Consider the following 115,343-nt stretch of genomic DNA (forward strand, 5'->3'; position numbering starts at 1 on the left):
TTCTGCAGCGTGCCCCGCTCGCGCATCTGGGCGAGCGCCTCCTGCTTCCCGATCAGCGTCAGGAAGTCGCTCAGGATCTCCACCGTGGTCGCCTCGACCGGCGTCCCGCGCAGCGGATCGTGGTGCAGCACCTTCTTGGTCAGCTCCCACACCGGGGTGCCGGCCAGGTACTTCTCGGCGAGCCCGACGGCCGCGTCCCGGATCAGCTGAACGATCGCGTCGATGATCCCCCGCACGAAGCCGAGCGCGTCCGCGTAGAGGCCGCTCACGTGCCGGCGCACTATGGTCAGGGCGCCCTCGGGATCGGTGAGATCGATCTCCTTCCAGGCCTGGTCGACCTCGGCCTGGATGCGTTGCAGGGTCAGGTTGTGCGCGCGCAGCCCCTCGTCGATCAGCCGATACGCGCCCTGCACGACGCCCAGCTCGATCAGCTTGTTCGCCACCACGTTCCCGAACGGCACCAGCCCCAGCACGCCGCGGGTCAGGTTCTCCGGGCTGCGATCGACGTTCCGGTTGGCGATCGGGTCGTAGCCGGCGACCACGGTCAGCATGTCGTAGCCGGGGATCGTCCGCACCAGATCGGAGATCACTCCGGAGAGGAATCCGCCGGAGTCGCGCTGCACCGGCATCCGGTAGATGCCCACCTGGGTCTGCTGCACCACGTGGGTGGCCTCGTGGGCCATCAGCGGCAGGTCGCTCGCCGACTCGCCGGTGCCCAGGAAGATGTCGCCGCCGGCGGTGAACGCGCGCGCCCCCAGCTGCGCCGCGGCCAGCTGCGCCCGCTGGTCGCTGTGCACTCGGACGTTGCCGAGCGGCACCTTCAGGTACTGCTCGATCCGGGCGCGGACCTCCCCCGGGATGGCCGCGCCCGCGCCCGGCGAGGCGAGCGTGCGTTCCAGGCCGGGCGGCGTCTCGGGCGGTTCGCCGGCGTCGGCGGCCGGGGTGGCCAGGCGCGAGATCGTGGGCGCGGGCGCGAGGGACTCCTGGGTTATCCCGTCCGCGACGGCGTCGGCCTGCCGCTCGTACCCACCCTGTGGTTTGCCGACGGTGAGCTTGGGCTGGGTGAACAGCGCACCCACCGCGCGGTTTCCGCCCTTCAGGGCGGGGCTCAGGAACAATTCCCCATTGCTTGCCGTACGCGTGGGCGGCGCGGCAACCGCGGGAGCGGGGCCGGGCCGCTCGTCCGGGATCATCGCGTGCCGTTCGGACAGCTTCACCCGCCACCTCCCGATGCCAGGATCCTGGGCGGGACGAACGCGGGACAAGTACCCGACAGGTGGGGTGCACCTAAGGCTGCACCGGCGCACCTTATGACCACACGCATACGCGAGGCAGGCTCATCCCGGCGGCGAATGGCGGCTTCCAGGCGGGGGTGAGGCGATGACGCGGGTCCTCATGGGGGATTTCGAGGCACTGCACCGCCTCGGGCTCGAGCAGATCCTCCGGGTCGACGGCATCGAGCTCGTCGACAGCAAGGGGGAGAACGTGCTCGATCGGATCTGCGAGGCCCTGCCCGACGTCATCGTCCTCGATCTCGACAAGCGGTCGACCGGCGATCTGGTCCACGCGATCGTGCACCGGTTCCCGCGGGTCAAGGTGGTGGCCTGCTCGTCGCAGCATCCGATGATGCGCGTGTTCCCGCCGCTGCACTACGGGGAGTTCTACGAATCCGACCTTGACCCCGCGCTGCTGACCAGCGCGGTGCAGGCCTGACTAGGGGGAAGACTTCATGGCCGCGTCGTACGGAGCACCGGGCGTCTACATCGAGGAGCAACCCAGCGGCTCCATGCCCATCGAGGGGGTGGGCACCGCCGTCGCCGCGTTCGTGGGCTTCACCGAGCGCTACGACGCCGAGCAGGGCGACCCGACCGACCCCGCCGGTGTCAAACCGCAGCTGGTGACGAGCTGGCCGCAGTTCGAGCGGATCTACGGCGGGTTCGTGCGGGGCGCGATGCTGCCGCACGCCGTCCGCGGCTTCTTCGAGAACGGCGGCGGCAAGGCGTACATCTGCCGGATCCCCACCACCGAGGGCGACAGCCCGAACGGCGGCCGGCCCACGCTGACCCTGCCCTCCGCCGACCGGCCCGACACGCCCAGCATCCAGCTGTCCGCGATCGAGCCGGGCCGAAACCTCGAGGTCGAAGTGATCCCGCCGGCGCCACCGGCCCCGCCGCAGGAGGGCGAGGGCGGCGACGGCGGCTCCGGCAGCAACGGCTCCGGGGAATACACCCTGCGCGTGTACGAGGGCGGTGCCCTCCGCGAGGAGCTGGGCGGCCTGCAGTTCAGCGGCCGCAGCACCCGGACCGTGGAGAAGACGGTCAACGACCGCTCCAAGTTCGTCCGCATCGAGGTGCAGCCGCTGCAGGGCGCGTCGCTCGCCGAGCGCACGCCGGCCGCCGGCCGCTACACCCTCGAGGTGCCGCCGGTGTCGAGCAAGTCGGTCACCCCCGCCGACCTGGTCGGCAGCGAGAGCGACCGGACCGGCTACCAGGGCCTCGCGATCGCCGAGAACGTCACCATGGTCGCCATCCCCGACCTGGTCACGGTGGCCACCCGGGACGACGGCAGCATCGACGAGGAGACGTTCCTCGGCGCGCAGAAGCAGCTGATCGACTTCTGCGAGGCCAGCCACAACAAGATGGCCATCCTGGACACCCCGCCCGGGCTGAACGCGACCCGCGCCCTGGAGTGGCGCGCCCGGCTGGCCCGCGACTCGGCGTTCGGCACGCTCTACTACCCGAACGTGGTGGTCAGCAACCCGCTCGCCCGGCCCGGCGCCACCAACGGCGAGCTCTCCCTGGTGGTCCCCGCGGCCGGCCACGTGGCCGGCGTGTGGGCCCGCACCGACGCGGCCCGCGGCGTGTGGAAGGCCCCGGCCAACGAGGCGCTGCGCGGCATCGTCCGGCTCGAGTCCGACATCACCAGCGGCGAGCAGGACCTGCTGAACCCCGAGGGGGTCAACTGCATCCGCTCGTTCGGCAGCTACGGCACCAAGATCTGGGGCGCCCGCACGCTGGCCAAGACCGACCCGAGCTGGCGCTACATCAACGTGCGGCGGCTGTTCAACTTCGTCGAGGAATCGATCCAGCGCGGCACCCAGTGGGCCGTCTTCGAGCCCAACGACTACGACCTGTGGCAGCGGGTCAAGCGGAACATCACCTCGTTCCTGCGCGGCCTGTGGATGCAGGGGGCGCTGGTCGGCGCGACCCCCGAGCAGGCGTTCTACGTGCTGTGCGACGAGAGCAACAACCCGGCGTCCTCGGTGGACGAGGGCAAGCTCATCGTCGAGATCGGCATCGCGCCGGTGAAACCGGCCGAGTTCGTGATCTTCCGGATCAGTCAGTGGCAGGGCGGCGGCGCCGCTTCCGAGTAGTTCCGTCGTCGACTAGAGAGAGGCTGCTATGCCTGATTTGATGGCTACCTTCAACTTCGTCCTGGAGATCGGCGGAGTGGAGATGGCGAGCTTCCGCAAGTGCTCGGGCGTCGAGTCGGAGACCGAGACGATCGAGTACAAGGAGGCCACCAAGGACGGAAAGATGATCATCCGGAAGATGCCCGGGGCGATGAAGTGGAGCGACATCACCCTGGAGCGCCGGATCGACGAGTCCAAGGCCCTCTGGGAGTGGCGCAAGCAGGTCGAGGACGGCGACATCGACTCGGCCCGCCGGGACGGCTCGATCGTCATCAAGGACTCGATGAAGGCCGAGGTCGCCCGCTGGAACTTCGAGCGGGGCTGGGTCTCCAAGTGGACCGGTGCCGAGCTCGACGCGGGGGCCAACGAGGTCGCCACGGAAAAGGTCGTCATCACGCACGAGGGGCTCCACCGGGCATGAGCGGTTTGCAGACCGAGTTCCCCTTCACGCTGCCGAAGGGCTACGTCGACGACGACGGCACCCTGCACAAGACCGGCATCATGCGGCTGGCCTGCGCGCGCGACGAGATCGAGCCGCTGCGCGACGGCCGCGTGAAGGAGAACGAGGCGTACGCGACCGTGATCGTCCTCGCCCGGGTGGTGACCCAGCTCGGCACGGTCGGCCGGGTCACCACGAAGACGATCGAGTCGCTGTTCGTCTCCGACTTCAGTTACCTGCAGGACCTGTACCGGATCGTCAACTTCCAGGACCCGAGCATCCTCGACACGCTGGAGCCCGGCACCCCTTTCCCGCCGGCGTCGGTGGAGGTGGGCTAGGGCACTACGCGCACGACGAGCTCTGGCAGGAGATCGCCTTCCTGGCGTACCACCTGCACTGGGACTTCGATCGGCTGCTCGACCTGGAACACGGCGACCGGATCCGCCTCCTGCGGGAGGTGGGCGGCCTGAACGAACGCGCATGGCAAGGAGTGACGGGTGGCTGAGGCGCACACGATCGATCCGCCCTTCGTCGGCAAGTTCATCTTCAAGATCGGCACGCTGCAGATCGGCGCCTTCACGGAGGTGACCGGCCTGGGGGTCTCGATCGACGTGGAGGAGCTGCCCGAGGGCGGGCAGAACGCGTTCACGCACAAGCTGCTCGGCCGGATGCGCTGGCCGAACATCGTGCTCAAACGCGGCCTGACCGACTCGGACGCGCTGTTCACCTGGCTGATGCAGTTCTCCGGCAACGGCTTCAGCAAGACGAACACGATCACCGCGGAGACCGGCTCGATCAGCGTCCTGAAGGCCAACGGCAAGCCGTTCCGCACCTGGTCGCTGATCGAGGTGAAGCCGGTGAAGTGGACCGGGCCGAGGCTGGCGGCGTCCTCCCGCGACCTGGCGATCGAGGAGCTGGAGGTGTGCCACAGTGGCTTCACGGTCGCATCGTGAGCGCCCGCTGCGGCGAGCGCTCCGCTTCGTCGCCCGCCTGCTGCCCCGGCCCCTGAGGCCGGGGCTGCCCGGTTCCGGCGGGCGGCGAATGGGTGGCTCGCCGGGTGCCATGAGCTCTGCCGCCGGGCGGGGAGCCGGCCCATCGGCCGGCGCCGGGATAGCGGACGGGCTTCCCGTGCGGGCGCCCTGGTCGATCCTCCGGTGGTACAGGTCTTCTCGACAGCGCGCCGCGTTCTCCGGTGCGTCGCCGGGCGGGGAGACAGCACGGAGGGCCCGGGGACCGGCGCCGGGCTCGATCGGGCGGCGCTCGTTGCTGGGCGGTCCCGGGTCGTCACACACCAGCGGCGCCATTCCGGGTGGGCCGGCCGGGAACGTCCGAGCCGGGATGCCGGTCGTCGGAGGCTCGGCGCGACGGCTGTCCGTGGCCCGGACGCCGCTGGTGGCCGGGGCGTCGCTGATCGGCGAGCCGGCGCTCGGTCCGGATGTGCGGCCCGGGCACGAGCTGGCGATGGGACCGGGCCTCGGGTCGTTGCGCGGGCCGGCGGGCTCGGCCGGTGTCGACGTCCTGGGTGGCGGGCGAGCGTCGTCCGCTGTCGCGGGTGTCCCGGCTGCCCGGACCGGCCTCGGCCCGGCGGGTGGCTCCGCAACGAGGAGCGGGCCGGGTTCCATGGATGGCTCGGCGGCGAGGGGCGGCTCGGGCCCCACGCGCGGTTCCGCGGGTCACTCGGGTTCCGCCGGCGGCGAGGGCATCGCGGGCGGCGGGACCATGCGCCTGCCGGGTGACGCATCCCGGCGCAACCTCGCCTCGCTCACGACCGGCGATCCCGCGCCGGTGGTCGGCGCCGGGCTGGCCGACGGCCTGCCGGTGCGCGGAGGGATCTCGATATCCGTCGAACCCGCGGCGGGATCGGCTCCGGCCATGCCGGGCGACCGGGGCTCCGCGACGGGACATTCCGGGCCGCGGGGGAGCGGCAACGCCTCGACGAGCCGCGAGCGTGACGCTGCCGTCGGGCGCGGTCCGGCGGGCACCGGCCCCATGCGCGGCTCGGCGGGCAGCGCCTTGAAAGGCGTCGGCTCTCCGGCCATCGGCTCGGTGGGCAGCGGTTCGAAGGGCGTCGGAGGCGGCGGCGCGGGCGGATGGGGGCCGGGCGTCGTCGGGCGGGCGGGCTTCCGGGGCGTTGCCGGTCCGGGTGGCGTTGCCGGCCGTGGTTCCGGTGACGGCCCTGGCGGGTCGCTCGGCGCCGGAGTGTCCGGCGGGGCGGGCCTGCTCGCCGGTCCGGGTGGAGTGGGGCCATCGCTCGTCAGGCGACCCGTGGACGGGCCGACGGTGAGCGATCCGGAAGGCGCCGAAGGTATGCGGGTGCTCGGGGCGGCCACGTTGCCGCCCGGGAACGTGCCGGATCCGACCGGGGCCGTCACCGTCGGCCCGGCGGTCGGGCACCACATCGGAGCGGGCACCCAGGGGCGCACTTCGGGCGTAGGCGCACCCGAAAAGGTAGCCACCGTCCCGAGCGCCATGGGCGCCACGCCGGGCCAGCGTTGGGAGACCGCCGTTGCGGCTCGGCCGTTGGAGGCGCCTCGTCCGTTGCCGGCCGCCTTCCACGCGATGGCGTCGGCGATCACCGGGCGGGCGCGGCCGCCACTGTTCACGACGGGACCCAACACCCGTCATGCGCTCGCGGCTGCCGGGGCCCTCGGAGCCACCACCGGGACGGTCGTGCACCTGCCGGCCGTGCCGACGGACGGGCCCGCGGTGTCGGCCGTGCTCGCGCACGAGTTGACGCACACCAAGAGTCCCGTTCGGCGGCCGCGGTTCCTCCTGGGCGGGGCCTCGGGGCTGCTCGACGACGACGAACGGCAGGCGCTCGCGGCGGGCCGGGAGCGGCTCGGCCAGGCGGCGACCACGGGTGCGGGGATCGTCGACTCGCTGCCGGTGGGCGGGGGCGGCATGGGTGCGGTCAGCGAGGTCGCCACGCGCGCGGCCCGGGCGGCCGTGATCGAGGCGTCCGGGAGCCCGATGGGCAGCGCCTTCTCGGGGGCGCAGGGCGCGGCGGCGGACGCGTTCTCCGGGTTGCAGGGCATGGCGGGCGGCGCGATGTCGGGGTTGCAGGGCATGGCGGGCGGCGCGATGTCCGGGCTGCAGGGCATGGCGGGCGGCGCGATGTCGGGGTTGCCGGGTGCCGTGGGCCAGGCGGCCGAGGGCGCGGAGTCGGCGGCGAGCGATGCCGCCGGCGGAGCCACCAACGCCGTCGGCGGCGCCCTCCGCTCGGCGACAGCGGCAGTGGGCGCGGCGGCGGGGGCCGCAAAACCGCTAGACCCCGATCAGGTCGTCGAGATCGTCGAGCGCCGCCTGCTCCGCGAGATCGAACGCCGTGGCGGCAGATGGGCGGGGATCTTCTGATGGGCCGGACAACGACGAGGGTGGGGGCGTTCTGATGGCTGGGGTTCCGACGGCGCCGGTCAAGGCCGAGCTCCGGACCGAGACGAAAGAGGTCATTCCGCTGCTGTTCAACCCGGCGGAGCTGACCATCACCAAGTCTGCCTCGTGGAACGCGGCCGAGAGCAAGGGCAACAACGCGCCGCTGCTGAAGTTCTCCGCCGGGCAGCCGGGGACGCTCGCGTTGAGCATCACGCTGGACACCACCGACACCGGGGAGCCGGTCACCGTACACACCGACAAGCTTTTGAAGTTGGTCAGTGTCGATCCGAAGCTCCCGTCCACGGACAAGAGCCGGAACAAGGCGCGGCCGCCGTGGGTGACCTTCAACTGGGGGACGCTGCAGTCGTTCAAGGCGGTCGTCGAGCGGCTGTCGCTGAAGTTCACCTACTTCGCCGCCAACGGGACGCCGTTGCGGGCCAAGGCCGACCTCTCCATGAAGCAGTACGAGGACGAGGCCGTCAAGCCGCTGCAGAACCCGACCTCGCACACCCCGTCGCTGCAGACCGTGCACCGGCTGAGTCACGGCGAGACGCTCGACCGGCTCGCCGCCAAGCACTACGCCGACTCGACCCGGTGGCGGCTGATCGCCGAGGCCAACAACGTCGTCGATCCGCTCGCGCTGGAACCGGGCACCCTGATGATCATCCCCGAGCTGCCGGTGCGCCGCCGTGGCTGAGGAGAAGCGCCGGCTCGACGGGGTGGTGATCTCGCTGGACGGGCGGCCGCTCGAGCCGGCGATGTACCCCCAGGTCGCGCTGGTCCGGGTGGAGGAGTCGGTGCTGCTGCCGGACTACTTCTCGATCCACTTCGACGATCCGCACTTCGAGCTGTTCGACAAGGGGCAGTGGACGATCGGGACGCGGGTCGAGATCGCCTTCCGCGCCGAGGCCGACCCGGTCGTGGTGACCACGGGGGAGGTGACCGCGATCAGCGTCGAGCCGGGCGCCTCCGGCCGGCACGAGCTGATCCTCACCGGCTTCGACCTCACCCACCGGCTGGCCCGGGTGGCGAAGTCGCGCAGCTTCCAGAAGGTCACCGACGCCGACATCGCCTCCCGGATCGCCGGCGAGTACGGCCTGGACGCCGACGTCGACGCGACCGGCGGCACCCACGACTACGTGCTGCAGGCCGGCGAGACCGACTACGCCTTCCTGCGCCGCCGCGCCGCCCGGATCGGCTTCGACGTCTGGGTAAGCGAGAAGAAGTTCTACTTCAAGAAGACCCCAAGATCAACGGCAACCCCGCCCAAGCTGGTGTACGGCAAGAACCTGTCCCGGTTCAGCACCCGGTTCAGCGCGGCCGAACGCAGCGACGAGGTGGAGATCCGTGGCTGGGACAACCTGGGCAAGGAGGCGATCACCGGCCGCTCCGACAAGACCGACCCGGGCACCGACGCGCCCGCCGCCCAGGAGTTGTCGGATGCGGCCAAGCGCGCGTTCGGCCGGGTCAAGCGCAACGCCGGCCAGTTCCCGATCAAGGACCAGGCCGAGGCGGACGCGCTCGCCGGCTCGCTGATGCTGCGGGCCTCCGGCGAGGAGGCGGTGCTGCACGGCGAGGCGGCCGGCGACCCGCTGATCGGCGCCGGCGCCAAGGTGCACCTCGAGGGCATCGGCTCCCGGCTGACCGGCGCGTACCGGGTCACCGGCGTCGAGCACTCGTGGGGCGCGGCCCATCCGTACCTGACCCGGTTCGTCTGCGGCGGCAAGGAGCCGGCCGGCCTCGCCGACCTGACCGGCGGTGGCGGTGGCGGTAGCACCCCCTCGGAGAAGCGCGGCTGGTCCGGCCTGGTCGTCGGGATCGTCACCAACAACGACGACCCGGAGAAGCTCGGCCGGGTCCGGGTGAAGTTCCCGACCCTCTCCCAGGACGACGAGAGCGCCTGGTCCCGGGTCGCCACCCCGGGCGGCGGCAAGCAGCGCGGCCTGCAGTGGATCCCCGAGGTCGACGACGAGGTGCTGGTCGGCTTCGAGCTCGACGACACCGCCCGCCCGGTGATCCTCGGCGGCCTGTGGAACCGCAAGGACGCCCCGCCCGACCCGGGCGCCGTCGGCGGCGGCCAGGTCAAGCAGCGGATGCTGGTGTCCCGCAAGGACTCCCGGCTGGTCCTCGACGACGACAAGCCCTTCGTGGAGGTGAGCCTGGGCGGCTCGCCCTGCCTGCTGCGTCTGGAGCAGTCGGAATCAAAAGTCACTGGCGACCAGAAGCTCGTCATCACCGCCACCAACGTCGAGATCAAGGCGACCTCGAAGCTGTCGCTCTCCGGCAGCCAGGTCGAGATCACCGCGTCCGGGCCGCTCACCACGTCCGGCAAGCCGATCAAGCTCAACTGAACTGACCGAACCGAAGGAGAGGAGGGGCCATGCCGCAACCCGCCGCACGCCAGAACGACCCGGTCACCGGGACCGACATCCACATCCTCATGGTCCCGTCGCCCGGCGGGCCGGTGCCGACCCCCACCCCGCTGCCGTACGCCGGGCAGCTCGCCCTCTCCCTCTCCACCGACGTGCTGATCAACGGGCGGCCCGCCGCGACCCAGGGCAGCAAGTCCCAGCAGACCCCGCACATCCCGCCGTTCCCGTTCCAGCGGCCGCCGTCCAACCAGGGCACGGTGCTCATCGGGTCGCCGACCGTGCTGGTCAACGGCAAGCCCCTCGCCCGGCTCGGCGATCAGGTCGCCACCTGCAACGACCCGGTCGACGCGCCGACCAGCGTGATCAGCGGCGGCTCGCCCGACGTGCTGGTGGCCTGAACCATGGCGAGCGACGACTTCATCGGCAACGGCTGGGCGTTCCCGGCCTCGATCAGCCGCAACGGCAGCGTCCGCCTGGTCACCGGCACCGAGGAGGTGGACGCGGCGATCCGGATGATCCTGTCGACCGTGCCGGGGGAGCGGGTCATGCGGCCCGAGTTCGGCTGCTCGATGTGGGAGCAGCTGTTCGCCCCGCTGACCGCGAGCACGCTCGGCCTGATCGAGCAGGCCGTCCGGGAGGCGCTCGAGCGGTGGGAGCCGCGGATCGAGCTGGAATCGGTGGCGGCGGTCGGGGAGCAGACCACCGGGACCGTGCACATCACCGTCGCCTACCGCGTGAAGTCGACGAACGACGTACGCAATCTGGTGTTTCCGTTCTATACGATCCCGACCGAGGAGCCGGTGTCATGAGCCTCCCCGCACCCGATCTCGACGATCGCCGGTTCCAGGACATCGTCGACGAGGCGAAACGGCGCATCAACCGGCTCTGCCCGGAGTGGACCGACCACAACGTCTCCGACCCCGGCGTGGCGCTGATCGAGCTGTTCGCCTGGATGACCGAGATGACGCTGTACCGGCTCAACCAGGTGCCCGACCGGCTGTACGTGAAGTTCCTCGAGCTGGTCGGCGTCGAGCTGTTCTCGGCCGTGCCGGCCCGCGCCGACCTGCTGTTCCGGCTGACCGCCGCCCGCGAGGAGGTGGTCCGCGTCCCGCCCGGCACCCAGGTCAGCACCGAGCGCCGCGAGGAGGAGGCGCCGATCGTCTTCCTGACCGACTCCGAGCTGCTGGTCACCCCGCCCACGCTGGTCGCCTGCCTCACCCACACCGGCGACCGGTACGCCGACCACTGGGAGGAACTGCGCCGCGAGGCCGCCACCGTGCAGCTGTTCCCGACCCTGCAACCGGACGAGGCCGTCTACTTCGGACTGCAGGACTCGGCCGCCGGGAACCTGCTGCGCCTCGACGTGACGACCGGGCCGGAGGGCGCCGGCGTCGACCCGCGCCGGCCGCCCCGGGTGTGGGAGGCATGGGACGGGCACACCTGGAAGGACGTGCGGATCCTCGAGGACACCAGCGCCGGCTTCAACAGCACCGGCGAGGTGACCCTGCTGCTGCCGATGCGGCACGAGGCGCTCGCGATCGGCTCCCGCCGGGCCTACTGGCTGCGCTGCCGGCTGGTCCGGGCGGTCGAGGGGCAGCCCGAGTACACCAACCCGCCAGTCCTCGAGCAGCTCTCCGCGGTCGCGCTCGGCGGCGCGGTCTCCGCGCACCACGCCGAGCCGGCCCCGGCCGAACTGCTCGGTGCCAGCAACGGCCGGCCCGGCCAGGTGTTCCAGGTGCGCCGGGTCCCGGTGCTGCCGCGCCGCTTCGACGAGACCGTCCGGGTGGTGCTGCCCCGGCACGAGCGCACCGGCGAGCCCGAGGAGCAGGAGTGGACCGAGGTGGCCGACCTGGCCGACGCCGAGGACGACGACCGGGTCTTCACCTGGTCCGGCGCGACCGGCGAGATCCGCTTCGGGCCGCGGGTGCTCGACCGGGAGGGCCGGGTGCGCCAGCACGGCGCGATCCCGCCGATCGACGCGCAGATCTACGTGACCGGGTACCGGTTCGGCGGCGGCCGGCGCGGCAACGTCCCGGCCGAGCGGCTCACCATCCTGCACACGTCCATCCCGTTCGTGGCGAGCGTGACCAATCTCGACCCGAGCACCGGCGGCGTGGACGCCGAGACGGTGGAGAACGCCAAGGTGCGCGGGCCGATGCTGCTGCGCGGCGGGCGGCGCGCGGTGACCGCCGAGGACGTGGAGCGGCTCACCCTGGACGCGGCGCCGAGCGTGGCGCGGGCCCGCTGCCTGCCGCCGAGCAGCCCGTCCGAACCGGCCCGCCTGCTGGTGGTGCCGCGCGTCGACGTGGCGCCGGAGAACCTCGTACTCGATGATCTTGCGCTGTCCGAGGAGCTGGAGGAGCAGATCAAGGCCTACCTGGAACCGCGGCGGCTGCTGACCATGCGCCTGCGCATCGACGCTCCGCGCTACCAGGGGGTCAAGGTGGTCGCGGAGGTGCGGGCCGCTCCGGGCGTACGCACGGAGACCGTGCGGGAGCGGGCCGAGCGGGCGCTGTACGAGTACCTGAATCCGCTCACCGGCGGGCCCAGCGGTCAGGGCTGGCCGTTCGACACCGACCTGAAGCTCGGCGACGTCTACGGCGTGCTGCACGGCTCGTTCGGCGTGCAGGGCGTCGAGGCGGTGCACTTCTTCTCCGCCGACCTGCGCCGGCAACGCACCCTCGACCAGGTCGAGCAGCGGTTGCGGCTGCTGCCCGAGGCGCTGTTCATGTCGTACGAGCACCGGGTGGTGGTGCAACAATGACCGGGCGCGCGGGCTGGCTCGTCGAGCAACTGCCCCGGGTGATGGGCGAGGACCCGGTGCTGCACGACTTCGTGACCGCCTTCGAGCAGGTGCACGACACCGTACGGGAACGGATCGACGCGATCGAGTACCAGGTGGACACCGGGCTCGCCAGTCCCGAGATGCTGGCGTACCTGGGTTCCTGGCTCGGCGTCATGCTGGAGCCCACCGACCCGGCCGAGTACCGCCGCACCCTGGTCCGCGAGGTCGGCAAGCTGCTCGGCTGGCGCGGCACCCGGTACGGCGTCGAGGCGCTGCTGCAGGCCGCGACCGGCGCCCGGGTCACGGTGATCGACGCCGGCGGGGTGTACGGCAGCAACGACCAGCCGGCGCCGTACGACGCGACGGTGGTCGTGCAGATGGACCACACCGGCCATCTCACCGAGAAGCAGGTCCTCGGGTTCCTGCAGAGCGAGCTGCCGCTCGGCGCCCGGGTCCAGCTGGACGTCCGCTTCCAGGCGCAGCCCGCTCGCGGCCGCGCCCGCCCGCCCGCCACCGCCTCCGGGGACGAAAATGCCTGAGATTTACGGACAAGTTCGGCAGATGCCGTGCCCCGACTGCGGCAACCCGGTCCACCCGGACCGCGACCAGCTCTGCCCGAACTGCGGCTACCCGCTGATGTTCCTGCGCAAGGGCGGCGGCGAGAGCGACGCGCAGGCCCAGTCGATCCCGCGCAGCCCCAACGCCGGCGACGACGCCACCAACCTGCGCGTGATGCCGCAGCCGGTGCCGGCCCCGCGGCGCACCGACACCCGCCAGTTCCAGCCGGGCAACTACGGCGCGCCCCGCGGCCAGCTGCAGTGCCGCAACTGCGGTTACCCCAACGAGCCGGCCCGCATCCGCTGCGAACGCTGCGGCTTCGAGCTGAAACCGGCCCGCCCCCAGGCCCGCCAGCTCGGCCCGGCCCAGTACCAGCAGCAGCCGGCCCGCGGTGGCGGCAACTGGTGGTGGCTGATCGCGCTGATCGTGCTGGCCGCGGTCGCGCTGCTGGTGCTGCTCGGCACCCTGCTGTGGCTTTACCTCACGTAGCTGGGGTACCTCCCTCGCATGTTCGAGGGATTCGTCGACGAGCGCGTCGATGTCGGCGAGGTGGAGCTGCGCGTCCGGCACGCCGGGCAGGGCTGCTACGTCGCGCTCCGCCTGGCCCTCGACCACCCCCGGGCGGTGAACCGGCTGGTGGTTATGGACGGCGTGCCGATCAGCGAGGCGCTCGCCCGCTGCGACGCGAAGTTCGCCCGGGACTGGTACCACTGGTTCTTCTTCGCCCAGCCGGACAAGCCGGAGCGGGCCATCCTGGCCGACCCCGACGCGTGGTACAGCGGGGCCCGGCCGGAGCGGATGGGCGACGAGAACTACCGGGAGTTCCGGGCCGCCGTCCACGATCCGGGCACGGTCCGGGCGATGCTGGAGGACTACCGCGCGGGCCTCGGCGTCGACCGCGAACACGAGGAGGCCGACCGGCGGGCCGGACGCGCCGTCGCCTGCCCGACGCTGTTCCTGTGGTCCGCCCGCGACGACATGGCAGACCTCTACGGCGACCCGCTGGCGGTCTGGCGGCCGTGGGCGGCCGACCTGCGCGGCGGGCCGATCGACTCCGGACGCCACACCGCCGAGGAGAACCCCGGCGATCTGGCGGCCGCACTGCACCGGTTCCTGACGCCGTCGTAGGCTCGGGCGGTGCTACGAAAGCGTGTGCTGATCTCCGGCGTGGTGCAGGGCGTCTTCTTCCGCGACACGTGCCGGCGGGTGGCGGGTCAGCAGGGCGTGGCCGGCTGGGTCCGCAACCTGCCCGACGGCCGCGTCGAGGCGGTCTTCGAGGGCGCTCCCGAGAGCGTCGAGCGCCTGGTCGAGTGGTCCCGCCGGGGCCCGGCCGAGGCCTCGGTCACCGGGGTGGACGCTCGGGAGGAGCCGGTCGAGGGGCTCAGTGGCTTCCAGATCCGGCATTCTTGAGGCGCTCGCCGCGCAGGCCCACGCAGTCGAAGTCCCAGAAGACGTCGGAGTAGACGAAGGTGCCGGTCATCCACTCCTCGTACGAGGACAGCCGGGCGACCTGGAAGGCACCGGGCGGGTAACGCAGCGAGGGCGGCCGGAAACCGTGCTCGGCGGCGTCGGCGAAGCCCCGCTTGCCGTAGTAGACCGGTGAGCCCTCCAGGAACACCAGCGGAACACCCTGGCGGTCGGCGGCGGCGAGGGCGTCGGCGACCAGCCGGGTGCCGATGCCCCGGCCCTGAAACTCGGGCAGCACCCCCAGCGGCGACAGCGTGCACACGTCGACCAGGCGGGGCAGCGCGTCCAGGCGGCAGCCACTGAGCATCACGTGCCCGACGACCCGCTCGTCCACGGTGGCCACCAGCGACGTCGTTCGCGGACCGGCGCGCAGGGCGTCGACGAGCGCGGGAACCGGCTCGTCATCCCCGAAGGCCAGCCGGTGCAGCTCGCGCACGGCCTCGTGATCCCCGGCCCGTTCCGGCCGGACTCCCAGCTCCGAACTCACCGCGCCAGGCTAGCCCCGCGGCGATCGGCGCGCGACGCCATTCAGCGGGCGATCAGCACCACGGTGTCGAGGATCCGTCCCCCCTCCGATGCCGGACATCAGCACTGAGTACGCCGACTCACGTGGCCGGGGCCGGCTGCCGCATACGTTGATCCCCATGACTTCGATGACGGAGCTCGACCGTCCGATCCCGGCTCCCCACGCCCGTCGCTGGCCCCTCGTCCTGGCCGTCGTGGCCGGTGCCGCCGCCCTGGCCCTCGCCGCGGCCGCCGAATACGTGCTCACCCACGACGGCAACAAGCCCCTCCCGTCCGGCGTGCACACCGTGCAGGTCTACACCGTCGACGACGCCGGCGGCACCGTCGCCGGCAGCGTCATCCACTGATTCAGTACTTCAGGTACTGCCGGGTCAGCTTGGCGACCTTCTCCACCAGCGACACGCCCGCCGACATCGAGCGGTTGTCGTGCGACAGCACCGCCACCGAGACGTTCGTGTCCTCCGAGGTGACCCGGCCGATCGTGTTGATCGCCCACAGCCCGCCGTCCGCCGAGCGGGTGTCCCAGCCGTTCTTCACCGTCGTGGTCTCGCCCGAGTGGGCGATCGACGGGATGCCCCACCGTTGCCCCGCGGACACCGTGTTCATCAGGGTGAACGCCGTCTTGCGCGACTCCGTGTCCAGCGGGCCCTTCGTGTCGACCAGCTTCGACAACAGCCTCACCTGGTCGTCGGCCGTCGTCCGGGTCAGGCCCCAGGAGCCGTTCACGACCGTCTGGGTCAGGCCCAGCCGCTTGTTGCATGCGGTCACGCCGCTGCGCGCGCCGACGTGGTTGAACAGCGACGTGGCGGCATTGTTGTCGCTCAACCGGATCATCGGCTTGGCCCAGGCCATCTCGGCCGCCGTCGGGTCGTGGCCGGCGTCCTGGTCGTGCAGCAGCATGCAGGCGAGGATCTGCGCCTTGACGATGCTGGCGGTGTCGTACTTGACGGTGCCGCGGTAGTCGTACCGCTCGCCAGTCCGCTTGTCGAGCACGGCCACCGAGAACTCGGGGGACGTGTTGTCCAGCTTCTTCAGCGCCGCCGTCAGCTGGTTGACCCGGTCGTCGCGGTCCGAGTCCGAGTGTTCCGTGGACGCGGTCGCACTGGCCGAGGGCGAGGGCGAGGGCGCGGCCGACGGCGAGAACGACGCCGCGGGCGACGGCGTGTCGCCCGCCATCACCGAGCTCGGGGAGAGCGTGGCCGTGCCGGTTTTGACCCGCGCATGGGCCCAGACCAGGCCGCCACCGCCCAGGATCACCACCGCCGCCACCGCGAGGATCACGATCAGGTTCCGACGCACCCGTGCATACTGCCGTCTCCGGGCCCCATTATCAAACAAGTTGCCGACGCATAACTACGCGTCTGGGTGACGGGCGGGCGAGCTCGTGGAATCCGCAGGCGGCGAAAAGTCCCTCGGTGCCCAGATAGCGATCATCCCGGTGCGGGCCCGGGCCGGCCAGCGGGAAGCCCTCGACCGCCGTCGCGCCGTGCGAGGCGGCGGCGTCGACGGCGGCGGTCAGCAGCCGCTGGGTGGTGCCGGCCTTGCGGGCGCCGACCCGGACGAAGAAGCACGGCACCATCCAGACCCGCTCGTCCTCGGCCGGGTCGCGGCCGGTCATCAACGGCGAGCGCAGGATCCGGCCGTACCTTGCGCGCGGCCCGACCGCCGCCCAGCCGAACGGCCTGCCGTCGTCGTCGTAGGCGAGCACGCCGAACGGCTCGCCCGACTCGCGGACCGCCGCCTCGAAGCGCAGCCGGTTGCCGCCGGTCCAGCCCGCGTCCATCTCCTTGGCGGCGAGCAGGAACCACATGCAGTAGCAGCCGCGGGTCGTCGCATTCCCGTCGAACAACTCGCCGACATCGGGCAGCAGCCCGGCGCCGACCTGCCGGATCTCCACGTCGCGCAGCCTAGCGTTCACGCAGGCGCGCGGCCGCCTCCCGGACCTCCGCCTCGCCGATCGCGCTGTTCTCGGCCGAGCCCGCACACGCCTCGTCCAGCAGGTCGATGGCCGATGCGGGCAGCGTCCCAAGATCAACAGCAAGGGCAACAACCACCTTCAAAAGCTCAGGATCGATACGTACGTGATGATGCTCTGCCAACCGCAATCGGGTCGACTCCAGCATCGCCACGGCGCTCGCCTGGTCCGGGGCCTCCACGGTCACGCGTTGCACGACGGCGGCAAGTCGCGGGTCCCGGGCCAGCTGCTCCCGCAGGGCCGACGGCGTGGCGGTCGAGATCAGCTGGAGCTCCTGCCGTTCCATCGCCGACCGCACGAAGGCCCCGAACAGCCCGCCGTGATCGCCCGGCATGCCCGCGAACGGCGCCAGTTCCTCGGTCACCACGATCGTCCGGCCGCGCTCCCGGATCGAGGTCAGCAGCGCGATGACCCGCCGCTCCGCCTCGGCGTGGTCGGCGGCCCCCGCGGCGATCAGCCCGAATTCCACCACGTACAGCCGCTTGTCCTTGAGGTTCTGCGGCGCCTCGCCGCGCGCGATCAGCTGGGCCAGCCCCTCGGCCACCGCAAGCCGCCCGGACCCGGGCTCGCCGGTCAGGATCGCGTTGTTGCGGGTGTGCCGGCTGAGCACCCGGGCCAGGCCGGCGATCTCCTCGTCCCGCCCGGTCACCGGGTTGAGCCGGCCCTGCCGGGCGGCCTCGTCGAGGTTGCGCGCATACCGGTCCAGCGCCGGCATCGGCCGGGCCAGCCCCATCGCCGGGGCGAGCGAAGACCCGGACAGCCGGGCCGGGGGCGGCGGGGGCGCCGGCTCGGGCGTGCTCAGCTCGACCACCCGCGCCCGCAACCGCTGCGGGTCCTGCCCCATCTTGGTGATCAGCCGGACTGCCGCGCAGTCGCCCTGCCGCAGGAGACCCAGCAGCAGGTGGGTTGGGGTGATCATGTCGTCGTACTTCATCGCCTCGCGCATGGCGAGCTCGAGCGACTTCTTGGCCCGCGGGGTGAACGGGACGTGCCCGCTCGCCGGCGCCTGCCCGCGGCCGATGGTCGTCTCGATCTCGGCGCGGAGCGCCTCGCGGGTCAGCCCGGCGTCGGCGAGCACCGACGCCCCCACGTCGTCGCTCTGGTCGGCTACCGCGAGCAGCACGTGCTCGGTGCCGATGTAGTTGTGCGACAGGAGGCGTGCCTCCTCCTGCGCCAGGACCACGACCTGGCGCGCCCGATCGGTGAACTTCTCGAACATCGGCGGCTCCTGACGCCGGAGGGCAGTCTCGACGGTACTCGAAGGCAGGGCTCTTCCGCCGCCCCTCATAGATCGATATCTTTCCGTCGTGAAGCACATGACGAGAGCCGCCGCCGTCCTTCTGCTGACCGCGGCAGTGCTCGCCGCCACCACTCCCGCCGCCGCCGAAGCCGCCGACTCCTCCTACCGCACGCTGTCCGGCGCCACCAACCCCGACTGGATGCGCGGCCTGGCCGACTCCCGCAGCCTGGCCAGTCTCTCCGTCCCCGGCACGCACGAGACCATGTCGATCCACGGCGGGGCGTGGACGCAGACCCAGGAGGACTTCGGCGACAGCGGGGGCACCCTGGCCGCCCAGCTCACCGCCGGGATCCGCATGATCGACATCCGGGCGCGGGTGAACGACGGCAACACCTTCACGATCCACCACGGTTCCACGTACCAGAACGCGAATTTCGACGACGTCCTCGGCAAGCTGTCCGCGTTCCTGGCCGCGCACCCGGGGGAGACCGTGCTGATGCGGCTCAAGCAGGAGTGCACCGGCGAGGTCGGCTCCTGCACCGACGCCTCCGGACAGAACAGCTTCACCCAGATCTTCGACTCATATGTCGCGGAAAACCGGGCGTTGTGGTGGACGCCGAGTGTCTCCGGCGACGCCGCCATGCCGACCCTGGGCGACGTACGTGGCAAAGTTGTTCTTGTGGTGATGAACGGGGCGCACGGCGGGCGCTTCGCCGGTTACGGGCTCGGCCAGTTCGGCGACTGGAACGACGGCAGCTCCACCTACGTCCAGGACAACTACAACGTCCCCAACGTCGGCGCCATCGCCACCAAACGCGACCAGGTGCGCCGCTTCCTCGACGCGACCAGCGCCGGCGACCCCGCCAGGATGTACGTGAACTTCGGCAGCGGCGCCAGCGTCTTCGCCCAGCCCCAATCCGTGGCCGGCGGCGCCCTCGGCGTACAGGGCGTGGATCCGTTTCTGTTGATCTACCTGAACCAAGGCGCGGACGTGCACACCCCGGTGACCCGGACCGGCGTGCTGATGCTCGACTTCCCCGGCGGCGGCCTGATCAACAAGATCATCTCGCTTGACTGACAAAAAGCTCCCGAGCCCGCCCCTCCTGCCGATAGAAGCCCGCGGGAGGGGCCGATGAGCGACATCGCGCGACAGGTGGCACGGCTGCTCGAACGGGCGCAGAGCGGGCATGCCCGCGAGGCGCTGGCCGAGGCCGAGGCCGCGCTGGACGAGGGCGACCGGGCCGGCATGCACTTCGTCCGGGCCGTCGCCCTGGAAACCCTCGGCCAGGACCCGATCCCGGCGCTCGGCCTGATGGTCCGGGCCGCCGCGCGCGAGGGCAGCCCCGGCTGGCGCGCCTGCGCGCTGGCCTCGCGCGCCTCGCACATGCTGCGCACCGGCGGCGCCGACGACCCGGACGCGGTCCTGCACGACCTGGTCACCGCCGAGATCATCGCCGTCGAGGAGACCGAGCCGATCGCCGCCGTCAACGCCCGGGTCGCGGTCGCCATCGGCTACTTCGAGCTGCGCCTCTACGAGCTGGTCGGCCCGCAGTACGACATCACGTACGAGATGAGCCCGCCGGGCAGCGGCAACCGCGCGATGTGGCTGTACAACCAGGCCGAGGTGCACCTGTTCTGGGCGCTGGAGCTCTACCAGATCGGCGAGGTGGCCGCGGCCGAGTCGCACACCGCCGAGGCCGAGCGGTACGCGCTGCGCGCCGCCGAGGAGGCCGACGGCCCGGACGCCGAGGCCTGGCGCGAGCACGCCCTGCTCGCCGCCGCCTGCGCGAAGGCCGACCGGCACAACCCGTCCGGCGCCGCCGCCGAGATCGCCCACTGGCTCACCAGACTCGAGGAGCGCGGCGTCGGCTCGACCGCGCTCGCCTTCTCCCGCCCGTTCCACGGGGTCGCGCTCCGCCGGTCGGGCCGCTCCGACGAGGCCCTGCAGGTCATGGAGCGCGCGGTCGCCGCCCTGCCGCCGGACGCCGGCTGGCTGATCGAGGCGGCCACCCACCGTACCCGGGCCGTGCTGCTGGCCGCCCGCGGCTCGGCGGACGCGGCGGTCGGCCTGACCTACGGCGACACCCTCGCCCGCGAGCTGTGGCGGCAGCGGCTGCGCAACCTGCAGACGGTCGCCGCGATGAAGTCCCTGGAGCTGCTGCGCATCCAGCACGACCAGGCCGCCCGCGCCGCCAACCTGGACGCGCTCACCGGGGTGGCCAACCGCGGCGCCTTCGACCTCGCCGTCCGGAAGGCCCAGCAGCGCCCGGACGACCTGGTGACCGTTCTGCTGATCGACACCGACAAGTTCAAACAGATCAACGACACCGGCGGGCACGCGGCCGGCGACGCCGCGCTGCGGGACATCGCCACCGCGCTGGCCGGCCAGCTGCGCGACGCCGACCTGCTGGCCCGGGTCGGCGGCGACGAGTTCGCGGCGCTGCTGCCCGGCGTCGACGCGGCCGAGGCGATCGTGATCGCGCGCCGGATGGCCGAGGCGGTCCGGCACCTCCCGGACTGCCCGGCGACGGTGAGCATCGGCGTGGCCGCCGCGCACGCCGCCGACCTGCCCGAGGCGCTGCGCCGCGCCGACCAGGCCATGTACCGGGTGAAGCGGCGCGGCGGCGACGGCGTCGAGGAGTGCGCCGAGCGGATCCGCGCCGCGTAGCCGGGGTGTAGCCGCGGCCCGGATCGGGTAGAGCGCGACGCATGTCCGAGATCGCCTTCTACGCCAAGCGCATCCTGCCGTCGCTGGTAGCCCTGCAACTGGGCATGATCGGGCTCGGGCTGCTGATCACCAAGGTGCTGAGCGACGTCTGGCCGTTCACCGTGGAGGACGGCGTCAACCGCTACTTCGCCGCGCACCGCACCGGCCCGCTCGATGTGGTCACCGAGATCTTCAGCCTGGTCGGCAGCACCCCGGTGATCATCGGGGTGACCGCGATCGCCGCGTTCGTCCTGCTCCGCACGCTGCACAGCTGGCGCGAGCCGATCTTCCTGTGCGCCGTGGTGAGCGCCCAGGCGATCGTCTTCTTCTTCGCCACCCTGGTCATCGACCGGCAGCGCCCCCAGGTGCACCGCCTCGACGCCTCGCCGCCGACCTCGAGCTTCCCCTCCGGCCACACCTCGGCCGCGTTCGCCCTCTACGCCGGCCTGGCCCTCATCCTGGCCCGCCTGGTCCGGCAGACCTGGGCAAAGTGGCTCTGCTGGCTGCTCGTGCTGGTCCCGGTCTGCGTCGCGACCTCCCGCCTCTACCGCGGCATGCACCACCCGAGCGACGTCACCGCGTCGTTCCTCAACGGCGCCCTGTGCATCACGATCATGGCGGCCGCCATCCTCAGCCCAAGGGCGCAAACTGAATCTTCGTCAGGGCCACGGGTGTATTCGGAGCAGCGGCGACGGCCGGCTTGATCAGGATCTGGGAGATCCCGCCGTGCTGCGCCGCCACGTCGGCCGCCACGGTCAGCGTCGGCGCCGACGGGATCCGCTTCAGGTCCCGGAAGGTGACCTCCATGTCCAGCGTGTTCGGCGACTGCGGCGTGACCTGCACGGCGCCGGCCGGCTTGTCCGCCAGGAAGGCGATCAGCAGCGGCACGTTGTGACACTTGGCCGGGTCGTCCGGCAGGCTCGAGGTGAGGAACTTCTGCCCGGTCGCCGGGTCGGCGACCTCCGCGGCGCTGGTCGCGCTCGCGCAGCCGGCCACCGCGATCGTGCCCGGGTCGGCGCTCACCAGGAAGCCGGAATTCCGGAACGCGTCGCTCGGCACGACCCCCGGGTTCTGCGTGGTCAGGTCCACGATCTGCGCGCCGCCGCCGTTGTTCGCCGGCGGGGCCGAGCTGACCGGCGGCGCCGAGGAGGGCGGGGCCGCCGCCGACGACTGGGCCGGCGGCGCGGAGCTGGGCGCCGCCGACTGCACCGGCGGCGCAGCGCTGGCCTGCTGCGTCGGCGCGGCCGTGGTCGGAGCCACGGTCGCCGCCTGGGTGGCGGCCGCGTTGGTGGCCTTCTCGGTGGTCTTCTTGATCAGCGCCGGCACCGCGATCGCCGCGGCCAGCACCACCACGCCGGCCGCTATCCCGGCGAACTTCGCGAACTTGGTGGCCAGCCGGGGCTGCTGCACGAACGACGCCGTGCTGGTCACCGGCACCGCGCCCATCATCTCCGGGCTGGCCGCGATGGTGAGCTGCCGCTGCTTCTCCTTGTTCCACGGGATCGGCGCCGAGACCGACAACAGCGCCCGGCCCGCGGCGCTCGGCGGCAGGTCCAGATAGGGCGGTTGGAAGACGGCGCTGACCCGCCGCTCCGGGTCGGTCGCGGTCAGGTAGAGCCGCACCGGGGCGTTCCCGCCGTTCGCCACCTCGATCGTGAACTGCCCGGTCCGCCCGCCGTTGACCACCTCGGGCGTGGTGCGCAGCGTGATCTGCTCGACGCTGGCCAGCTGGATCGGCACCTCGACGCAGCGCGACACGTCATGCCGGTACGGCGAGCGCACGAGCGCGCCGACCACATAGGTGCCGGCCGGCGGCGGGGGCTGCACCGGCAGCGTCACCCGCACGGTCAGCGTCGCGCTCTCCGCCGGGCGCAGCTTGGCCACCTCGGGCTCGGCCCGCACGGTGGCGCCGTCGGGCAGGCCGACCATCTCCACGCCGTAGTGCTCCACGATGTCGCTCGCGTTGCGCACGGTGACATCGAACTGGAGGTTGTCGCCGGGGGAGGCCTCGGCCCGTTCCGGCGCGACGTTGACACGCAGCGGCAGAGTCACCCGCTCATGCTGTCATCCCGGCACAACCTGCGACTATAAGCTTCCCGACACGAGATCTTCGAGGGTCGCCCGCGCTCCCTTGTGGTGCAGGCTGGACAACACGGAGGTGTACGCCGAGACGAAGCGCTCGTGGTCCGCGAGATCGCCGAAGACGTCCCGGTCCTCGATGAACGCCGTCGGGTGCTCCCGCTGCCGGGCCGCCGACGCCATCAGCCGGTCCCTGAGCTGGTCGACGATCTCGATCGGTTGACCCTGTTCGTCGACGCCCTCGTCGTACCGGGCCCAGGAGGCCACGATCGCGGTGGACAGCAGGATGTCGCCGCCGGTCTCCAGGTTCCGCCGGATCACCGGCAGCAGCCACTTCGGGATCCGGTCCGAGCTCTCCGCGCACAGCCGGGCCACGGTGTCGCGTACCTGGGCATTGGAGAACCGCTCGATCAGCTGGTGCCGATACTCGCGCAGGTCGACCCCGGGGACCTCGGCCAGCGTCGGGGTGGCTTCCCGTTCCATGTACGCGAGAAGGAAGCGGGCGAACAGCGGATCCTGCGCGGCGTCGTGCACCAGGCGGTAGCCGGCCAGCCAGGCGAAGTAGCACAGCCCCTGGTGGCTGGCGTTCAACAGACGCAACTTCATCAGCTCGTACCGGATGACGTCCGGCACCACCTGCACGCCCACGTCCTCGAACGGCGGCCGCCCCGCCCCGAAGCTGTCCTCGAGCGCCCACTGGGTGAACGGCTCGCACACCACCGGCCAGCCGTCGTCGACACCGAACCGCTCGCGCACCTGCGCCCGATCGTCGTCGGTGGTCACCGGCGTGATCCGGTCGACCATGCTGTTCGGGAAACGCACCTCGCCGGCCACGAAGGACGCCAGGCCCGGGTCGCGCAGCCGGGCGTACGCCACAAAGCTCTTTCTCGCGGCCTCGCCGTTGCCCTGGATGTTGTCGCAGCTCATGATGGTGAACGGCGGAAGGCCGCGGGCACGCCGCCGCGCCAGGGCGGCGGTGATCAGCCCAAAGGTGGTCCGAGGTCGGGCACCCGGCCGCAGGTCGTGCTGAACGTCCGGGTTGTCGGCCATGAACTCCCCGGTGACGGCGTTGAAGTTGTAGCCACCCTCGGTGACGGTCAGCGACACGATCCGGATCTCCGGCGAGGCCATCTTCTCGATCACGGCGTCGGGGTCGTCCGGCGCGTAGAGATACTCGACGATCGACCCGATCACCCGCGCCTCGAGCCCGCCGTCCGGCGCCTTGACGACCAGCGTGTAGAGCCCGTCCTGCGCCCGCAGCACGTCCCGCATCCGCTGGTCGGCGGGCATCACCCCGACCCCGCAGATGGCCCAGTCGTGGGCCTTGCCCTCGGTCATCAGCCGGTCCAGGTACATGGCTTCGTGGGCGCGATGGAAACCACCCACCCCGAAGTGCACGATCCCGGCCGTCAGCCGCGACCGGTCATAGGACGGAACGGTGAGATCCTTCAGGTCGGACAGGGTGGCGTTGCTGAGGGGCAGCATCTTCGGTGACCTCCCGGCGGTGAATCGGGGTTACCCTCAGCATCCCACCGGAGCCGCTAGGTCACCGGCGCCCGAACCCGGCGATCTTGTGACCGGTCCCGGGCACGCTCGTGATGGCAGGGGACTTACCCGGAACGCCCACCCCGTTCGGACGATGGCGGTCGCACGGGACGATTGGGCAGGATCGGTGCCCGCGGCGCTACCCAGCGCCGACGCGGAAGCCGGGCGGGTCGAAGGGGTCGGGTCTTTGAAGGCGAACGAGACCACCGTCCGTAACCTTCTGCAAGGAGAAAAGCAGTACGTGGTGCCGCTTTACCAGCGGCGCTACAGCTGGAAACGCCGAGACCTCGCCCAGCTGTGGGCGGACTTGATGCGGGTCGCCGCCGTCGGCGACACGGTCACGCACTTCCTCGGGTCGGTCGTGCTGGCGCCGAGCCCGACCAACACGCCGGCCGGCGTGCAGAGCTGGCTTGTCGTGGACGGTCAGCAACGATTGACTACCTTGAGCATCCTGCTCTGCGCTGTGCGCGACCACGTTCGCGACGTCGATCCCCAGCTCGCCGCGAAGATCGATGACATGTACCTGCTCAACAAGTACGCCACCGGAATGGAGCGGTACACGCTGCTGCCCACCAAGGCCGACCGGGCGGCGTGGCTGGCGTTGGTCGAGCGCGACCCGGACGCCGGCGGCGAGGACCGCATCGGCGAGGCCTACCGTTTCTTCCGCTCGGCGTTGATCCAGGCCGACGACCCCGACGACGACTACGACGTGGTGCGGATCGAACAGGCCGTGGCCGCCCGGCTCAGCCTCGTGGAGATCGCGGCTCACCCCGAGGACAATGTCCACCGCATCTTCGAGTCCCTGAACTACACCGGTCAGCCACTGACCCAGGCCGACCTTCTGCGCAACTACCTGTTCATGCGCCTACCGCACCGTGGCGATCACGTCTATGAGTGGCAGTGGCTCCCTCTGCAGGAACTGCTCACCGACCGCCAGCTGGAGGAGCTCGTCTGGCTGGACCTGGTGCTCCGCGGCGACGACCGGGCCACCCAGGAGGCGATCTACCAAGCCCAGCAGCAGCGTCTCAAGCAGCTCCCGGACGAAGCCGCCATCGAGCAGTGGATCATCGAGCTGCATCAGAAGGCCCGGCTGTTCCGCATGATCCTGTCTCCCGGGCACATCCAGGACGTCACGCTGCGCCGTGCCCTCGACCGGCTGGATCGATGGGGCGCCGCCGTTGTGCATCCCATCGCGTTGCACGTCCTCCTGGCGCATGAGGCCGGACGGCTCAACTCCGCCGAGGCGGCCGGCGCGCTCCGGGTCGTCGAGAGCTACCTGGTCCGCCGCATGCTCGCCGGCATCTCGAGCGCGAACAACAACCGGCTTCTGATGACCTTGGTCAAGGACCTCGGCGACCAGACTCCGTCCGCCAAGGCCATCACCCGCATCCTGTCCGGCCCGCGTAAGCGGTTCCCCACCGACCAGCTCGTACGCGATGCGGTGCTGGTCAACAGCTTCTACTGGCTGGGGCGCGGCCCGCAGCGAAGCTTTGTGCTGCGGTGCATCGAGGAGGACTACCGCCACGAAGAGCCGGTGGACTTCGACCACGCCAAGCTCACCATCGAACACGTCCTCCCGCAGTCTCCCACCGAAGAATGGTGGGAGATGCTCCGCGGCGACCTGGACGAGGGCGAAACGGTGGAGGAGCTGCACAGCTCGCTGGTGCACACGCTGGGGAACCTCAGCCTCACGGCCTACAACGCCAAACTGGCCAATGACGGTTTCGAGGCGAAGAAGAAGATCCTCGGGGACAGCGGCCTGGCCATGAACCGCGAGATCGCCCGGGCTCCGCGCTGGGCCAAAGTCGAGATCATGTCCCGTGGCCGCGCCCTGGCGGATCGCATCACCAGAATTTGGCCCGGCCCCGACGAATCCGCCAGCGTCCCACCGCCCAGCCCGCGCTGGTCGCTGATGAACCAGGCCCTGACGTGCATCCCGGCCGGCCGGTGGACCAGCTATTCCGACATCGCCGAGGTGATCGGCGTCTTCCATCGCAGTGTCGCCGGCCGCCTCGCGAGCGTGCAGGTACCCAACGGCCATCGCGTCCTCAAGATCGACGGCACCGTCTCGGCGGACTTTCGCTGGCCCGACCCGACCCGGCAGGACGATCCCCGCCTCGTCCTCGAAGCCGAAGGCGTCCGCTTCGACGAGTGGGGCAGAGCCGCGGCCGACCAGCGGATGACCGCCAGCGACCTGGCACGGGAGTTGGGCCTGGACGCCAACGGAGACGACGGCGACAACACCGAACCGGTCTGACGGGCCGGTCGAAGCGTGGAAACGCCGTCGACCAGCACTCGTAATTCGAACCGAGCAAGTATCGGCACGACGGGCCCATTCACGATGTCTGTTTCCTCGCGGGCGCCGGCGAGCGGACGATCGCCACGGCGGGCAGCGATCGCAAAATCCTGCTCTGGAACCTCGACGCGATCTCCCGGGAAGCCCGCGCGCTGACCGGGCACTCCGGCGCCGCGCGCTGTCTGCACGCTTTCTCCCTCGACGGCGTGAGCCTGCTGGCCAGCGGCGGACAGGACAAGACCATCCGGCTCTGGGACGTGGAATCGAGGGCAACCTTCGCCACGCTCTCCGGTCACGAAGGACCGGTGCGTGCCTTGTGCAGTTTCCCGGTCGGCGATGACCGGGTCGTCGTATCCGGGAGCGAGGACGCGACCATTCGCGTGTGGGGAGAGCAGCAGTCCGCTATGTCGGCGCACACCGGAGCAGTCACCGCCCTTTGTCCGTTCCCGCTTGGCGACACCTTGGCGCCGGCGAGCGCGAGCTCGGATCGTCCGCATCTGGGATCTGAACCGGAAAGCGCTCCTGGCGACGATCCCCGTCCACCATCACGCGCATTGCTGTGAATTCATCGACGGCGCCCTGATCGTCGGCCTGTCGCATGGCCTCATCGCGATCGACCAACTCAATCTGCCCGGCTGAACCCAAGCCGCGTCCGAGCGAGGTCTCGGACCCTCGCCGGTGTGCTCGGCCACGATCGGGTCGTAGTCACGACGCCACCCCTTTGCGGCGCCTTCGACGAAAGCCAGGACCGGGACACACTCTTCTTCTGACCGCCCTGGTCACGCCGGTGCCCTCTGGTCACGCCGGTGCCCTCTGGTCACGCCGGTGCCCTCTGGTCACGCCGGTGCCCTCTGGTCACGCCGGTGTCCCCTGGTCACGCCGTGGTTCCCGGATTACGCTGCCGTCCAGGGTCACGCCTCCGGCGCCCCGCACCTCTGCCCACCGCGCCGGCCTCCGGCCCGCCGCGCCGGTCCGAGTCCGCCGTGCCGGCCTCCGGCCCGCCGCGCCGGTCCGAGTCCGCCGTGCCGGTCCGAGTCCGCCGTGCCGGTCCGAGCCCGCCGACGAGAACACCGACGCCCCACCCGACGACGAGACCCGCCGCACCGTGCCCGGCCGAGACGTGCCCGGCGCCGCCGCCGACAGCCCGGCCGCCCAAGGCAGCCCCGTCGGCCCACCCGATTGACTTTCCCTTTGCGGCGCCTTTGACGAACGGGCGCGGCCGAGACACACTCGGACGATCGACGGAATCAACGTGGTCCGGCGGCGCGCGCTGCCGTCCGGGCTCGCAACCGGGCTGTGGTTCGGCGGCACACTCCTTGCCGTGTCCGGGGTCGACCTGACCCTTCCGGCCGGCACGCGAGCGGCATTGCGGGCCTGGGCCAGCACCAACCTCGACAACCTGCAGCACCACCCGATGCTCGCGATGGCGGCCTCGCCGTTCCTGCCCGACGGGTACGCCTGGTTGTGGATCGCGTTGTCGCTGATCGGGCTCGGCGCGGCCGGCCGGGTGCTCGGCACCGGCCGCACCGCGATACTCGCCCTGGCGACCCATGTGCTGGCAACGCTGGCGAGCGAGGGGCTCCTGGCGGCCCGGATCGCGGCCGGCGCCGTGACCCCGCAGGCCCGCCACGTCGTCGACGTCGGCCCGTCGTACATCGTGGTCGGCGCGCTGGTCGCGGCCATCGCCTACGGCACCTGGCCCGGCCGGCTGGTCAGCGCCGCCGGGTTCGCGGTGATCGCGCCCTATCTGTTCTCCGGGCTGAACGATTGGGGCGTCGCCGAGACGGGTCACGTCTGCTCCGTCGTCTCCGGGCTGGCGCTGGGTTTCGTGCTGCGCAGGAACCGCCGCCGGGCCGCGCCGGACTCCTCCACCCGAACCAGAACGCTATCGACTCGGCGTAACTGAGCCGGTCGGCGTCACACCGGCACGCCGCACGGTCGTGTTCAGTGAGCGCGCATCGTGTCCAGTGAGCGCGCATCGTGTCCAGTGAGCGCGCATCGTGTCCAGTGAGCGCGCATCGTGTCCAGCGAGCGCGATGCCGCGTCATGCCAGGGGAGCCCCGGCCTCCGGCGACTGCACCGCAAGCACGGAGATGCGCCGCCCCACCGGCCCGTCGGTCACCAGATAGCAGACGGTCACCCGGTGAAACTCGGTGCCGTCCGGCCGCTGCCACGAGAAACTCCCGCGAACGAGCGCCGATACCGCATTCAGCCCGGTCACCTCGACCCCAAGCACTTCGCTACGGTCGAACCCGGCCCGCCGCATCGCCTCGACCTGCGGCCGCACACCGGCGACAACCTGCTCCCCGCCCGCCAGCGAGTGCACACCACCGTCGGTCGTGATCAGGAGCGGCACCCCGTAGTACTCCAGCAGCGACTCCGTCTCACGTTCGCCCCGCCCACAGGCCGCGTATGCCGCGAGATACTCGCGGAACCACCCCTCGACGTCCCTCTCGTCCACAGACGACGACCCTACTACCGCCCCGCCCCGCCCCGTCCCGTGCCGCCCGGCCGCGTTCCGCTGGCCCCCCGTTCCGCCCGGCCCCGCGCCGTGCCGCGCGGTTCCGATCCGCCCCGCGCCAGCCGCGCCGGGCGGCCCCTTTGCGCTCGGCCGCCGCCGCGGCGGGCGGCCCTGTTCCGCCCCGTCCCGCGCCAGCCGCGCCCGGCGGCCCCTTTTCGCTTGGCCGCCGCTGCGGCGGGCGGCCCTGTTCCGCCCCGTCCCGCGCCGCCCGGTCTGCCCCGTCCCGCGCCGCCCGGTCTGCCCCGTCCCGCGCCGCCCGGTCCGCCCCGTCCCGGGCCGCCCGGTCCGCGCCGTCCCGCGCCGCGCCGTCCCGCGCCGCGCCGCGCTGTCCCGCGCCGCGCCGCGCTGTCCCGCGCCGTGCTGTCCCGTGTCGCGCTGTCCCGCGCCGAGTCGTCCGCGTCGCCCGGCCCCGGTTGCGCCCCGCGCCTCGCCGCCCGGGCCGTGCCGCCCGGCTGGCTCAGCTGTTGGCCCGTCGCTCCAGGAACTCGTACACGTCCTGGGCGTCGACGCCGGGGAAGGTCCCCGGCGGGAGCGCGGCCAGCAGATGCGAGTGCACCCGCGCGCTCGGCCACGCGTTCCCCGCCCACCGCCGCACCAGATCCGCGGGCGGCCGCCGGCAGCAGTCCGGGTCCGGGCAGCGCGACACCGTCCGCCGCGTCGTGTCGCCCCCGCGGAACCAGCGCGCGTGCTCATACGGCGTCCCGACGGTCACCGAGAACTCGCCCGACCGCGTCGACTCGATGTGAACGGTGCACCAGTAGGTCCCCGCCGACGTGTCGGTGAACTGGTAGAACGACGAATACGGGTCCTCCGACTGGAAGATGGTCCGCGACGCCCACTTGCGGCAGATGGGCTGCCCCTCGATCGCCCCGGTCACGTCCGCCGGGAAGCGCACCCCGTCGTTCTCGTACGCCTTGTAGACGATCCCGTTCTCGTGCACCCGGGTGAAGTGCACCGGGATCCCGAAGTGGTGGGTCGCCAGGTTGGTGAACCGGTGCGCCGCCGTCTCGTAGGAAACGCCGAACGCGTCCCGGAAGTCATCGATCGCCAGCGCCCGGTCGGCCTTCGCCTCGCGCAGGAACTCGACCGCGAACTTCTCCGGCATCAGCAGCGCTGCCGCGAAGTAGTTGGCCTCGACCCGCTGCCGCAGGAAGTCCCCGTAGTCGGCCGGGTCGTTGTGCCCGAGCACGAAGTGCCCGAGCGTCTGCAGCACGACGGCCCGCGGGTCGTGTCCCTTGCCGCTGGCCACCTGCGGCAGGTAGATCAGCCGGTTCTTCAGGTCGGTCACCGAGCGGGTCGAGCCGGGCAGGTCGCTCACGTAGTGCAGCGAGAACCCGAGCGACGCCGCGATGTCGAGGATGCCCCGCTGCGACAGCGGCCCGGTCGTGTACCGCACGGACTGCAGCACCTTCGCAGCCGCCGCCTCGATCTCGGCGAAGTAGTTGTTCCGCTCGCGCATGTTGACCCGCAGCTGCGCGTTCGCCTTCCGCGCCACCTCGGGGGTCGCGCTCTGCTCGGCGAGCACCCGGGACAGCTCCCGGTGCAGGCCCACGAGCGCTTCGAGCGCGTCCGCCGGCAGCCTGCGGCCGCCCCGGACCACGGGCAGACCCAGCGCCGCGTACGCCGTCTCCTGCTGCGCATGGGCCAACTCGATCTCGAGTCCGGCCCGTCGGCTCGGCGCCTCCGGTCGCAACAGGTCCTGCAACGAGACCCCCAGGGCCGCCGCGACGGCCTGCAGGACCGAGAGCTTGGGCTCGCGCTTGCCGTTCTCGATGACGGAGAGCTGCGACGGCGCCCGCCCGACGGCCTCGCTCAGCTGTTCCAGGGTCATGCCCTTGGATTTGCGCAGGTGCCGGAGGCGCTGGCCGAGGGTCACCAGGTCAACGGTGCCGTCGGAAAGTGAAGCGGTCACGGGTTTCACGATATCAGAAATTCTGCGTTTCTTCTGTTCACAAACGCCTCCCAGACCCCTTGCGCGATGAGCGACAGTCGAATTCTTCCGCCGAGAAGCAACGCGACAGGGTAGGAAAGGGATATTTCGATGACTGATCAGCTGACCGAAACCAGGGGCGGTACCGCTGCGGACCTCACTTTGGCGTGGGCCGGCGATCCCCGGTGGCTCGGCATCAAGCGCAGCTACACCGCGCAGGACGTCGTCAAGCTCCGTGGCACCGTCCAGGAGCGGCACACGCTCGCCGAGCGGGGCGCACAGCGGCTGTGGGAGCTGCTGAACAGCGAGGACTACATCAACGCGCTCGGCGCGTTGACCGGTGGCCAGGCGGTCCAGCAGGTGCGGGCGGGTCTCAAGGCCATCTACCTGTCCGGCTGGCAGGTCGCCGCCGACGCCAACCTCTCCGGGAACACCTACCCGGACCAGTCCCTCTACCCGGCCAACTCGGTGCCGGCTGTGGTCCGCCGGATCAACAACGCGCTGATGCGCGCCGACCAGATCGACACCGCGGCCGGCCGTTACGACCGCGACTGGTTCGCCCCGATCGTCGCCGACGCGGAGGCCGGGTTCGGTGGCCCGCTCAACGCGTTCGAGCTGATGAAGGCCATGATCGCGGCCGGCGCTGCGGGCGTGCACTGGGAAGACCAGCTGGCCAGCGAGAAGAAGTGCGGCCACCTCGGCGGCAAGGTGCTCATCCCGACCGGCCAGCACATCCGGACGCTGAACGCGGCCCGGCTCGCGGCCGACGTGCTCGGCGTGCCCAGCCTGGTCATCGCCCGGACCGACGCGCTCGCAGCCGACCTGCTCACCACCGACGTGGACGAGCGGGACAAGCCGTTCATCACCGGCGAGCGCACCGCCGAGGGCTTCTTCCGGGTCAAGAGCGGCCCGGCGCCAGCGATCGCCCGTGGCGTCGCCTACGCCGACTACGCCGACCTGCTCTGGGTCGAGACCGGCAAGCCCGACCTCGAGTTCGCCCGCGACTTCGCCGAGGCCGTGCACAAGCAGCACCCCGGCAAGATGCTGGCGTACAACTGCTCGCCGTCGTTCAACTGGAAGAAGAACCTGGACGACGCCGACATCGCCCGCTTCCAGAAGGAGCTGGGCGCGATGGGGTACAAGTTCCAGTTCGTCACGCTGGCCGGCTTCCACGCGCTCAACCACTCGATGTTCGAGCTGGCCCGGGGCTACGCCGAGACCGGCATGACCGCCTACGTGAAGCTGCAGGAGGCGGAGTTCGCGGCGGAGGCGGACGGCTACACCGCGACCAAGCACCAGGCCGAGGTCGGCACCGGCTACTTCGACGCCGTGTCGACGGCCCTCAACCCGGACAGCTCGACCACCGCCCTCAAGGGCTCGACGGAGACGGAGCAGTTCTAAATGGGCAACGAAGAGGTCACCATCACCGGTACGACCGAAGGCCGGTACGGCGAGATCCTGACCCCCGAGGCCGTCGCATTCGTCGTGGCGCTGGACCGCGAGTTCGGCGCCCGGCGGGTGCAGCTCCTGGAGCGCCGCCGGCGCCGCCGGGCGACTCGCACCGAGGAGCTGGACTTCCTTCCGTCCACCGCTGCCATCCGCGACGACGCGTCCTGGTCGGTGGCGCCGCCGGCGCAGGACCTGCTCGACCGCCGTGTGGAGATCACCGGCCCGCCGGAGCGCAAGATGACCATCAACGCGCTCAACTCCGGCGCGAAGGTCTGGATGGCCGACTTCGAGGACGCCACGGCCCCCACCTGGGAGAACGTGGTCCTCGGCCAGCTCAACCTGCGCGACGCGCTGGACGGCACGCTCGACTTCACCGCGCCCGACGGCAAGGAATACAAGGTCAACGGCTGGACCCCGACGATCATGGTGCGCCCGCGGGGCTGGCACCTGCCGGAGTGCCACCTGCGGATCGGCGGCCGGGCGGTGTCGGCGGCGCTGTTCGACTTCGGGCTGTACATGTTCCACTGCGCGCAGCGCCAGATCGACCACGGCAGCGGACCCTACTTCTACCTCCCGAAGCTGGAGTCGCACCTGGAGGCGCGCCTCTGGAACGACGTCTTCATCTTCGCCCAGGAGCAGCTCGGAATCCCGCGCGGCACCATCCGCGCCACGGTACTGATCGAGACGATCACCGCGGCGTTCGAGATGGACGAGATCCTGTACGAGCTGCGCGAGCACTCGGCCGGCCTGAACGCGGGCCGCTGGGACTACCTGTTCAGCATGATCAAGAACCGGCCGGACGCGGTGCTGCCCGAGCGGTCCCAGGTCACGATGACGGCGCCGTTCATGCGGGCGTACACGGAGCTGCTTGTGCGCACCTGCCACCGGCGCGGCGCCCACGCGATCGGCGGTATGGCCGCCGTCGTGCCCAGCCGGGACCCGGTCGCCGCGAAGCGCGCCCTCAACCAGGTGCGTCAGGACAAGCGCCGCGAGGTCGGCGACGGCTTCGACGGCTCCTGGGTGGCGCACCCGGGCCTGGTGGCGACCTGCCGCGACGTCTTCGACCAGTGGCTGGGCGACGAGCCGCACCAGATCGTGCGCAAGCGCGACGACGTGCGGGTCACTGCCGAGGACCTCCTCGACCTGAAGGTGGTCGGCGTCCAGGTCACCGAGGTCGCGCTGCGCAACAACGTCAGTGTCGCGCTCCGGTACATCGCCGCTTGGCTGGGCGGAAGCGGCGCTGTCGCCCTCAACGGGCTCATGGAGGACGCGGCCACCGCCGAGATCTGCCGGGCGCAGCTCTGGCAGTGGATCCACGCGAGCACCCCCACCGACTACGGCGTCCCGGTCTCGGCCGCCCTGGTCACCCGGATGCTTCGCGAAGAACTGGACGTGCTCAGCGAGACCGGCGCCCTCGACGAGGACGCGGCCCGCCGGTTCGGCCAGGCCCGCACCCTGCTGACGGTGCTTCTGACCGAGCGCACCTGCCCCGAGTTCCTGACCCTGCCGGCCTACCTGCGGCACATGTCCGGCGGCTCGGCGGCTCCCGCAACGACCGAGCAGGCTCCTGTCGCGGCCTGACCGGACGAAAGGAACGGCGCGGTCCCGGCACTGGGCCGCGCCGTTTCGCTTCATCGGCGGTATCCCTTCACGATCAACCAGCCCGCGAAGACCATCTCCTGAACCCCGATCGGCACCGCGCACACGGCCTGCACGGCGCCCGGCCGCGGTCCGTACAGCTCGAGCACGCCCCGCAGCAGCAGAAGACAACCGCCGGCCAGGCCCCACCAGGCCAGCCAGCGCGGCACCCGGCCGCCGCGCAGCAGCAAGGCGTTCAGCACGATCGCGCTCGCGGCGAAGACCAGCACCGTGCCGAGGTGATAGGCCCACTCCCGGGTTTGCAACACCGCGGCGCCGAGCGTGGCCGGGCCGCCGGAGCCGATCAGCGACGTCATGACCAGCGCGCTCGTTGCGCCTGTCAGAACCAGAAGACCTTCGATCGTACGGATCGCCGTATAAAGCACGGCCCAGCCCTCGCCCGCGTCTCGCAGCGTGGGGAGCAGCAAGGCCGCGATGGCGACGACGGCGAGCGCCAGGGCCACCTCCAGCAGGGCGCCGGTGACGAGCTGGGCGTGCGACCCGCCCGTAGTAAGGAAGCCTCGCCGCCGCATGGGCAGCAGCAACGAGCCACCGGCGACGGCCGTGGCCGACGCCGCGATGAACAGCACACCCACCAGGCGTGCGGATGTCTTCGAAGCAGGCATGCCACGAGATTCCTCGCCCGGCGGGCCGCCGGCATCGGCCGGATTGCGGCGCTGTTCCTCCTTCTCCCGACCGGCAAAGTCGTAGTTCTTTCGGCCGATGTGTCTTTCCCGCCGCTGCCTAGGCTGTTGGCGTGTTCCGAGACGAGCTGCGCACGCTATGGACCGAGCCGAGGGCGCCCGAGGCGCCGGCCCGGGTCCTCGGCGACTGGCTGCTGCTCGGGGCCGGCCTTGTCGCGACGGCGCTGGAGGCCTCGCTCCGGGCGCAGGTCACCTGGCGCCCGGTCTCCACTGTCCTCACTGCCGGCCTGTGCCTGCTGGTGCTGTGGCGCCGCAGCCACCCGCTGGCGATGGTCGTTCTCGCCTTCGGCGGCGGGATTCTGCTGACCCTGATCGACGTGCTGACCGGGCACACGCCGCCGATCGGCCTGCGCTCCGGCATCGTCGTCCTCGTCCTGTTCTATGCCCTGACCAGATGGGGCTCCGGTCGCGAGATCGTGCTCGGCTCGGCGGTCGTGCTGGCCTCGTTCACGTTCTCCTCGTTCGACCAGGGCGGCCCGGCGGGCGACATCCTCAGCGGCCTGTCGCTTCTGATGTTCCCGGCGGCGCTCGGCGGGTTCGTGCGCCTCCGCACCATGTCCCGCCGCCGCGAGCTGGAGCAGATGCGCGCTCGCGAGCGGGAAAGCATCGCCCGCGAGTTGCACGACACCGTCGCCCACCACGTCTCCGCCATCGTCGTGCGCGCTCAGGCCGGCCGGGTGCTCGCCGACCTCGACCCGTCGACCGCCGCCGAGACTCTGGCCGGCGTCGAGGAGGAGGGCGCCCGCACCCTCGAGGCGATGCGTGCCATGGTCAAGGCCCTGCGCGCCGCCGACCCGGATGTGGGGCTGACCCCACTGCCCGGCGCGGCCGACCTGAGACGCCTGGCCGGCGACCGCCCCGGCGGCATCCCGATCGACCTGCGGGTCGACGGCCCGGCCGCAACGCTGCCATCGGCCGTGGACACCGCCGTCTACCGCATAGTGCAGGAGTCCGTGACGAACGCGACCCGCCACGCGACCGGCGCCACCACGATCGAGGCCAGGGTGACCATCGAACCCGGCCAGGTCCGGATCGCCGTCCGGGACGACGGCGCCGTCACGGCCCACGGTCAACCCCGCGACGGCTACGGCCTGACCGGTCTGCGCGAGCGCGCGGCCATGCTGGGCGGAGTCCTGCGTGCCGGCCCGCACCCCGGTGGCGGCTGGCAGGTCGTGGCCGCACTCCCGCTGACGGGCGACCACGAAGCATCGATCGAGAGGAGCACGGGCGATGTCCATCCGCGTGCTCATCGCTGACGACCAGCAGGTCATCCGGGACGGACTTCGGGTGATGCTGCGCACGGCGCCCGAGATCGAGGTGGTCGCGGAGGCGGCGGACGGGCGGGAGGCGGTGCGGCTGGCGCGGGAGCTGCGGCCGGATGTGTGCCTGCTCGACATCCGGATGCCGGAGATGGATGGCCTCGAGGCGACCCGCGAGCTTGCCGGTCGCCGGGCGGCCGACCCGATGGCGGTCATTGTGATCACCACGTTCGATCTGGACGAGTATGTCCATCGGGCGCTGCGCGACGGCGCCCGCGGGTTCCTGCTCAAGGATGCCGGGCCCGAACTGCTCGTCCAAGCGGTTCGGGCGGCCGCCGACGGCGGGGCACTCATCGCTCCGACCGTGACGGCGCGGTTGCTGGAGACGTTCGCGAGCATGGCGACCGCCCGTCGCGCCATCCAACCCCTTGAACCGCTCACGCCGCGAGAGGAGGACGTGCTTCTGGCGGTCACCCGTGGCCGCACCAACGCCGAGATCGCCGACGACCTGCGGATCAGCCTCAGCACCACGAAGACCCACCTGGCGCGCCTGATGGCCAAGCTCAACGCCCGTAACCGCGTCGAGCTGGCCATGTGGACCTACGAAACCCACCGGATCACCCCGAGCACCCAACCCGAGGCAGCCGCCGGTCGACCGCCCTAGCGCTGCTCGGGCGGGCGACGCCAACTGTCAGGAGCTCCGAGGGGCAGGCCGTCCCGATGACCCGCGGTCATAGGTTTTGGCTATGACCGCGCGTGGGAGGTAAGCGGTACCGGGAGGCCGGCGCCGGGCAGAGCCTGGAGAGGTGCTGCTGCTCCTGCTTGCGCTGGGTCTCGCCGCTTTCACGGCCGGCTCCTTGGTGCCGTCCGTCGGCGCGCCGATCTTCGCGGTCGTCGGGGGAGTGCTGCTGAGCCCGCTAGCCCGCTACCTAGCGAGCCGGCCGCTACGCCGAGCTTCCTTCTGCTGTGAAGAGGAAGCGGGGCAGGAAGGCGCGGTCGGGCGTGACAGCTCGGACCTGAGCGACGGCGCGGCGGGGCGTGACGGCGCGGCGGGGCGTGGCGGCGCGGCGGGGCGTGGCCGCGCGGCGGGGTGTGGCCGCGCGGCGGGGTGTGGCCGCGCGGCGGGGTGTGGCGGCGCGGCGGGGTGTGGCGGCGCGGCGGAGCGTGGCGGCGCGGCGGGGCGTAGCGGCGCGGCGGGGTGGGAAGAGCGGGGGCGGCTCGGAAGCCTCGTAGGCCGCTCCGGGTTGGTGTCGTGGGCGGAGCCTGTCGTGGGCGGGGTGCGTGCCATGCGGCGGGAGTCGGTGCTCGCGGTCGCGAAGGGGCCGGTTCTGCGGTTCTCGATCGTGCTGTTGGGTGCGCAACTCTCGCTCGGTGAGGTGGCCTCGGTCGGCGTCGGTTCCTTGCCGGTCATGCTGGGGACTCTTGGCGTCTGTCTGCTGCTCGCCTGGCTGGTCGGGCGCCAGCTGGGGATATCGGGGGATCTCCGGACGCTCATCGGAGTTGGGACCGGGATCTGTGGCGCCTCCGCGATCGCGGCAGTCACGCCCGCGCTGCGCGCGAGGAGCAGCGATGTCGCGTACGCCGTCTCGACGATTTTCTTCTTCAATGTGGCGGCGGTGCTGGTCTTTCCGGGGCTCGGGCATCTTCTCGGGCTCGATCAGCGGGCCTTCGGGCTCTTCGCGGGCACCGCCGTCAACGACACCAGCGCCGTCGTCGCGGCCGCCGCCAGTTACGGGCCGGTCGCCGCTCAGCACGCCGTGGTGGTCAAGCTGGTGCGGACGCTGATGATCGTCCCGGTGACCTTGGTGCTGTCGAAGGGGACCAACGCGCCCAAGCCGTGGTTCCTCGGGGCGTTCCTGCTGGTCGCGGCGGCGCACACGCTCGGGCTCGTACCGGATGGCCTGCAACCGTTCCTGCACCGGCTCGCTCTGCTCTGCGTCGCGGTCGCCCTGGCCGCCGTCGGCCTCTCGACCGACGTCGCGGGCCTGCGGCGGGCGGGTGCGCGCCCGCTCCTGCTCGGGCTGATCCTCTGGATCGCGGTCGGCGCTGCCAGCCTTGGCCTGCAGCGGCTCACCGGCGTGTGACAGACTGCGCGCGATGCCCCTGCCGCCCTGGATCAGCGATCTGCCCGCCCTTGACCTGCTGCTCTCGGTGGCCGAGACCGGCAGTGTCGGGCGTGCCGCCCAGGCGCACGGGATCAGTCAGCCCAGCGCCAGCGCCCGCCTCGCCCGGCTCGAACGGCGGCTCGGCGTTCCGCTTCTCGTCCGCTCCCGGCGCGGCAGCCTGCTCACCCCGGCCGGCCAGGCCGTTGCGGTCTGGACGCAGCAGGTGGTCGGGGCCGCGCACACCCTCGCCGACGGCGTGCTCACCCTGCGCGCCGACCGGGCCGCCCGGCTGCGCGTCGCCGCCAGCCTCACCGTCGCCGAATACATGCTGCCCGCCTGGCTTCTCGGGTTGCGCCGCACCCACCCGGACACCGAGATCTCCGCCGAGGTCTCCAACAGTCACGGCGTCTGCTCGATGGTCCGCTCCGGCACGGCCGACCTGGGTTTCGTCGAGTCCCCGGACATCCCGGCCGACCTGAGCCGCCGCCGCGTCGGCGAGGACCGGGTCGCGCTGGTCGTGTCGGCCGGCTATCCGCTCGCCGCGCGGGCCGGTCAGGCCCTGGCGATCGCCGACCTCCTGGAACAGCCGCTGCTGCTGCGCGAGCCGGGCTCCGGCACCCGCGACACCTTCCTCGGTGCCGTCGAGAAGGCCCTCGGAACGATGCCGCCACTGCCGCACGCCACCAGCCTCGGCTCGACCACCACGATTCTGGCCACCGCCCGGGCCGGCGGCGGCATCGGCGTGGTGAGTGCCCGCGCGGCCGAAGAAAAAGGGGAGCTGGTCGAACTGCGCGTGCCCGGCCTCGACCTGCGTCGCCCGCTGCACGCCGTTTGGCTCGGCAAGCGGCCGTCGCCGCTGGCGGAGGACCTGATGCGGCAGGTCAGCGACCCGACGTCACCCGCTTGACGAACCCGTTGAGGTTGGTCAGCGCCCGATCCACCCGCTCGTCGAGGGTGAGCGTCTCCTCCTGGCGTACCAGCCGGCCGCGCGGCTGCTTCTTTCCCCGCAGGTAGAGCGAGCAGGCCAGGTCGCTGCAGATGTACTCGCCGACCGTGTTCCCGTTCCGGCCCGCCGCCCCGGCCAGCGGTGCCACGAAAAGTGTCACCCCGTCGGACGTGTGCCCGGTGTTGCAGATCCGGCACATGCTGGACCGCATCGCGGTGCCGGGCCGCGCGGTGGGCCTCCGCATCACGATCCCGACATGTCCGGATGTGACGAGAAGTGCTCGCTGCGGCGCTCCGGGGTCGGTCCAGCCCAGGAAGTCGAGATCTCCCCACGGCACGGCGGCCAGCTCCGGCACCTTGATCCGCCCCGCCTCGCCCCGGCTGCAGTTGGCGAAACTCGCGCGGATCTCCGGCTCGGTCAGTGGTTCCATCCGGCGAACGCTAACCGATGACCCCGGTCCGGGCACCCCATTAACGAGCCATCGAAAAACTTCACTGGATCTGTTTACTGTTAACACTCTTTAGACTTATGTTGGCGGCATGCGACGTAGGTTCACACTCCCCGCACTGATCGTCGGCGTGACCGTCGCCTCGCTCCTGGTGGCGGTCTCACCGGCCTCGGCCCACGGCTACATCTCCTCGCCACCCAGCCGGCAGGCCAACTGCGCCAGCGGCGCGGTTCCCCATTGCGGCGACATCATCTACGAGCCGCAAAGCGTGGAGGCGCCCAAGGGCTCGACGCTCTGCAACGGCGGCGGCTCCCGCTTCGCCGTGCTCAACGACAACAGCCAACCTTGGCCGTACGCCGCGGTGGGCAGGACGGTGACCTTCAGCTGGGTCATCACGGCCCGGCACTCCACCGCCACCTGGGAGTACTTCATCGGCGGCACGCTGCTCGCGTCCTTCGACGACGGCGGCGCCCAGCCCGGCGCCACCAAGCAGCACACGGTCGGCATGGGCAACTTCACCGGCCGGCAGACGATCCTCGCCCGGTGGAACATCGCCGACACGGCGAACGCCTTCTACTCCTGTGTGGACGTGAACATCGGCGGCGGCACCACCCCGCCACCCACTCCGCCGCCGACCACCGCACCCACCACCGCCCCGACGCCGACGCCGACCGCCACTCCCGGCGGAACCTGGAAGGCCGGCGCCGCGTACCAGGTCGGGGACGTCGTCACCGACAACGGCATCTCGTACCGTTGCCGGCAGGCGCACACCGCCATCGCCGGCTGGGAGCCGCCCAACGTGCCGGCGCTGTGGCTCGCCATCTGATCCGGCCCGGGACCGGGCTGGTCCCGATCGCGGTGCCGGTCGCCGGCTGCGCCCCGGCACGCCGACCCGCCGGCGGGCGAGCACGCCGGCCGTGGCGCGCCGCGAAGACCTCAAACAACTTCCCGGACCGATTTCGACCGTACGGCGGTGAGCCTGCTCCGGGGAGACTGCCAACTGCGTGGAGGCGTCCCGGAGGGAGGAGTCGGGCGGCGCCTGTCCACCCACCCGCGCCCTGACGGCGACCCGGACCTGGCGCCGGCAGTCCCCGATCAAGCGCCTGCTCACCCTGGCGACGACCCGGTGGCCCGGTTCCGCGTACGGTGTCAGGCATGCCGGAGTTGATCGCGCCCACCACCCGCCTGCATGCCGCCTGGATCGCGTCGCGCGACGAGTGGGGGCGCGGCGTCCACCAGGACGGCGCGGGCATGCGGCCGCAGGACGAGTACGACACGCCCGCAGGGTTCGCCCGCTGGGTGGCGAGGCTGATCACCGAGGAGGACACCAGCATCCCGCCTGCCCCGGACTGGGTTCACTGCACGTATCGCTGGATGGTCGAGGGGGATCGGGTGCTCGGCGCGATCTCGCTGCGGCACGGCCTCAACGACTGGCTGATCAATGTGGGCGGGCACATCGGCTACGGGGTGCGGCCGTCGGAGCGGCGGAAGGGGCTCGCGAGCTGGGCGCTCGGGCTGACTCTGGACGAGGCGCGCAAGCTGGGACTCGAGCAGGTGCTGATCACCTGCCGGGTCATGAACGTCGCGTCGGCGCGGACGATCGAGAAGGCCGGCGGGGTGTTCGAGGACATTCGCGGCGCGGGCGACGACCGGGTCCGTCGATACTGGATCCCGCTCTGAGGAGACCTAGGAAGCGGCCGGCGGGCGTCGCTGCCGCTGCGGTCGGTTCTGCGCGGCCGGCCGCGCGCCCGGGCGTCGTCCAGGAGGGAACTGCCGCACGTTGCGCGGCGACGATTGTTCTCCTACGGGGGACTCGTCCGTTTCGTCTGGAGGAGCCGGGTTGTCAGTGGCCGGGTCGGCGTCGGCCGCGCCGGCCGCGGGTGAGGCGAGGCCGGATGAGGCTGGATCGGCGGCCGCCGGACCTGCCTGCCGCGGCATGCGGGGCCCCCGCCGGCCGGGCCAGAACCGCATCTCGACACCACCTGCCCGCGGCCGGGCCCACAATAGCGGCACCCCAAGCGGCACCACGACCACAGCAACGATCAGCGCCGGCAACCAATAGCGGACCCCGCCCGTGACCACCAGCCCGGCGAGCAGCCCCAGCGAGACCAGCGCCATCCACACCAGAACCCGCTGACCACTGCGTGCGGCGGCCGGCACCACGAAGAGCACATGCATTGCCAACAGGGCGACCAGCAGCGCCCGCACCGGCAGGTGATCGCCGAAGCCGACGACGGCGAGCAGGACGACGAAGGCGGCGGTCCAGTACCGCAGCGAACCGGCCCGCAGCAGGAGGAATCCGATGATCACCCAGATCGAGATGATCACCGACGTGGTCGCTTCGAATCCGCTGATCATCCAAGCGTAATCGGGATCTTCGCGACTCTCATTCGCTGAGAAGGGTAAATTGTGTGCCACGTTCGGCAACTACCCGGCTCCGCTCCGTGAAATTCGGTGAATATCCCCTCAGAAGGCGCGGCCGCGGCCCCGGTACCCGTTCGTGGGGATAGTGCGACGGCCGGCCCGGCAGCGCGGACCGCCTGAGTACCATGTCGCGACACGCCCCGGAATCTCCGGCTAGATGATCGGAACGCTGCATCGAAATGATGTCTTTGGATGAGGCTCTCGAGGAAGCCCGGCGAACCGGCAGATTCGAAGTCGAGAACCTACAGATGCGGGAAATTCCCACGGAACTTGCTGAAATCCGCGATCTTCGCGAGGTGCGGGTGGCTTCCTGCGGCCTCGCGACGCTGCCTGATTGGTTTGCTGATCGGCCGGTGGAATCGCTGGATCTTATCGGAAACGGTTTGTCGCAGCTCCCCCCGGTGATCCTGGAGATGTCGACTCTTCGGCACCTGGGGATGTCCAACAATCAGATTTCATATCTTAGCCCGGAAATTGATCGCCTCGCGCGGCTGGAAGCGCTGGCGCTGTCGTTCTGCGGCCTCAGGTCATTACCTTCCTCGGTCCGTAATATGTCGCGTCTCGTCATGCTCGATCTGGGTTTCAACAGCCTCGGTGACCCGGACGCCCTCATTCTTTCCGAGAATATCGAGCAACTCGTCCTCTCCGGTAACGGTTTCCATGAAATTCCGCATGCCGTCCGCCGGCTGTCGAAGATCAGGGTCCTTGAGTGCAGTGCCGCCGGAACCCACAGTCGCGGTTACAACCTAGAGGTCAGGAGTCGTGGTCCGGTAATTCGGGGCCACTTGCGACGGGTCATCGGATCGAGCCCGGCGGGCCAGGGAAAAATCGAGGTGTGGCCGTCGTGGTTGTCCGGCGTGTCCACGCTGGAATGGATCGACCTCTCGGGTCAGCGGATCAAAAGCGTCCCTGAGTCGATCGGCCGACTCCGGAATCTCGAAGGCTTGCTGTTGCCCGGGAATCTGTTGCAGCGCCTTCCGGATTCGCTTTGCGAACTCAGCGCCCTGAAGGTGCTCAGCGTCGAGCAGAATCAAATCTCCGCACTGCCGGAAAACCTCCACACTTTGTCCGGGCTGTCCTTCCTCGGAGTCGAGGGTAACGATCTTCCTCTCCCGCCGGAGGTGCTGTCGCAACCGGCCAAGCCGGACCGGATCTGGGACTATCTGGCCCGCACCGGGGAGGATCACCGCCATCTGGACGAAGCGAAAGTGCTGGTCGTCGGGGAGGGGTCGGTGGGCAAGAGCTCACTTGTTCGGCGCCTCACCCGGGGTGACTTCGACCCGGACGAGCGGAAGACCGAGGGGATCGACGTCACGCGATGGAGTCTGACCGCCGGCGGCGCGGAGATCGCCGTGAATCTGTGGGACTTCGGCGGCCAGGAGATCATGCATGCCACCCACCAGTTCTTCCTTACCCGCCGCAGCGTCTATCTGCTCGTCGTGGATGCCCGGCAGAGCGAGGAACAGAACCGCATCGAGTATTGGCTGAAGCTGGTCCAGGGATTCTCCGCCGGTTCCCCGGTCATCCTGATCGGCAACAAATGCGACAAGTTCGGGCTCGACATCGACCAGCGCGGACTGCGGGAGAAGTATCCGGACATCGTCGACATCCTGGAGACGTCCTGCTTCGGCAACCTGGGAATCGACGACGTCCGGGGTTCGCTGAGCCGTACGGTAGGGAGTCTGCCGCATGTCCGGGACTTGTTGCCCACCTCGTTCTTCATGGTGAAGAGTATTTGGAGGAGCTGGACGCCGACTACCTGCCTTTCGCCGACTACGAGCGATTGTGTTCGGAGCGGGGCGTGCGCACCGCCGCGTCGCAGGAGCTGCTGGTGAGTTTTCTGCACGATCTCGGCACGGTGCTGTGTTTCCGGTCGGACCCACGGCTGCGGGACACCAATATCCTGAATCCGAGCTGGGTGACCGGCGGCGTGTACCGGCTGCTCAACTCGCACGTGGCCGCCCAGGCGAAGGGCCTGCTCACCTGGCCGGATATCGACCTGATCCTGGATGGGCGGCAGTATCCGCCGGGCAAACGGCAATTCATCATCGAGATGATGAAGAAGTTCGAACTCTGCTATGAGTCGGACGAGATTTTCCTGGTTCCCGACCTGCTGACGAAGGAAGAACCGGATACCGGCCGCTGGGACGACTCGCTTCACTTCGTCGTGCGGTACGGCGTGCTGCCCTCGAGCATCATCGGGCGGCTCGTGGTCCGTCTGCACCGGCTGATCAGCCGGGGAACGGTTTGGCGTACCGGGGTGGTTTTCGTCATGGACGACACTCGTGCGCTGGTCAAGGCCGATCGCGAGGACGCCGTCCTCACCATCAGAGTGTCCGGGCCGGCCCGGAGCCGCCGTGGGCTGCTCACCGCGATCCGGGCCGAGCTGCGAGCGATCGAGCGCACCATTCCGGGCCTGGCGGGCGAGGAGCAGGTGCCGGTGCCCGGCCATCCGAACGTGTGGGTGCCCTACCGGCATCTGCTCAATCTGGAGTCGGCGGGAAGGGACGTCGTCGTCCCGCAGGGACTGGTCGACGAGTTCCCGATCGGTCAGCTGCTCGACGGTGTCGAGACCAGGACGGATCGCCTGCTGACCGGCCCGGCGCGGGACACCCGGCCGCCGGTGCGCGAGCCGGAGGCGCCGGAGCCGAGCGGCGAGGCGGACGGGAAGGCCTGGGGCCAGCGCCATACCTTCCTCCTGGGCGGCTTCCTCATCGGCGCGATGGTGGTGGTACTCGCCGCCTACATCGTCGCCAGCAAGGTGATCGGCCAAGCCGCCGGCGCCGGCGCCGCGGTGCTCGCGCTGATCGTCGTGGTGGTGGTCGCGTTGGTCATGTTGCGCACGGCGGGCCGCGTCGGCGAACAGACCATGCTGGACGGGATCAAGGAAGCGCTGAGCCATACCGGTACGGCCAAGGCCGACGAACCCTAGCCGACCAGGCGGCGTTCCCAGGCCCAGGCGGCGATCTCGACCCGGCCGCGCGCGCTCAGCTTGGTCTGCACGCTGCCCAGGTGGGTCTTGACCGTCCCGATCGAGATGAAGAGCTCGGTGGCGATCTCGGCGTTGGTCAGCCCCCGCGCCACCAGCTTCACCACGTCCAACTCGCGCGGGGAGAGACCGCCGTCGTCGGTGACCGGCTTGGGCAGGGACAAGTGCTCCAGCAGGCGTACGGTGATCTTCGGGCTGATCAGGGCGTCGCCGGAGACCGCGGCGCGCACCGCCTCGACCAGCAGGGCCGGACCGGAGTCTTTCAGCAGGAAGCCGGCCGCGCCGTTGCGCAGCGCCTGGTGCACGTACTCGTCGAGGTCGAAAGTGGTCACCACGACCACCTTGACCGGGTCGGCCACGCCGGGGCCGGCCAGCAGGCGCAGCGCCTCGAGGCCGTCCATCTTGGGCATCCGGATGTCGAACAGGGCCACGTCCGGCCGGAGCTTGCGGGCCAGCGCGACCGCCTCGACGCCGTCGGCCGCCTCGCCGACGACCTCCATGTCCGGCTGGGCGCCGATGATCATGCCGAAGCCGGTGCGGACCATCGCCTGGTCGTCCGCGATCAGAACCTTGATCACTGCGCTCCGCCGATCACTGGACCACCTTCACGTTCAGGGGAAACGCGGCGTCGACCACCCAGCCGCCCTCGATGCCGGGGCCGGCCGAAAGGCGGCCACCGACCGCGCGGACCCGTTCGGTCAGGCCCACGAGACCGTACCCCGACCGCTCCCGGGGACCGGACGGCCGGGTCGTGCCGTCGTTCGCCACCCGCACCAGCAGCCACTCGGGGGTCCGCCGGATCCACACGTCGGCCACCCGGACGGCGACCGCGTGCTGCCGGATGTTGGTCAGTGCCTCCATCACCACCCGGTACGCCGAGGTCGACACCTCCACCGGCAGGCCGTCGATCGACCCGTCCAGGTGCAGCCGGCCCAGCGGCCCGCCGGCCGCGGTGAACTGCTCGATCAACGGCCCCAGATCGGGCACCCCGGCCACCGGGGCGAGCGGCGCGTCCGGCCGGGACTGGGGATCGCGCAGTACCCCGACCATCCGGCGCATCGACGCCATCGTCTCGGCGCCGGCCCGTTCGATCTGGTCGAGCGCCTGCACCACACGTTTCGGATCCTGCTCGGCGATGAACTTCGCGCCCTGCGCCTGCACCACGATCCCGGTGACGTGGTGCGCGATGAAGTCGTGCAGGTCACGCGCGAACTCGGCGCGCTGCTCCGCCCGTACGGCCGCAAATGCCCGCTGGCGGGAGCTTTCCACCATGCGCAAGTAGACGCCCAGGCCGGTGGCCGCCGTGGCGGCCAGCGCCTGGATCAGGCCGAAGATGATGAACTCGGAGGACTGGCCGCCACGCAGCGGCAGGAAGCTCACCGCTGCGCCCGCCGCGATCACCCCGGCCACCGCCCAGCCGGCATGGGCCCGGCGGGACACCACGAACAGCACACCGAGCAGCGCGAGCGACTCGGCCAGGCCCCAGCTGCCGTATTCCGGATGGGAGAACGCCACCGCGAAGGTGACCACGATCGAGGTCAGGCTCAGCCCGACCGCGGCCTTGGCCAGGCCCACCGAATCCTGTTTGTGGGCCGGCAGCCAGATCGCCGCGGCGGCCATCGCCAGCAGGATCCGGATCAGCCCCAGCACCTCGGTGCTGGTCTGGCTGAGCAGGTTGCCCTGGGCCACGTCGAACAGGCCGAGCACCGCCAGCACGAGCAGCGCCCCCACCTGGCCGAGGCGCAGCAGGATCTTCCGGTTCGGGTTGTTCTCCATCGCGATACCAGCGTAATGGCAGGTCAGGTGCTCCCCATCGGCCGAAAGTAAGAGAGCCGCCCAAAACGGAAGCCCATAATTCGGCCGATGTGCGGGCCGGATGGCTGCACCAAACTCCTCGGCGTCGGAAACGATCCCTGCGAGTGGAGTGACCATGCAGACCCAGTTCCCCCCGGCCGCGCAGGACGCGCTGGCCGCCGTCGCGGCCGTCGACCTGGTCAAGGTCTACGGGAGTGGCGACACGGCCGTTCGTGCGCTGGACGGGGTGACCGTCGGCTTCACCCGCGCGCAGTTCACCGCGATCATGGGCCCGTCCGGTTCCGGCAAGTCCACGCTCATGCACTGCCTGGCCGGCCTCGATACGGCCACCGCCGGGCAGGCGCTGCTCGGCGGCACCGACCTCACCCGGCAGAGCGACCGGGTGCTCACCAGGGTGCGCCGCGAGCGGATCGGCTTCATCTTCCAGTCGTTCAACCTGCTACCGCAGCTGACCGCCGAGCAGAACATCCTGCTCCCGCTCGAGCTGGCCGGCCGCAAGCCCGACCGGCACCTGTTCAACCACCTCACCGAGGCGCTCGGGATCACCGCGCGGCTCAGTCACCGGCCCGGCGAGCTCTCCGGCGGCCAGCAGCAGCGGGTCGCGGTGGCCCGCGCGCTGATCTCCCGGCCCGAGGTGGTCTTCGCCGACGAGCCGACCGGCAACCTGGATTCCCGCTCCGGCGCCGAGGTCCTGCTGTTCCTGCGCAACTCGGTGCGCGAGCTGGGCCAGACCGTGGTCATGGTGACCCACGACCCGGGCGCCGCCGCGTATGCGGACCGGGTCGTGCTGCTCGCCGACGGCAAGGTGGCCGGCGAGATCGACCGGCCCGACCACGGGTCGGTCACCGAGGCGCTGCGCTCGCTGGCGGTGCAGAGGTGAGCGCGGTCCTGCGGACCCAGCTGCGCGGCGTGGCGCGGCGGCCGGCCCGGCTGCTGCTCACCGGCCTCGCCGTGCTGGTCGTCTCGTTCGTCGTCTACGCCACCGTGCTCGCCCAGGAGATCACCAAGCGCAGCGTGCTCGACGGGCTCAGCGGCACGCCGGCGGCGGTCGACCTCGTCGCCCGCAAGGGCACCCTCACGACGGCCGAGCTGGCCGCGATCGGCAAGCTCCCCGGGGTCGCCGAGGCGGCCGGCCGGATGGATGCGGGCGGCCAGATCGGCAACGAGTACCTGCAGATCGTCGCCGACCCGTCGACCGGGCCGCTCGCGGTCAGCCACCTGGTCTCCGGCCGGCTGGCCACCGGGCCGGCCGAGATCGCGGTCAGCCCGCGCACGGTCGAGCGGCTCGGCCTCAAGCCCGGCACGACGGCCAAGGTCTCGCTGCGCTTCGACAAGGACGGAAAACCCGAGGCGCCGACCTCCCTCACGGTGGTCGGTGTCGTGACGGGCCGCGACGACTACGGATTCCAGGCGTACGCGTCGGAGCCGGCCGTGGCGCGGATGAGCGGTTCGGATGCGCTCAACCAGATCGACGTCCGGCTCGCACCCGGCGCCGACGCGGACGGCGTACGGCAGCAGATCGATGCCCTCGTGGCAGCTGGCGTGAGCAAGGTGAAGGACGGTGAGCGGCCGGAGGTCGCCACCGGCAGCCAGGTCCGCCTGGAGGAGGCCCGGGCGAAGGCCAAGGACGTGGACAGCCTGTTCGCGGTGATCGGCCTGTTCGTCGCGATCGCCGTGGTCGCCGCCGGGCTGGTCGCCGCCTCCACCTTCCGGATCGTCTTCGCCCAGCGGATGCGCCAGCTCGCCCTGCTCCGCGCGGTCGGCGCCGGCCGCGGCGGGATCACCTGGTCGCTCGCCGCCGAGGGGGCGCTGACCGGCCTCGTCACCGGGCTGGCCGGGGTGCTGCTCGCGCTCGGCGCCGGCCAGCTCGTGCCGCGGGTCGTCGCCGCCTTCGGGCCGCATGTCGCCTCGCCGGGCCTGCCGATCGCGCCCGCGCTGCTCACCGTGCTGCTCGCGGTCGTGCTGACGGTGGTCGCGGTGGTCGCCCCGGCCTTCACCGCCGGCAAGGTGTCCCCGCTGGAGGCGCTACGCGGAGCCGGCGTCACCGCGGGCCGCCGTGACATCGGCAAGGCGCGCTGGGTGTTCGGGCTGCTGCTCGTGGTCGCGGCCGGCCTGGTCGCCGCGTATGTGTTCCAGGGCCTGCCCGGCCCGAACCCGAAGGACTACAACCCCTCGATCAACCTGCTGGCGATCGTCGCCTCCGGCGGGCTTGCCTTCCTCGCGCTGATCGCACTCGGACCGGTGCTGGTGCGGCCGGTGCTGGCCGTGCTGGGCACGCCGGTCCGCCGTTCCGGGCCGGTCGGGCGGCTCGCCGCCGGGGGAGTGGGCGGCGCCCCGCGCCGGGCCGCCGCGGTGTCGGTGGTGGTCGCGCTCGGCGTCACGCTGATCTCCGGCTGCCTGGTCGGCGGCGAGTCGATCCGGGTCCTCGCCGACCGGCAGAGCTCGCTGTCCGCCCCGGCCGACTACGAGCTGACCACCAACGACGACCCGATCCCGGCCACCGCGGTCGGCCAGCTGCAGGGCCGCTCCGAGCTCACGCACGTCGTGCCCTACCGGCGGCTCGCGGTGACGGCCGGCAACGGCACCGACCTGCAGGCGGTCGACGTCCAGCTCGCCGCCGTGCCCCGGCTGGCCGGCCTCGACGTGGCGGCCGGCCGGATCGCCGACCTCGGGCCGGGCAAGGTGGTCATCTCGGCGTTCATGGCCGACAACCAGGGCCTGCACGTCGGTGACAAGGTCACCGTGGTGGCCGGCAAGCGGTCGATGCCGCTGACCGTCGCCGCCGAGTTGAGCGACGTCGCGCCGCTCGCCTCCTCCATGATCATCTACCCGGCCGACATGACCCGGCTGGGGGCGCCGGCCGGCTACTCCGGCCTGCTGGCCGACCAGGCGGTGGCCGGGGAGAAGGGCCGCAGCGACGGAAGGCGGGCGCTGACCGACGCCGTCGGCAACCACCCGTGGGCGATCAACGTGCTCGCCGACCAGCGCGACCAGATCAACAGCGAGCTCACCATCCTGCTCGCCATCGCGCTCGGCCTGATCGGGCTCACCGTGCTGATCGCGGTGGTCGGCGTCGGCACCACCACGGCGCTGTCGGTGGTCGAGCGGGTGCGCGAGTCGGGCCTGCTGCGGGCGGTCGGGCTGTCCCGGGGCGCGCTGCGGGCGATGCTCACCACCGAGTCCGCGCTGTACGGCGTGATCGGCGCCGGGCTCGGCCTGGTGCTGGGCGTCCCGTACGCGTGGCTGGCGGTCCAGGCGCTCGGCGTGAACGCGCCGCTCACCCTGCCGGTCGGCCAGCTCGCGGTGGTCTTCGTGATCCTGGTGCTGCTCACCGCGGCCGCCGGGGTGCTGCCCGCCCGCCGGGCCGCGAAGGTCAGCCCGGTGGTGGCGCTGGGCGCCGAGTAGACCCCGGTCGCCGGCCGCCCTCTTGCCCCCGGCGGCCGGCGACCGGCTACCCATCGACCGGCGGATCCGCCATCTCGACGTCCTGCTCCGGCCGGTGCGAGAGGCGGCGCGTCGCGGTGGGCCGGCGCGTCGGCTGAACGGGCGATGTCGCGCCCGATTTACGCGGATATTGTCAAATAATCTTCGTAAAACCGCGACTCATTGAGGGTGAATATGTCCCGTGCTGCCCTGCTGGTGGCCACCGCATCCCTTGCTACCGGCTTGGTGGCCGGCCCGGGCGTGGCGTATGCCGCCGACACGTCGACGGAGCTGACCGCCGCCGAGATGACCGCCGAGCTGAAGGTGGTGAGCGACGCCTCCGCGAAGGCGGCCGCGGAGGGCTGGAAGGCCACGATGAAACCGCTCGGCTCGTCGTCGGGCTCCATGTTCATCGCCGCCGACCCGATCGCGGGGCGGTCCTATGTGCGGATCGACCTCGGCGGCCTGATCGTGGCGCAGTATTTCGCCAAGGGAAAGGGTAGCTACAGCTCGCTGAACGACTCGGAGTCCCGGGCGGCGTTGCGGATGATGGGCCGCCCTTCGATCCGGTACGCCTTCATCCCGGACAAATCGGGCGATGGCCCGATGGGCGGCTTCTCGCCGGACACCGTGCTGAGCGACGGCAACCACGCCGGCACCAAGACGGTCCACGACGACGGATCCGTCGACTACCGGCTGACCGAGGACGGCTCCACCATGACGGCGCACGTCACCGCGGCCGGCACGCTGGCGTCCCTCGACGCGGTCGACTCCGACGGCCACACGAAGCTCACGTACGGCTATGGCCCGCAGCAGGTGACGTTGCCGTCGGCGAGTGTGACGATCGGTTACGAGGCGCTGGCCCGTGGGCTGGCGTACCTGCACATGGAGTCCTCGGTCAAGCAGGTCGCGGGCGAGGCCGCCACCGACACGCTGCAGGCCGCGCACCGGCACCCGATCTCGGTGTCCTTGCTGCGCGAGGTGACGAAGGATGACGTCGCGAGTTTCAACGACGACATCGGGGTCCGGGTCAAGACCAAGAATGTCGGCGGGGGCATCCGGGTGTACGCCACGAACCCGTGGACGCACCGCACCGTCGCCTACACGCTGAAGGCGTCCGGCCGGAAGGTCGTCATCGCCAGGAACTGACGCCTGCGGGGGCGGGGTCGGCGGGTCTCTCGGTTGTGGACGGTCGCGCCCGGTGGGACCCACCGAGACGATCGTCCGCAGGCCGCACAGCGGATCCGCGCCAGGCCCCCGACCCGAAAAGTCTCTAGATCGTGGCCCTTCCGGTTGGCGACTCGCCGGCGAGGGTGAGTTGTGGGGCCGGGGTGGGAGCTGTGCTCGGGCCGCGGAGGGTTCCGGTGGCGATCAGGCAGCGCAGCGGCGGGCCGAGGGGGCGTTCGACCAGGCGGTGGACCGACCAGGCGGCACCGAGCAGCGTCAGGATGGTGGCCGCCATGAGCAGGGGCACCGGAAGGCCGGTGCGGTCGTAGGCGTACCGGATCATGGTGAAGCCGATGCGCGGGTGCAGCAGATAGAACGGATACGACACGGCGCCGCCGACCGCGAGCCGGCGCCAGGTCCAGCGGTCCGTCGCGCCGAGTGCGATGACCAACAGCGTTGCGTACGCGGCGGTGATGATGATCAGCGCCGGCCAGATCGGGACGGGGAAGCCGGGATTGGCGGAGAGCACGCGTTCACGAACGCGGACGAGGCTGACCACCCACGCGGCGGCGAGCAGCATCCATGGCGCCGGCGACGGGCAGTGGCGGCGGATCAGGTAGAGCGTCATGCCGGCGATGAAGTAGGGCGCGTACTGGGGCATGACCAGCTGTGCCAGCGGCACGGTGGTGGGGACGACGACGGAGGCGGCCAGCCAGGCGGCGCCGAGGGTGAGGATCCGGGCCCGGGTGAGGCCGAACTGGATGACGACGGCGAACAGCAGGTAGAAGCGCAGCTCGTACCAGAGGGTCCAGTAGACGGTGTCGACGTTGGGCACCGTCAAGGGATCGGCGAGCATGGTGAGGTTGATGCCGATGTCGGCGACGGTCAGGCGGTGGGGCAGGGGAATGCCGTCGGTGAGCGGGAAGAGCGTCATGACCGCCGTGGTGATCAGGACGCAGGCCCAGAAAGCGGGGTACAGGCGACCGGCGCGGGAGGCGAGGAAGGCGCGCGCGGTACGTCCCCAGCCGCTCATGCAGATCACGAAGCCGCTGATCATGAAGAACACCTCGACGCCGAGGAAGCCGTAGATCAGCACCGAGTCCACCCGCGGCGGCAGGTAGCTGCTGGTCGGGTGCACGCCGTCGATCGACCAGGCCAGGCCGAGGTGGTACGCGGACACCGCCAGCGCGCACAGCAGCCGCAGGCCGTCCAGGGCGAGCAGGCGATCCTTCTTCGCAGCCACGGTGGCCGCCTCCTGTCGGGAGATGGGCAGGGGTCATCGCCGCGAGCGGCCGGAGCCGCTGACGGTGCGGGAAAAGGGAGGGTCAGGCCACGGCGGGCAGGCGGATGGTGAAGGTGCTGCCGCGGCCGGGGCGGCTGGTCGCCGAGACCGTGCCGCCGTGGGCCTCGACGAGGTTGCGGACGATGGCGAGCCCGAGGCCGCTGCCGCCGGTGTGCCGGCTGCGGGACCGGTCCGCCCGCCAGAAGCGCTCGAACACGTGCGGCAGGTCGGCCTCTTCGATGCCGCTGCCCGCGTCGGCGACCTCGATCACCACGTCGTCGCCGTCGGCGTGCGAGCGTACGGTGACGGTCGCGCCCGCCGGGGAGTGCCGCACGGCGTTGGAGAGCAGGTTGCCCACCGCCTGGCGTACGCGAAGGGGGTCGAGAATGACCTCCGGGTCGCCGGACAGATCGGTGATGATCGTGACGCCCCCGGCATCGCTCCGGTGCGCGGCGACGGCCTGGTCGAGCAGCTCGTTGAGAAAGACCGGCTCCGGATGCAGGCGCAGCCGGCCGGCGTCGGCGGCGGCGAGATCGCGCAGGTCGTCGATGACGTGCTGGAGCAGTTCCGCCTCGTCGGCGAGCAGGTCGAGCAGCTGGGGGCCGGCGTCGGTGACGCCGTCGCGGGCGGCCTGCACCCAGGCGCGGATGGTGGTCAGCGGGGTGCCCAGCTCGTGCGCGATGTCGCTGACCATCGCCTGCCGCTGTCGTTCCACGGCCTCGCGGCGTTGGGAGAGCTCGTTGAACGCGGCGGTGAGCCGGCCGATCTCGTCCCGCCCGCGGACCGGCAGCCGGCCCGTGCCGTGCTCGGTGGCCCGGATGAGGGCGCGCAGCGGCCGCGCCATCCGCAGCCCGACCAGCAGGGTGATCGCGAACGCGACCACCAGGACCAGCACCGAGACGCCGGTGATCCGCAGGGCGTTGGCCCGCGACAGGTCGAAGACCGGTCCGGATGCCGACGGCGGGTCGCTGATGTAGAGGTACGCGGGCGGCGCCACATACGGGCGCAGCTGCTCGCGGCGGGAGGCATCGACGCAGTCCTGCGGCGCGCCGGTCTCGCCGGGTGGGCTCCAGGTGAAACCGAGCCGCACGGTGACCGGCGGCCGCCCGCTCCCGAGACAGGCGTTGGTGAGCTCGGTGAGCTGTTCCAGGGCTTTCCGCTCGGTCGGGGTGGGGACGTCGGCGCCGGAGCGGTGGTAGCAGTCGGCCAGCTGCGCGACGGCCACGTCCGATTCGCCGACGGGCGGAACGAGCGTGGGCCGGCCGGCGGTGTCGCTGTCCACCTCGGTGTCGACGCCCTTGCCGGTCATGCAGGCCCGAGCCGCCAGGACCTGTGCGGAGACGGTCGTGCGCTCGGCGTCGGTGAGCCGGTACGGGCCGACCGCGCGCCGGTCGATGCCGCTGCCGTCGACCTGGCCCGAGGAGAGATAGCCCTCGAGGTAGAGCGGGTCGACCAGCGCCGACCGCCGGGCGGGCAGCACCGGCGGCGGCGCCTGCGAGCTGGCGAGGACCGTGCCGTTCTCGCCATCGGTGAGGGTGATCTGGCGGCTGGTGATCGCCGCCAGCTGGATCAGCAGCGGCCGCACGCCCGCCCAGGTGGTGTGCGTCGCGGCGTAGCCCATCACCCCGTCGTAGATGCGGGCGTCGTAGCTGAGCCCATGGCCCTGCTCCCGCTGGATCGCCTGCCGGGTGCTCTTGACCGCGAGCCAGGCGCTGGCCGCCACCGCGCACACCATGACCAGCAGGGACAGCGCCAGCAGCCGCGCGACCAGGCTGCGGTGCAGCGGGGTGCGCGTCACCGCGACCCGTCCGTGAGCTGGTAGCCGACGCCGTAGACGGTGACCAGGTAGACCGGGCGGCGGGGATTCGGCTCGATCTTGCGGCGCAGCTTCATGACGTGCATGTCGACGGTCCGGTCGGTGGCCGCGGCCTCGAAGCCCCGGGTGCGTTCCAGCAGCTGGGCCCGGGTGAACACGCGGTTCGGCGCGGCGGCCAGCGCGGCCAGGATCTCGAACTCGCCCGGCGTGCAGTCCACCCGGTGGCCGTCGCTCGTCACGTGGTGACAGCGGACGTCGACCGCGATCTCACCGACCCGCAGCGCGGCGTCCGGCTCGGCGGGCGTCCATCGGGTGCGGCGCAGCATCGTACGGACGCGGGCCATCAGCTCGCGCGGGTTGTACGGCTTCATCAAGTAGTCGTCCGCGCCGGCGTCGAGGCCGAGCAGCAGGTCGTCCTCGTCGCGCCGGGCGGTCAGCATCAGCACCGGCACGTTGCTCTCCCGGCGCAGCACGCGGCAGACGTCGAGCCCGTTGAGCTGGGGCATCATCACGTCGAGCACGAGCAGATCCGGCCGGAGCCGCCGGACCTGCTCGATCGCGTCCCGGCCGCCGTGGACGACCGAGGCGCGGTAGCCGCTCGCCTCCAGATAACGCCTGATCACGTCGGCCTGCCGGACGTCGTCCTCGGCGATCATCACATGCGCATGCACGGCAGCGACTATAGAGACGCTCGGCCGCGCCAAGGTCGATGTTGACATTGCCGATACAAGCCCGCGGCGAAGAACCGGCGCAAACGCTCCGGGACTGCCGGAGCGTGGAGGGGAAGCTCTGTCCATCAGGGCGGAGCGGATGTCAATGTGGACGGATGAGGGCAGCGGGGCGGTACTGGGTTGCGGGGGTGGTCGCCGGTTGCCTGGCGCTGGGCGCCGTGGCGCTGGCCCGGTCCGGCACGAGATCCCCGGCTTCGGCGGCGCCGTCGGCGTCCGCGCGGGCGGCGGCGCCGATCCTCGCCGCCACCGACGTCACGGCCATGTTCCAGCGGTACGCCGGCGCCGGCGGCGGGTGGACCGGCGGGGACAACACGGCTTCCGTGGCGCTGCCCGACGGCCGGGTCGCGTGGCTGTTCTCCGACACTTACCTGGGACATGTCGCGGCCGACCACACCCGGCCCCGCGACACGCCCTTCGTGCACAACACGATCGTGGTGCAGGACGGCGCAACCGCGCGGGGGACGCTGCACGGTGGCTCGGACGCCGCACCGCTGCCGCTGGTCGGCCCGGCCGGCGACGACTACTACTGGGCGCAGGACGGCCTCGTCGCCGGCGGAGCGCTGCGCGTCTTCTACAACCGCTACCACCGCTTCGGCAGCGGGCTGTGGGACTTCACGCTCACCGGGTCGGCGCTGGCCACCTTCGCCCTGCCCGGCCTGCGGCTGACCACCGTCACCGACCTGCCGCTGGGCGACACGGTCGCGTGGGGCGCCGCCGTGTTGCAGGACGGCGGATTCACGTACGTGTACGGCTCCGAGCGCACCGGCGACGCGCTCCGCTTCGCCCACCTGGCCCGTGCCCGCGACCCGGCCGGCGCCTGGGAGTTCTGGGACGGCACCGGCTGGACCACCCGGGCCGAGCGGTCCGCGCGGCTGCTCAGCGGGGTCGGCACCGGCTTCTCGGTGCAGCGCGCCGGCGATCGCTACGTGCTGGTGACGACCGAGGGCAACCTGCCGTTCGACCCGTCCATCGTGGCCTACACGTCCGCCTCGCCGGCCGGTCCGTGGGCGGGCCCGGTGCAGCTCTACACGCCGGCGGAGGCGCTGGCGTACGACGCGCGGCTGCACCCGGAGCTGGCCCGCCCCGGCCGGCTGCTGATCTCGTACAACGTGAACAGCGCGGACCCGGGGACCGCGTACCTCGATGCCCGGGTCTACCGGCCCCGCTTCGTCGAGGTCGCCTGGCCGCCCGGGGCGCCCACCGGCCCGGCCCCGGCCGGCCTGGTCGCGGCCGTCAACGACGTACGTCCGATGCTGCGCTGGAAGGCGGTCGCCGGGGCCGGCCGCTACTGGGTCTACGAGCGCGACCTCACCGCCGGGCAGACCCACCCGGCGCGCCGGCCCGATCCGGTCACCGGCACCGAGGCCGACGCCGGGCTGCTCAAGGAGGGCCATACCTACGAGTTCCGGGTCGCGGCCGGCGACGGGGTGCTCTCCGCCGCGGTGACCGCCACCCGCACCAAGCCGCTGGTGCCTTCCGGCCTGCGGGCGCGGGCGCTGCCCTCCGGGCGGATAGCGCTGAGCTGGGACGATCCCGGCGCGCACCTCTGGTACTGGCTGTATCAGCGGGACGCGACGGCGGGCGCGCCGTGGCGGCGGGCCGACTACCCGATCGACGACACGGGCGGCTTCACCACCGTGCCGCTGCTGCACGGCCACGCGTACGAGTTCCGGATCACCGCGATCGGCGCGGCGGGGGAGTCCGGGCCGTCCCGGACGGTACGGGTCACCGCCCGGTACGCGGTGCCGCCCGCGCCCACCGGCCTGCGGGTCGTCCCCGGCGACGGCAAGGCCGATCTCACCTGGACCGAGAGCGCCCCCTACTACCGCATCTACTACCGGGATGTGACGGCCGGCGCGACCACGTACACCCAAGGTGTTTTCCTGCTCGACGAGCCGAAGGCGACCGTGGGGCTGCTGATCGACGGGCACACCTACGACTTCCGGGTGACCGCGGTCCGCAACGGCGCCGAGGGGCCGCCCGGCACGCCGGTCCGCGCCACGCTGCCGGCCCCGACGCCCGGGCCGTCGGTCACACCGTCTCGCTGACCCGGGCGCGCTCGCCGAGCAGCAGGGCGAGCAGGGCGCCGAGCACACACACCACGGCGGTCGCCTGGAAGATCTCGCGGTACTCCGTCTGGAGGGCGACCTTCAAGGCGATCTCGTACGCGGCCAGCCGCTGCTGGTAGACGGCCGGGTCGACGCCGAACGGCAGCGGGGTGTCCAGCCGGGCGGTCAGCTCCTGGAACCGGTGCAGCCCCCAGGCGGTCAGCGCGGCGACGCCGAGCAGCATGCCCACCATCCGGGCGACCACCACACCGGCCGAGGCGACCCCGTGCTGTGCCGGCGCGGTGCCGCGCAGCGCCGCGCCGGCCAGCGGGGCGATCACCAGGCCCAGGCCGAGACCGGCCACCACCAGGTCGGTGTCGAGCCGGGGCAGCACGCCGGCGTAGCGGGTGGCCAGCACGTCGAGGGGCCAACGGGCGATCAGCGCGTACCCGGCCGCGGCGATCAGCAGACCGCCCATCGTGACCCACCGGTCGCCGAGCCGGGCGGCGAGCAGGCCGCCGGCGACCGCGCCCACCGGCAGCGCGATCAGGAAGCGGGAGAGCAGCAGGGTGCCGCCGAACGCGTCCCGGCCGAGCAGCGTCTGCGCCACCAGCTGCACGTCGACCAGCGTCACCATGAGCGCGGCCCCGGCACAGAAGCTGACCGCCAGCGCGACCAGGAAGACCCGGCCCGGCCGGTCGATGAGCCGGGTACGGGCGCGTCGTTCCCACACCCCGAACAGCACGAGCAGCACGGCGGCCGCGCCGAGCGTGACCGGGCCCCACGACGGCAGCACCGCGTGCTGCGGGTCGGGGTTGTAGAGGCCCACCACCAGCAGCCCCAGGCCCGCCGTGAGCAGCAGGCCGCCGGCGACATCGACCCGCGGCCGGGGCTGCGGCGGCGCCGTCCGGGGCAGTGCGACCAGCACCGCGACCGCCGCCAGCGCGGCCAGCGGCACGTTGATCCAGAAGATGCCCCGCCAGCCGACCAGGGCGGCGACGGCCGCGCCGTACAGCGGCCCGAGAACGCTGCCCAGCTCCTGCGCGGCACCCACCGCGCCCAGCGCCGACGATCGCGCCCGCCCGCTCGCCCAGAGGTCGCCGGCCAGCGCCATGGTGACCGGCAGCAGCGCGCCCCCGGCCAGTCCCTGCACCGCGCGGCCGGCGACCAGCAGCGACAGCGACTCGCCGGAGGCGGCGGTGAGCGCCGAGCCGGCCGCGAAGCCGGCCAGGCAGCCGGCGATGACCGCGCGGCGGCCGAGCCGGTCGGAGAGCGAGCCGAGCAGCGGCATGCCGGCCACGTACCCCAGCAGGTATCCGGTCACGATCGGGGTGGCCCGCTCGAGCCGGTTCAGCGGGATGTGCACGTCGCGCATGATGTCGGTGAGGATCGTGACCACGAGGTACGCGTCGAGGGCCGCGAGCAGCACGGCGGCGCCCCCGGCGCCGATCGCCAGGCGGCGCCGGGCGGTCACGGTGCCTTGATGGTGGCCGGCGTGTCGAACTCCTGGAAGGTCACGGTCACCGTGCCGGTCGCGCCGCCCTCCGCCGGCAGCGTGAAGACGGCCTTGTGCAGCCGCTTGTCCTGCTTGCCGAGCCACACCTTGCCGGGCGTGTTGCCCTTGACCCCGGGGATGATCGTGGCCAGGTCGGCGCCGTTCGCGGTCAGCGCCACCCGCCACGCGTCCGTGCCGTCGACCGCCTCGCTCGCCTCGGTCTTCGGCTCGGTGGCGCTGGTCAGCACCTTGGCGACGCCCTTGTCCGGGTTGAGGATGGCGGACGGGTCGTAGACGCTGGCGGCCAGGCTGAGCGGCAGCGCCTGGTAGCCGCCGGTCGGGCCCTTGATATAGATCTTGTCGCCGACGATGACGAAGGTCAGGTCGACGGTCGAGCCGGCCTGCTCGATCTGCGCGGTGCCCTGGGCGTCGCCCTCCTTGGTGAGCGTGCCCTCGGCCCGGCGCAGGCTGAGCCCGGAGATCGCGCCGTCCGCCGTGATCAGGAACTTCGCGGTCTTGATGTCGCGCATCGCGGTCGCGGAGTCTTTCAGCAGGGTGGCGGCGTCGGGCAGGCTGCCGGTCGATTCGTCTTTCTTGCCGCCGGAGCTGGTGCACGACGACACCGCGACGAGCGCGGCGAGCAGGGCCAGGACGGGCCGGATGCGGAACATAGTGCGGATGCTAAGGCCCCACCACGGCACCACGGAAGGCGCCCCTTGGTCTACGCTGCGGCCTTACGAGTCCACAGGGGAGGGATCCGCCGCCGTGGTGAATGAGGAATGGGCCCCGCCGGGCATCGACACCACGACGCCGAGCGTCGCCCGTGTCTATGACTTCATGGTGGGCGGCAAGGACAACTACGCCGTCGACCGGATGGTCGCCCAGCGCGCGCTGGAGATCATGCCGGACGCCCAGGAAGCCGGCCGCGCCTGCCGCGCCTTCCTGCGCCGGGCGGTGCGCTACCTGGCCGCCGAGGCCGGCATCCGGCAGTTCCTCGACCTCGGCTCGGGCCTGCCCACCGACACCAACGTGCATCAGGTCGCGCAGACCGTGGACCCGGCGGCCCGGGTCGTCTACGTGGACAACGACCCGATGGTGCTCGTGCACGGCCGCGCGCTGCTCGCCAGCAACGACTCCACCGCCGTGGTCCAGGCGGACGTCCGCGAACCCCGGCAGATTCTCGACGACGAGGTCGTACGCGGCCTGCTCGACTTCAAGAAGCCGATCGGCCTGCTGATGCTGTCGATCCTGCACCACCTGCACGACGAGGAGAACCCGGGCGCCGTCGCGGCGACCCTGCGTGACGCGCTGGCCGCCGGCAGCCACCTGGCGATCATCCACTTCTGGGACCCGGCCGACGAGCAGCCGGCGGTCTCGGTGAAGGTGGCCGACGCCGAGCGGGTCTTCAACGAGACCCTCGGCACGGGCCGCTGGCGGACCCGGGCCGAGGTCCAGGCGTACTTCGGCGACTTCGAGCTGGTCGAGCCGGGCCTGGTGCCGCTGGCGGAGTGGCGCCCGGACGGGGAGGACAAGGCCGAGCAGACGGACAGCTACTACACGATGATCGGCGGTGTGGCCCGCAAGTCCTAGCCGCCCGGCTCGGCGACCCGCGCGGCGAGGAACTTCGGGGCCATCTCGCGGTAGCTGTCGGTGACCAGTTCGTCGATCTCGGTCCAGTCCGTGTGGTCGCCGAGGACGGCCGCGGCGACGTTGCCGCCCCAGGGCGCCCGGAAGTAGGGGAAGCCCGCGGCGGTCAGGCCGAGCAGGTCCTCGGCGGGCACCCGGAACGTCATCACGGCCGGCGGCTCGCCGTCGACCAGGTAGCGGGCATAGACCGGATAACGCTCCGGGTCCGGCGTGTAGACGTGCGCGACGGTCCGCGCGCGGATCCGCCAGCGGACGCCGATCCAAGCCGGTTCCTCGTACGCCTCGGGCAGTCGCCGGCAGATCGGCCGCAGCCGCTCCAGGATCTCGGGCGGCACGTCTCCAGGACCGGACATGGCCCGACTGTAACGCCGTAGGATGTCGCCGGTGGGGTGGGAGGCGCTGGAGCGGTGGGGTGCCGACGCCACCCGCCTCGAACCGCTCACCGGCGGCGTGGCCAACGACGTCTGGAGCGTACGCGTCGGCGGGCGCCTCGCCGTCGCCCGTCTCGGCGCCCGCAGCGACGCCGACCTCGCGTGGGAGACCGGCCTCCTGCGCCACCTCGACCGCGCGGGCCTGACCGTGCCGGTGCCGATCCCGGCCGCGGACGGCCGGCTGTTCGCCGGCGGTCTGGTGGTGATGACCTACCTGGAGGGCGGCCCGCCCGAGACGCCGGCGGACTGGCGTCGGGTGGCCGGCACGCTCCGCGAGCTGCACCGGCTGACCCGGAACTGGCCGCAGCGCCCGGGCTGGCGCTCGTCGGCCGACCTCCTGCACGCCGAGACCGGCACGAAGGTCGACCTCGGCGCGATGCCCCCGGAGGGCGTCGCCCGCTGCCGCGCGGCGTGGGCGCGCCTGGCCGGCCGCCCGACGTGCGTCGTGCACGGCGACCCCAACCCGCGCAACGTCCGGATCACCGCGGGCCGGGTCGCGCTGATCGACTGGGACGAGTCGCACGTCGACGTCCCCGACCTCGACCTCGTGCTGCCCGGCAACGCCGCCGGCCTCGAGGAGGGCGCACACGACATCGCCGCCCAGGCGTCGGCGGCCTGGGAGGCCGCGGTCTGCTGGGACGACGAGTACGCGGTCAAACGCCTCGCCGAGGTCCGGGGGATCTAGCCGGCGCGAGGATGGGGGCGAGTCGGCCGGCGAGGGCCCGGTCGACGAGTTCGAGCTCCGCGAGCAGCGCGCTCGTGGCGGCGTCGAGCGCGCGGCCGAGTTCGGCTTCGTCGAGAGCGCGGACGAGCGTGGCGTTCAGCGGCGCGGTCACGTCGGCGGGCAGCAGGTGCGCTCCCTTGGCGTAGGCCGTGGGAAAGCCGAGGCGCAGGCACGCCAGCGCCAGGATGTGGCCGCGCAAGGCGCCGATCCACTGCTCGGCCTGCCACCAGCGGCGGCGGTGGAGGCACACGCGGGCGTGCCGGGCGTGATGCCAGGCGAGCCCGGTCAGCTCCCGCCGGCTCGGTGCCGTCACGTCCCTCGCGGGCACGGGATCGCCGAAGACGGTACGCCAGGTCGCGCCGTGCGGCCCGAACTCGGCGGCGGCCGCGAAGCCGATGTCCACCTCGAGCCCGCTGGGCAGGAGGAACACCCGGTACACCGCCGAGCCGGCCGGCAGGTCCCAGTGGTGGATCGCGGCGAAGTCCCGATGGATCAGGTCGGTCCAGCGGCGCATGGCCGGCTCGAGCGGGCCCTCGACGCCGAACATCAGATCGACGTCCGACCACCGGTCGCTGCCACCGACCGCCTCGGATCCGGTGATGGCGGCGCCGGCAACGGCGGGGTCACCCTCGGCCAGACCCAGCAGCCGGTCGCGCAGGGCATCACGTTCCTCGACGGAGAACACCGCGCCACCGTAGTGCAACCGCGGCGAGCTCAGCCCGTACGGCGGGCCTGACCGCGCCGTTCGGCGGTGGGGGAGGGCTGAGCGGGCGGGAGGGTGAACCAGAACGTGGCGCCCTGGCCGTTCTCGCCCTCCGCCCAGATCTCGCCGCCGTGCCGCTCGACCGCCCGGTGCACGGTGGTCAGCCCGATGCCCGTGCCGGGGAACTCGTCGGCGCTGTGCAGCCGCGCGAACGGGCGGAACAGCTCGCCCGCCTGCCCGGCCGGGAAGCCGGCGCCGTTGTCGCGGACGTAGAAGCTGTCGCCGTCGCAGCCGATCTCGACCGTCGGCGACGCCACCTTGCCGCTGAACTTGACCGCGTTGTTGACCAGGTTCTCCAGGACGACCCGGACCAGGCCCTCGTCGCCGTCCGCGGACATCCCCTCGCGTACGTGGAAAGTGGTTTTGCGGTGCGGGTCGCGGGCCTGGACCTCGCCGACCACCTGCCAGGCCATCGCGCTCAGGTCGAACTCGCTGCGGCGCAGCTGGCCGCGGCTGGCCCGGGCCAGGATCAGCAGCGACTCGACCAGATCGGCCATCCGGTTCGCGGCGGCCTGGATCCGGCCCAGCCGGCGGCGGGATTCGGGGCTCAGCGGGTCGGCGTCGTCGTCCAGCATGTGCTCGGCGAAGCTGCTGATCACCTGCAGCGGCCCGCGCAGGTCGTGCGACACCGAGCCGGAGAAGGCCTCCAGCTCGCGGTTGCGCCACTCCAGCTCCTCGACCAGGGCGGCCCGGGTCTCGGCCAGCTGGCGGGCCGAGCGCTCCTCGGCCGCGTCCAGCTCCCGGCGCATCAGCTCCTCGCGGATGCGGCGGCTCTCGTCGTGCGATTGCTTACGGCGGATCTGCGTACGCACATGGGCGCGCAGCGCCTCGGAACCCGCGCCGGAGCGCACGTAGTCGTCCGCGCCCGCCTCCAGGCAGGCCAGCATGTCGTCGTCGTTCTCGCCGGTCATCACCACCGGCGTCTCGCCGATCACCGGCACTTCCTTGATCCGCCGGCAGGCGTCCCGGCCAAGGTCGCCGGCGAGGCCCAGGCCCAGCACGATGCAGTCGACCGGCCGCTCGGCGAGCAGGTCGAGCGCCTCCCCGGTGTTCGCGACCGGCACCACGTCGTACCCGTCGGCGCGCAGCGACTCGGCCAGCTCGGCCAGCCGGTCCCGGTCGGGGGTGAGTGCGAGGACCTTGCTGGGCCCGTGCAGGCTGCCGGTCACCTCGATCGGCAGTTGCTCGGCGCTCTGCCGCAGCACCGCGTTGAGCTTGGCCGGGACGATCGCCAGGTTCTGCTGCTTGCGCAGGAACGCGTCGGCGCCCGCGTCGAGCATCTGCAGCTCGGTGGCGTAGTCGTCGGCCGCGGTCATCAGGATGCACGGGGTGTCGCGCAGCGCCGGGTCGAGCCGGACCCGGCGGATCACAGTGGCGCCGTCGATGCCGGGCATCACGCCGTCCACGATGATCGCCTGGGGGCGGCGGTCGGCGGCCAGCCGCAGGCCATCCTCGCCGGAGGGGGCGGTCAGCACCGCGTACCCCTCGGTTTCGAGGAGGTCGCGCAGTTGCTCGCGGAAGGTCATGCTGTCGTCGATGATCAACACGGTGATCCGGTCGTCGGCGGGGGTGGGTGACTCGGTGAGCAGCTGCCGTACCCGGGCGACCACGTAGCCGGCGTCGTACGGCTTGCCCACGTACTCGTCGGCGCCGGTGCGCAGCCCGGCCAGCCGGTCGGCCACCTCGTCCTCGGTGGACAGCAGCACGGTCACCACGCCGGTGCGGCCGGGCAGCTTGCGCAGCTCGGTCAGCAGCTCCAGGCCGTCGGTGTCGGGCAGCAGCACGTCCAGCACGGCCGCGTCGAAGCCGCCGTCGGCGAACGCGGCGCGCGCCTCGCCGCCGGTGGCGCACAGCAGCGTCGCGAAGCCGGCCGCGGTGAACGCGTCGTGCAGGTCCATCCGTACGGTCAGGCTGTCGTCGACGATCAGCACCCGGTGGCTCATGGGCGGCTCCCGGCCGGCTGGAGCTCGGCGAGCCGGGCGGCGATCAGGGCCGGGGGCAGCACGTGTGCCGCCGCGCCGAGCAGCGCCGCCTCCTTCGGCATGCCGTACACCACGCAGCTCGCCTCGTTCTGGGCGAAGGTGACCGCGCCGCCGGAGCGCATCCGTAGCAGCCCCTCGGCGCCGTCCCGGCCCATGCCGGTGAGCAGGCAGCCGGCCGCGGCGGGGCCGAACTCGGCGGCCACCGACTCGAACAGCACGTCCACCGACGGGCGGCAGGAGTGCCGGGGCGGCGCGTCGCTGAGCCGCAGGACGCCGTCGCGGACCTGCAGGTGGCGGTCGGGCGGCGCGAGCACGACCCGGCCGCCGATCGACTCGACCGGGGTCCAGTCCCGGGCGTAGCTGACGTCCCGCCCGGTCTGCCCGGCCAGCCAGTCGGAGAACGCCACCGCGAACGGCTCGCTGGCCGCGATGTGCTGCACGCACAGCACCGGCGGCCGGAACCCGAGCGGCAGCGAGCGCAGCAGGTCGGTCAGCGCCCGCGGCCCCCCGGTGGAGGCGCCGATCGCGACCAGGCGCAGGATGTCACCGCTCGACCGGACCGGCGGGAGATCGGGGGTGGCCAGGCGGCCGTCCAGCCGGGCCCGCGGATGGGTGATCACCCGGATCCGGGAGACCAGCCGGACGGCCGAGCGCAGCCGCCGTCCCCAGTCCACGTCGGTGTCGTCGCCGCGCGGCTTCTCCAGCACGTCGACCGCGCCGGCGGCCAGCGCGTTGTAGGTGCTGAACAGCTCCTGCCGGTCGGCCGAGGAGACCACCAGGATCGGGGTGGGGTGCTCGGCCATGATGTGCTCGGTGGCGACCAGCCCGCTCATCGTGGGCAGCATCATGTCCATCGTCACCACATCGGGCCGCAGCCGGCCGACCAGCTCGACGGCCTGGTCCCCGTCGGCCGCCTCGCCCACGATCTGCAGCTCCGGGTCCTCGGCGAGCGACTCGCGCAGGTGATAGCGCATGGTCGCGGAGTCCTCCACGAGCAGGACGCGGATCATCGGAGGATCAGCCGCCGGATGTGCGCCAGCAGCTCCTCCTGGTTGAACTCGCCCTTGACCACGTACGCGGCGGCGCCCGCCTCCTCGCCGCGGCGGCGGTCCTCGGCCGAGGCGCGGGAGCTGACCAGGATCGCCGGGACCGCGGCCAGCTCGGGGTCGGCCCGGGCCCGGGCGACGAAGGTGAAGCCGTCCATCCCGGGCATGTCGATGTCGGTGAGGAACAGCCCGTAGTCCCGGCCGTGCGCCATCTCCAGCGCCTCCTCGGCCGAGGCGGCCAGGTCGACCTCGTAGCCGGCCGACTCGAGGATGCTGCGCTCGAGCATCCGGGTGGTGAGCGAGTCGTCGACCACCAGGATCGGCCGGTGCGGCTTCTCCGGCTCGCGGGCGGTCTCGATCCGGCCCGGGTCGGCGTGGACGGCGGCGACCAGCCCGTGCGCGTCGAGCACCAGCCGCGGGTTGCCGTTCAGGTCGATCGCGACGCCGCCGATCACCGGGGCGGCCGGGGCCAGGTCGGGCAGCGGGCGGGCGACCAGCGTGGTGGTGCCGGCCAGCCGGTCGACGCCCACCGCGACGGTCTGCTCGTCGGCGGTCAGCACCACGGCCACCGCCCCGGCCGGCCGGCCCGCGGGCGGGTTGTCGCCGGCCGGGCCGATCGTGCGGGACAGCGGCAGGAACGGGACCACCTGGCCGTCGTGCGCGAGCCGGCCGGCGGCGGTGGCGGTCGCCGCGTCCTCGCCGGGCAGCCGTACGCAGCGGCGCACGGCGTCCAGCGGCATCGTCGCCACGGTGCCGCCGGCCTCCACGACCAGGCCGTTCATGCTCAGCAGGGTCAGCGGCACCACGATCTCCACGGTGGCGCCCTGGCCGGGCCGGTTCCGGATGGCGACCGAGCCGCCCAGCTGGGCGGCCACGTCCCGGGCCACGTCCATGCCGATGCCGCGGCCGGCCACCTCGGTGACCGAGCCCGAGGTGCTGACGCCGCCGTGCAGCACCAGGTCGATCAGCTCCTGCGGCTCCGGTTCCCGGCCGGGGGCGAGCAGGCCGCGCGCCTCGGCGACCCGGCGCAGGGCGGTCAGGTCGAAGCCGCGGCCGTCGTCCGTACACCGGAAATGCGCCCACCGGCCGCGGCGCTCCACCTCCACCGTGATGGTTCCCTCGGCCGGCTTGCCGGCCGCCCGGCGCTGCGCCTCCGCCTCGATGCCGTGCACCACCGCGTTGCGGACGACGTGCAGGAACGCCCCGCTCACCTGGTTGAGCAGGTGCGGCCCCATCCGGGTCTGCGCGCCGCTCGCGACGAACCGGACGTGCTTGCCCTCGGCCTCGGCGGCGTCGTGCACCGCCCGGTGCAGGGCGGTGAAGATGGTGCCGGCGGCGGACAGGCGCAGCCCCTCGGCCCGGCCGCGTACCTCGTCGAGCTGGTGTTCCACCTGGTCGACCGCGTCGGTGATGCGGCGGCCGAGCGCGGCCAGGTCGCCGGCCAGCCGCTGCACGGCGCCGCGGCTGCCGGCCGGGTCGCGTCCGGTGCGCAGCCGGTCGCCGAGCGCCTCCGCCGACCGGTGCATCCGGGCCAGCTCGCGGCTGCCGTCGCGGAGCGGGGCGATCCGGGCGTTGGCCTCGCCGATGGCGTCCAGCAGCTCGTCCAGATCGGCGGTCACCGCCCGCGGCGGCGGCTCCTCCACGGCCGGCGTCTCGATCGATGCCGGCTTTTCCAGCGCTCCGACAAATCGGGCGATCTCATCGTTCAACCGCAGCAGCTCGCGCATCTCGCCGGCCGGCAGGGCGGCGTCCTCGCCCCGGTGCGGGACCAGTACCTCCTCCAGCGTGTGCGCCCGGTCGGCGATCTCGGTCTGCTTCACCACCCGGGCCGCGCCCTTGAGCGTGTGCGCGTACCGCAGCAGCCGTGCCACCAGGTCCGGGCCGGGCTGCTGGTCCAGGTCGAGCACGGCCGCGCTGATCTGGTCGACCAGTTCGCGCGCCTCGATCCGGAAGTAGCGCAGCGGGTCCCGGGCCTCGGCCATGGTCAGTGTCCCCGGGTTCCGACCAGGTCGAGCAGATCGCCGGAGAGCGTGCTCAGGTGGGCCGCGGTCTGCTTGGTCTGCACCGCGCTGGCCTCGGTCTCCCGGCTGGCCCGGGCGGTGTCCGAGGCGGCCGAGTTGACCTGCTCCACGGCGGTGGTCTGCTGCTTGGTGGACAGCTCGATCTCCCGGGTGGCGTCGCTGGTCGTCGCCACCAGCTGGACGATGCGGCGGAACGAGTTGGTCGCGTCGTCGAACTGCCGGGAGCCGGCGTCGACCGCCTTCGCGCCGATCTCGGTGGCCATCACGGTGGTGTTCACCGCGCCGCGGACGTCCTCGATCAGCGCCCGGATCTCCTTGGCCGACCCGGCGGTCCGGTCGGCCAGCTTGCGGATCTCCTCGGCCACCACCGCGAACCGGCGGCCCCACTCGCCGGCCCCGCTGGCCTCGATGGTGGCGTTGATGGCCAGGATGTTGGTCTGCTCGGCCAGCTCGGACACCAGGTCGACGACGGTCCCGATCTGCTGCGATTTCTCGCCCAGCGACAGCATGTGCTGCACGATCTGGTCGACCTGGGCGCGGATCGCGTTGATCGAGGCCCGGGTCTGGTCGATGGTGGCGTCCCCGGTGCGGGCCGCGTCGGCGGTGTCCTCGGCGATCTTCGAGACCCGCTGGGCGCTGTCCGCGATCTGCCGCGAGGTGATCAGCAGCTCGCTGATCGTGGTGGTGATCTCGCTCATCGCGCTGGCCTGGTCGCGGCCGCCGGAGGCCTGCTGCGCGGCGGCCGCCTCCAGCTCCGAGGACGAACTCTGGATGTGCCCCACCGCGGCGCCCACCTCGCGGCGGAGGTCCCGGCTGAGCCGCCAGGCCACCCCGGCGGACGAGACGATCAGCACCGCGCCGATGCCGAGGAGACAGAGGATCGCCCAGGTGGCCCGGTCGGCCGACTCCTTGCGGGAGTCCGCGACGACCTTCTGGATCCGTTTGATCAGGCTGTCGATCGTGGCCTGCAACGCCTCCCGGGCCGGCTTCATCCCATCGACCCTTATCTGCGCCACGTCGGACAGCGCCTTGATCTTCTGGCGCCGCGCGAGCACCTGACCGATCAGCGTGTTGAACTGGCCCTCGGCGGTGGTCACGGTGTTCAGCAGCTTCTCCGCGGCGGCGTCGTCGAGCGTGTCGCGCACCCGGGCCAGCTGGGCCAGGAACGTGCCGCGGTCCTGGTTGACCGTGTTCAGCCACTCGGGCGTGCCGGAGATCAGGTAGGCGCGGAAGTCCGCGAGCCGCCGGTCCATCAGCCCGCTCAGCGTCTGTGCCTCGACCAGGCTGGACGAGGCGGTCTTGACCACCTTTTCGTTGGTGGCCGACACGTAGTGCAGGGCCAGCGCCGAGGTCGCCGTCATCAACAGGGTCAGCGCCAGGGTCAGGCCGAAACCGGCGGCCAGTTTGGCGCCGAACGTGCGTCCCGCCATCATCGCTGGGCCTCCTCGGTGACTTGGACATGTCCGGCCAGGGCGTGCACCAGGGCCCGGGTGGCCGGGACGTCGATGATCGGGCGGGCCGCGCCGTCCAGCCCGGCGATGCCGCGCAGGCAGCCGCGCGGGCCCTCGTGCGTCTGTTCGCGGACGATCGCGTCGGCCGTGACCCGGACGTGCCCGTCCAGCTCGTGGAAGGCGAGCCCGAGCGGCGGCTGCCCGGCGGCGAGCACCAGCCAGCGGGGGTGGCCGCCGGCCGGGTGGCCGAGCAGCGCGGCCAGGTCGTAGACCGGGACCACCGTCCCGGCGAAGCCGGCCAGCCCGAGCAGGGCCGGCAGCGGGCCGGGCAGCGGGGTCACCGGGCGGTCCGGGTGCAGGCCGGCGGTCTGGGCCAGGCGCAGCGCGTACGGGCGGCCGCCGGCCCGGACCGCGAGCAGCTCGACGTGCTCCTCGTCGTGCCGGCGCACCGGCTCGGCGAACGACCGGTCGAACTCCTGCCGGAGCTCGTCGATCCGGCCGGCGACGCCCGGGGTCATCGCCGCACCCCGCACGCGTCCAGCTCGGACCGGCACAGCACGGTCAGCGCGATCCGGCCGAATCCTCCGCCGAACAGCAGGATCCGCCGGTCGTTCTCGGCCGCGAGCAGCGCCAGCGCCTGTTCCAGCTCGCCGGCCGCGGCCCGCTCGTCGCCGTGCCGCCGGGCCAGCTGGCCGAGCCGCAGCCGGGGCAGGGCGAAATCCGTGTCCAGGTACGCCGCGAGCCGGTACTGCCCGACCGCCGCCTCCGTCGCGCCGTCCCCCTCGAGGCAGACCGCGTACAGCTGGTGGGCGTCCGGGTCGAGCCCGTCGTCGTCGATCATCCGGCGGGCCGTCTCGATCGCCTCGTCGATCCGTCCCGACTGCGCGAGCAGCACCCCGCGCAGCAGCCGGTGCCGCGCCTGCTCGGCTCTGCCGCTGCCGGCGCCTGGTCCTTCGGACGGCGCGGAGAACCCGGGCCCCTGCGGGGCCGGCGAGTGCTCGTCGATGAGCGCCAGCGCGTCGGCGAACCGCTCCTCGCCGAGCAGCACGACCGCCTTGGTGTACACCTCGTCGGCCGGGTGGACCGGCTCGGCCCGGGCGACCGCGGGCCGCTGCGCCGGGGGAGCGACGGTCGCGACCGTACGCTGGTAGTAGAACGCGTGGTGGTTGTGCCGCAGCTCCAGCCCGGCCGGGCTGGAGCCGAGCGAGTCGGTGTGCCCGAGGAAGAGGTAGCCGCGCGGGGCGAGCGCCGCCGCCATCCGGGCGATCAGCGCGGCGGCCACCGCCGGGGTCAGGTACATCAGCAGGTTCCGGCAGAAGATCACGTCGTACCGGTCCGGGCGCCACACCTCGTCGTCCGGGTCGGCGACGTTGTGCCGGCGGAACTGGGTGATCCGGGCGGCGTCCTCGGCGACCCGGTAGCCGGCCCCGTCCGGGCGGAACCACCGCTCGCGTACGTCATCGGGGGTCTCGCGCAGCGACCACGGCGAGTAGTGATTCGCCTCGGCCTGCCGCAGCACCGCCGGGTTCGCGTCGACCCCGAGCACGTCGATCAGCCAATTGCCGCCCGGCAGCGCCTCCCGCGCGACGATCGCCAGGCTGTACGCCTCCTCGCCGGACGAGCAGGCCACCGACAGCATCCGCAGCACGCGCTGCCCGGCCCGGGCCGCGAGCCGCTCGGGCAGCGCCTCCTCGCGCAGCGCCCGGAACTGCTCGCCGTGCCGGAAGAAGTAGGTCTCGGTGATGCTCAGCCGCTCGATCAGCGCGGTCAGCTCCTCCTCCCACGGGCGGGCCGCCAGCCGGTGCAGGTAGTCGTCGCGGCTCAGCCGCCGGTGCCGGGCCCGCTCGTCGAGCAGCGGCGCCAGCTGTCCCGCGTCCCGGTCGGTGTAGGCCCAGCCCAGCCGCCGGCCGAGCAGCTCGCGGAACCGGGTGATCTCGGCGTCGCCGCTCACGGCACGCCCGCGGCCGCCGCCGCTTCCCATACCTCGTCCGGCACCGCCCGCATGCTCTGCAGCAGCAGGAGCGGCTCGGCGCCGACCGTGTCCACGCCCGCGACCAGCCGGCTCGACGCGCCGCCGAGCAGCGCCGGATGGCCGCCGGCCGGCTCCGGATGCACCGGCCGGATGCCGATCACCTCGCCGCTGGCCATCGCGACCGCACCCCGCTCGGTGCCCACGGTGATGTACCGCCGTAACTCGCCCGGCCCGCCGCCGAGCAGCCGGCACACGTCGAGGACCGGCGCCGGCACGCCGCGCAGCACGCTGATCCCCAGCACGAACGCCGGGGTCCCGGCCAGCGGCAGGGTCGGCATCGGCCGCATGGTCTCCAGGACCTCGTCCAGCCGCAGCGCACACAGCAGCGGCCCGGCACGGAAGACGAGGGCCGTCATGACGGCCTCCACCTCCGGCGCATGTCCGTATTGCGGCACAAGCTCAGATTATCCGTATAAGGCAAGGTTCTCTCATTTTCCAAACCTTCTTGCCGTACGGATCGACCACAGCGCTTCCGGCCCGTCCGGGTCGGCGTGGGCCAGCCCGGCGCATGCTGTCACGCCGCCTGCGCCGCCAGGGTCAGCAGCTGCCGGCTGCGCCGTTCCGCCCCGAGGGCCGCCGGGGCCGCGGTCCCCGGCGGCGCGATCTCCGTGACGGTTCCGCCGCTGAGGCAGTACTGCGCGGCCACGGCGGCCGTCGAGCCGCGCCGGAGGGCGCCGTCGACGAGCACCGACCGCTGCCGGAGGAGCTCGATGGTGTGCAGCGAGTGCCAGCCGGCGACCTCGTCGGCGGTCCGCGCCCCGTCGGCGCGGGCCCGCAGGACGTTCGGGGCGATCCGCTCGGCCACGTCGCGGATGTAGCCGGGCGGGACCATCGCCTGGTCGACGATGCGGGTCGCCGCCGCGACCGCGCCGCACTCGTCGTGGCCGAGCACCACGATCAGGGAGACGCCGAGGATCTCCACGGCGTACTCCACCGAGCCGAGCACGCCCGTGTCGACGACGTGCCCGGCCGTCCGGACCACGAACAGGTCGCCGAGTCCCTGGTCGAACAGGATCTCGGCCGGTACCCGGGAGTCGGAGCAGCCCAGGATCAGCGCGAACGGGTTCTGCGAGGTGCTGAGCTCGGCCCGGCGGGCCACGCCCCGGGCGACCTCGGCGGTGCTGCGTCCCTCGACGAAGCGGGCGTTGCCCTCCCGCAGCCGTGCCCACTCGAGGCCGGCCACGACGGGGTTCGAAGTCGGTCTGCTGGTCACTTGGCTGCTCTCCGGTTTCTGCTCAGGCACGGAAGTCAGTTGAGGATGCCGTCGGTGACGGCGACCTGCTCCTTGAGCACGCCGCTGATCAGCTCCTGCGTCTCGTTGATCTGTTCCACCGCCGTGTGGATCTCCGCCAGCGAGGCGGTGACGGCGTCGACCCGCGACTGGATGGCGTTGACCCTCGTGCTGACCTCGGTGGTCGCCCGCTCGGTCTCGGTGGACAGCTCCTTCACCTCGCCGGCGACGACCGCGAAGCCCTTGCCCGACTCGCCGGCGCGCGCCGCCTCGATCGTCGCGTTCAGGGCGAGCAGCTTGGTCTGCGCCGCGATCGACTGGATGGCCTCGACCACCTTGTTGATCTCCGCGCTGGCCTGGCCGAGGGCCGCCACCTGCTCGTTCGCCTCGACCGTCAGCCGCTCGCTCTGCGCCGCCACCGCCGAGGCCGAGCCGACGTTCCGCTCGACCTCGGCGATCGAGGCGAGCAGCTCCCGGCCGGCGTTCTGCAGCTCCTGCTTCGAGGTGAACCGCTCCATCGCCTGGCCGACGAGGAACGCCGTGTTGCGCAGGGCGGCCTCCCGGCTGGCCGACATGATCAGGGTCCGGGTGGCGAAGAAGTCCATCGTGCCGACGATCCGGCCGCCGATCTGGATCGGCAGGCAGACCCCCGACTTGACGCCCGCGGCCTGCGCGGCGGGCCGCCGGACGCAGTCGGTCAGCTCGCCGAGGTCCTCGACGAAGACCAGGTCACCGGCCGCCCAGGCGCGCCCGGACAGCCCGACGCCCTTGGCGAACGAGGCCGACATCGTCACCCGGCGGAACTCCGGGCCCGCGTCGCCCGACTCGATCGCGAAGCGGAGGACCTGCTCCTGTTCGTCGAGCCGCCAGAACGAGCCGTACTGCCAGTCGAAATCCTTGCGGATGGTCTCCAGCGCCGAGCGCAGGGCCTCGTCCTGGGTCTTCGCCTGGGTCATCTTGCGGATCACGGTGGAGACGGCCTCCACGTCCTGGGCGGCCTTTTCCTGCCGGACCTGCTCGTGCAGCCGGGCCAGCGCGCCGGAGACCTGCATGCCGATGGCCCGCAGGACGGCCAGGCGCCCCTCGGACGGGTCGAGCTCCTCGGTGGCGAAGAAGTCCATCGTGCCGACGACCTGGCCCTCCTCGAACAGCGGGAAGCACACGCCGCTGCGGACACCCGCCCGGGTCGCCGCGGGGGCGCGCACGCAGTCGGTCACGTCGGCGAGGTTGCGGACGAAGACCAGCTCCCGGGCCCGCCAGGCCCGGCCGGACAGCCCGACCCCCTCGGCGAAGGCCGCCTCCAGGGTGACCCGGCGGAACTCGTCGCCGGCGCTGCCGCTCTCCTGGGCGAACCGCAGTACCTTGGCCGCGGTGTCGAGCTGCCAGTACGAGCCGTACGCCCAGCCGAACCGCTGGCGCACCAGGGTGAGCGCGGCGCCGATCGCCTTCTCCGGAGACGGCGCGGTCTCCATGGCCTTCATGATCGCGGTGACGGCCTCGACGTCCGCCCGCGCCTCGGCGAGCTCCGCCTCGAGCTCAGCGGACGCCGAGCGCTTCCTGGTTCCCAAAACATACGCCCCTTTTGTCGGACTTGACACGGTATGCCCGCTCAACCGGAGAATCGGCGGCGACCGCCCCGGGTTGAGAAGAAGCACCGGTGTCCCGAAGGAGCGTCATTCGGTACGCAGGGCCACCACCGGGTCGAGGCGGCCGGCCCGCTGGGCGGGGAGCACGCCGAAGACGATGCCCACCGCCGCCGAGACGCCGAACGCCAGCGCGAGGGACCACCACGTGATCGCCGCGGGTACCGGGGAGAGGCGGTCCACCAGGACGGCGGCGGTGATGCCCAGGGCCATGCCGAGGACGCCGCCGATCGTGGTCAGCAGGACCGCCTCCAGCAGGAACTGCACGCCGATGTCCCGGGGCCGGGCACCCACCGCCTTGCGGAGGCCGATCTCCCTGGTGCGCTCCCGGACCGAGACCAGCATGATGTTGGAGACCCCGACGCCGCCGACCAGCAGGCTGATCCCGGCGATCGCGGCCAGCACCCCGGTCAGCACGCCGAGGATGGAGCCGAGCACGCCGAGGATCTGCTCCTGGGTCACGGCGCTGAAGTCGGTGTCGGGGTGGCGCTTGACCAGGGTGGCCACCACCGAGGCGCCCAGTTGGTCGATGGTGTCCCGGTCGGGGGCCCGGATCGCGATGCCGTCGATCCGGTCGGTGCCCAGCAACCGTTGCGCGGCGGTGACCGGCACGTGGATCTCGCCGTCCCGGTCGACGCCCAGGCTCTGGCCCAGCGGCTCGAAGGTGCCGATCACCCGGAACCGGACGCCGCCGATGGTGATCTGCCGGCCGATCGGGTCCCGGTCGCCGAACAGCTGCTTGGCGATGCCGGCGCCGAGCACCGCCACCCGGCGGCCGGTGGTGACGTCGGTACGGGTCAGGTAGGCGCCGCGGTCGAGGTGCCGGACGAAGACCCCGGGCGTGGTCTCGAGGACGCCCTGCATGCTGGCGAAGGCCGACCGGTCGCCGGCCCGGACCGTCTCGCCGGAGCTGATCGTGACGGCCACCCGGGAGCGGTCGCCGACCACCCGGGTCACCGCTTCCACGTCGTCGAGGCTCATCGGGGACGAGGTCGGGGCGGCGCCCGGGGTCAGCCGGCCGGGGACGACGATCAGCAGGTTGGAGCCGAGGCCCTCGACCTGGCTCTCGATCAGGTGCTTGGTGCCGGTGCCGATCGAGACCAGGGCCACCACCGCGCCGACGCCGATGATGACGCCGAGCATGGTCAGAACGCTGCGGAGCCGGTTGGCCCGCAGCGCGTCGATGGCCACCCGCCACGCTTCCGCGAGTCTCACGTGACTATCAGCCCGTCCTTCATCACGATCTGGCGGCGGGCGCGGGCGGCCACGTCCCGGTCGTGGGTGACCAGGACGACCGCCACCCCGTCGGCGTTGAGCGACTCCAGCAGTCGCAGGACCGATTCGCCGGTGGCCGAGTCGAGGTTGCCGGTGGGCTCGTCGGCCAGCAGCACCGAGGGGCCGGTGACCAGGGCCCGGGCGATCGCCACCCGCTGCTGCTCGCCGCCCGACATCTGGTTGGGCCGGTGGGTCAGGCGGTGCGCCAGGCCGACCCGCTCCAGCATCGCGGCGGCGCGCTCGCGGCGCTCGCGCCGGCCGACACCGCGGTAGACCAGCGGCAGCGCGACGTTGTCCCGGGCCGTGGTGCGGGCCAGCAGATGGAACGACTGGAAGACGAAGCCGATCGTCTCGTTGCGCAGCCGGGCCATCTCGGCCGGCGACAGGGTGGCGACGTCGCGGCCGCCGATCAGCAGCCGGCCGCTGGTCGGCCGATCCAGGGCGCCGAGCAGGTGCATCAGCGTCGACTTGCCGGAGCCGGAGGTGCCCACGATCGCCACGTAGTCGTCCGGCTCGACGGTCAGCGAGACGCCCCGCAGCGCTTCGACCGAAACACCATCCATTTCGTACGTACGAGCGACGTCCACCGCGACGATCGCCCCCGCAGTGGTGGTGGTCATGACGCTTTGTCGCCGGCGTGCACCTGGTCGGCGCCGGCCACCACGATCCGCTGGCCGGCGGTCACGCCCGAGGTCACCTGCACCACGTCCTCGCCCTGCACGCCGAGCTCGACCGGCACCCGCCGATAGCGGCCGTCCTGCACGGCCCAGACCGTGTCCTGGCCGTCGGCGTTGACGATCGCCGAGGCCGGCACGGTCACCGCGCCGGTGGCCTGCCGCACGTGCAGGCGGACCACGGCGCTCATGCCGGGGCGCGGGGTGGGGGAGCCGGCGGTCAGGTCGAGCCGCACCCGGTAGGAGACGCCGCCGCGCGCGGAGGTGGTCGGCAGCAGGTCGATCGCCCGTACGGCCGCGTGGTAGGTCACCCCGGAGGCCGCGTCGAGCTCGACGGTCGCGGCGACGCCCGGCTTGACCAGCAGCACGTCGGTCTCGTCGACCTCGGCGACCAGGCCCAGCCGGCTCACGTCGACGATGGTGACGATCGGGGTGCCGGCCGTGACGTAGGCGCCCTGCGGGACCGCCTCGTCGACGCCGGGCAGGGCGGTGGTCGGCCCGGCAGCGGCGGTGGGGGCGGCGCCCCCGGCCGAGGCCGAGGAGAGCAGGTCGCTCAGCGAGGCACCGCCGCCCGACGCGGCGCCGCCCAGCTGGACGACGCCGGCGACCGGGGCGCGCAGGGTGAGCGCCTCGACGGCGGCCTGGGCCAGGTCGTACGCCTGCTGGGCTTGAAGTTTCTGGGCCGCGGAGAGCGCGCCGACCGCCTGGCCCAGCGACGCCACGCCGCGCTGCACCGAGCGCAGGGCCGCGGCGGCGGTCGCCGAGGCGGCCTGGTACTGCTTCTCGGCCGCGTCGACCTGCTGGAGCAGCACGGCCTTGGTCTGCGGGTCGGCGACCCGGCCGGCGGCGGCACGGGCGTCGTCGAACGACGAGGCGGCCTGCCGGTCGGTGCGCTTGCGGACGGTGGTGTAGCCGGCCAGGCTCACCGACGGCGCGCCGCCGCCGCGGGAGGCCTGGTCGAGAGCCTTGGCTGCGGCGTCGCGCCGGGCCACCAGCTCGGGCGAGTCGATGATCGCCACCACGTCGCCCTTGCGGACCCGGTCGCCGGCCTCGACCCGCAGGTCGGTCAGGGTGCCGGCGGCGGGTGAGCTGAGCGTGGCGGCGGCCCGGGCGGTCACCGAGCCGGGCGCCTCGACGATCTCGTCGACCGTGCCGGTGGTGGCCGAGCCGACGGTCACGCCCTTGTCGTCGTGGTCGCAGGAGGCCGCCGAGAGCGAGACCACGGTGACGATGCCGAGCGCGAGAACGCCCGGCCGTAGCCGGGCGGGCCGTCGAGCGCGAGAAGACGAGGGGGCTTCACGAAGCACGGACGCCACTCTATGCCGCCCGGGTCGGCGGCCCCGCTCGCAGCCGTCGGACGTCCGACATCGCGGGAGACAAATCGGTCGATGACGTATTTCCGCCTTGACCGGTCGCCTCACTCTGGGTGAACCGTCCCCCGGTACCGGCACGTATCCCCTCGGCAACGTGACCTGAAGGACGTGAGGAGCAATGCAGCGAGCCGACGAACTGACCGTGGTGCATCACGACGACACCGTGAGCCGGTTCCTCGACGTGACGTACACCCTCGGGCGGGACGGCCTGCGGCTGATCACCGGGGACGGCGCGGAACGCCATTTCCCCAGCCACGAGGTGCTGACCACGCACGCGCGGCGCCGAGCCGCGTAGAAAGACGGCGGCGCCCGGGCCGGTGGGCCCAGGCGCCGTCGGCAGCGGAGCGGGATCAGGTACCCGGGCGGCGCCCGAACACCTTCACCGTCGAGCCGATCTTGCCGATGCCGTAGTACGTCTTCGCGTCCTGCGGCAGCAGGTTGACGCAGCCGTGCGAACCGCGCCACTTGTCGTGGATGTAGGTCGTGGTCTGGTGGAAACCGCGCCCGCCCACGAAGCGCTGCCAGTACGGCAGCCAGACGTGGTACGGGTCCGACCACTCCTTCACGGTCCGCTTATTGATCTTGAAGGTGCCGGCCGGCGTCCGGTAGCCCTTCATGCCGGTCCGGGTGACCGTCGGCTTGACGTACACCTTGCCGTTCCTCATCACCCACGTGGTCTGGTGGGTGAGGTCGACGCAGAAGGTGATCCCGGACGACTTCGCGTTGCAGGCCGCGGTGTTCGTCGACGCGAGCCGCTGGGCCACGTCGTACGTCGTCGCGCCGGCCAGCCCCTGGGCCGGCTTGATGCCGAACCGGGTCTGGAACTTCTTGATCGCCGCACAGTCGGCGGCCGACTGCTTGCCGTCGACGGTGACGGTGCCGTAGCCGCCGAGCTTCTTGAGGTAACCCTCGACCTGCTTCTGATATTTACCGGTGGCGCACGCCGAGGCTGCCGCCCTCGTCACCACCGTGGTGGTCACGATCTTGGCCGCCGGGACGGTGCGCACCGCGGCGCCGGCGCCCGAGGGCGTCAGCGCCAGGATGCCCGCGCCGCCCACCAGGACCGCCAAAGCGGCCCCGGCGAGACGGGCGGTAACCCGACTCACTCGCAACTGGTCCTCCCCAGGACATGTGTGCGCACATAGAAGCACAACCGGGCTCGCCGTGGCGGTCGGGGAACGACCGTGGCGCGAATTCGCGAGGAGAATTCGGCCGGCTGCCGGGGGAGTTGAGTCGAGTCACCGGGGCAAAATCGGTGAGGATTGTTCACGACGGCCAAGACCACTTGCATGAGCTGCGGCTACCTGCAACTCAAGGTAGGTCGTGAATAACCCTCAGCTCATCGGCGTGGCGAAGTCCTGCACCCAGTAGACGTCGTGGTGACGGTCGATGGCCAGGCCGATGCCCATCTGGTCGAGCCGGCAGTCCAGGATGTTGTGCCGGTGCTCGGGGCTGTGCATCCAGCCGTCGACCACCTCGTACGCGCTGTCCACGCCCCGGGCGATGTTCTCGCCGTAACGCCGCCAGTCGTAGCCGGCCTCGCTGACCCGGTCGCCGGGGCCGTCGCCGTTCGGGGACTCGTGCGCGAAGTAGTCGCGGCGGGCCATGTCGGCGGCGTGCCCGTTGGCCGCCTCGATCAACCGGCGGTCCAGCGACAGGCCGTCGCAGCCGTAGCGCCGCCGGTTCTGGTTGATCAGGGCGAGGACCTGCTGCTGCACCGGGGCGTTCGGGCTGTCCGAAATGTCCGCCGCGGTGACGTCCTCGCGCGAGGCCGTGAGCAGGTTCATCGTCGACCGGTCGGCCGCCGGGCGGTGAGCGACCGGAGCCTGGGCGGCGGGGGCGTGGACCGCGAAGCCCGGGTCGGCCAGGTGCGGGCGTCGCACGGGGGCGGGGCGCTCCGCCGCCGGGGCGGCGGGCTTGGGGCGGTCGGCGGGGGCCCGCTGGGGGCGGTCGGCCGGTTCGAGCGGGCCGGCGTCGGCGTCCGGCTGATCGGCCGTACGGGAAGAATTGTCGTCGTTGTTGTCGTCGGCCCAGCCGAACAGATCGGACATGCCGAAGTCGGGGAAGCCCGGCACGTCCGGCGTCTCCTCGGCGCCGGCCGTGGTGGCCGCTATGCCCCCGGCGAGCAGCAGCGCCGACGTCGCCGCGGCGACCACCACCAGACGTTTTCTCCGCATTACCCGTCATCCCTGTCTCGTCGTGGGCGCCCGGCGTTTCCGCGGCGCCTCCTCGGCAGGGATCAACGAGACCGCGCCGAGCCGAGGGCACGAACGTCGCACAATCGCACCGACAAACCGGACAGTTCATTCCTTTGGGGTAAGACGGCGGGGCGTTCTTGCCGACCGCCCGGACGGTCCCGGAACGCCCGGATCCGCCAGTACGGTGCCTCGGTGCGAAATCGTTACCTGGACCTCCTCCGTGCCGCGGCGATCGTCCGGGTGATCGTCTACCACCTGTTCGGCTGGCCCTGGCTGTCCATCGTGCTCCCGGCGATGGGTATCATGTTCGCCCTGGCCGGCTCGCTCACCGCCGCCTCGCTGGAGAAGCGGCCCGGCAAGAAGGTCGTCTTCTCCCGGCTGCGCCGGCTGCTGCCGCCGCTGTGGCTGCTCGGCCTGCTCGCGGTGCCGGTCATGCTGGTCATCGGCTGGCAGCACGAGTCCGGCGGCCAGCACCCGTTCAGCATTCCCCGGCTGCTGTTCTGGATCTTCCCGGTCGGCGACCCGCCCGGCAGCGACGCGGCGGTCGACGCCTGGGAGCCGCTCTGGTACATCCGCGCCTATCTCTGGTTCATCCTGCTCTCGCCGTTCCTGTACGCGCTGTACAAGAAGATCGGCTGGGCCGCGGTCGCGCTGCCGCTCGCGCTGATCGTGGTGCTCGACATGACCGGGCTGACCCTGCCGGACACGGCCGACGCGGCGCTGTGGGACTTCGTCACCTTCGGGGCGTGCTGGGTCGCCGGCTTCGCGCACCGGGACGGGCGGCTGCAGCGGCTGCCGATCTACGTGGCCTACCCGATCGCGATCGTGCTCGGCGCGGCGGCGATGTACTACCTCAACGGGCACCAGGGCGACGACCCGTGGGACCTCAACGACGTCTCCGAGTCGCAGGCGCTCTGGTCGATCGCGTTCGTGCTGATCGTGCTGCGCTGGCAGCCGTCGATGACCTGGCTGGCCCGGGTGCGGCCGCTGGACAAGCTGGTGACGCTGCTGAACGCCCGGGCGGTCACCGTCTACCTGTGGCACAACATCGCGATCGACGCGGTGTGGCCGCTGCTCACCTTCGTCGCGCTCGACGACCTGGACGGCAAGCTCGGTGCCGGGGTCGACCTGGCCGTGGCGCTGGTGCTGACGCTGCTCGCGGTGCTGCTCTTCGGCTGGGCCGAGGACCTGGCGGCGAAGCGGTCGCCGCAGCTGTGGCCGACCGGGCCGCGGGCGTTCCAGGCGGAGACGCCGGTGGTGGCCGAGCCGACGGAGCCGCTGGCGATCGTGACCGGGCGTCCGGACGTACGGGCGTACGGCGCGGCGGCGGCGATGAGCCCACGGCCGGGCGGGTGGCCGCCGCCACCGCGGACCGCGGGGTACGACCCGTCCGAGGGCCGGCACGCGGCCCCCGAGCGGGACGCCCCGGAGGTCACCTGGGGGCTGCCGGTGGCCGGGCGGCGGGCGGCCTGGTCCGAGCCGCCGACGGTGATCGGCGAGGTCGTCGACCCGAGAACTGTCGTACCCCCGGAGTAGGAAGGTGAGCGGGAGCACCTCAACGGGTGCCCCCGCCCACCGCTCCTTACCGACGCCGGAGACTCGGGGACATGAGACGGTTCGAGTTGCCCGCGCCCCTGCTGGTGCTGGCGTCGATTACCTCGGTGCAGGTCGGCAGCGCCGTGGCGCGGACGCTCTTCGACGACCTCGGCGCGGCCGGCGTGACCCTGGTGCGGCTGGCCGTCGCGGCGGTGGTGATCGCGGTCGTCGCCCGGCCCCGGCTGCGCGACTGGTCCGGCGCGGCCTGGCGGGCCGCCGCCATGCTCGGCGTGGTCATGGGCGCGATGAATCTGATCTTCTATCTCTCCCTGCGGACGGTCCCGCTCGGCATCGCGGTCACCGTCGAGTTCCTCGGGCCGCTGCTGCTCGCGCTGGTGCAGACCCGGCGGGTGCTCGACGTGCTCTGGGCGCTGCTCGCCGCGGCCGGGGTGGCGATGCTCGGCATGGCCGGCGGCGGCTCGGCCCCGATCGGCGGCCTCGCCCTCGCGTTCGTGGCCGGCCTCTGCTGGGCCGGGTACATCGTGTGCAGCGCCCGGCTCGGCGGCCTGGTGCCGGGCACCGGCGGCCTGGCCGTGTCGCTCGCCGTCGCCGCCCTGCTGGTGCTGCCGTTCGGCTGGTCCGGGGCGAGCGCGGTGGCCGGCCGCCCGGCGCTGCTGATCGGCGGGGTGGCGGTCGCCCTGCTCTCCTCGGTCGTCTCGTACGGGCTGGAGATCACCGCGCTGCGCCGCATCCCGACCCGGGTCTTCGGCATCCTGATGAGCGTCGAGCCGGCCGCCGCCGCGATCGCCGGGCTGCTCGTGCTCGGCCAGCGGCTGGCCGCCGTCCAGGTGGTCGCGCTGCTGCTGGTGACGCTGGCCAGCGCCGGGGTGACGATGGCCGGCCAGCGCCGCCCGGAAAGCCGCCCGGAACCGGTAACGGAACCCGTCTAGAAAGCTCAGATGCATGCCGCCGCAACCGAAGGTCTGTCCGACACGAGGAGGCGGCAAGTGCGGTACCGGTTGCGTGACGAGGCGGGCGCGTCCCGTTCCGTCGCGTACCTGCTGATGGGCTCCGGGCCGTTCATGTTCCTGACCGGGGTGATCCTGCCGACCAGGCGCACGGTGCCCGGGGTGCTCACCTTCGTGGCGCTGACCTTCCTGCTGACCGGCGCGGGCGCGGCCTGCCGCTGGCGCCCGGACCGCGTGCCGAGCATGTCCTGGCTGCTCGCGCCGTTCTTCGGGATCGGCCTGGTCACCGCGCTCAACCTGGGCACCGACGACGCCAGCACCGGCGCGCAGCTGTTCTACCTGTGGCCGGTGCTGTATGCCGCGAACTTCCTGAGCCGCCTGGTCAACTACCTGACACTCGCGCTGGTCTCGGCCGGCGACGGGCTGGTGGTCTTCACGGTCCTCGGCGCCGACCGGGGCCTCAGCGACTGGGCGTCGCTCACCGTGGCGATGATGCTGACCGCGGTGGTCGTCTGGTCACTGCGGGGACGTAACGAACGGTTGCGGGAGGTGCTGGAGACCCAGGCGTACGCCGATCCGCTCACCGGCGTGGCGAACCGGCGCTCGTTCGACGGCGAACTGGCCCGCGCGGTCGAGTCGGCGCACCGCACGGGGGAGTCGATCGCGCTGCTGACGCTGGACATCGACCACTTCAAGAAGATCAATGACACCTGGGGCCACGGCGTCGGCGACCAGGCGCTGCAGCAGGTCGCCGAGGCGCTGCGCCGGGTGGCGAGCGGCGACGACGACGTGGTCGGCCGGCTCGGCGGGGACGAGTTCGTGGTGCTGCTGCGGACCGACCGGCTCGGCGCCCGGCGGGCCGCCGACGAGGTGCGGGCCACGGTCGCCGAGATCGCGACGCTGCCCGGCGGGCCGCCCGGCCTGAGCATCGGGGTGGCGCTGCTGCCCGACCACGCGGGCAGCGCGGTCGAGCTCGGGGCGGCGTCGGACGCGGCGCTCTACGAGGCCAAGGAGGGCGGCCGCGGACGTACCGCGATCGCCCACCCGCCGGCGCCGCGACACAACGTCGATCACCTGCCGGCACACTCGGTCAGCGGGGTCTGACCACCCGCTGCTCGGCGGTGTCCTCGTCAAACGCGTCCGGCTTCTCCGGCTTCGCGGATTTCTCCGGCGGCAGGATCGCCCGCGGCTCGCGCGGGTACGGCCCCCAGCCGTCCCGCAGCACGTGGATGTAGACGGCCTCCAGGCAGACCCCGATCCGCTCGGCCAGCTCCTGGTCGTCCGGCCGGCCCAGCCGTACCGCCTGCGCGAAGTGGTCCAGCGCCTCCATGTGCCGGCCCTGGTCGAAGCAGCACCGCCCGGCGTTCTCGTGCACCACGCTGCGCAGCGACTCCGGCACCCGGGCGGCCGCCGCCCTCGCGAACAGCCGGTCCGCCTCGGTGAAGTCCCCGCGCAGCCGCAGGATGTGCGCCAGCTCCGCCTGCGCGATCACGACCGACTGCAGATGCCGCGCCGACTCGGCATGGGCGAGCGCGAGCCGGCTCGCGGCCGCCGCCATGCCCAGCTCGCCGAGCAGCCGGTAGACCTCCGCCCGCACGCTGAGCAGCCCCGCCTTGGCCACGTTGTCGACCTCGTCGGCGAGCGGCCCGTCGAGCCGTTCACCCAGCTCGCGCAGCGCGTCCTTGTCGTCGACCACCTCGCGTAGCGTCCCGCCGTCGAGCCGCCACCGGATCGCGTCCAGGTCGGCCGCCGCCAGGGCCGCCGGGGGCTTCTTCGGCTCGGCCGCATCCTGGTCGAACACCGGCTCCGGCCCCGGGATCAGCGACAGCGCCGCCATCCGCCCGGCGACCTCGGCCCGCACGGCGGCGGCGTCCGGCGCCCGATTGCGGCTTTCCAACCCGTTTGCCGTACGCTCGGGGCCGCTCTTTTCGCGCGCCTCGCCGGTTTCCGGGTGATCCGTTCCAGTGGTGCCTGATGCGGCGCCGCGCTCGGTGGTTGCGGGCTGGTGGGCCGGCGTCTCCTCCGCGGCGTCCGGCTCGGTCTCGATCGCGACGCCGTTCAACAGGCCGGCCAGGTCCAGGTTGAGGACCAGTCCGTTCTCGCCCGCCGTGGTCTTCTCGACCGCCGCCGCCGTCCCGTCCGCGGTGGTCTTCTCGGCCGCCGCGGTCGTGCTGTCCGCCGCCGTCGTCCTGTCCGCCGTGCTCGTCTCGGCCGCTGCCGTGGTCCTGGCGGCGGCCCTCGTCTCGCTTGCGGTCGTCGTGTCGGCTGCGGCGTCCTTGGTCTTCTCGGCCGGCTCCTCCTTGGGCGCCGTGAACCACTTCCCGCCGAACTCGGTGTCCGCCGTCCGCTTCGGTTCCGGATCCGGCCCGGAGACCTCGAGCCGCGCGATCGGCCGCAGGTTGTGCAGGGTGCCGTCCGCATCCATGTACGGCGCGGCGTGCGCGCCCGGCCGCTGCTCGGCCCGGGTGTCGGCCCGTGCCGCCGGGGCGGCTGGTTCGTCCTGCCCCGGAGCGCCGTGCCGCCCATCGGCCGGCGGCCGCTGCATCGGCACAGCAACCCCTGCCGAGGCGAGCGACGTCGGTCGGCCCGCTGGCGGCCCACTGGCAGCCGCATCGCCGCCCGCGGACGAGCCCGGGCGCGGGCGCTGATCGACGGGCGTGGACGGGCCCGGGCGCTGGTCGCCGTAAGCCGACGGGCCTGGCTGCTGATCGCCGCCGGCGGACGGGCCCTGGCGCTGGTCGGTAGACGCGGAGGGGCCCCGGCGCTGGTCGATCAGCGCGCGGGCGGCCGACGCCGGCCCGGTCGGCGCGGAGGCCGCCGGCTCGACGGGTGCCGGTGACGACGGGGTCGCGGCCGCCGCCGGGCTCATCGGCCACGGGCTCATCGGCTGCGTCTGCGGAGCGGACTCGGCTGCCTGCCGTCGACCGGCCTGCGGCATCTCGGCGGGAACGGTCGGCCGCCCGGACGCCGGCGAAACCGGCACACCCGTGGCCTGCCCGGGCACCCGAGGCACCGACCCCGGCACCACCGGCACACCCGCGGACGCGGCCGGCCGCGCAACGTTCGGCTGCGGCGACGCCGGCGACGGAGCCGTCGGGCGCGCGGCAGCCGGCGGCACGCTCGCGGGCGGCACCGCACCGGGCCGCGTGCCGGCCGGCGGCACGCTCGCCGGCGGCATTGCGCCGGGCTGGACTGCGCCGGGCTGGACTGCGCCGGGCTGGACTGCGCCGGGCTGGACTGCGCCGGGCTGGACTGCGCCGGGCTGGACTGGAGGTTCGGCGACATCGGGCGGGACAGGCCGCTGGACGGCGTGGCCGCAGGCGGCGCCTCGTCCGGGACCATCGACCACGGGCCGTCGCCCTCGGTGAGCATGACGTGCGCGGTGCGCGGGCTGCGCCGCGGCCGGCCGTCCGGGTAGCCGAGCCGCGAACCGGTTTCCGAGACGCCCTGCTCGGCTGCGCCCGGCTCGCCGGGCACACCCAGCCGGGTCCCGGTGTCCCCGGGCTGCTGTGGCCGGACCAGGCGGGATCCGGTTTCGCCGGGCTGTTGCGGACGCATCAGCCGGGACCCGGTCTCGCCGGGATGCTGTGGCCGGACCAGGCGGGATCCGGTCTCGCCAGGCTGCAGCGGGCGCACCAGGCGGGAGCCGGTCTCGGACGACGACCCGCCCACCTGCGGGGCTGGCATGCGGGTGCCGGTCTCGCCGGGTGCGGGCGTGCGAGTGCCGGTCTCGTGCGGCGCCGGCATGCGCGTGCCGGTCTCGTGCGGCGATCCGCCCACCTGCGGTGCCGGCGTGCGGGTGCCGGTTTCGTGCGGCGCCGGCGTGCGGGTGCCGGTTTCGTGCGGCGCCGGCGTGCGGGTGCCGGTTTCGTGCGGCGGTCGCTGGACGGGCGGGGACTGCGGTCCCGTGGCGGCCGCCGGGGCCATCGGTGGCTGGCTCGCCGGCGGCTGAGCCGTCGGCGTCTGGGCGGGCGGCGTCTGGGCGGGCGGCGTGACCGGGTTCGGGGTGACCGGGGGCGGGGTGACCACGCGCGCGGCGGGGACGGCCGGGTTCGTGCCGACCACTCGGGGCGCGGCGCCGGGCTCGGCCTTCTTGACCACGCGCGGGGTCGGCGGCGGCTCCTCGCGGCTGATCACCCGGGCCGGGGTGGGCGGGGGCGCCTTGCTGAGGACGCGCGGGCCCTCGCCGTCCGTGCGGTCGTCCTCGTCCTGGCCCGGGGTGTCGGGCTGGGAGCGCTCGGCCTCCGGCTGCAGGCGGCGATCCGCGTCCGGCTGCAGGCGGCGATCCGCGTCCGGCTGCAGGCGGCGATCCGCGTCTGGCTGCGAGCGGCGATCCGCGTCCGGCTGCAGGCGGCGATCCGCGTCCGGCTGCGAGCGGCGATCCGCGTCTGGCTGCGAGCGGCGATCCGCATCTGGCTGCGAGCGGCGATCGGCGTCCGGCTGCGAGCGGCGGTCGGTGCCGGCCGAGGCCGCGGCGGCCGGGTCGTCGTTCCAGACGGCCTCGCCCTCGATGTCCCAGGTAGTGACCCGCTCGCGGTCGTCCTCCCAGCCCGGGCCGCCGGCCCAGGAGACCTGCTCGCCGGGGCGGACATCGCGCCGACCGCGCGGCTCGTCCTCGGACCAACCGCTGCCGCCGACCGGGCGGTAGTCCTGCTCGTAGTCGCCGACCGGGGCGACCGGCGGCGCGTCCGCTCGCCGGTCGCGGCGGGCCGGGCGCTCGTCGTATTCGACGAAGCCGGCGGCGCGTCCGGCCGACCGCTCGTCGGCGTCCGGGTCCCAGAAGGCCGTGCGGCCGGTCGGGCGGGGCGAGTCCGACCAGGCGGCCGGGTCGGCGCGACGGGTGCGCGGGTCGCCGACCGGGCGCTGCTGGCGCGGGTCGGTGGTCTCCAACTCGTCGCGGGAGCGGCGGCCGCGCGGGTCCGGCCCGCTCGCCGGGCGCCGCATCCGGGTTTCGGTGATGTCCAGCTCGGCGTCGACCGGGCGGCGGCCGCGCGAACGACCGTCCGCCGCCGGCGCGGGCCGACCTCGCTCCGGACCCGCCTCGGCCCACCGCGGGTCACCCTCCGCGGCCCACCGCTGACCGCTTTCCTCGGCCCAGCGCTGCCCGCTGTCGGAGCGGCGCGGGTCGATGCTCTCGTCGACGCGGCGGCGGCCGGGACCCTCGGCCCAGCGCCGGCCGCTGTCCGAGCGCCAGGGGTCGATGCTCTCGTCGACGCGGCGGCCGGAAGCCTCGGCCCACCGCTGGCCGCTGTCGGAGCGGCGCGGGTCGATGCTCTCGTCGACGCGGCGTCCGCCGGCAGCCTCCGTCCACCGCGGACCGTCGCCGGCCGGGCGCCGGTCGTCGGGTCGCCGTCCACGCTGGTCGTCGGGGCGACGGTAGAGATCCTCCGCACGCGACTCGGGCACCCGGGCGCGCCCGCTCGCGGCGGGCTCGTCCTCGCGCCGGCCGGGCTCGACGCCGGCACCCGGCCGGGCGCCACGCGGGTCGGCCCCCGCCGGTCCCGGCCCGACCTGGGCGACCCGGGGACCACCACGCCCCATTTGTCCATCCCGCGGCCCGGCGCCCCGGCCCGCGTCCGGCCGCCCACCGCGCTGGTCGCCGCCTCGGGTATCCGCACCACGCTGATCCGCGTCGCGCTCCAGTTGGCCGGCGCGCGCGGCCATGTCCCGCCCGGCCTGGCCACCGCGCGGATCGCCACCGCGCGGATCGCTGCCACGAGGATCGCCACCGCGCGGGTCTCCGCCACGAGGAACGGCCCCGGTCTGCGGTGCATGCTGACCGGGCGTGTGCTGGCCAGGCGCATGCTGCCCGGGCTGCTGCTGGCCCGGCGCATGCTGCCCCGGCTGCTGCTGGCCCGGCGCATGCTGCCCCGGCTGCTGCTGACCAGGGACATGCTGCCCAGGCTGCCCCCCACGCTGAGCGGCCGCACGGCCCGGCGCCGCCAGCCGCGCATCCGGCCCACTCTGGAGATCCGGCGGCTCGGGCTGCGCCACCGCGCCGCGACCCTTCTTCTTGCCGCCGCGCTTGTCGGCCTCCGCCGCCTCCTGCGCCTGCTTGCGCCGCAGCCACCCCTTGCGCTGCGGCTTCGGCTCCTCGGCGCCGGCCCGGGTGGTCGTCTGCGGGCCGTGCCCGTACGCCTCGAGGTCGCGGTGGTCGAACGGCTCGTCGATGTCGTCCTTGAAGGAGCCGAACCGGTCGTCGCGCCGGCCACCCATGTCGCCGGTGCTGCTCATCGGGAAGTCCGGCGCGTCGAAGTCGGCGCCGAGCTCGGGCCGGTTCAGGTCGACGTCGGCCAGGTCGCCGGCCAGGTTGGGCACCGAGGTGTCCACCGGGGCGAAGTCGGGGTCGTCCAGCCAGCTGGGCCGCTGCCCGTCGAAGGGGCCCTGCGGCTTGCGCGGCACGGACGGGGTGTTGCCCGCGGCACGTCGCTGCCGGCGGGCGGCCAGCTCGTCGACCGGCTCGCCACCGTTTCCGGGGCGCCGGGTGGGAATCACCGGGTCGGGCGCGGTTCGCTTCGTGTATTGGCGCTCTTGAACGACCGCCGTATTGGGCATGATGGAATACTCAGAGTATTCCTCGTCCCAGTATTCGTCGTCCTCGTAGCTCATGCGGCGGCCCCGCGGGTGGGCAGGCGGCGATCGGGGGTGCCTCGTCCGCCCCAGTGCCGCATCGTGCCCCCCGCTCTCGCCAAGATCGAACCTCCCCATCCGGCCCGGCGGGACTCCCCCTCCCATCCGGTGGATGTGGAAGGTTAACCACGCTTTTGCGACGTACGCCAGCACCCTCGTGAGCGCGTCACCGGGGCGGGTGGCCGCGTGGTGACCGAGAGTCGGCGCGCCCGTCGCGCGGGCCGCGTGTGTTTCCTCACGGCAGAGTACGTATGGCCATGTCGAACAGTTCAAGCGCCTCGGCGGCCGGTACGGATAGTCGGCATTGATTGACCCCGCGTCACGATGTGCCGAAATGGCGACTTAAGAAACTCTTAAACCCGTATTGAGGATCCCCACGAATTGATGACGGCCCCGATCGGGTGATCACGATGTTACCGGCCGGTTTCCGGAGGGTGGCGAACGCCACTCTCGCTTCATACGGATCAAGGTGCTAAGGGATGTCACCGTGGAGGAGCGCCCGGGACACCAGGTCCCAGGGCTCCGAGAAATGGACTCTGGAGACCATCGATCCCCCGGCCGGCGGCCGCCGCCCCCGTACTTCGCGGCCGCCCTCGCGCCACACCCCAGAAGCCCTCGCACGGCTTGCCCCCCAGGTCTCGTGCGAGGTCACATGGCGGCGCGAACCGGGTGAGGAACGGCGGCGGGGTGCACACCGTCGCCGTTTCGCGTGGCCCCGGGCGCGAAGCGAGAGTGGGTCGGGCGTGACGCGACGAGTCGGCCGGGCGTGACGCGACGAGTCGGCCGGGCGTGACGCGACGAGTCGGCCGGGCGTGACGCGACGAGTCGGCCGGGCGCGACACGACGAGTCGACCGGGCGCGACACGACGAGTCGACCGGGCGCGACACGACGAGTCGGCCGGGCGTGACGCGACGAGTCGGCCGGGCGCGACGCGACGAGTCGGCCGGGCGCGACGCGACGAGTCGGCCGGGCGTGACGCGACGAGTCGGCCGGGCGTGACGCGACGAGTCGGCCGGGCGTGACGCGACGAGTCGGCCGGGCGTGACGCGCCTCCACCGCCCACAGCCGGTGCGCGCGCATGGACAGCACCGCCGACGCGGTCAACTCCCCGTGCAGGCGCAGCAGCCGGCGCAGGTCGGCGGCCAGTTGCTCGATCGGCGGCCCGTATGGCTGCGGGGGTTTCGGCCGGCGCGCCTCCCAGTACCCGGACGCGGCCTCCCAGCAGCGCGGCGCGTAGACGGCCGCCGCGCCCAGCAGCGTGGGCGTGGCCACGATCAGAACGAGTTTCCCCACATCCCAGACGTTCACGAGAGGCTCCCCGCGACCGGCATCCACCGGCCGATCCATCGACGATGCGCCGCTCGCCGAACCGCGTCAAGCGGATTGCGTCGCGCACTGCACCCACTGCCAGGACCCGACGAAGCAACGCAGCACGCCACGGTGCGCAGAGCGGTGGAGGGTGTGCTGAGCGGTGCGTCATGACGCGCAGAGCGGTGCGTCATGACGCGCAGAGCGGTGGAGGGTGTGCTGAGCGGTGCGTCATGGTGCGCAGAGCGGTGGCGAGTGCGCAGAGCGGTGGAGGGTGTGCTGAGCGGTGCGTCATGGTGCGCAGAGCGGTGCGTCCGCAGAGCGGTGGCGGTGCGCTGAGCGGTGCGTCATGGTGCGCAGAGCGGTGAAGGGTGCGCAGAGCGAAATGGGAGCGGAGAGCGAAGGAGAGCGGACAGGTCTGAGCTGCGTGCAGCGGGGCGGGTCAGCGGACGCGGCCGCGCGGCACCAGGCGGGTCAGTGGCATCGGCGGGGGCGGCAGCCGCGGGCCGTCGTAGCCGCGGACCTCGCCGAACCGGGGCGTTTGCGACTCCCAGTCGGCGCGCATCTGGACGATCTCGTCATGATCGCGGGCGACGAAGTTCCACCACATCACGAGCCTTTCCTCGAACGGCTCACCGCCCAGGAGCAGCACCTTCGCCGGGGACGACGTGGCGAGGTGAACCGTGGACCGTCCCTGCCCCAGATAGAGCAGCGGTCCCGGTTTCAGCGTCGCACCGTCGACCTCCGGCGCGCCGTCGAGCGCCAATATCCCGTACTCAAACGTGGTTTTGCGGGGAATCTCGGCGGAAGCCCCGGCAGGCAGGGTGAGCTCGGCACCCACCAGGGGTGTGTGGATCCGCGCGGGTGACGTCGCCTCGCCGAGCGTGCCCATCAGGACGGTCGCGGTGACGTCGCCGAAGGTGGCCATCGGAAGATCCGCGTGGTGGGCGAAGGCCGCGGGCATGTCCCGGTCCGCGTGTGGCAGGGCAACCCACAGCTGTACGCCGTGCAGCACGCCCGAATTCTCGCGGGGCGTCTCCTCGGAATGGGCGATGCCCCGGCCCGCGGTCATCAGGTTGAGCTGTCCCGGCCGGATCTCCTGAACGCTGCCCAGCGTGTCGCGGTGCAGGACCTCGCCCGCCACCAGCCAGGTCACCGTCTGCAGGCCGGTGTGCGGGTGCGGCCCGACCCGCATGCCCGCCGAATCGCCCAGCTCGTGCGGCCCGTACGCGTCGAGGAAGCACCACGCCCCGACCATCCGCCGCTGCCGGTTGGGCAGGGTGCGGGTGACCGGGAAGCCGCGCGGGCCGCCCAACGCGACCGGCGTCCCGTCCAGGAACTCCGTCGTGACCGGATCCGCCTCGAAGCTGCTCACGCCTCGACGCTACTGCCGGAACGCGCTCGAGCCGAGGACCTTCGTCACGCTGATCTCGATGACCACGCGCTCGGGGTTGGGGCGCGGCGTGCGGTAGCGGGCCGCGTAGAACCGCTCGCCGGCGTGCACCGCCGCGGGATCTTCCCGGACGACGGCGAAGCCCTCGATCGTGGACCACCTCGGGCCGTCCACCTGGCAGACCGCGACCCGCTCGCCGCCATTCCGGATATGTCGGACATGGGCGGAAAATGCCGAGGAAATCACGCGGCACAGGCGAGCCTCGGGGTCGAGGGTCGCGCCGACCGCCACGACGTGCGGCGAGCCATCTTTGCGCAGCGTGGTGAGGGTGCACAGGTGCCGCTCGGCCCAGAACGCAAGGAGCGCGGGGTGGGACAGCGAGATCATGCCACCGTCTCCGCCGGCAGCACGCCCCGGTGGACCGCCGCCACCAGCGCCGCGTGGTCGCTCTCCACCTGGTCGGCGTACGTACGGGCGAACCGGCACAGCGAGTCGGCCAGCTTGTCGCTGCCGCCGATGTACCCGGCGATCATCGACGCGCCGCTGGTCCGCGCGTGCGACTTGGCCAGCAGGAACCCGCAGATCCCGGCGTAGTCGGCGAGCGCGCCGGCGTCGATGTCCTCGACCAGGATCGCGCCCTTCATGTCGCGGAACTGCCGCACGTAGAACTGGGTGTCGCCGACCGTGGTCCAGCCCAGCAGCGGGTCGCTGACCGTCTGCAGCGCCTGCTGGTACTCCACCACCCGCTGCCCCTGGTGGCGGTGCCAGGCCGACTCGCCGTGCTGGTGCACCGCGATCACCGAGCGGCGGGCCTGCTTCAGCTGCAGGAACACGACGTCGTCGGGGCTGCTTCCCTCGCAGAGCGCCACGTACGCCCGCAGGCCCACCGACCCGACGCCGACCACCTTGTGCGCGATGTCGACGATCCGGTACCCGGCCAGGATCCGCGCCCAGTGCGGCGGCAGCGTGTTCAGGTAGCCGTCGAGCGCCTCGGCCAGCGCGTCCCACTCGCCCTCCGACGGCCGGGTGATCAGCGGCGGCTCCTCGACCAGCTTGAACGTGCCGTCCCGCCGCTCGGTGAAGCGGGGCAGCGCGCGGTCGCTGGTCCGCCGCCGGGCGCGCCGGGCGGCCCGCTCGATCTCGTCGCGGAAGCTGGCCCGGGTTGCCGCCGAGCGCAGCCGCTCCACGTCCAGCCGATCGAACGAGCGGCCCAGCAGCGGCCGCTCGGCCAGGTGCGCCAGCTGCTCCTTGTACTCGTCGACGCAGTGCCGGACCGCGTCGACGCAGGCCGTCTCGCGGAACCCGTTCTGCCGGCCGGCCACGTAGACGCTGACCGTGAGCCGGCGCAGGTCCCACTCCCAGGCGCCCGGGTGCGCCTCGTCGAAGTCGTTGAGGTCGAAGACCAGCTCCCGCTCGGGGGAGGCGTAGAAGCCGAAATTGCCCAGGTGGGCGTCGCCGCAGATGACAGGGGTGATGCCGGTGGCCGGCAGGGCGGCGAAGTCGTCGGCCATCACGTTCGCCGAGCCGCGCAGGAACGCGTACGGCGAGGAGATCATCCGGCCGATCCGGATCGGGACCAGCCACGGCTGACGGCCGTAGTTCTGGTCGATCACCTGCTGGACCGGGTCGGCCCGGTCGGCCGGCGGCGTCCAGAACGCCATGTCCGACCGGTGGGCGCGCTCGCGCAGCGACCGGCCCAGCTCGTAGCGGTCCGCGCGCGGCCGCGCCGGCCGGCGGAGCGACGTGAACCCGTCGTCCGCGCCTGTGTCGAGCACGATGTGCCCGGTGGCTGGTTCCATAGCAATGGCCAGCCTAAACACCCCTCATGAACGGGAGATGGCCAGCCCGAACGAGGACGGCTTGACGCCCGGAAACACTCCGTCCAGGGAACCGAAACCGCACCTTTTCTGGAGAATCTCCCCGATCACCGCGCGGTAGTCGGTGGTGACCGCGAGATCGCCGTCGACCAGCGCGGCGGGGGAGAGGCCGGGCCAGGCCGTATGGACCCGGCCGCCACGGACCGCGCCGCCGAGCAGGAGCATGGCGTTGCCGTGGCCGTGGTCGGCGCCGCGGGACGCGTTCTCGGCGACCCGGCGGCCGAACTCGCTGATCGTCAGCACCGTGGTCGAGGCCATCCCGGCCGGGCCGAGGTCGGCGGCGAACGCGGCGAGGGCGGCGGCCAGGCCGGTGAGGTTGTCGTGCATCCGCTGGCCCTTGACCGCGGTGCCGAGCGCGTCGTGCATGTCCCAGTCGCCGCAGTCCACGGCCGCCGCGGCCAGCGTGGGCCCCGACTTGATCAGGCGGGCCACGTCGCGCAGCGCCGCGCCGAGGTCGGTGTCGGGGTAGGTGGCGGCGGGCTGGTAGGGGGCGGCGCGGAGCGTGGCGGTCGCGGCGAGGGCGGCCATCGCCTGGGCGGCCGGCGCGTCCGCGTACATCCGGCTCAAGGCGGCCGCGATCGGGCGCTGGGCGGAGTCGCCGGCCAGCGTGAACTTGTCGATCGACGCCATCGACGGCGCCGGAACCGGGCCGGCGAGCAGCCGGGCCGGCATGGCGTGGCCGAGCGAGACGCCGGCGAGCGGGCCGGTCGCGCCGGTGCCGCCGAGCATCCGGTCCAGCCAGCCGGTGCGGATCGAGGTGCCGGGCGCGGCGTTCTCCATCGCCTCCATCGCGGCGAAATGCGAGCGGGTGGGGTTGGCCTGGCCGACCGCGTGCACGGCGGCGAGCCTGCCCGCCTGCCAGTGCGGCAGCAGGGGAGCGAGCGCCGGGTGCAGCCCGAAGGTGCCGTCCCCGGCGATGACCTGGCTCTTCGGCAGGCCGATCGTCGGCCGCGCCCGGTAGTAGTCCGGGTCGCCGATCGGGGCGATCGCGGAGAGCCCGTCGAAACCGCCGCGCAGCGACACCACGACCAGCGTGTCGCCGGCGTAGCCCGGCTCGGCGTGGGCGACCCGGGTGGCGACCGTGGCGCCGGCGATGCCGAGCGTGGCGCCGAGCAGCGTACGCCGGTCGAGGGTGCAGTCCCGGAACTTCATGATCACCTCAGCTGGAAGGTCGGCGAGTCGAGGACCAGCGCGATCAGGTACGGCGCGCTGCCCGCGAGGGACTTGTCGTTGTCGCGCAGAGGACTGGTCGGCAGCTTCCCGGCGACACTGAGCACGGCGGCGGTGTGCTCGGCCGGCAACTTGGTCCCGGTCAGGCGGGTCGCAAGAGCATCGACCAATCCGCCGTACGTCGTGGGCAGGCTCGGCACCAGCGAGCGGAGGAGGTCCGCCGGCCTGGTCAACTGGCTGGGGTACCAGCCGGTGGCCAGGTTGAGGTGCAAGTTGCAGCGCAGGAGGAAGCCGGACGCCGAGGCCCAGGCCGCCCCGAGATCCGGGAAGCCGTCCGGCGTGTCCCACCGGAGCGGCGCGTTCCCGGCGTCGACCATCGCGTTGTAGAGCGCGTCGAGCGCCTTCACCCCGGCGGTCTCCGGGCCCAATCCGAGCGTACGGACGGTGGCGATCATGTCCTCGAACGGCGTGCGCGTCTTGCCGCCGAAGGCCCCGGCGAACTCGGCCGAGGTGAACAGGGCGCGCAGCACCGGCACGATGGCGGTGTCGTTGTCGAGGTAGATCTGGGCGAGCCGGGCGACCAGCGACTCCGGCGGCACGTCGGCGACGAACCGGACGCACAGCTTGCGGGCGAGCCGCTGGGCGGTGGCCGGGTGCCGGGCCAGGTAGTCGCAGAAGGCGAGGGGCCCGGACTCGTCGGCCGGGTTGGCGTGGCCGAAGCCGAGCGCCTTGACCGGGCCGCCGGCGTGCCGGGACGGGTCGTAGACGTACCCGCCGTCCTTGTCCACCGTCATCCCGGTGAGCAGGCGGGCGGCCTGCCGGACGTCCTCCTCGCTGTAGATCAGTCCGACCGTGTGCAGCTCCATCAGCTCGCGGGCGTAGTTCTCGTTGGGCCGGGTCTTCGTCGACGTGCGGTTGTCCAGGTAGGTGAGCATCGCCGGGTGGCGCATGGAGGCCTTGAGCAGATCGGCGTACGTGCCGAGGGCGTACCTGCGCAGGACCTGGGCGTCGTAGTCGGGCCGGCTGTCCCAGGTGCCGCCGGAGGGCGCGGCGACGTGCAGATGATTGGCCCAGAACTGGACGACTACCTCGTACAACTGCCGGTCGCTCCATGCGGCGCGGACGATCGCGGCCCGGCCGAGCTGCCCGAACGCGGCGTAGGAGTTGGCCTTGAGTGCCGACCGTACGGCCGGGATGCTCGCGCCGGCGAGGGGGAGCCGGGTCAGTACGGCGGCGGCCCGGGAGTCGTCGATCGCCGCCGGGTCGAGCTGCCGGTTCAGCCAGCCGTCCAGGCCCAGCCGGCGGGCCTCGGCGAGGGCGGCGGGGGTCGGGCCGAAGGTGGCGCGGCGGAGCAGGTGGGCGATGGGGTCGGCCTCGAGCCCCGGCACCGGCCCGGTGGCGGCGTGGGCGGCCTCGGCCGGGCCGATCGTGGCGACGGCGGTGGCGGCTCCGGCGGCGGCGATGAGCGTACGGCGGGTCGTCATGCGGACCAGATCGACGGGATCCGCGGCCGGTTGCGCCCCGGCAACCGGGACTAACCGAACCGCAATCCGGCCGCACCCGTACCGTCGGCGGCCGAATCGGACGTACGCTCACTTTCGTGGATCAGCCAGAACCCGTACGCACCCCCGCCAGCTGGGTCGTCGTCGGCCTCGACAACGGCGGCACCTGCAACAACGCCACCGTGCTCGACGCCACCGGGCAGTTCCTGGTCGATCACCTGGTGGAGAACCCGAGCCTCGTGGACGACGGCCCCGAGTCCGCGGTCACCGCCCTCGCCGACGCCTTCCGGAACATCCTGGAGCTGACCAGCACCCCGCTGACCCTGGTCCGCGCGGTCGGCCTGGACACCCCCGGCCCGGCCAGCGCCACCGGCGTGATCTCCTCGAAGGGCTCGACGAACTTCAACCAGGTCTCCTGGCACGGCTTCGACATCCGCGGCGCCCTGGAGGCCGAGCTGGGCCTCCCGGTCGTCTACAACAACGACGCCAACGCGGCCGCCCTCTACGCCCACCACCGCCATTTCGGCGACGACGCGATGAAGCGCTCCTCGATCGCCGCGATAGTCGGCACCGGCCTGGGCGGCGGCGTGGTGGAGAGCGGCCGGGTCGTCAGCGGCGCCGCGGGCATGGCCGGCGAGCTGGGCCACGTGCAGATCCCCCTGCACGGTGTCCTCGAGCCCGACCAGCCGATCCCGGCGTGCAACTGCGGCTTCGAGGGCGACGTGGAGAGCGTCGCCTCCCTGACCGGCATCAAGAACAACCTCCTGCCGTACTGGCTGACCCGCTTCCCCGACCACCCGCTGGCCACCGAGCCGATCGGCAAGGCGGCGAAACTGCTGCGCGGCTACGGCGAGAGGGAAGACCCCCTGGCCCTGGCGGTCTTCGGCCAGCAGGCCCGCGCCATCGGCAAGCTCTTCACGATCGCCGCCAACTTCACCGACCCGCACGCGTACCTCCTGGGCGGCGGCGTGGTCGAGGCCGCCCCCCAGTTCCGCCAGTGGTTCCTCAACACGGTGCGTGAGTCCACCGAGCTGCGCCGCGAGCAGCTGGCGGTGGCATCCTTCGCCCTGGTCGCGGACCTGGACATGGCCGGCGCCCGGGGAGCGGCCGTCGCCGCCCTGGAACGCGTCAAAGCCTGAAGCGCCTACCGCACGCCCAGCGCGGCGACCCGCGCCACCGCGTCGCGGAGGTCCTGCTCGGCGTCCTCGTGGACCGCGCGCTCGCGGGCGAACAGTCGCACCAGGTCGTGCATGCGGTAGCGCACCCGCCCGGCCTCCACCCTGGTCACCTCGGTCAGCCGGACGTCGGCGAGCTGCTCGACCAGGTCCTCCGCCTCGGGCAGGTCCACGTCGAGCAGCGCACCGACCGTCCGCGCGGCGATGTCCGGCAGGTCGAGGAACCCGATGGCCCGCAGGGCGCGCTGGGCCGGCGGTCGCAGTCCCTGATAGCTGACGGCCAGCCCGCTGCGGACGGCGAGGTCGTCGATCTGCAGCTCGTCCAGGCGGCGCCGCTCGTCCGACAGCCGCTCCACCAACTGCTCCAGGCGCCAGTGGGGCCGGGCGGCCAGGCGTGACCCGACGATCCGCAGGGCCAGGGGCAGCCGGGCACAGTGCCGCACGAGGGCCGCCAGGGCCTGCGGCTCGGCCGCCGCCCGGTCGGGGCCGATGATGCCCCGCAGGAGGGCGGTGGCTTCCGCCTCGGCCATCACGTCGAGGTCCAGGTGCCGGGCGCCCGGCAGCGTGGTCAGCCGGGCCCGGGTCGAGATCAGGACGGCGCTGCTCGCCCCGCCCGGCAGGAAGGGACGCACCTGGGCGGCGCCGGCCGCGTCGTCCAGCACCACGAGCACGCTGCGGCCGTCCAGCCAGGCCCGGTATCGGTCGATGCATTCGTCCAGGTCCGCGGTGGCGCTGCCGGGGTCCTCGCCCACGCTGCGCAGGAGGCGGCGCAGCGCCTCCCCGGCGGGCACCGGCTGCGCCTGGTTGCCGCCGAGCGGCACGAACCACCGGCCGTCCGGGAAGTGCCTGGCGAGCCGGTGGGCGGCGTGCACGGCGAGCGACGTCTTGCCCACCCCGCCCTGGCCGCTGATCACCGCCACCGGTGACCCGCCCGTGGTCAGCATGGCGGTGAGCGCGGTGACGGCCGGCTGGTTCCCGGTGAAGTCGGGCAGGTCCGGAGGCAGCCGGCACGGGCCGCCCGGCCGGGTCCGGCCCGTGCCCGCGGCCGGGCCGGCGGCGGTGCGCCGGTCGGCCCGCAGGACGGCGGTGTGCGCGCGTCGCGCCTCCGGCCCCGGATGCACGCCGAGGTGGTCGTTCAGGCGGGTCCGCAGCGTCTCGAATGTCAGCAGCGCCTCGGCGGGCCGCCCGGTCGCGGCGAGCAGCTCGATCAAGCGAGCGTGCACCGGTTCGTCGAACGGCCGCGCCGCCGCTACCCGCTGCAGCGCCTCCGTGGCGGCTTCCAGGTCATCGGCCGCCGATGCCGCGGTGGCCATCGCCAGCGCGGCGTCACGTACGGCGTCCTCGACCCTCGAGACCAGGGCGTCCTCGCGGTCCAGGCCGTCCAGACCGTCCAGCACCGGTCCGCGGACCAGACCCATCGCGCTGGCCAGGCGGGCGTAGCGGTCCTGGTCGGCGCCGGTCGTCGCCGCCTGCAGGTGGTCACGGAACTGGTGGACGTCCACCACGTCAGCGCCGCACGACAGCAGATATCCCTGGCCGTCGTGGTGCAGGACGACGGCGCCGCCGGTCTCGGCCCGCAGCCACTCCCGGAGCCGGGAGATCGCCACGTGCAGGCTGCCCCGGCTGACGTCCCCGAGCCGGTCCGCCCAGGCGACCTTGATCAGTCGTTCCGCGGTCAGCGGCACCTGTGCCAGCAGCAGGACGCCGAGCAGCCGGCGGACCACCGCCGATCGTGGCAGTGCCATCGCCGTCTGCCCGCGCCGGCCCCGCATCGGACCAAGCACTTCGAAAAACAAGTCGTGCATCGTTCCCCCGTTATGGCAAACCGCCACGGAGCCCCCGCTCATGGCAGCGGACACCCTACAACGGGGGTACGAGCGGGGTAAGCCCGAGCGCGGCTGCTGTGAGCCGCAGGTAAGCGCGGTGCGGAACAGTTGTCGGCGGTCGCGCGGACGCCGAGGGCATCACCTGACGCCGGGGGAGTACGCCGCGACCGGGTGCTGGTCGTCCCCGACCCGCGCGGGGCCGGTGCGGCTGGTGAGAGGTCGCACCACCGGACCCCGCCGGGAGCCGGACCGCCCAGCCGCCCGTCAATCGTCCACGCCACAGGAGGGGCTATATGCAGAACCTTTCCCTGCGCCGGCTCGCCACGGCGGTCATCGGGTCGGTGGCAGTCGCCACGCCCGCGCTGACCGTCGGGGCGAGCCCGGCCGCAGCCGTCCCACCGCCGTCGAAGTACAAGGTCGCGGTGACCCGGACCATCAGCGACAACGTCGACTTCAGCCGGCGCGTCGCCTCGTGCACCGGGTCCGAGGGCACCACCTGCAGCATCACCCGAGAGAAGTCGGTGTCGACGACGATCCAGGTCGACGGCGGCGTCACGGCCGACTACGTCGCCGCCTCCATCGGGTTCAGCAGGACGAAGGAATCCTCGACGTCGGTGACCTGCACCTCGCCGGCGCTCAAGAACGGCCAGACCTGGAGCGCCTTCGCCATCGGCACGCGCAAGTACTACACCATCTCCGTTCTCAAGAACGGATCATGGGTGCAGGTCGGCGGCATCAAGACCGCCTGGGAACCGCACAACTACCCCAGCATCTGGTGCGGCTTCTACTGATGCCTCCCGCCCGGCCCGCTCCGAATTCCACCGGAGCGGGCCGGCCCCGTTCAGCACCTGATCCGGCAGAGTGGCGGCCTCGGGAGAAGCCCCGCGCCGACTCTGCGCCAGACCGTGCCGGTCGACGACCTGGTGGTCCGCTCGCGACTTGCGCACCGGAGGCTTCGCCGGCCTGCCGGTGACCTGGTAGCTGGTAGACCCGCACCAGCCCGATCCCGCCGCCACCTTGCCAATTCCCGCCGCGCGCCTCCGACCGAACCGACGTCGGGGGACCAGGGCGGCGGACTCCTTCCCGGATATGTTGCCGGTGATCGAGGCGCCCTCGACGGAATCGCGATATTGATGGCGTGCGTGATAGGGTCGGTTATGGCGGTCGCTCGCCTTGAAATTGCACCGAGAATATGCCCAGCGGCCAAATGGCGAGCCCGGTGAAGAATTGCCGCACGCGCGGGTTTGTTCCCTTCGTTGGTTGCCGGGCTGGGTTGCTGGCCTGCGTGAGCGACGGCCCGCCCGGTCTGAGCGGATTCCGCTACCGCCGGCGGTGGCTCGGGCGTGGGTGGCGGCGCGGGCTCGGGCGTTGACGGCGGCGCGGGCGCGGGCTCGGGCGTTGACGGCAGCGCGGGCGCGGGCTCGGGCGTTGACGGCAGCGCGGGCGCGGGCTCGGGCGTTGACGGCGGCGCGGGCTCGGGCGCGGGCGTTGACGGCAGCGCGGGCGCGGGCTCGGGCGTTGACGGCGGCGCGGGCTCGGGCGCGGGCGTTGACGGCGGCGCGGGCTCGGGCGTGGGCGGCGGCTCGGGCTCGGGCTCGGCCGTGGGCGGCGGCGCGGGCTCGGGCGTGAGCGGCGGCTCGGGCTCGGGCTCGGCCGTGGGCGGCGGCGCGGGCTCGGGCGTGGGCGGCGGCGCGGGCTCGGGCGTGGGCGGCGGCGCGGGCTCGGGCGTGGGCGGCGGCGCGGGAGTCGGTGTTAGCGCGGGCTCGGATGTTGGCGACAGCGCGGGCGCGAACACCGGCGGACCATCCATGCGGGCGGTCCCGGGCGTTGCCTCCGCTGCCGCTGCCGCTGCCGCTGCCGCTGCTGCCGCCGCGCGCTCGCAGCGATTGCGCCAAAGCTTGAGGGCGTGCCGCTGCCGCAGACCCTCCTCACGGGCTCGGGCATGCTCCAGACGAAACTGCTCGGCCTCCGGAGAATAGTTCCGCCGCTTCGTACGATCGCGCATGCCGGCTATTTGAGCCCTGGAGAATAACCCTAGCTGCCCCACCCCAAAATTATCCCACCGAAAAGAGCGCACCGGTAAGCCCAGGCGCTAATTGAATCATGCCAACCTCCGCCCGAAAATTGCCCTCCCGGAATGAAATCGAATCAATTCCACCGGCGCATAATCACACCACCGCAATAGGCGGCACGAACGGTGAGTGGGCAGCGTCGGGCCATGGCAAGCCAGGGTGGGCACGCGGTGACCGCAACGGGCGGCAGGAACGGTGAGTGGGCAGCGTCGGGCCGTGGCAAGCCAGGGTGGGCACGCGATCCGATGCGACGCAGCATCGCCACCATCTCCACCGCCGTTCTGGCCCTAGCACTGACCACACCAGCCACCGCCCATGCCGCCCCACCCACACCCACACCCCACCAGGCCAGCACCCTGACCCCAGCCGAAACCGCCTCCCTGGCAGCCGGAATCGGCATAGCCCCCAAGGCCCCGTACGGCACCAAACCAACCGGCCCCAACCCGCTCCTGGCCAACGTCCCCGACCGCTCCAAAGTCGACTACTCCGGCTGGGCCAACTACACAAAGGCCCAGGCCAAGGCCAAAGCCGCCGCTCGCCTCAAAGCCAACGCCAACGCCAGTGCCAAAGCCGCCACCACCCCCGCCGTGGTAGTGGACGAGGACGAGATCAAAGGCACCCTAGGCGGCAACGACACCCCCGCCAACGCCCAACGCATCCCCAACTTCGGCACCACCACCAGCCAATACTCCAAGATCCGCATCCTCGGCAGCCTGGACAACGAGCCGGTCAGCACCCCCAGCGTCCAGGCCCCCGCCGAGGACAACGGCTCCATCCCCCTGGCCGGCGACACCGGGATCGGCGACTTCCGCACCGGCGCCACCATCGACTCCCAGATCGGCGACGGCCCGCACGGCCGCCAGACCGGCGACGGCAGCAACGACTTCGACTTCTACAAGCTCTCCGCCACCGCCGGCCAGGTGCTCACGCTGAAGACCGCCACCCCCACCGGCCCACTCGACACCGTCCTGCTGCTCTTCGCCCCCGACGGCACCCTGCTGGCCGCCAACGACGACTTCAACGGCCTGGACAGCCAGATCACCTACACCGCGACCGCGCCCGGCGACTTCTACCTCTGCGTGGCCGCCTACAGTGGGCTTCCCGGCAACCCGTTCGACTCCGGCTCCGGCGACGGCATCGGCGACACGAATCCGCCGAGTGAGGGCCCGTACACCCTCACCATGACGGCCGGCGGCGTGGACAAGGACTTCTTCGCGGTCAAGCTGCGCCCCGGCGACGTGCTCGGCGCCTCGGTCAAAGGCTCGGCCACCTACCTCACCGTCTACGACACCGTGCCGCGTGAGGTGCACGGCTCCGCCCAGGACGCGTCCTTCATCTATCCGATGGCCTCGCCCCTGCCCGGCGGCGGGAACGCGGTGACCGACTACGTCGCGACCAAGGCCGGCTGGCACTACGTCGGTGTCGCCGCCGGCTCCGGCGCGTACGACATCACGGTCGAGGCCTATCGGCCGGCGCTGCAGGGCAAGACCCCGAACCAGACCTTGTTCCTGGACTTCGACGGCGCGCGCGTCAACACCGGCGTCTTCGGCGGGCCCGGGCAGCGCGACCTCAGCCCGCTCGCCGCGTTCCTGGCCGACTGGGGGCTGACCCGCGCCGACGAGGACGCGCTGGAGGACGCCATCGTCGCCGGCGTCACCGAGAACCTCAAGAAGGACATGGTGGCCAGCGGCCTCAACCCGAAGTTCAAGCTGAAGATCAAGAACAGCAAGGACGACACGGACCCGTGGGGTCAGGCGAACGTCAGCCGGATCGTGGTCGGCGGCACCATCGCCGAGTCCGGTGTGGACACCATCGGCATCTCGCAGAGCATCGACCCGGGCAACTTCGAGACCGCGGAGACCGCGCTGGTGCTGCTGGACGTGCTCAGCGCCCCGGCCGGGGACACCGAGGCCTCGCTGAACACGTATCTGACCCCGCAGAGCGACCGGATCGCGTTCCTCGGCCGGGCGCTGAGCAACGTGATCTCGCACGAGGCCGGGCACTTCTTCGGCGACTTCCACACCGACAACGCGGACGCGCTGCCCAACCTGATGGACGCGGGCGGCACCGGCTTCGGCACCCTCTTCGGGGTCGGCCCGGACGGCATCGGCGGCACCGCCGACGACGTGGACGTCGACTTCGGCGACAGCGCCTTCCTGCCGGCCGAGGGCTTCCACGGTACCGAGGACACCCTGGGCCGCATCGCGTTCGGCCTGACCAGCTGAAGATCAAACCCATGATTGCGTACGCCTGACGTACGGCGGCCGCCTTCAGTCCTTGAGGGCGGTCGCCACGTCCGGGAACAACGCCAGATAGTCGGTCAGGCCCAGCGTGTCGAACAGTCGCCGCAGGAAGCCGGACGGCGCCGCCAGCCGCACCCAGCCGCCCCGCTCGGTGGCCCGGCCGCTCGCGGTGACCAGCACGCCCACCCCCATCGAGTCGCAGAAGTCCAGCCCGGACACGTCCACCACGACGCGCGGACTGGGGCGTTCGACGAGCCGGTTCAGGTTCGCCTTGAGGGCGGGCGCCGTGTCGATGTCGAGGGAACCACGCAGCACCAGCACGGCCGTGTTCGGCGGGTGGTGCGCGACCGAGACCTGCATGGCGGTGTCGCTTTCGGTGGAGAGCGGGGGTGACGAACAGCCTATCGACCCTCCCCTCGGATCGCCCCCGGTGGATCTTCAGGCGAGTGTCACCGTCGCCGTCCCGGCCGAACCGCCCCGGCTGTACTGCACCCTGACCTGGTCGCCCGGCTTCTTCCCGACGGTCGCCAGGAACAGGCTCTCCGGGTTGTTCATCGGCCGGCCCTCGATCGCGGTGACGATGTCGCTCTCCTTCAGGCCCGCCTTGTCCGCCGGCCCGCCCGGCGCGACCACCCGCAGATACAGCCCGGTCGGCACGCCGAACTGCTCGGCCACCGGGGCGGACACCGGAACCGACTCCACGCCCATCGACGGCGGCGTGTACGACCCGTTCGCGATCAGTTGGTCGGCCACCACCATCGCCACGTCCACCGGGATCGCGAAGCCGATGCCGACGCTCCCGCCGCCGCCCTCGCCGGATGCGGTCGGTACCGTGGCGATCGCCGTATTGACCCCGATCAGGTCGCCGGCGCAGTCCACCAGTGCGCCACCGGAGTTGCCCGGGTTGATCGAGGCGTCGGTCTGCACGGCGCCGGGCAGGATGGCGGTGACGCCGTTGTCGCCGGGGACCGGCACGTCCCGGCCGAGCGCGCTGACGATCCCGGCGGTGACCGTGCCGGAGAGGCCGAGCGGGGCGCCGAGCGCGACCACCGGCTGGCCGACCCGCAGCGCCGACGACTTGCCGATGCCGATCAGCGGCGTGCCGCCCGGCGGGTCCACCTTCAGGACGGCGAGGTCCACCCGCGGGGCCCGGCCGACCACCTTGGCGGGCGCGGTCTGCCCGCCGCTGAACAGCGCCTCGACCGTCCCCCTCGCCCCGGCCGGCGAGATGACGTGGTCGTTGGTCAGCACGTACCCGCCGTCCCGGATCACCTCGCCGCTCCCGTTGCCCGCCGACGCCCCGTTCGACACGAGCACCGTCACCACCGACGGCAGTACGTCGTCCGCGATCTTCGTGGCGGCGCACGTGCCGCCGGCGGAGTCGCCGGTGGCGGAGGCCCGCCCGATGAGCCCGCCGAGCACCCCGGCGACGAGCAGCAGCACCACGCCGCCCGCGATCAGCAGCCCGGTCGAGGCCCGCCGCGCCCCCGTCTCTCCCGGCGTCGCCGCGCCCGGCGGGCTCGCGCCTGCCGGACCCATGCCTGCCGGACCCATGCCTGCCGGACCCATGCCTGCCGGACCCATGCCTGCCGAGCCCGTTGTGCCGCCCGTCGGTGTGGCCGGTTCGCTCATGACTTCAGCCCCTTCCGATCCGGGCCATCACCAGGTCCGTGAAGCCGTTGGTCAGCAGGATCACCGCGATGCAGGTCAGCAGGATGCCGGCGATCTTGTCGAGGAACCTGCTGGCCTGCGGCGAGATCCGTTTCTCCACGTGCCCGGACGCGTAGAGCGTCACCCCGGTGACCAGCCCGTACGCGGCCGCCGTGATCGACAGCAGCACCCGGCCGTGGGTGGTGCCGACGTCGGCCGAGGCCGCGGCCGAGATGGCGAACGTCGCCCCGCCCACGGTCAGCGGAAACGTGATCGGCGAGAACAGCGTGGTCCGCCAGTTGCGCACGCTCTCACGCTCAGCGAGATTCTCGCCGAGCGAGATACTAACCGAGCGAGTATCTTCCTCAGCGAGATGCTCGCGCGCCGAGTTACTCGCCGGGCGAGTATCTCGCTCGGCAAGATGCTCGCGCGCCGAGATACTCGCCGGGCGAGTATCTCCGTCGGCGAGATACTCGCTCCGCGAGATACTCGCTGAGCGAGACGTCGCGGGCTCCGGCGACATGTCCGTGGCGGTGCCCCGCATCATCGGCACCGACGCGAAGATCAGCGCGATCCCGCCGGTGGCAGTCAGCGCCGCCGGGCTGATCCCGAGCAACTCCAGCAGGGGATCGCCGACCCAGATCGCCGCCAGCACGAACACCGCCACGTTGACGGCCAGCCCGATCGCCAGCTTCACCTGCCGCGCGTGCCCGAACGGCCGGACCACCGGCAGGTACGACGACAGTGCCGCGATCGGGCTGTACAGCCCCACGAGGGCCAGGAACAGCGCCAGCGCCTCGTACGTGATCGACATGGTCAGAACTTCACCGCATCCCGGATGAGCGGGCACGTCATGCAGTGCCCGCCGCCGCGCCCGCGCCCGAGCTCCGCCCCGACGATCGTGATGACCTCGATGCCCGCGTTGCGCAGCAGCGTGTTGGTCAGCGTGTTGCGGTCGTACGTGAAGACCACGCCGGGGGAGAGGGCGACCGCGTTGTTGCCGCTGTCCCACTGCTGCCGCTCCGACGCGTAAACGTCACCGCCGGTCTCGATCACCCGCAGCGACGGCAGCCCCAGAGCGGAGGCCACCACCTCCACGAACGGCGCCGGCCCGTGGTCGGTCACGTCGACCTTCCCCTCGTTGCCCGGCCGCAGCGTGAACGTGTGGATCGCGTCCACGATCCTCGGATAGAGCGTCACCACGTCGATGTCGGCGAAGGTGAACACCGTGTCCAGGTGCATCGCCGAGCGCAGCTTCGGCATCCCGGCCACGATGACCTGCGAAGCCGCCTCGTTCTCGAACAGCGCCGCGGCGACCTGGGTGATCGCCTGCCGGGAGGTGCGCTCGCTCATCCCGATCAGCACCACCCCGTTGCCGACCGGCATCACGTCGCCGCCCTCGAACGTCGCCTGACCCCAGTCGAGCGACGGGTCGCCCCACCAGATCCGGTTGCCGGCGAAGTCCTGGTGGAACTGGTAGATCGCCTTCATCAGCAGCGTCTCGTCGTGCCGGGCCGGCCAGTAGAGCGGGTTGAGCGTGACCCCGCCGTACAGCCAGCACGTGGTGTCCCGGGTGTAGAGCGTGTTCGGCAGCGGCGGCATCAGATATTCGCGTACGCCGGTCGACTCCCTCGCCAGCGTCACGTACCCGGAGCGGAAGTCGTCCGGCAGGTCGCTGGTGGCCAGCCCGCCGATCAGGTACTCGGCCAGCTCCCGCGGCTCCAGGGTCTCCAGGAAGCCCCGGGTGTCGTCGACCAGCCCGAGGCCCACCTCGTTCGGCGTGATCTTGCGGTCGAGCAGCCACTGCCGCGCGTCCGGGATCGCCATCGTCTGGGCCAGCAGGTCGTGCAGCTCGAGCACCTCGACGCCGCGCCGGCGCAGCTTGTCGACGAAGTCGGCGTGGTCGCGCTGGGCGTTCTCCACCCACATCACGTCGTCGAAGAGCAGGTCGTCGGCGTTGGTCGGGGTGAGCCGGCGGTGCGCCAGGCCCGGCGCGCAGACCAGGACCTTCCGCAGGGTGCCGACCTCGGAGTAGACGCCGTGGCTGTTCATGCTCTGCACCGTCCTTATGTCAGATCGAGATCCAGCCGGCCGAGTCAGATCGAGATCCAGCCGGCCGCCAGCGCGACGATCCCGGTGATCGCGCCGGCCACGGAGACGACGAGGATGACGAGCTCGCCCGGGGAGAACACCCGGCGGCCCTGCTCGCGGCGGGCCATCACGAACAGGACCGTCGCGGGGGCGTACACGATGAACGAGACCAGCACGAATTTCAGGCCCGCCGCGAAAAGCAGGAAGATGGTGTACGCCGTGGCCAGCCCCGCGATCGCGACGTACCTGCCCCGGGCCAGCCGGAGCGCGAACGCGGCCGCCAGCAGGAACGGGATCAGGGTCAGCGCGCTGGTCAGGTCCAGCGCGAAGTTGAAGGCGTCCTCCGAGAAGTAGGTGACGATCAGGACGACCTGGATCAGGATCGTGCTCAGCAGCAGCGAGTTGTAGGGCACGTCGCCGTGCCGGGTGACCGCCAGGAACCGCGGCATGTCCTTGTCCTGGGCCGCCACGTACAGCACCTCGGCGGCCATCAGCGTCCAGGCCAGGTACGCGCCGAGCACCGAGATGATCAGGCCGACGCTGACGAAGACGTTGCCCCAGGTGCCGTAGGCGGCCTCCAGGACGCCGCCCATCGACGGCTGCCGCAGCTGGGCGATGCGGTCGTAGGGCAGGATCCCGTACGACACGATGGTCACCGACGCGAAGATCGCGAAGACGCTGAGGAAGCCCAGCACGGTCGCCCGCCCGACGTCCTCGCGGCGCTCGGCGTGCCGCGAGTACACGCTCGCGCCCTCGACGCCGAGGAAGACGAAGACGGTGACCAGCATCGTCCCGCGCACCTGCTCGAAGAGCGAGCCGACGTCGGCGTTGCCGGTGAAGTTGTCGGCGAACACCTTCGGGTCGAGCGCGAACAGGGCGAGGAAGACGAACACGATGATCGGGACGACCTTCGCGATCGTGACGATCCGGTTGATCACCGCGGCGTCCTTCACGCCCCGCTGCACCAGGTAGAAGAAGACCCAGACGCAGACCGAGGAGAGCGCCACCGCGAGGATCGTGTCGCCCTCGCCGAGCGCCGGCGCGATGGCTCCGACCGTGCTCATGATCAGCACCCAGTAGGTGACGTTCCCCACACAGGCGCTGGCCCAGTACCCGAAGGCGGCGAAAAAGCCGAGATATTCGCCAAAACCGGCTTTTGCGTACGCGTAGACACCGGCGTCCAGGTCCGGCCGCCGTACCGCCAGGTACTGGAAGACGAACGCCAGCATCAGCATCCCGGCGCCGGCGATCACCCACGCGATCAGCGCGCCCGCCACCCCGGTCTCCTGCGCGAACCGTCTGGGCAGCGAAAACACGCCGGCCCCGACCATCGAGCCGACCACCATCGCGGTCATCGTCAGGAACGTGAGCTTCTGCGGGGCACTCACCTCCGCGGTCGCGGTGCCGGACTCCGCCATTCGGTGTCCCCCTCCTTGGGCGTGTGGACCAAGCCTCTCGATCGCGGCGGAGGCCCGGATCATCCGCTACGGATGAGTGGGCGATCTGTTACTCGCCGGTATGGCCGAGTAACTTGTTTGCCATGGCAAACAAAGGCGACGTGATCGACGACTTCGAGCTGCCCGACCAGGACGGCGTGCCGCGGTCGCTGAGCGAGTACCTGGCCGGCGGCCCGGTCGTGCTGTTCTTCTACCCGGCCGCGATGAGCAGCGGCTGCACCGCCGAGGCCTGCACCTTCCGCGACCTGGCCGCCGAGTTCCGCGAGGCGGGCGCCCAGCGGATCGGGATCAGCCGCGACAAGCCGGACAAGCAGAAGAAGTGGGCCGAGCTGAACAGCTTCGACTACCCGCTGCTGAGCGACCCGGACAGCACCGTCGCCGCCAAACTTGGCGTCAAGCGGCGGCTCCCGCTCGGCCCGCTGAGCACCCGGCGGGTCACCTTCGTGATCGACACCGACCGGAGGGTGCTCGACGTGATCCACTCCGAGACGAACATGCAGGAGCACGCTGCCAAGGCCCTGGAGGTACTGACCGCCCGTAAACAGGCGTAAATATTTGGCATGCCACTGCACAAACGGCCGGCGGCGACCGTCGTAGAGAGCGTGACCTTCGAGGAATTCGCGATGGCCCGGCTGCAATCCCTCCTGCGTTACGCGGTGGTCCTGACCGGTGACCGCGACCTCGCGCAGGATGTCGTCCAGGAAGTGCTCGCGCGGGCACACTCCCGGTGGCGGCGGATCAGCGCGTCGGACTCGCCCGAGGCGTACGTGCGGCGCATGGTGCTCAACGAGTACCTGTCGTGGCGGCGCAGCTGGCAGTTCCGGCACGTGCACGCGGTGGGTGAACGTCTCGTCGATCTCGATGACGCCCGGGGCGGAGTGGTCGACCACGCCGAGGGAGTCGTCGAAGCGGACGCCTTGTGGGCCCGGCTGTCGACGCTGGGCCGCAAGCAGCGTGCCGTGCTCGTGCTGCGGTACTACGAGCAGCTCGAGGACGAGCAGATCGCGGATCTGATCGGTTGTGCGCCCGCGACGGTGCGCAGCCATGCCTCGAGGGCGCTCCGAACGCTCCGCCTGTCGGAGCGGGAACGTATCCATGCCGAGGAGAAGTCGTGACCGACCACGCAGAGCAGCTGCGCGAGGCCTTCGAGACATACGAGACCGGGACTCCCGACCCGGACGCCGTCTACGCCCGGGTGCAGGAACTGTCGACCAAATACCGCCGCCGCCGCCGGAGCCTTCAGGTCGCGGGCGGCACCGTGCTCGCCGCCGTCGCGGTGGCCGGGGTGGTGACCCTGCCCAACCTGCTCCCCGGCAACGCCCGTAACACGTCCACCGTCAGCTTTCCCGCCGGAGCCGTCCCCAGCTCCGCCGCGCCCTCGACCATCCCGTCGATGAGCCAGGCCGACCTGGACCGGTACTGGAACGCCTACTTCGCCGCCGGCTACGACTACGACGACGCGGTCCATCTGGCCGCGCTGTGGCACGTCAAGGCCGACATCGGCAACGTCAAGGCCGAGGCCGGCCGGCGGTTGCTGGCCGGCGAGACGCTGCCGTTCCCGGCCACGCCGAACCCGCCCGACCCGACGCCGAACCCGAACGACCCCGAGATCAAGGCCGAGGAGGCGCAGCTGGCCGCCTTCTTCGACAACGGCTACACCTGGGCCGAGGCGGTGCAGCTGGCCAAGATCTGGCATCTCGCCGACCCGAGCGACGCCAAGACCATGGCCGGCAAGAAGCTGCTGGCCGGCCAGACGCTGCCGGTCAAGCCGAAGCCGGCCAACGTCGCGGCGGCGAGGACGCAGAAGGAGGTCGACGCCTTCTACGGCAAGGGCTACCACGTCGACGACGCGGTCAGGCTGGCCAAGCTCTGGCACCTGAAGGACGCGTGGGCCGCCAAGATCGAGGGCGGGAAGCGGATTCTCGCCGGTCAGACGCTGCCGATCCAGCCGTGACCCCCCGCCTGCGCCGGCGTACCGGCTTCGAGATCGAGCTGATGGCCCCGCCGGGCCGCAGCCGGCGCAGCCTCGCCCACGACCTGGCCGGACGCCTCGGCGGCCGGACCCGGCCGGTGTGGCATTCCGACAGCGAACCGTCCCTGGTCCCGGGCCTGGGGCGGTTCCTGCATCTGACCCAGGGGTTCGAGGTGGTGCGCGCGGACGGCTCGCCGCTGTGCACCCTGGTCGACGACATCACCCTGCGGGACGACCTCGACCCGCGTGCGGCGGCCCCATCGGGCTGGTATCGGCTGCTGAGCGACGATCCCCGGTTGATCGCCCTGCTGGCGCGGCAATGCGACCCGGCGGCGCCGCTGGAGCGGGTGCTCGATCCGGTCGCCGAGCTGTGGGGGGTCGCGACCGAGCGGGTGGGTGGCGTGGTCCGGCTCGACGACCCGTCGGCGGCCACGATCGCGCTGGCCGCGCCGCAGGGGGGCGAGCGGGAGCGCCCGTGCGAGATCGTCACGCCGCCGATCGCTTCCGGTCATTTCGAGGCCCTCGAGGAGTTGCTCGGGGCGGCCCGCTCGCTCGGGTTCACTGTGCCTCGGGAGGCGGCCGTGCATCTGCATGTCGATGGCGGCCCGTTCCGGGTGCCGCGGGCCCTCGCCAACGTGGTGCTGCTCGTCGCGCACTACCGCGAGGCGCTGCGCGAGCTGCTGCGGACCAACCCGGCGTGCCGCCGCCTGGCCCCGCTCCCGGCCGGGTTGGTGGCCGCCGCAAGCCGGGTGACGCCGTCGATGGACGAGCTGCGCAAGGCCGCCGACGAGGGCAACCTGACCAAGTACTTCGACGTCAACCTGACCCAGCTGCTCACCGACCGCCCGAAGCGCGACACCCTGGAGATCCGGATCCTGCCGGGCTCGATCGACGCCGCCGGGATCGTCAATCAGGCCGCCCTCATCGAGCTGCTGCTCGACCGTTGCGAGGAGCCCGAGCCGTTCCCGGCCGACACGGCCGGGGACGTCTCCGCCCTGCTGGAGATCATGGCGGAGACGCTCGCCCAGCAGGACTAGTCGACCGTATTGCGCCACTTGCGGCCGGAGCGGCCGATCAGGCGGTCGGCATCCGTGGGGCCCCAGGAGGCGGCCTCGTAGGTGGGGATGGGGGACGGGTCGTTCGCCCAGTGGTCGATGATCGGGTCGACGATGCGCCAGCACTGTTCCACCTCGTCGGTGCGGATGAACAGTGTCGGGTCGCCCAGCAGGGCGTCCAGCAGCAGGCGCTCGTATGCCTCGGGGGACTCCTCGGCGAAGGTCTGCTCGTACGAGAAGTCCATGCTGGCCGTGCGCACCCGGAACGAGTGGCCGGGCACCTTGGCGCCGAAGCGCAGGGAGATGCCCTCGTTCGGCTGGATGCGCAGGATCAGGGCGTCGGCCTCGAGGCCGGTGAGCTGGTCCTGCGGGATCGGCAGGTGGGGCGGGCGCTGGAACTGCAGGGCCACCTCGGTGACCCGGGCCGGCAGCCGCTTGCCGGTGCGGACGTAGAAGGGGACGCCCGCCCAGCGCCAGTTGTCGACGTTGAGCCGCATCGCCGCGTACGTCTCGGTGCGGGACAGCGGGTCGACGCCGACCTCCTCGCGGTAGCCGGCCATCAGGTCCTCGCGGGTGCCGCCGCGGGTGTACTGGCCGCGTACCGACAGGTCGGCGATGTCGCGGTGGGTGGGCAGCCGGATCGCCTGCAGCAGCTTCACCTTCTCGTTGCGCAGGCCCTCGGCGTCGAACGAGGCCGGGGGCTCCATCAGCGCGAGCGCGAGGACCTGCAGCACGTGGTTCTGCACGATGTCGCGCATGGCGCCGGCGTGCTCGTAGAAGCCGCCGCGGGTGCCGACGCCGAGGGTCTCGGCCACGGTGATCTGCACGTGGTCGACCCAGGAGCGGTCCCAGATCGGCTGGAAGATCGAGTTGGCGAAGCGCAGGGCCAGGACGTTCTGCACGGTGTCCTTGCCCAGGTAGTGGTCGATCCGGAAGACGTGCGGCTCGTCGAAGGCGGCGTGCACGATGCCGTCCAGCTCGCGGGCGCTGGGCAGGTCGTGGCCGTACGGCTTCTCGATGACCAGCCGGGAGAACGAGCCCTCGCGGGCGTGGTTGAGCCCGGCGCCGGCCAGGCCGTTGATCACCGGCTCGAACGCCTCGGCGGGGGTGGACAGGTAGAACAGGCGGTTGCCGCCGGTGCCGCGGGCCGCGTCGAGCTCGTCGAGGACCTCGCCGAGGCGCTTGTACGTCTCCGGGTCGTCGTAGCCGCCGGAGACGTACCGGATCCCGCCCTGGAGCTGCGGTTTGTCGGCCAGGTTGCGGCCGCCGAGCGCGCTGGCGGCGAACTGGTCGTCGGCCATCGGGGTACGGGCCACGCCGACGAGCGCGAACTCGCTGGGAAGGCGGTTGTGCCGGGCGAGGCTCTCCACCGCCGGCAGCAGCTTGCGGCGGGTCAGGTCACCCGAGGCACCGAAGATCACCAGTGTGGCTGGTGGGGCGCTGCGCTCCTGGATGAGCTGCGGAACGTTGTCCATCGTCTGCCAGTCCTCCGACCGTCGTAGGCGTCCGACGAAACACTACGCAGCTCACGTGTCCCACGTTCGATTCATCCCTCGATGCGAGCAGGGCCACCACGACAAAAGTGGCAAACTGGGTAAATAAGCCTTCAGGCCGTCCTTGGGTGGCGGGCGGGGCGGTCGGATGGTGGCCTGGCACCTGAGGGGGATTCGTGAAGTACCGGCTCGTGACCCGAAGCGACTTCGACGGCCTGGTGTGCGCCGTACTGCTCAAGCATCTGGACATGATCGACGACATCAAGTTCGTGCACCCCAAGGACGTGCAGGACGGTGAGGTCGAGGTCACCGAGAACGACATTCTGACCAACCTGCCGTACGCGCCCGGCGCGCACCTGGTCTTCGACCACCATCACTCGGAGACGCTGCGCAACGAGGGGAACCTGGAGAACCACATCATCGACGCCGAGGCACCCTCGGCCGCCCGGGTGATCTACGAGCACTTCGGCGGCCGGGCGCGCTTCCCGAAGGTCTCCGACGGCCTGATGCGCGCGGTCGACCAGGCCGACTCCGCGCAGTTCACGATGGACGACATCCTGAAGCCCAAGGGCTGGACGCTGCTGAACTTCCTGATGGACAGCCGCACCGGGCTGGGCCGTTTCCGGGACTTCCGGATCTCCAACTACCAGCTGATGATGCAGCTGATCGACGCCTGCCTGGAGATCCAGGACGTGGACGAGATCCTCCGGCTGCCGGACGTGGCCGAGCGGGCCGAGCTGTACCGCACCGAGTGCGACCTGTTCATCCTGCAGCTGAAGCGGGTCAGCCGGGTGGACGGCGACGTCGTGGTGGTCGACCTGCGCGACGAGGAGGTGATCCACGCCGGCAACCGGTTCATGGTGTACGCGCTGTACACCGAGGCCCGGGTGTCGGTCCACATCATCTGGGGGCGGCAGAAGCTGAACACGGTCTTCGCCTGCGGCAAGTCGATCCTCGACCGGAGCTCGCCGGTGGACGTGGGCGAGGTGATGCTGCGGTACGGCGGGGGCGGGCACATCGCCGCCGGGACCTGCCAGGTGCCGCACGAGGACGCCGAGCGGGTGGAGCGGGAGATCATCGAGGCGCTGCGGTCACCGCGTACGGTATCGGTCTGATCTTTTGGCGATAGCGCGACGGGGTGGAAGGGCCGAACCCCTTCCACCCCGTCGTCCGCGAGTCGCGGGCCATGCCCAAATGGACCCCACTCGCCGGTCGTGTTCCGCGCCCCACGCGCATCAGCACGACACATTCCCGCGTCCACCAGCGCGGGAGTCTGTTTACTTCAGGCTCCACTTCCCGGCCGTCACCGGCTCCTTCGCGGACTGCTCCTGCTGCTCGGACTGCTGTTCGGCGGCGGCCTCCGGCTGCTCGTCCTCGGGCTCGTCGTCCTCCGCCCGGTGCCGGCCGCGCAGGTAGTAGAAGGCCCCGGCGAGCAGGGCCAGCGCCGCCACCACCCAGCCGCCGATCGACCAGATCGAGGGGCCGCGGGTCGCGTCGTCCACCGCCTTCTTGAAGGTCGCGTCCTCCGCCGCCGACTGCGGGTCGGTGGCGGTACCGGTGCCGTCGGTCGCCGTGCCGCCGTGCTGGTGGCCGGTCGCGGCCTGCCCGGGGGCGGCCTGACCGGCCGCGGGGGGCGTGAGCGTCAGGGTCACCGGCGGCATCGCGGGCGCGGGGGAGCCGTTCACGTACGTGGCGCTGACCGTGAACTGCATCGAGCTCAGCGTGGGCAGCGGCCCGAGCGCGATCGGCAGGTCCGCGGACTTGCCCGGCGCGAGCTGGTGGCCGCCGACCGCGAGCCAGGTGATCGACGCCGTGGTCTGCGTCGCCTCCATGCCCATCTCGGTCTTCAGCGGCGTGGACAGCGTCTTCATCTGGATCTTCGGGGCCCACTGGTCGATCGTCAGCGGATAGACCTCCGCCACCGGCGCGTCGTCCGGGATCTTCAGGGTCACCGTCGCCAGGGGCGCGGTCCCGGTGTTGGTCACGTGGAAGGTCAGGTTGTCGCCGGCGCCCTGCACGGAGGTCGCGGGGGTGACCGTCGCGTCGGCGAGGGCGGGGGCGGCGATCAGGGCGCCGATCGCCGCGGCCAGCACGGGTACGCCCGCTCGGCGGGCCAGGTGGAAGTGCCTCACGAGGGGTAGTTCGTAATCGGCGTTCGAATGGTTCAACACCCGCCGGCTTCTTTTCCGAGGCAATTCGAGATGATGTCGGGATGCGTGACGTGGCGATCGGCGGGGACATGATCAGGCTCGGACAGTTTCTCAAGCTGGCGGATCTCATCGACACCGGCGGCGAGGGCAAGGTGCTGATCGCGTCCGGCGACGTGACGGTCAACGGCGAGGTGGACACCCGCCGCGGCCGCCAGTTGCACCCGGGCGACGTGGTGGCGGTCTTCGGAAGGTCCGCTCGGGTGGTGCCGTAGCGCCTGTGTCGAGGTGGGAGACGGGCTGCGGCCCCGACCTCGACACAGG

The 115,343-nt window shown here is 72.2% G+C and carries 101 protein-coding genes and 2 pseudogenes (1 of these 103 only partly in view); 52 read left to right on the forward strand and 51 right to left on the reverse strand.

The window, feature by feature from the left end; all coding sequences use genetic code 11:
• Window positions 1–1,217: the 5' portion of an eCIS core domain-containing protein gene (locus IH26_RS0107085; protein WP_051807653.1), read on the reverse strand. It extends 2,446 nt beyond the left edge of the window; the window shows 1,217 of its 3,663 coding nt (coding positions 1–1,217); the start codon lies at window positions 1,215–1,217; its stop codon lies beyond the left edge, outside the window.
• 163 nt (window positions 1,218–1,380) lie between these two features.
• On the opposite strand from IH26_RS0107085, the gene IH26_RS0107090 reads away from it, so the two are divergent.
• The 16 genes and pseudogenes from IH26_RS0107090 to IH26_RS0107165 all read left to right on the forward strand — a co-directional run bounded on the left by IH26_RS0107090 (window position 1,381) and on the right by IH26_RS0107165 (window position 14,348).
• On the forward strand, window positions 1,381–1,713 hold the full coding sequence (locus tag IH26_RS0107090; RefSeq protein WP_030435303.1) for a response regulator: 333 nt from the start codon (window positions 1,381–1,383) through the stop codon (window positions 1,711–1,713).
• A 16-nt stretch (window positions 1,714–1,729) separates the two neighbouring features.
• Window positions 1,730–3,373, forward strand: a complete 1,644-nt coding sequence (locus IH26_RS0107095; protein ID WP_030435304.1) for a phage tail sheath family protein — start codon at window positions 1,730–1,732, stop codon at window positions 3,371–3,373.
• A gap of 40 nt (window positions 3,374–3,413) precedes the next feature.
• On the forward strand, window positions 3,414–3,833 hold the full coding sequence (locus IH26_RS0107100; protein WP_084598687.1) for a phage tail protein: 420 nt from the start codon (window positions 3,414–3,416) through the stop codon (window positions 3,831–3,833).
• The gene (locus IH26_RS0107105) at window positions 3,830–4,189 is read left to right on the forward strand and encodes a hypothetical protein (RefSeq protein ID WP_034213962.1); all 360 of its coding nucleotides are present in this window, start codon (window positions 3,830–3,832) and stop codon (window positions 4,187–4,189) included. The genes IH26_RS0107100 and IH26_RS0107105 overlap by 4 nt, the downstream gene beginning before the upstream one ends.
• Before the next feature lie 17 nt (window positions 4,190–4,206).
• Window positions 4,207–4,356 (forward strand): annotated as a pseudogene (locus IH26_RS64450) (DUF6760 family protein); the annotation flags it as partial.
• A complete protein-coding gene (locus tag IH26_RS0107115; protein WP_030435307.1) occupies window positions 4,349–4,804 on the forward strand; it encodes a phage tail protein in 456 nt (151 codons plus the stop codon). The pseudogene IH26_RS64450 and the gene IH26_RS0107115, both read left to right, overlap by 8 nt.
• A 1,327-nt stretch (window positions 4,805–6,131) precedes the next feature.
• Entirely contained in the window at window positions 6,132–7,205 is a 1,074-nt protein-coding gene (locus IH26_RS0107120) for an eCIS core domain-containing protein (protein ID WP_169789729.1), read from the forward strand.
• A 34-nt stretch (window positions 7,206–7,239) separates the two neighbouring features.
• On the forward strand, window positions 7,240–7,920 hold the full coding sequence (locus IH26_RS0107125) for a CIS tube protein (protein ID WP_030435309.1): 681 nt from the start codon (window positions 7,240–7,242) through the stop codon (window positions 7,918–7,920).
• On the forward strand, window positions 7,913–9,574 hold the full coding sequence (locus IH26_RS0107130) for a VgrG-related protein (protein ID WP_030435310.1): 1,662 nt from the start codon (window positions 7,913–7,915) through the stop codon (window positions 9,572–9,574). Before IH26_RS0107125 ends, IH26_RS0107130 begins: the two co-directional genes overlap by 8 nt.
• 29 nt (window positions 9,575–9,603) lie before the next feature.
• Complete coding sequence (locus IH26_RS0107135) at window positions 9,604–9,993, forward strand: PAAR domain-containing protein (protein WP_030435311.1); 390 nt, start codon at window positions 9,604–9,606, stop codon at window positions 9,991–9,993.
• Between the two features lie 3 nt (window positions 9,994–9,996).
• Window positions 9,997–10,404 carry a GPW/gp25 family protein gene (locus tag IH26_RS0107140; protein WP_030435312.1) on the forward strand — a complete coding sequence of 136 codons (408 nt, stop codon included), beginning with the start codon at window positions 9,997–9,999 and terminating at the stop codon, window positions 10,402–10,404.
• The gene (locus IH26_RS0107145) at window positions 10,401–12,359 is read left to right on the forward strand and encodes a putative baseplate assembly protein (protein ID WP_030435313.1); all 1,959 of its coding nucleotides are present in this window, start codon (window positions 10,401–10,403) and stop codon (window positions 12,357–12,359) included. The genes IH26_RS0107140 and IH26_RS0107145 overlap by 4 nt, the downstream gene beginning before the upstream one ends.
• Entirely contained in the window at window positions 12,356–12,919 is a 564-nt protein-coding gene (locus IH26_RS0107150; RefSeq protein ID WP_030435314.1) for a phage tail protein, read from the forward strand. Before IH26_RS0107145 ends, IH26_RS0107150 begins: the two co-directional genes overlap by 4 nt.
• 22 nt (window positions 12,920–12,941) lie before the next feature.
• Window positions 12,942–13,427, forward strand: coding sequence for a zinc-ribbon domain-containing protein (locus IH26_RS0107155; RefSeq protein WP_030435315.1), 486 nt, complete (start codon window positions 12,942–12,944; stop codon window positions 13,425–13,427).
• Window positions 13,428–13,445: 18 nt separating this feature from the next.
• The gene (locus tag IH26_RS0107160) at window positions 13,446–14,066 is read left to right on the forward strand and encodes an alpha/beta fold hydrolase (RefSeq protein ID WP_030435316.1); all 621 of its coding nucleotides are present in this window, start codon (window positions 13,446–13,448) and stop codon (window positions 14,064–14,066) included.
• A gap of 9 nt (window positions 14,067–14,075) precedes the next feature.
• Complete coding sequence (locus IH26_RS0107165; protein ID WP_030435317.1) at window positions 14,076–14,348, forward strand: acylphosphatase; 273 nt, start codon at window positions 14,076–14,078, stop codon at window positions 14,346–14,348.
• Here the strand turns inward: IH26_RS0107165 and IH26_RS0107170 are convergent.
• The gene (locus tag IH26_RS0107170; RefSeq protein ID WP_245664986.1) at window positions 14,320–14,892 is read right to left on the reverse strand and encodes a GNAT family N-acetyltransferase; all 573 of its coding nucleotides are present in this window, start codon (window positions 14,890–14,892) and stop codon (window positions 14,320–14,322) included. The genes IH26_RS0107165 and IH26_RS0107170 overlap by 29 nt on opposite strands.
• Before the next feature lie 157 nt (window positions 14,893–15,049).
• On the opposite strand from IH26_RS0107170, the gene IH26_RS0107175 reads away from it, so the two are divergent.
• On the forward strand, window positions 15,050–15,277 hold the full coding sequence (locus IH26_RS0107175; protein ID WP_157437090.1) for a hypothetical protein: 228 nt from the start codon (window positions 15,050–15,052) through the stop codon (window positions 15,275–15,277).
• A gap of 1 nt (window position 15,278) precedes the next feature.
• Here IH26_RS0107175 and IH26_RS0107180 read toward each other — a convergent pair whose 3' ends face one another.
• From IH26_RS0107180 to IH26_RS0107190, 3 genes are read right to left on the reverse strand one after another with little or no spacing between them, the layout of a single operon-like run.
• Window positions 15,279–16,229 carry a serine hydrolase gene (locus tag IH26_RS0107180; protein WP_030435320.1) on the reverse strand — a complete coding sequence of 317 codons (951 nt, stop codon included), beginning with the start codon at window positions 16,227–16,229 and terminating at the stop codon, window positions 15,279–15,281.
• Window positions 16,230–16,260: 31 nt separating this feature from the next.
• Window positions 16,261–16,827, reverse strand: a complete 567-nt coding sequence (locus IH26_RS0107185; protein WP_051807655.1) for a hypothetical protein — start codon at window positions 16,825–16,827, stop codon at window positions 16,261–16,263.
• A 10-nt stretch (window positions 16,828–16,837) separates the two neighbouring features.
• A complete protein-coding gene (locus tag IH26_RS0107190; protein WP_051807657.1) occupies window positions 16,838–18,124 on the reverse strand; it encodes a Clp protease N-terminal domain-containing protein in 1,287 nt (428 codons plus the stop codon).
• A 97-nt stretch (window positions 18,125–18,221) separates the two neighbouring features.
• On the opposite strand from IH26_RS0107190, the gene IH26_RS0107195 reads away from it, so the two are divergent.
• Genes IH26_RS0107195 through IH26_RS53235 form a run of 3 tightly spaced genes read left to right on the forward strand, consistent with a single transcriptional unit; the run spans window position 18,222 to window position 21,556 of the window.
• Window positions 18,222–19,223 carry a phosphatidylinositol-specific phospholipase C gene (locus IH26_RS0107195; RefSeq protein WP_030435323.1) on the forward strand — a complete coding sequence of 334 codons (1,002 nt, stop codon included), beginning with the start codon at window positions 18,222–18,224 and terminating at the stop codon, window positions 19,221–19,223.
• A 54-nt stretch (window positions 19,224–19,277) separates the two neighbouring features.
• On the forward strand, window positions 19,278–20,813 hold the full coding sequence (locus IH26_RS0107200; protein WP_030435324.1) for a GGDEF domain-containing protein: 1,536 nt from the start codon (window positions 19,278–19,280) through the stop codon (window positions 20,811–20,813).
• Between the two features lie 41 nt (window positions 20,814–20,854).
• The gene (locus tag IH26_RS53235) at window positions 20,855–21,556 is read left to right on the forward strand and encodes a phosphatase PAP2 family protein (protein ID WP_051807660.1); all 702 of its coding nucleotides are present in this window, start codon (window positions 20,855–20,857) and stop codon (window positions 21,554–21,556) included.
• Here IH26_RS53235 and IH26_RS55600 read toward each other — a convergent pair.
• Entirely contained in the window at window positions 21,483–22,904 is a 1,422-nt protein-coding gene (locus IH26_RS55600; RefSeq protein WP_030435326.1) for a COG1470 family protein, read from the reverse strand. The two genes, IH26_RS53235 and IH26_RS55600, sit on opposite strands and share 74 nt — an antisense overlap.
• A 33-nt stretch (window positions 22,905–22,937) precedes the next feature.
• Entirely contained in the window at window positions 22,938–24,416 is a 1,479-nt protein-coding gene (locus IH26_RS0107215) for a mannitol dehydrogenase family protein (RefSeq protein WP_030435327.1), read from the reverse strand.
• 247 nt (window positions 24,417–24,663) lie between these two features.
• On the opposite strand from IH26_RS0107215, the gene IH26_RS0107220 reads away from it, so the two are divergent.
• The 3 genes from IH26_RS0107220 to IH26_RS53240 all read left to right on the forward strand — a co-directional run bounded on the left by IH26_RS0107220 (window position 24,664) and on the right by IH26_RS53240 (window position 28,678).
• A complete protein-coding gene (locus tag IH26_RS0107220) occupies window positions 24,664–26,733 on the forward strand; it encodes a GmrSD restriction endonuclease domain-containing protein (RefSeq protein ID WP_051807663.1) in 2,070 nt (689 codons plus the stop codon).
• Between the two features lie 191 nt (window positions 26,734–26,924).
• Window positions 26,925–27,335: a WD40 repeat domain-containing protein gene (locus IH26_RS62695; protein ID WP_281179709.1), complete on the forward strand. Its 411-nt coding sequence runs from the start codon at window positions 26,925–26,927 to the stop codon at window positions 27,333–27,335.
• Window positions 27,336–28,093: 758 nt separating this feature from the next.
• Window positions 28,094–28,678 (forward strand): rhomboid-like protein, encoded by a 585-nt coding sequence (locus IH26_RS53240; RefSeq protein ID WP_157437091.1) that lies wholly within the window; start codon window positions 28,094–28,096, stop codon window positions 28,676–28,678.
• A gap of 138 nt (window positions 28,679–28,816) precedes the next feature.
• Here IH26_RS53240 and IH26_RS0107235 read toward each other — a convergent pair whose 3' ends face one another.
• The gene (locus IH26_RS0107235) at window positions 28,817–29,233 is read right to left on the reverse strand and encodes a DUF6841 family protein (RefSeq protein ID WP_030435331.1); all 417 of its coding nucleotides are present in this window, start codon (window positions 29,231–29,233) and stop codon (window positions 28,817–28,819) included.
• A 517-nt stretch (window positions 29,234–29,750) separates the two neighbouring features.
• Window positions 29,751–31,205, reverse strand: a complete 1,455-nt coding sequence (locus IH26_RS0107240) for an XRE family transcriptional regulator (protein ID WP_030435332.1) — start codon at window positions 31,203–31,205, stop codon at window positions 29,751–29,753.
• 129 nt (window positions 31,206–31,334) lie between these two features.
• On the opposite strand from IH26_RS0107240, the gene aceA reads away from it, so the two are divergent.
• Window positions 31,335–32,624 (forward strand): isocitrate lyase, encoded by a 1,290-nt coding sequence (aceA, locus tag IH26_RS0107245; RefSeq protein ID WP_030435333.1) that lies wholly within the window; start codon window positions 31,335–31,337, stop codon window positions 32,622–32,624.
• Window positions 32,625–34,253 carry a malate synthase A gene (gene aceB / locus IH26_RS0107250; RefSeq protein WP_030435334.1) on the forward strand — a complete coding sequence of 543 codons (1,629 nt, stop codon included), beginning with the start codon at window positions 32,625–32,627 and terminating at the stop codon, window positions 34,251–34,253. It begins immediately after the preceding gene.
• 50 nt (window positions 34,254–34,303) lie between these two features.
• Here the strand turns inward: aceB and IH26_RS0107255 are convergent, their stop codons facing one another.
• Entirely contained in the window at window positions 34,304–34,936 is a 633-nt protein-coding gene (locus IH26_RS0107255; RefSeq protein WP_084598691.1) for a DUF4386 domain-containing protein, read from the reverse strand.
• A 131-nt stretch (window positions 34,937–35,067) separates the two neighbouring features.
• Here IH26_RS0107255 and IH26_RS0107260 point away from each other — a divergent pair, with 131 nt between their 5' ends.
• The 4 genes from IH26_RS0107260 to IH26_RS0107275 all read left to right on the forward strand — a co-directional run bounded on the left by IH26_RS0107260 (window position 35,068) and on the right by IH26_RS0107275 (window position 39,285).
• Window positions 35,068–36,270, forward strand: coding sequence for a sensor histidine kinase (locus IH26_RS0107260; protein WP_051807667.1), 1,203 nt, complete (start codon window positions 35,068–35,070; stop codon window positions 36,268–36,270).
• Entirely contained in the window at window positions 36,245–36,937 is a 693-nt protein-coding gene (locus IH26_RS0107265; protein ID WP_030435337.1) for a response regulator, read from the forward strand. The genes IH26_RS0107260 and IH26_RS0107265 overlap by 26 nt, the downstream gene beginning before the upstream one ends.
• A 142-nt stretch (window positions 36,938–37,079) precedes the next feature.
• The gene (locus IH26_RS63825) at window positions 37,080–38,357 is read left to right on the forward strand and encodes a YeiH family protein (RefSeq protein WP_281179700.1); all 1,278 of its coding nucleotides are present in this window, start codon (window positions 37,080–37,082) and stop codon (window positions 38,355–38,357) included.
• Between the two features lie 13 nt (window positions 38,358–38,370).
• Complete coding sequence (locus IH26_RS0107275) at window positions 38,371–39,285, forward strand: LysR family transcriptional regulator (RefSeq protein WP_030435339.1); 915 nt, start codon at window positions 38,371–38,373, stop codon at window positions 39,283–39,285.
• Here IH26_RS0107275 and IH26_RS0107280 read toward each other — a convergent pair.
• The gene (locus tag IH26_RS0107280) at window positions 39,260–39,754 is read right to left on the reverse strand and encodes an FBP domain-containing protein (RefSeq protein ID WP_030435340.1); all 495 of its coding nucleotides are present in this window, start codon (window positions 39,752–39,754) and stop codon (window positions 39,260–39,262) included. The two genes, IH26_RS0107275 and IH26_RS0107280, sit on opposite strands and share 26 nt — an antisense overlap.
• Window positions 39,755–39,863: 109 nt before the next feature.
• Here IH26_RS0107280 and IH26_RS0107285 point away from each other — a divergent pair, with 109 nt between their 5' ends.
• Both IH26_RS0107285 and IH26_RS0107290 read left to right on the forward strand, forming a co-directional pair.
• The gene (locus IH26_RS0107285; protein ID WP_030435341.1) at window positions 39,864–40,598 is read left to right on the forward strand and encodes a lytic polysaccharide monooxygenase; all 735 of its coding nucleotides are present in this window, start codon (window positions 39,864–39,866) and stop codon (window positions 40,596–40,598) included.
• Between the two features lie 329 nt (window positions 40,599–40,927).
• The gene (locus IH26_RS0107290; RefSeq protein WP_030435342.1) at window positions 40,928–41,452 is read left to right on the forward strand and encodes a GNAT family N-acetyltransferase; all 525 of its coding nucleotides are present in this window, start codon (window positions 40,928–40,930) and stop codon (window positions 41,450–41,452) included.
• A gap of 6 nt (window positions 41,453–41,458) precedes the next feature.
• Here IH26_RS0107290 and IH26_RS59595 read toward each other — a convergent pair whose 3' ends face one another.
• Window positions 41,459–42,199 (reverse strand): hypothetical protein, encoded by a 741-nt coding sequence (locus IH26_RS59595; RefSeq protein WP_157437092.1) that lies wholly within the window; start codon window positions 42,197–42,199, stop codon window positions 41,459–41,461.
• A gap of 176 nt (window positions 42,200–42,375) precedes the next feature.
• Between IH26_RS59595 and IH26_RS55605 the strand changes: the two genes are divergently transcribed.
• Window positions 42,376–44,031, forward strand: coding sequence for a GTP-binding protein (locus tag IH26_RS55605; protein ID WP_030435343.1), 1,656 nt, complete (start codon window positions 42,376–42,378; stop codon window positions 44,029–44,031).
• Window positions 43,980–45,128, forward strand: a complete 1,149-nt coding sequence (locus IH26_RS55610; protein WP_245665027.1) for a COR domain-containing protein — start codon at window positions 43,980–43,982, stop codon at window positions 45,126–45,128. Before IH26_RS55605 ends, IH26_RS55610 begins: the two co-directional genes overlap by 52 nt.
• Here IH26_RS55610 and IH26_RS0107310 read toward each other — a convergent pair.
• On the reverse strand, window positions 45,125–45,763 hold the full coding sequence (locus IH26_RS0107310) for a response regulator (RefSeq protein ID WP_030435345.1): 639 nt from the start codon (window positions 45,761–45,763) through the stop codon (window positions 45,125–45,127). The genes IH26_RS55610 and IH26_RS0107310 overlap by 4 nt on opposite strands.
• Before the next feature lie 13 nt (window positions 45,764–45,776).
• Entirely contained in the window at window positions 45,777–46,961 is a 1,185-nt protein-coding gene (locus IH26_RS0107315) for a sensor histidine kinase (protein WP_030435346.1), read from the reverse strand.
• A 154-nt stretch (window positions 46,962–47,115) separates the two neighbouring features.
• Here IH26_RS0107315 and IH26_RS0107320 point away from each other — a divergent pair, with 154 nt between their 5' ends.
• From IH26_RS0107320 to IH26_RS0107330, 3 genes are all read left to right on the forward strand, one after another.
• Entirely contained in the window at window positions 47,116–47,880 is a 765-nt protein-coding gene (locus tag IH26_RS0107320; protein ID WP_030435347.1) for an ABC transporter ATP-binding protein, read from the forward strand.
• Window positions 47,877–50,405: an ABC transporter permease gene (locus IH26_RS0107325; protein ID WP_030435348.1), complete on the forward strand. Its 2,529-nt coding sequence runs from the start codon at window positions 47,877–47,879 to the stop codon at window positions 50,403–50,405. The genes IH26_RS0107320 and IH26_RS0107325 overlap by 4 nt, the downstream gene beginning before the upstream one ends.
• Window positions 50,406–50,618: 213 nt before the next feature.
• On the forward strand, window positions 50,619–51,572 hold the full coding sequence (locus tag IH26_RS0107330; protein ID WP_157437094.1) for a hypothetical protein: 954 nt from the start codon (window positions 50,619–50,621) through the stop codon (window positions 51,570–51,572).
• Between the two features lie 124 nt (window positions 51,573–51,696).
• On the opposite strand, the gene IH26_RS0107335 is transcribed toward IH26_RS0107330, so the two are convergent.
• From IH26_RS0107335 to IH26_RS0107345, 3 genes are all read right to left on the reverse strand, one after another.
• Window positions 51,697–52,833, reverse strand: a complete 1,137-nt coding sequence (locus IH26_RS0107335) for an acyltransferase family protein (protein WP_084598693.1) — start codon at window positions 52,831–52,833, stop codon at window positions 51,697–51,699.
• Between the two features lie 82 nt (window positions 52,834–52,915).
• On the reverse strand, window positions 52,916–54,670 hold the full coding sequence (locus tag IH26_RS0107340) for a sensor histidine kinase (RefSeq protein ID WP_030435351.1): 1,755 nt from the start codon (window positions 54,668–54,670) through the stop codon (window positions 52,916–52,918).
• Entirely contained in the window at window positions 54,667–55,359 is a 693-nt protein-coding gene (locus IH26_RS0107345) for a response regulator transcription factor (protein WP_030435352.1), read from the reverse strand. Before IH26_RS0107345 ends, IH26_RS0107340 begins: the two co-directional genes overlap by 4 nt.
• A gap of 155 nt (window positions 55,360–55,514) precedes the next feature.
• On the opposite strand from IH26_RS0107345, the gene IH26_RS55615 reads away from it, so the two are divergent.
• Window positions 55,515–57,467: a DUF5005 domain-containing protein gene (locus IH26_RS55615; RefSeq protein WP_169789730.1), complete on the forward strand. Its 1,953-nt coding sequence runs from the start codon at window positions 55,515–55,517 to the stop codon at window positions 57,465–57,467.
• Here the strand turns inward: IH26_RS55615 and IH26_RS0107355 are convergent.
• Window positions 57,451–58,941, reverse strand: coding sequence for an MFS transporter (locus IH26_RS0107355; protein ID WP_030435354.1), 1,491 nt, complete (start codon window positions 58,939–58,941; stop codon window positions 57,451–57,453). The genes IH26_RS55615 and IH26_RS0107355 overlap by 17 nt on opposite strands.
• Window positions 58,938–59,633 carry an LppX_LprAFG lipoprotein gene (locus IH26_RS0107360; RefSeq protein ID WP_030435355.1) on the reverse strand — a complete coding sequence of 232 codons (696 nt, stop codon included), beginning with the start codon at window positions 59,631–59,633 and terminating at the stop codon, window positions 58,938–58,940. Before IH26_RS0107360 ends, IH26_RS0107355 begins: the two co-directional genes overlap by 4 nt.
• A 94-nt stretch (window positions 59,634–59,727) precedes the next feature.
• On the opposite strand from IH26_RS0107360, the gene IH26_RS0107365 reads away from it, so the two are divergent.
• On the forward strand, window positions 59,728–60,552 hold the full coding sequence (locus IH26_RS0107365; protein ID WP_030435356.1) for an SAM-dependent methyltransferase: 825 nt from the start codon (window positions 59,728–59,730) through the stop codon (window positions 60,550–60,552).
• Here the strand turns inward: IH26_RS0107365 and IH26_RS0107370 are convergent.
• Window positions 60,549–60,962 carry an MmcQ/YjbR family DNA-binding protein gene (locus IH26_RS0107370; RefSeq protein ID WP_030435357.1) on the reverse strand — a complete coding sequence of 138 codons (414 nt, stop codon included), beginning with the start codon at window positions 60,960–60,962 and terminating at the stop codon, window positions 60,549–60,551. The two genes, IH26_RS0107365 and IH26_RS0107370, sit on opposite strands and share 4 nt — an antisense overlap.
• Before the next feature lie 22 nt (window positions 60,963–60,984).
• Here IH26_RS0107370 and IH26_RS0107375 point away from each other — a divergent pair, with 22 nt between their 5' ends.
• Window positions 60,985–61,725, forward strand: a complete 741-nt coding sequence (locus IH26_RS0107375) for a phosphotransferase enzyme family protein (RefSeq protein ID WP_245664988.1) — start codon at window positions 60,985–60,987, stop codon at window positions 61,723–61,725.
• Here the strand turns inward: IH26_RS0107375 and IH26_RS0107380 are convergent.
• From IH26_RS0107380 to IH26_RS0107440, 14 genes and pseudogenes are all read right to left on the reverse strand, one after another.
• Window positions 61,694–62,449 carry a hypothetical protein gene (locus IH26_RS0107380; protein WP_030435359.1) on the reverse strand — a complete coding sequence of 252 codons (756 nt, stop codon included), beginning with the start codon at window positions 62,447–62,449 and terminating at the stop codon, window positions 61,694–61,696. The two genes, IH26_RS0107375 and IH26_RS0107380, sit on opposite strands and share 32 nt — an antisense overlap.
• A gap of 29 nt (window positions 62,450–62,478) precedes the next feature.
• Window positions 62,479–64,470 carry a response regulator gene (locus IH26_RS0107385; RefSeq protein WP_030435360.1) on the reverse strand — a complete coding sequence of 664 codons (1,992 nt, stop codon included), beginning with the start codon at window positions 64,468–64,470 and terminating at the stop codon, window positions 62,479–62,481.
• The gene (cheB, locus tag IH26_RS0107390; protein ID WP_030435361.1) at window positions 64,467–65,519 is read right to left on the reverse strand and encodes a chemotaxis-specific protein-glutamate methyltransferase CheB; all 1,053 of its coding nucleotides are present in this window, start codon (window positions 65,517–65,519) and stop codon (window positions 64,467–64,469) included. The genes IH26_RS0107385 and cheB overlap by 4 nt, the downstream gene beginning before the upstream one ends.
• Complete coding sequence (locus IH26_RS0107395; RefSeq protein WP_030435362.1) at window positions 65,516–67,537, reverse strand: hybrid sensor histidine kinase/response regulator; 2,022 nt, start codon at window positions 67,535–67,537, stop codon at window positions 65,516–65,518. The genes cheB and IH26_RS0107395 overlap by 4 nt, the downstream gene beginning before the upstream one ends.
• Before the next feature lie 2 nt (window positions 67,538–67,539).
• Entirely contained in the window at window positions 67,540–69,009 is a 1,470-nt protein-coding gene (locus IH26_RS0107400) for a methyl-accepting chemotaxis protein (RefSeq protein ID WP_030435363.1), read from the reverse strand.
• Entirely contained in the window at window positions 69,006–69,545 is a 540-nt protein-coding gene (locus IH26_RS0107405; RefSeq protein ID WP_030435364.1) for a chemotaxis protein CheW, read from the reverse strand. Before IH26_RS0107405 ends, IH26_RS0107400 begins: the two co-directional genes overlap by 4 nt.
• The gene (locus IH26_RS0107410) at window positions 69,542–70,978 is read right to left on the reverse strand and encodes a CheR family methyltransferase (protein WP_030435365.1); all 1,437 of its coding nucleotides are present in this window, start codon (window positions 70,976–70,978) and stop codon (window positions 69,542–69,544) included. Before IH26_RS0107410 ends, IH26_RS0107405 begins: the two co-directional genes overlap by 4 nt.
• Complete coding sequence (locus tag IH26_RS0107415; RefSeq protein WP_051807770.1) at window positions 70,975–71,415, reverse strand: chemotaxis protein CheW; 441 nt, start codon at window positions 71,413–71,415, stop codon at window positions 70,975–70,977. The genes IH26_RS0107410 and IH26_RS0107415 overlap by 4 nt, the downstream gene beginning before the upstream one ends.
• Window positions 71,416–71,573: 158 nt before the next feature.
• Entirely contained in the window at window positions 71,574–72,272 is a 699-nt protein-coding gene (locus tag IH26_RS53255) for a carbonic anhydrase (protein ID WP_084598696.1), read from the reverse strand.
• A gap of 35 nt (window positions 72,273–72,307) precedes the next feature.
• Window positions 72,308–72,808, reverse strand: coding sequence for a methyl-accepting chemotaxis protein (locus IH26_RS64455; protein ID WP_425394371.1), 501 nt, complete (start codon window positions 72,806–72,808; stop codon window positions 72,308–72,310).
• Between the two features lie 6 nt (window positions 72,809–72,814).
• Window positions 72,815–73,771 (reverse strand): annotated as a pseudogene (locus IH26_RS64460) (GAF domain-containing protein); the annotation flags it as partial.
• Between the two features lie 192 nt (window positions 73,772–73,963).
• Window positions 73,964–75,148: an ABC transporter permease gene (locus IH26_RS0107430; RefSeq protein WP_030435369.1), complete on the reverse strand. Its 1,185-nt coding sequence runs from the start codon at window positions 75,146–75,148 to the stop codon at window positions 73,964–73,966.
• Window positions 75,145–75,828 carry an ABC transporter ATP-binding protein gene (locus tag IH26_RS0107435; RefSeq protein WP_030435370.1) on the reverse strand — a complete coding sequence of 228 codons (684 nt, stop codon included), beginning with the start codon at window positions 75,826–75,828 and terminating at the stop codon, window positions 75,145–75,147. Before IH26_RS0107435 ends, IH26_RS0107430 begins: the two co-directional genes overlap by 4 nt.
• Complete coding sequence (locus IH26_RS0107440; RefSeq protein WP_030435371.1) at window positions 75,825–77,198, reverse strand: efflux RND transporter periplasmic adaptor subunit; 1,374 nt, start codon at window positions 77,196–77,198, stop codon at window positions 75,825–75,827. Before IH26_RS0107440 ends, IH26_RS0107435 begins: the two co-directional genes overlap by 4 nt.
• Before the next feature lie 175 nt (window positions 77,199–77,373).
• On the opposite strand from IH26_RS0107440, the gene IH26_RS61210 reads away from it, so the two are divergent.
• On the forward strand, window positions 77,374–77,550 hold the full coding sequence (locus tag IH26_RS61210) for a hypothetical protein (RefSeq protein WP_169789731.1): 177 nt from the start codon (window positions 77,374–77,376) through the stop codon (window positions 77,548–77,550).
• A gap of 55 nt (window positions 77,551–77,605) precedes the next feature.
• Here IH26_RS61210 and IH26_RS0107450 read toward each other — a convergent pair whose 3' ends face one another.
• The gene (locus IH26_RS0107450; protein ID WP_030435372.1) at window positions 77,606–78,367 is read right to left on the reverse strand and encodes a L,D-transpeptidase family protein; all 762 of its coding nucleotides are present in this window, start codon (window positions 78,365–78,367) and stop codon (window positions 77,606–77,608) included.
• 222 nt (window positions 78,368–78,589) lie between these two features.
• Window positions 78,590–79,432 (reverse strand): CAP domain-containing protein, encoded by an 843-nt coding sequence (locus tag IH26_RS63830; protein WP_157437095.1) that lies wholly within the window; start codon window positions 79,430–79,432, stop codon window positions 78,590–78,592.
• A gap of 213 nt (window positions 79,433–79,645) precedes the next feature.
• Between IH26_RS63830 and IH26_RS0107460 the strand changes: the two genes are divergently transcribed.
• The 3 genes from IH26_RS0107460 (at window position 79,646) to IH26_RS0107470 (ending at window position 83,061) form a co-directional block, all read left to right on the forward strand.
• Window positions 79,646–80,989, forward strand: a complete 1,344-nt coding sequence (locus tag IH26_RS0107460) for an acyltransferase family protein (RefSeq protein ID WP_030435374.1) — start codon at window positions 79,646–79,648, stop codon at window positions 80,987–80,989.
• Window positions 80,990–81,060: 71 nt separating this feature from the next.
• Window positions 81,061–81,939, forward strand: a complete 879-nt coding sequence (locus tag IH26_RS0107465) for an EamA family transporter (protein ID WP_034213975.1) — start codon at window positions 81,061–81,063, stop codon at window positions 81,937–81,939.
• Between the two features lie 57 nt (window positions 81,940–81,996).
• Window positions 81,997–83,061 (forward strand): GGDEF domain-containing protein, encoded by a 1,065-nt coding sequence (locus IH26_RS0107470; protein WP_030435376.1) that lies wholly within the window; start codon window positions 81,997–81,999, stop codon window positions 83,059–83,061.
• On the opposite strand, the gene IH26_RS57720 is transcribed toward IH26_RS0107470, so the two are convergent.
• The 7 genes from IH26_RS57720 to IH26_RS0107505 all read right to left on the reverse strand — a co-directional run bounded on the left by IH26_RS57720 (window position 83,048) and on the right by IH26_RS0107505 (window position 95,820).
• Window positions 83,048–84,502, reverse strand: coding sequence for a tetratricopeptide repeat protein (locus IH26_RS57720; protein WP_245665033.1), 1,455 nt, complete (start codon window positions 84,500–84,502; stop codon window positions 83,048–83,050). The two genes, IH26_RS0107470 and IH26_RS57720, sit on opposite strands and share 14 nt — an antisense overlap.
• Before the next feature lie 335 nt (window positions 84,503–84,837).
• Window positions 84,838–88,566, reverse strand: a complete 3,729-nt coding sequence (locus tag IH26_RS0107480) for a hypothetical protein (protein ID WP_030435378.1) — start codon at window positions 88,564–88,566, stop codon at window positions 84,838–84,840.
• 1,772 nt (window positions 88,567–90,338) lie between these two features.
• Complete coding sequence (locus IH26_RS0107485) at window positions 90,339–91,271, reverse strand: pirin family protein (protein WP_030435379.1); 933 nt, start codon at window positions 91,269–91,271, stop codon at window positions 90,339–90,341.
• 9 nt (window positions 91,272–91,280) lie between these two features.
• Complete coding sequence (locus tag IH26_RS0107490; protein ID WP_030435380.1) at window positions 91,281–91,676, reverse strand: TIGR03618 family F420-dependent PPOX class oxidoreductase; 396 nt, start codon at window positions 91,674–91,676, stop codon at window positions 91,281–91,283.
• Entirely contained in the window at window positions 91,673–93,088 is a 1,416-nt protein-coding gene (locus IH26_RS0107495) for a DUF2252 domain-containing protein (protein WP_030435381.1), read from the reverse strand. Before IH26_RS0107495 ends, IH26_RS0107490 begins: the two co-directional genes overlap by 4 nt.
• Window positions 93,089–93,112: 24 nt before the next feature.
• Window positions 93,113–94,318, reverse strand: coding sequence for a DUF1501 domain-containing protein (locus IH26_RS0107500; RefSeq protein ID WP_030435382.1), 1,206 nt, complete (start codon window positions 94,316–94,318; stop codon window positions 93,113–93,115).
• Window positions 94,319–94,320: 2 nt separating this feature from the next.
• Window positions 94,321–95,820, reverse strand: coding sequence for a DUF1800 domain-containing protein (locus IH26_RS0107505; RefSeq protein WP_030435383.1), 1,500 nt, complete (start codon window positions 95,818–95,820; stop codon window positions 94,321–94,323).
• A gap of 116 nt (window positions 95,821–95,936) precedes the next feature.
• On the opposite strand from IH26_RS0107505, the gene IH26_RS0107510 reads away from it, so the two are divergent.
• Window positions 95,937–96,977, forward strand: coding sequence for an ROK family protein (locus tag IH26_RS0107510; protein ID WP_030435384.1), 1,041 nt, complete (start codon window positions 95,937–95,939; stop codon window positions 96,975–96,977).
• Between the two features lie 5 nt (window positions 96,978–96,982).
• Here IH26_RS0107510 and IH26_RS53260 read toward each other — a convergent pair whose 3' ends face one another.
• Window positions 96,983–98,758, reverse strand: a complete 1,776-nt coding sequence (locus tag IH26_RS53260; protein ID WP_169789732.1) for an AfsR/SARP family transcriptional regulator — start codon at window positions 98,756–98,758, stop codon at window positions 96,983–96,985.
• Window positions 98,759–99,132: 374 nt separating this feature from the next.
• On the opposite strand from IH26_RS53260, the gene IH26_RS0107520 reads away from it, so the two are divergent.
• Together IH26_RS0107520 and IH26_RS0107525 are read left to right on the forward strand one after the other, a co-directional pair.
• Window positions 99,133–99,630, forward strand: coding sequence for a hypothetical protein (locus IH26_RS0107520; RefSeq protein WP_030435386.1), 498 nt, complete (start codon window positions 99,133–99,135; stop codon window positions 99,628–99,630).
• 1,526 nt (window positions 99,631–101,156) lie between these two features.
• Window positions 101,157–103,136, forward strand: coding sequence for a PPC domain-containing protein (locus tag IH26_RS0107525; protein ID WP_030435387.1), 1,980 nt, complete (start codon window positions 101,157–101,159; stop codon window positions 103,134–103,136).
• A 45-nt stretch (window positions 103,137–103,181) separates the two neighbouring features.
• On the opposite strand, the gene IH26_RS0107530 is transcribed toward IH26_RS0107525, so the two are convergent.
• The 5 genes from IH26_RS0107530 to IH26_RS0107550 all read right to left on the reverse strand — a co-directional run bounded on the left by IH26_RS0107530 (window position 103,182) and on the right by IH26_RS0107550 (window position 108,313).
• Window positions 103,182–103,514, reverse strand: a complete 333-nt coding sequence (locus IH26_RS0107530) for an STAS domain-containing protein (RefSeq protein ID WP_030435388.1) — start codon at window positions 103,512–103,514, stop codon at window positions 103,182–103,184.
• Between the two features lie 78 nt (window positions 103,515–103,592).
• On the reverse strand, window positions 103,593–104,693 hold the full coding sequence (locus tag IH26_RS0107535) for a S1C family serine protease (protein ID WP_051807681.1): 1,101 nt from the start codon (window positions 104,691–104,693) through the stop codon (window positions 103,593–103,595).
• Window positions 104,694–104,790: 97 nt separating this feature from the next.
• Window positions 104,791–105,618: a MarC family protein gene (locus tag IH26_RS57740; protein WP_030435390.1), complete on the reverse strand. Its 828-nt coding sequence runs from the start codon at window positions 105,616–105,618 to the stop codon at window positions 104,791–104,793.
• Between the two features lie 2 nt (window positions 105,619–105,620).
• Window positions 105,621–106,856 carry an arginine deiminase gene (locus IH26_RS0107545; protein WP_030435391.1) on the reverse strand — a complete coding sequence of 412 codons (1,236 nt, stop codon included), beginning with the start codon at window positions 106,854–106,856 and terminating at the stop codon, window positions 105,621–105,623.
• Between the two features lie 44 nt (window positions 106,857–106,900).
• A complete protein-coding gene (locus tag IH26_RS0107550) occupies window positions 106,901–108,313 on the reverse strand; it encodes a basic amino acid/polyamine antiporter (protein ID WP_030435392.1) in 1,413 nt (470 codons plus the stop codon).
• A 122-nt stretch (window positions 108,314–108,435) separates the two neighbouring features.
• Between IH26_RS0107550 and IH26_RS0107555 the strand changes: the two genes are divergently transcribed.
• From IH26_RS0107555 to IH26_RS0107570, 4 genes are read left to right on the forward strand one after another with little or no spacing between them, the layout of a single operon-like run.
• Complete coding sequence (locus IH26_RS0107555) at window positions 108,436–108,903, forward strand: peroxiredoxin (protein ID WP_030435393.1); 468 nt, start codon at window positions 108,436–108,438, stop codon at window positions 108,901–108,903.
• Window positions 108,904–108,912: 9 nt separating this feature from the next.
• A complete protein-coding gene (locus tag IH26_RS0107560; protein WP_051807682.1) occupies window positions 108,913–109,467 on the forward strand; it encodes a SigE family RNA polymerase sigma factor in 555 nt (184 codons plus the stop codon).
• Window positions 109,464–110,306 carry a hypothetical protein gene (locus IH26_RS0107565; RefSeq protein ID WP_030435395.1) on the forward strand — a complete coding sequence of 281 codons (843 nt, stop codon included), beginning with the start codon at window positions 109,464–109,466 and terminating at the stop codon, window positions 110,304–110,306. The genes IH26_RS0107560 and IH26_RS0107565 overlap by 4 nt, the downstream gene beginning before the upstream one ends.
• The gene (locus tag IH26_RS0107570; protein ID WP_030435396.1) at window positions 110,303–111,361 is read left to right on the forward strand and encodes an amidoligase family protein; all 1,059 of its coding nucleotides are present in this window, start codon (window positions 110,303–110,305) and stop codon (window positions 111,359–111,361) included. Before IH26_RS0107565 ends, IH26_RS0107570 begins: the two co-directional genes overlap by 4 nt.
• Here IH26_RS0107570 and zwf read toward each other — a convergent pair.
• Window positions 111,358–112,854, reverse strand: coding sequence for a glucose-6-phosphate dehydrogenase (zwf, locus tag IH26_RS0107575; protein ID WP_034213982.1), 1,497 nt, complete (start codon window positions 112,852–112,854; stop codon window positions 111,358–111,360). The two genes, IH26_RS0107570 and zwf, sit on opposite strands and share 4 nt — an antisense overlap.
• A 194-nt stretch (window positions 112,855–113,048) precedes the next feature.
• Between zwf and IH26_RS0107580 the strand changes: the two genes are divergently transcribed.
• Window positions 113,049–113,987, forward strand: a complete 939-nt coding sequence (locus IH26_RS0107580) for an exopolyphosphatase (RefSeq protein ID WP_030435398.1) — start codon at window positions 113,049–113,051, stop codon at window positions 113,985–113,987.
• Between the two features lie 162 nt (window positions 113,988–114,149).
• Here the strand turns inward: IH26_RS0107580 and IH26_RS0107585 are convergent, their stop codons facing one another.
• Entirely contained in the window at window positions 114,150–115,004 is an 855-nt protein-coding gene (locus IH26_RS0107585) for a DUF1775 domain-containing protein (RefSeq protein WP_169789733.1), read from the reverse strand.
• 80 nt (window positions 115,005–115,084) lie between these two features.
• On the opposite strand from IH26_RS0107585, the gene IH26_RS0107590 reads away from it, so the two are divergent.
• Window positions 115,085–115,294 carry an RNA-binding S4 domain-containing protein gene (locus tag IH26_RS0107590; protein WP_030435400.1) on the forward strand — a complete coding sequence of 70 codons (210 nt, stop codon included), beginning with the start codon at window positions 115,085–115,087 and terminating at the stop codon, window positions 115,292–115,294.
• Window positions 115,295–115,343 lie beyond the last annotated feature (49 nt).

The sequence above is a fragment of the Actinoplanes subtropicus genome, from assembly GCF_000721705.1.
Lineage (GTDB): Bacteria > Actinomycetota > Actinomycetes > Mycobacteriales > Micromonosporaceae > Actinoplanes > Actinoplanes subtropicus.

Coding starts and splice junctions, on each gene's coding strand:
- IH26_RS0107090 (WP_030435303.1), top strand. CDS start 1,381: ATGACGCGGGTCCTCATGGGGGATTTCGAGGCACTGCACCGCCTCGGG.
- IH26_RS0107190 (WP_051807657.1), bottom strand. CDS start 18,124: ATGTTCGAGAAGTTCACCGATCGGGCGCGCCAGGTCGTGGTCCTGGCG.
- IH26_RS0107535 (WP_051807681.1), bottom strand. CDS start 104,693: ATGGGTCCGGCAGGCGCGAGCCCGCCGGGCGCGGCGACGCCGGGAGAG.
- IH26_RS0107150 (WP_030435314.1), top strand. CDS start 12,356: ATGACCGGGCGCGCGGGCTGGCTCGTCGAGCAACTGCCCCGGGTGATG.
- IH26_RS63830 (WP_157437095.1), bottom strand. CDS start 79,432: ATGCGGAGAAAACGTCTGGTGGTGGTCGCCGCGGCGACGTCGGCGCTG.
- IH26_RS0107525 (WP_030435387.1), top strand. CDS start 101,157: ATGCGACGCAGCATCGCCACCATCTCCACCGCCGTTCTGGCCCTAGCA.
- aceA (WP_030435333.1), top strand. CDS start 31,335: ATGACTGATCAGCTGACCGAAACCAGGGGCGGTACCGCTGCGGACCTC.
- IH26_RS55605 (WP_030435343.1), top strand. CDS start 42,376: ATGATGTCTTTGGATGAGGCTCTCGAGGAAGCCCGGCGAACCGGCAGA.
- IH26_RS53260 (WP_169789732.1), bottom strand. CDS start 98,758: ATGGCACTGCCACGATCGGCGGTGGTCCGCCGGCTGCTCGGCGTCCTG.
- IH26_RS0107415 (WP_051807770.1), bottom strand. CDS start 71,415: ATGACGGCCCTCGTCTTCCGTGCCGGGCCGCTGCTGTGTGCGCTGCGG.
- IH26_RS0107320 (WP_030435347.1), top strand. CDS start 47,116: ATGCAGACCCAGTTCCCCCCGGCCGCGCAGGACGCGCTGGCCGCCGTC.
- IH26_RS53235 (WP_051807660.1), top strand. CDS start 20,855: ATGTCCGAGATCGCCTTCTACGCCAAGCGCATCCTGCCGTCGCTGGTA.
- IH26_RS0107155 (WP_030435315.1), top strand. CDS start 12,942: ATGCCGTGCCCCGACTGCGGCAACCCGGTCCACCCGGACCGCGACCAG.
- IH26_RS0107395 (WP_030435362.1), bottom strand. CDS start 67,537: ATGGCCGAGGCCCGGGACCCGCTGCGCTACTTCCGGATCGAGGCGCGC.
- IH26_RS0107175 (WP_157437090.1), top strand. CDS start 15,050: ATGACTTCGATGACGGAGCTCGACCGTCCGATCCCGGCTCCCCACGCC.
- IH26_RS57740 (WP_030435390.1), bottom strand. CDS start 105,618: ATGTCGATCACGTACGAGGCGCTGGCGCTGTTCCTGGCCCTCGTGGGG.
- IH26_RS64455 (WP_425394371.1), bottom strand. CDS start 72,808: ATGGAGCGGTTCACCTCGAAGCAGGAGCTGCAGAACGCCGGCCGGGAG.
- IH26_RS0107265 (WP_030435337.1), top strand. CDS start 36,245: ATGTCCATCCGCGTGCTCATCGCTGACGACCAGCAGGTCATCCGGGAC.
- IH26_RS0107145 (WP_030435313.1), top strand. CDS start 10,401: ATGAGCCTCCCCGCACCCGATCTCGACGATCGCCGGTTCCAGGACATC.
- IH26_RS0107375 (WP_245664988.1), top strand. CDS start 60,985: ATGTCGCCGGTGGGGTGGGAGGCGCTGGAGCGGTGGGGTGCCGACGCC.
- IH26_RS0107435 (WP_030435370.1), bottom strand. CDS start 75,828: ATGACCACCACCACTGCGGGGGCGATCGTCGCGGTGGACGTCGCTCGT.
- IH26_RS0107215 (WP_030435327.1), bottom strand. CDS start 24,416: ATGCTGCCCCTCAGCAACGCCACCCTGTCCGACCTGAAGGATCTCACC.
- IH26_RS0107555 (WP_030435393.1), top strand. CDS start 108,436: ATGGCAAACAAAGGCGACGTGATCGACGACTTCGAGCTGCCCGACCAG.
- IH26_RS0107105 (WP_034213962.1), top strand. CDS start 3,830: ATGAGCGGTTTGCAGACCGAGTTCCCCTTCACGCTGCCGAAGGGCTAC.
- IH26_RS0107280 (WP_030435340.1), bottom strand. CDS start 39,754: ATGGAACCACTGACCGAGCCGGAGATCCGCGCGAGTTTCGCCAACTGC.
- IH26_RS55615 (WP_169789730.1), top strand. CDS start 55,515: ATGAGGGCAGCGGGGCGGTACTGGGTTGCGGGGGTGGTCGCCGGTTGC.
- IH26_RS0107490 (WP_030435380.1), bottom strand. CDS start 91,676: ATGATCTCGCTGTCCCACCCCGCGCTCCTTGCGTTCTGGGCCGAGCGG.
- IH26_RS0107400 (WP_030435363.1), bottom strand. CDS start 69,009: ATGATGGCGGGACGCACGTTCGGCGCCAAACTGGCCGCCGGTTTCGGC.
- IH26_RS0107290 (WP_030435342.1), top strand. CDS start 40,928: ATGCCGGAGTTGATCGCGCCCACCACCCGCCTGCATGCCGCCTGGATC.
- IH26_RS0107520 (WP_030435386.1), top strand. CDS start 99,133: ATGCAGAACCTTTCCCTGCGCCGGCTCGCCACGGCGGTCATCGGGTCG.
- IH26_RS57720 (WP_245665033.1), bottom strand. CDS start 84,502: ATGCAGCGGCCGCCGGCCGATGGGCGGCACGGCGCTCCGGGGCAGGAC.
- IH26_RS0107275 (WP_030435339.1), top strand. CDS start 38,371: ATGCCCCTGCCGCCCTGGATCAGCGATCTGCCCGCCCTTGACCTGCTG.
- IH26_RS0107480 (WP_030435378.1), bottom strand. CDS start 88,566: ATGAGCTACGAGGACGACGAATACTGGGACGAGGAATACTCTGAGTAT.
- zwf (WP_034213982.1), bottom strand. CDS start 112,854: ATGGACAACGTTCCGCAGCTCATCCAGGAGCGCAGCGCCCCACCAGCC.
- IH26_RS0107135 (WP_030435311.1), top strand. CDS start 9,604: ATGCCGCAACCCGCCGCACGCCAGAACGACCCGGTCACCGGGACCGAC.
- IH26_RS0107550 (WP_030435392.1), bottom strand. CDS start 108,313: ATGGCGGAGTCCGGCACCGCGACCGCGGAGGTGAGTGCCCCGCAGAAG.
- IH26_RS0107160 (WP_030435316.1), top strand. CDS start 13,446: ATGTTCGAGGGATTCGTCGACGAGCGCGTCGATGTCGGCGAGGTGGAG.
- IH26_RS0107530 (WP_030435388.1), bottom strand. CDS start 103,514: ATGCAGGTCTCGGTCGCGCACCACCCGCCGAACACGGCCGTGCTGGTG.
- IH26_RS0107465 (WP_034213975.1), top strand. CDS start 81,061: ATGAGACGGTTCGAGTTGCCCGCGCCCCTGCTGGTGCTGGCGTCGATT.
- IH26_RS61210 (WP_169789731.1), top strand. CDS start 77,374: ATGCAGCGAGCCGACGAACTGACCGTGGTGCATCACGACGACACCGTG.
- IH26_RS0107200 (WP_030435324.1), top strand. CDS start 19,278: ATGAGCGACATCGCGCGACAGGTGGCACGGCTGCTCGAACGGGCGCAG.
- IH26_RS0107360 (WP_030435355.1), bottom strand. CDS start 59,633: ATGTTCCGCATCCGGCCCGTCCTGGCCCTGCTCGCCGCGCTCGTCGCG.
- IH26_RS0107100 (WP_084598687.1), top strand. CDS start 3,414: ATGGCTACCTTCAACTTCGTCCTGGAGATCGGCGGAGTGGAGATGGCG.
- IH26_RS0107505 (WP_030435383.1), bottom strand. CDS start 95,820: ATGACGACCCGCCGTACGCTCATCGCCGCCGCCGGAGCCGCCACCGCC.
- IH26_RS0107370 (WP_030435357.1), bottom strand. CDS start 60,962: ATGTCCGGTCCTGGAGACGTGCCGCCCGAGATCCTGGAGCGGCTGCGG.
- IH26_RS0107095 (WP_030435304.1), top strand. CDS start 1,730: ATGGCCGCGTCGTACGGAGCACCGGGCGTCTACATCGAGGAGCAACCC.
- IH26_RS0107405 (WP_030435364.1), bottom strand. CDS start 69,545: ATGACCCCGGGCGTCGCCGGCCGGATCGACGAGCTCCGGCAGGAGTTC.
- IH26_RS0107125 (WP_030435309.1), top strand. CDS start 7,240: ATGGCTGGGGTTCCGACGGCGCCGGTCAAGGCCGAGCTCCGGACCGAG.
- aceB (WP_030435334.1), top strand. CDS start 32,625: ATGGGCAACGAAGAGGTCACCATCACCGGTACGACCGAAGGCCGGTAC.
- IH26_RS0107285 (WP_030435341.1), top strand. CDS start 39,864: ATGCGACGTAGGTTCACACTCCCCGCACTGATCGTCGGCGTGACCGTC.
- IH26_RS0107195 (WP_030435323.1), top strand. CDS start 18,222: ATGACGAGAGCCGCCGCCGTCCTTCTGCTGACCGCGGCAGTGCTCGCC.
- IH26_RS0107315 (WP_030435346.1), bottom strand. CDS start 46,961: ATGGAGAACAACCCGAACCGGAAGATCCTGCTGCGCCTCGGCCAGGTG.
- IH26_RS0107560 (WP_051807682.1), top strand. CDS start 108,913: ATGCCACTGCACAAACGGCCGGCGGCGACCGTCGTAGAGAGCGTGACC.
- IH26_RS0107545 (WP_030435391.1), bottom strand. CDS start 106,856: ATGAACAGCCACGGCGTCTACTCCGAGGTCGGCACCCTGCGGAAGGTC.
- IH26_RS0107255 (WP_084598691.1), bottom strand. CDS start 34,936: ATGCCTGCTTCGAAGACATCCGCACGCCTGGTGGGTGTGCTGTTCATC.
- IH26_RS0107330 (WP_157437094.1), top strand. CDS start 50,619: ATGTCCCGTGCTGCCCTGCTGGTGGCCACCGCATCCCTTGCTACCGGC.
- IH26_RS0107500 (WP_030435382.1), bottom strand. CDS start 94,318: ATGAAGTTCCGGGACTGCACCCTCGACCGGCGTACGCTGCTCGGCGCC.
- IH26_RS0107590 (WP_030435400.1), top strand. CDS start 115,085: ATGCGTGACGTGGCGATCGGCGGGGACATGATCAGGCTCGGACAGTTT.
- cheB (WP_030435361.1), bottom strand. CDS start 65,519: ATGATCCGCGTCCTGCTCGTGGAGGACTCCGCGACCATGCGCTATCAC.
- IH26_RS0107495 (WP_030435381.1), bottom strand. CDS start 93,088: ATGGAACCAGCCACCGGGCACATCGTGCTCGACACAGGCGCGGACGAC.
- IH26_RS0107140 (WP_030435312.1), top strand. CDS start 9,997: ATGGCGAGCGACGACTTCATCGGCAACGGCTGGGCGTTCCCGGCCTCG.
- IH26_RS0107385 (WP_030435360.1), bottom strand. CDS start 64,470: ATGAGCCACCGGGTGCTGATCGTCGACGACAGCCTGACCGTACGGATG.